85 protein-coding genes, 1 tRNA gene, 2 rRNA genes, 1 pseudogene and 1 riboswitch (2 of these 90 cut by a window edge) are annotated in these 115,343 nt (G+C 59.8%); of the genes and pseudogenes, 54 read left to right on the forward strand and 35 right to left on the reverse strand.

Annotated features, from left to right (window positions below):
• The 4 genes from AC1PUL_RS20615 to AC1PUL_RS20630 form a co-directional block, all read left to right on the forward strand.
• A 23S ribosomal RNA gene (locus tag AC1PUL_RS20615) occupies positions 1-2,731 on the forward strand (it extends 67 nt beyond the left edge of the window).
• 220 nt (positions 2,732-2,951) lie between these two features.
• Positions 2,952-3,066: ribosomal RNA gene (gene rrf, locus AC1PUL_RS20620) — 5S ribosomal RNA — on the forward strand.
• Between the two features lie 152 nt (positions 3,067-3,218).
• Positions 3,219-3,295, forward strand: a tRNA-Met gene (locus tag AC1PUL_RS20625).
• 202 nt (positions 3,296-3,497) lie between these two features.
• Complete coding sequence (locus AC1PUL_RS20630) at positions 3,498-3,824, forward strand: hypothetical protein (protein ID WP_480465856.1); 327 nt, start codon at positions 3,498-3,500, stop codon at positions 3,822-3,824.
• A gap of 15 nt (positions 3,825-3,839) precedes the next feature.
• Here the strand turns inward: AC1PUL_RS20630 and AC1PUL_RS20635 are convergent.
• From AC1PUL_RS20635 to AC1PUL_RS20650, 4 genes are all read right to left on the reverse strand, one after another.
• A protein-coding gene (locus AC1PUL_RS20635) for an IS3 family transposase (RefSeq protein WP_480465857.1) occupies positions 3,840-5,029 on the reverse strand; the annotation gives its coding sequence in 2 pieces (ribosomal slippage) (positions 3,840-4,780 and positions 4,780-5,029; 1,191 coding nt in all).
• Between the two features lie 42 nt (positions 5,030-5,071).
• Positions 5,072-5,746 (reverse strand): SphA family protein, encoded by a 675-nt coding sequence (locus AC1PUL_RS20640; protein ID WP_480465858.1) that lies wholly within the window; start codon positions 5,744-5,746, stop codon positions 5,072-5,074.
• A 22-nt stretch (positions 5,747-5,768) separates the two neighbouring features.
• A complete protein-coding gene (locus AC1PUL_RS20645) occupies positions 5,769-6,602 on the reverse strand; it encodes an SDR family NAD(P)-dependent oxidoreductase (RefSeq protein ID WP_480465859.1) in 834 nt (277 codons plus the stop codon).
• Complete coding sequence (locus AC1PUL_RS20650) at positions 6,599-9,487, reverse strand: amino acid permease (RefSeq protein WP_480465860.1); 2,889 nt, start codon at positions 9,485-9,487, stop codon at positions 6,599-6,601. The genes AC1PUL_RS20645 and AC1PUL_RS20650 overlap by 4 nt, the downstream gene beginning before the upstream one ends.
• A 143-nt stretch (positions 9,488-9,630) precedes the next feature.
• Here AC1PUL_RS20650 and AC1PUL_RS20655 point away from each other — a divergent pair, with 143 nt between their 5' ends.
• On the forward strand, positions 9,631-10,290 hold the full coding sequence (locus tag AC1PUL_RS20655; protein ID WP_480465861.1) for a TetR/AcrR family transcriptional regulator: 660 nt from the start codon (positions 9,631-9,633) through the stop codon (positions 10,288-10,290).
• Positions 10,291-10,397: 107 nt separating this feature from the next.
• On the opposite strand, the gene AC1PUL_RS20660 is transcribed toward AC1PUL_RS20655, so the two are convergent.
• The 4 genes from AC1PUL_RS20660 to AC1PUL_RS20675 all read right to left on the reverse strand — a co-directional run bounded on the left by AC1PUL_RS20660 (position 10,398) and on the right by AC1PUL_RS20675 (position 16,384).
• Positions 10,398-11,441 (reverse strand): alpha/beta hydrolase, encoded by a 1,044-nt coding sequence (locus AC1PUL_RS20660; protein ID WP_480465862.1) that lies wholly within the window; start codon positions 11,439-11,441, stop codon positions 10,398-10,400.
• Positions 11,442-11,577: 136 nt separating this feature from the next.
• Positions 11,578-14,691: an efflux RND transporter permease subunit gene (locus tag AC1PUL_RS20665; protein ID WP_480465863.1), complete on the reverse strand. Its 3,114-nt coding sequence runs from the start codon at positions 14,689-14,691 to the stop codon at positions 11,578-11,580.
• A complete protein-coding gene (locus tag AC1PUL_RS20670; protein ID WP_480465864.1) occupies positions 14,691-15,770 on the reverse strand; it encodes an efflux RND transporter periplasmic adaptor subunit in 1,080 nt (359 codons plus the stop codon). The genes AC1PUL_RS20665 and AC1PUL_RS20670 overlap by 1 nt, the downstream gene beginning before the upstream one ends.
• Positions 15,767-16,384 carry a TetR/AcrR family transcriptional regulator gene (locus AC1PUL_RS20675; protein ID WP_480465865.1) on the reverse strand — a complete coding sequence of 206 codons (618 nt, stop codon included), beginning with the start codon at positions 16,382-16,384 and terminating at the stop codon, positions 15,767-15,769. Before AC1PUL_RS20675 ends, AC1PUL_RS20670 begins: the two co-directional genes overlap by 4 nt.
• Before the next feature lie 317 nt (positions 16,385-16,701).
• Positions 16,702-16,845, forward strand: a riboswitch (FMN riboswitch).
• Positions 16,846-16,956: 111 nt separating this feature from the next.
• Between AC1PUL_RS20675 and ribB the strand changes: the two genes are divergently transcribed.
• Entirely contained in the window at positions 16,957-17,589 is a 633-nt protein-coding gene (gene ribB / locus AC1PUL_RS20680) for a 3,4-dihydroxy-2-butanone-4-phosphate synthase (protein ID WP_480465866.1), read from the forward strand.
• Positions 17,590-17,629: 40 nt separating this feature from the next.
• Here the strand turns inward: ribB and AC1PUL_RS20685 are convergent, their stop codons facing one another.
• The 5 genes from AC1PUL_RS20685 to AC1PUL_RS20705 all read right to left on the reverse strand — a co-directional run bounded on the left by AC1PUL_RS20685 (position 17,630) and on the right by AC1PUL_RS20705 (position 22,116).
• A complete protein-coding gene (locus AC1PUL_RS20685; RefSeq protein WP_480465867.1) occupies positions 17,630-19,114 on the reverse strand; it encodes an FGGY family carbohydrate kinase in 1,485 nt (494 codons plus the stop codon).
• A gap of 5 nt (positions 19,115-19,119) precedes the next feature.
• Positions 19,120-20,079, reverse strand: a complete 960-nt coding sequence (locus AC1PUL_RS20690; protein WP_480465868.1) for a transketolase family protein — start codon at positions 20,077-20,079, stop codon at positions 19,120-19,122.
• Positions 20,079-20,900: a transketolase gene (locus AC1PUL_RS20695; RefSeq protein WP_480465869.1), complete on the reverse strand. Its 822-nt coding sequence runs from the start codon at positions 20,898-20,900 to the stop codon at positions 20,079-20,081. The genes AC1PUL_RS20690 and AC1PUL_RS20695 overlap by 1 nt, the downstream gene beginning before the upstream one ends.
• 45 nt (positions 20,901-20,945) lie before the next feature.
• Positions 20,946-21,926 carry a sugar phosphate isomerase/epimerase family protein gene (locus tag AC1PUL_RS20700; RefSeq protein ID WP_480465870.1) on the reverse strand — a complete coding sequence of 327 codons (981 nt, stop codon included), beginning with the start codon at positions 21,924-21,926 and terminating at the stop codon, positions 20,946-20,948.
• A 61-nt stretch (positions 21,927-21,987) separates the two neighbouring features.
• Positions 21,988-22,116, reverse strand: a complete 129-nt coding sequence (locus AC1PUL_RS20705; RefSeq protein ID WP_480465871.1) for a hypothetical protein — start codon at positions 22,114-22,116, stop codon at positions 21,988-21,990.
• Positions 22,117-22,276: 160 nt separating this feature from the next.
• Here AC1PUL_RS20705 and AC1PUL_RS20710 point away from each other — a divergent pair, with 160 nt between their 5' ends.
• From AC1PUL_RS20710 to AC1PUL_RS20730, 5 genes are all read left to right on the forward strand, one after another.
• A complete protein-coding gene (locus AC1PUL_RS20710) occupies positions 22,277-23,218 on the forward strand; it encodes a substrate-binding domain-containing protein (RefSeq protein WP_480465872.1) in 942 nt (313 codons plus the stop codon).
• Between the two features lie 77 nt (positions 23,219-23,295).
• Positions 23,296-23,910: a DUF2291 family protein gene (locus tag AC1PUL_RS20715; protein ID WP_480465873.1), complete on the forward strand. Its 615-nt coding sequence runs from the start codon at positions 23,296-23,298 to the stop codon at positions 23,908-23,910.
• Positions 23,907-25,436 (forward strand): sugar ABC transporter ATP-binding protein, encoded by a 1,530-nt coding sequence (locus AC1PUL_RS20720; RefSeq protein ID WP_480465874.1) that lies wholly within the window; start codon positions 23,907-23,909, stop codon positions 25,434-25,436. The genes AC1PUL_RS20715 and AC1PUL_RS20720 overlap by 4 nt, the downstream gene beginning before the upstream one ends.
• Positions 25,433-26,497, forward strand: coding sequence for an ABC transporter permease (locus AC1PUL_RS20725; protein ID WP_480465875.1), 1,065 nt, complete (start codon positions 25,433-25,435; stop codon positions 26,495-26,497). The genes AC1PUL_RS20720 and AC1PUL_RS20725 overlap by 4 nt, the downstream gene beginning before the upstream one ends.
• Before the next feature lie 95 nt (positions 26,498-26,592).
• Complete coding sequence (locus AC1PUL_RS20730; RefSeq protein ID WP_480465876.1) at positions 26,593-27,402, forward strand: DeoR/GlpR family DNA-binding transcription regulator; 810 nt, start codon at positions 26,593-26,595, stop codon at positions 27,400-27,402.
• Between the two features lie 213 nt (positions 27,403-27,615).
• Here the strand turns inward: AC1PUL_RS20730 and AC1PUL_RS20735 are convergent.
• The 3 genes from AC1PUL_RS20735 to AC1PUL_RS20745 all read right to left on the reverse strand — a co-directional run bounded on the left by AC1PUL_RS20735 (position 27,616) and on the right by AC1PUL_RS20745 (position 30,037).
• Positions 27,616-28,805 (reverse strand): IS3 family transposase gene (locus AC1PUL_RS20735; RefSeq protein WP_480465857.1). Its coding sequence is split into 2 segments (ribosomal slippage): positions 27,616-28,556 and positions 28,556-28,805, totalling 1,191 coding nucleotides; the frame shifts between segments, so codons are not numbered across the junction.
• Between the two features lie 280 nt (positions 28,806-29,085).
• Complete coding sequence (locus AC1PUL_RS20740; RefSeq protein ID WP_480464775.1) at positions 29,086-29,604, reverse strand: IS630 family transposase; 519 nt, start codon at positions 29,602-29,604, stop codon at positions 29,086-29,088.
• A gap of 40 nt (positions 29,605-29,644) precedes the next feature.
• Positions 29,645-30,037, reverse strand: coding sequence for a helix-turn-helix domain-containing protein (locus AC1PUL_RS20745; protein WP_480464776.1), 393 nt, complete (start codon positions 30,035-30,037; stop codon positions 29,645-29,647).
• A 317-nt stretch (positions 30,038-30,354) separates the two neighbouring features.
• On the opposite strand from AC1PUL_RS20745, the gene AC1PUL_RS20750 reads away from it, so the two are divergent.
• Complete coding sequence (locus tag AC1PUL_RS20750; protein WP_480465877.1) at positions 30,355-42,201, forward strand: T1SS-143 repeat domain-containing protein; 11,847 nt, start codon at positions 30,355-30,357, stop codon at positions 42,199-42,201.
• Positions 42,202-42,455: 254 nt separating this feature from the next.
• Here the strand turns inward: AC1PUL_RS20750 and AC1PUL_RS20755 are convergent, their stop codons facing one another.
• From AC1PUL_RS20755 to AC1PUL_RS20785, 7 genes are read right to left on the reverse strand one after another with little or no spacing between them, the layout of a single operon-like run.
• Positions 42,456-43,835: an FGGY-family carbohydrate kinase gene (locus AC1PUL_RS20755; protein WP_480465878.1), complete on the reverse strand. Its 1,380-nt coding sequence runs from the start codon at positions 43,833-43,835 to the stop codon at positions 42,456-42,458.
• Entirely contained in the window at positions 43,832-44,155 is a 324-nt protein-coding gene (gene rhaM / locus AC1PUL_RS20760) for an L-rhamnose mutarotase (RefSeq protein WP_298464076.1), read from the reverse strand. Before rhaM ends, AC1PUL_RS20755 begins: the two co-directional genes overlap by 4 nt.
• Positions 44,152-45,162, reverse strand: coding sequence for an ABC transporter permease (locus AC1PUL_RS20765; RefSeq protein WP_480465879.1), 1,011 nt, complete (start codon positions 45,160-45,162; stop codon positions 44,152-44,154). The genes rhaM and AC1PUL_RS20765 overlap by 4 nt, the downstream gene beginning before the upstream one ends.
• Positions 45,159-46,151: an ABC transporter permease gene (locus tag AC1PUL_RS20770; protein WP_298464071.1), complete on the reverse strand. Its 993-nt coding sequence runs from the start codon at positions 46,149-46,151 to the stop codon at positions 45,159-45,161. Before AC1PUL_RS20770 ends, AC1PUL_RS20765 begins: the two co-directional genes overlap by 4 nt.
• A gap of 9 nt (positions 46,152-46,160) precedes the next feature.
• Positions 46,161-47,696 carry a sugar ABC transporter ATP-binding protein gene (locus AC1PUL_RS20775; RefSeq protein WP_298464068.1) on the reverse strand — a complete coding sequence of 512 codons (1,536 nt, stop codon included), beginning with the start codon at positions 47,694-47,696 and terminating at the stop codon, positions 46,161-46,163.
• A 60-nt stretch (positions 47,697-47,756) separates the two neighbouring features.
• The gene (gene rhaS / locus AC1PUL_RS20780) at positions 47,757-48,752 is read right to left on the reverse strand and encodes a rhamnose ABC transporter substrate-binding protein (RefSeq protein WP_298464064.1); all 996 of its coding nucleotides are present in this window, start codon (positions 48,750-48,752) and stop codon (positions 47,757-47,759) included.
• A gap of 51 nt (positions 48,753-48,803) precedes the next feature.
• On the reverse strand, positions 48,804-49,616 hold the full coding sequence (locus AC1PUL_RS20785; protein WP_480465880.1) for a DeoR/GlpR family DNA-binding transcription regulator: 813 nt from the start codon (positions 49,614-49,616) through the stop codon (positions 48,804-48,806).
• 201 nt (positions 49,617-49,817) lie between these two features.
• Here AC1PUL_RS20785 and AC1PUL_RS20790 point away from each other — a divergent pair, with 201 nt between their 5' ends.
• Both AC1PUL_RS20790 and rhaI read left to right on the forward strand, forming a co-directional pair.
• Complete coding sequence (locus AC1PUL_RS20790) at positions 49,818-51,914, forward strand: bifunctional rhamnulose-1-phosphate aldolase/short-chain dehydrogenase (protein WP_480465881.1); 2,097 nt, start codon at positions 49,818-49,820, stop codon at positions 51,912-51,914.
• A gap of 169 nt (positions 51,915-52,083) precedes the next feature.
• Positions 52,084-53,376, forward strand: coding sequence for an L-rhamnose catabolism isomerase (rhaI, locus tag AC1PUL_RS20795; RefSeq protein WP_480465882.1), 1,293 nt, complete (start codon positions 52,084-52,086; stop codon positions 53,374-53,376).
• 153 nt (positions 53,377-53,529) lie between these two features.
• On the opposite strand, the gene AC1PUL_RS20800 is transcribed toward rhaI, so the two are convergent.
• Entirely contained in the window at positions 53,530-54,513 is a 984-nt protein-coding gene (locus tag AC1PUL_RS20800; RefSeq protein WP_480465883.1) for a GGDEF domain-containing protein, read from the reverse strand.
• Positions 54,514-55,140: 627 nt separating this feature from the next.
• Here AC1PUL_RS20800 and AC1PUL_RS20805 point away from each other — a divergent pair.
• From AC1PUL_RS20805 to AC1PUL_RS20965, 33 genes and pseudogenes are all read left to right on the forward strand, one after another.
• Complete coding sequence (locus AC1PUL_RS20805) at positions 55,141-56,244, forward strand: GNAT family N-acetyltransferase (protein WP_480465884.1); 1,104 nt, start codon at positions 55,141-55,143, stop codon at positions 56,242-56,244.
• Positions 56,241-57,128, forward strand: coding sequence for a hypothetical protein (locus tag AC1PUL_RS20810; protein ID WP_480465885.1), 888 nt, complete (start codon positions 56,241-56,243; stop codon positions 57,126-57,128). The genes AC1PUL_RS20805 and AC1PUL_RS20810 overlap by 4 nt, the downstream gene beginning before the upstream one ends.
• A 98-nt stretch (positions 57,129-57,226) precedes the next feature.
• On the forward strand, positions 57,227-58,813 hold the full coding sequence (locus AC1PUL_RS20815) for an AMP-binding protein (RefSeq protein ID WP_480465886.1): 1,587 nt from the start codon (positions 57,227-57,229) through the stop codon (positions 58,811-58,813).
• Positions 58,810-60,294 (forward strand): hypothetical protein, encoded by a 1,485-nt coding sequence (locus tag AC1PUL_RS20820; protein ID WP_480465887.1) that lies wholly within the window; start codon positions 58,810-58,812, stop codon positions 60,292-60,294. Before AC1PUL_RS20815 ends, AC1PUL_RS20820 begins: the two co-directional genes overlap by 4 nt.
• Before the next feature lie 6 nt (positions 60,295-60,300).
• Entirely contained in the window at positions 60,301-60,552 is a 252-nt protein-coding gene (locus AC1PUL_RS20825; RefSeq protein ID WP_298464040.1) for an acyl carrier protein, read from the forward strand.
• Positions 60,553-60,732: 180 nt separating this feature from the next.
• The gene (locus tag AC1PUL_RS20830; RefSeq protein ID WP_480465888.1) at positions 60,733-61,803 is read left to right on the forward strand and encodes a LacI family DNA-binding transcriptional regulator; all 1,071 of its coding nucleotides are present in this window, start codon (positions 60,733-60,735) and stop codon (positions 61,801-61,803) included.
• Between the two features lie 156 nt (positions 61,804-61,959).
• The gene (locus AC1PUL_RS20835) at positions 61,960-63,228 is read left to right on the forward strand and encodes an ABC transporter substrate-binding protein (protein ID WP_480465889.1); all 1,269 of its coding nucleotides are present in this window, start codon (positions 61,960-61,962) and stop codon (positions 63,226-63,228) included.
• Between the two features lie 129 nt (positions 63,229-63,357).
• A complete protein-coding gene (locus tag AC1PUL_RS20840) occupies positions 63,358-64,254 on the forward strand; it encodes a carbohydrate ABC transporter permease (protein ID WP_480465890.1) in 897 nt (298 codons plus the stop codon).
• Entirely contained in the window at positions 64,251-65,072 is an 822-nt protein-coding gene (locus AC1PUL_RS20845) for a carbohydrate ABC transporter permease (protein WP_480465891.1), read from the forward strand. The genes AC1PUL_RS20840 and AC1PUL_RS20845 overlap by 4 nt, the downstream gene beginning before the upstream one ends.
• A gap of 9 nt (positions 65,073-65,081) precedes the next feature.
• Positions 65,082-67,326: pseudogene (locus tag AC1PUL_RS20850) on the forward strand (glycoside hydrolase family 2 protein).
• An 11-nt stretch (positions 67,327-67,337) separates the two neighbouring features.
• Positions 67,338-68,429, forward strand: a complete 1,092-nt coding sequence (locus AC1PUL_RS20855; protein WP_480465892.1) for an ABC transporter ATP-binding protein — start codon at positions 67,338-67,340, stop codon at positions 68,427-68,429.
• A 374-nt stretch (positions 68,430-68,803) separates the two neighbouring features.
• Entirely contained in the window at positions 68,804-70,111 is a 1,308-nt protein-coding gene (gene pglB, locus AC1PUL_RS20860; protein WP_480468647.1) for a polygalacturonase PglB, read from the forward strand.
• 22 nt (positions 70,112-70,133) lie between these two features.
• Complete coding sequence (locus AC1PUL_RS20865) at positions 70,134-73,220, forward strand: alpha-mannosidase (protein WP_480465893.1); 3,087 nt, start codon at positions 70,134-70,136, stop codon at positions 73,218-73,220.
• Entirely contained in the window at positions 73,217-74,449 is a 1,233-nt protein-coding gene (locus AC1PUL_RS20870) for a CehA/McbA family metallohydrolase (RefSeq protein WP_480465894.1), read from the forward strand. The genes AC1PUL_RS20865 and AC1PUL_RS20870 overlap by 4 nt, the downstream gene beginning before the upstream one ends.
• Positions 74,450-74,459: 10 nt before the next feature.
• Positions 74,460-75,503: a LacI family DNA-binding transcriptional regulator gene (locus AC1PUL_RS20875; protein WP_480465895.1), complete on the forward strand. Its 1,044-nt coding sequence runs from the start codon at positions 74,460-74,462 to the stop codon at positions 75,501-75,503.
• 122 nt (positions 75,504-75,625) lie between these two features.
• On the forward strand, positions 75,626-77,527 hold the full coding sequence (locus AC1PUL_RS20880; RefSeq protein ID WP_480465896.1) for an ABC transporter substrate-binding protein: 1,902 nt from the start codon (positions 75,626-75,628) through the stop codon (positions 77,525-77,527).
• Between the two features lie 139 nt (positions 77,528-77,666).
• Complete coding sequence (locus AC1PUL_RS20885) at positions 77,667-78,653, forward strand: ABC transporter permease (RefSeq protein ID WP_480465897.1); 987 nt, start codon at positions 77,667-77,669, stop codon at positions 78,651-78,653.
• A gap of 6 nt (positions 78,654-78,659) precedes the next feature.
• Positions 78,660-79,823: an ABC transporter permease gene (locus AC1PUL_RS20890; RefSeq protein ID WP_480465898.1), complete on the forward strand. Its 1,164-nt coding sequence runs from the start codon at positions 78,660-78,662 to the stop codon at positions 79,821-79,823.
• 14 nt (positions 79,824-79,837) lie between these two features.
• Complete coding sequence (locus tag AC1PUL_RS20895; protein ID WP_480465899.1) at positions 79,838-80,893, forward strand: ABC transporter ATP-binding protein; 1,056 nt, start codon at positions 79,838-79,840, stop codon at positions 80,891-80,893.
• Complete coding sequence (locus AC1PUL_RS20900; protein ID WP_480465900.1) at positions 80,893-81,939, forward strand: ABC transporter ATP-binding protein; 1,047 nt, start codon at positions 80,893-80,895, stop codon at positions 81,937-81,939. The genes AC1PUL_RS20895 and AC1PUL_RS20900 overlap by 1 nt, the downstream gene beginning before the upstream one ends.
• A complete protein-coding gene (locus tag AC1PUL_RS20905; RefSeq protein WP_480465901.1) occupies positions 81,936-83,216 on the forward strand; it encodes an HAD family hydrolase in 1,281 nt (426 codons plus the stop codon). The genes AC1PUL_RS20900 and AC1PUL_RS20905 overlap by 4 nt, the downstream gene beginning before the upstream one ends.
• The gene (locus tag AC1PUL_RS20910) at positions 83,213-85,723 is read left to right on the forward strand and encodes a hypothetical protein (protein WP_480465902.1); all 2,511 of its coding nucleotides are present in this window, start codon (positions 83,213-83,215) and stop codon (positions 85,721-85,723) included. The genes AC1PUL_RS20905 and AC1PUL_RS20910 overlap by 4 nt, the downstream gene beginning before the upstream one ends.
• A 25-nt stretch (positions 85,724-85,748) precedes the next feature.
• A complete protein-coding gene (bglB, locus tag AC1PUL_RS20915) occupies positions 85,749-86,855 on the forward strand; it encodes a beta-galactosidase BglB (protein WP_480465903.1) in 1,107 nt (368 codons plus the stop codon).
• A gap of 102 nt (positions 86,856-86,957) precedes the next feature.
• Positions 86,958-87,320 (forward strand): thiol-disulfide oxidoreductase DCC family protein, encoded by a 363-nt coding sequence (locus AC1PUL_RS20920; RefSeq protein WP_480465904.1) that lies wholly within the window; start codon positions 86,958-86,960, stop codon positions 87,318-87,320.
• Between the two features lie 297 nt (positions 87,321-87,617).
• On the forward strand, positions 87,618-87,878 hold the full coding sequence (locus tag AC1PUL_RS20925; RefSeq protein WP_480465905.1) for a DUF4212 domain-containing protein: 261 nt from the start codon (positions 87,618-87,620) through the stop codon (positions 87,876-87,878).
• A gap of 12 nt (positions 87,879-87,890) precedes the next feature.
• Positions 87,891-89,657 carry a sodium:solute symporter family protein gene (locus tag AC1PUL_RS20930; protein ID WP_480465906.1) on the forward strand — a complete coding sequence of 589 codons (1,767 nt, stop codon included), beginning with the start codon at positions 87,891-87,893 and terminating at the stop codon, positions 89,655-89,657.
• A gap of 87 nt (positions 89,658-89,744) precedes the next feature.
• Entirely contained in the window at positions 89,745-91,571 is a 1,827-nt protein-coding gene (locus AC1PUL_RS20935; RefSeq protein ID WP_480465907.1) for a DUF294 nucleotidyltransferase-like domain-containing protein, read from the forward strand.
• 11 nt (positions 91,572-91,582) lie between these two features.
• Positions 91,583-92,104, forward strand: coding sequence for a hypothetical protein (locus tag AC1PUL_RS20940; RefSeq protein ID WP_480465908.1), 522 nt, complete (start codon positions 91,583-91,585; stop codon positions 92,102-92,104).
• Between the two features lie 7 nt (positions 92,105-92,111).
• A complete protein-coding gene (locus tag AC1PUL_RS20945) occupies positions 92,112-94,184 on the forward strand; it encodes a 3'-5' exonuclease (protein WP_480465909.1) in 2,073 nt (690 codons plus the stop codon).
• Positions 94,185-94,441: 257 nt separating this feature from the next.
• Positions 94,442-95,386 carry a Bug family tripartite tricarboxylate transporter substrate binding protein gene (locus AC1PUL_RS20950; protein WP_480465910.1) on the forward strand — a complete coding sequence of 315 codons (945 nt, stop codon included), beginning with the start codon at positions 94,442-94,444 and terminating at the stop codon, positions 95,384-95,386.
• Positions 95,383-95,877: a tripartite tricarboxylate transporter TctB family protein gene (locus tag AC1PUL_RS20955; RefSeq protein ID WP_480465911.1), complete on the forward strand. Its 495-nt coding sequence runs from the start codon at positions 95,383-95,385 to the stop codon at positions 95,875-95,877. Before AC1PUL_RS20950 ends, AC1PUL_RS20955 begins: the two co-directional genes overlap by 4 nt.
• Positions 95,878-95,887: 10 nt before the next feature.
• Positions 95,888-97,405, forward strand: a complete 1,518-nt coding sequence (locus AC1PUL_RS20960) for a tripartite tricarboxylate transporter permease (protein WP_480465912.1) — start codon at positions 95,888-95,890, stop codon at positions 97,403-97,405.
• 141 nt (positions 97,406-97,546) lie between these two features.
• On the forward strand, positions 97,547-97,711 hold the full coding sequence (locus AC1PUL_RS20965; protein ID WP_166601365.1) for a hypothetical protein: 165 nt from the start codon (positions 97,547-97,549) through the stop codon (positions 97,709-97,711).
• Between the two features lie 137 nt (positions 97,712-97,848).
• On the opposite strand, the gene AC1PUL_RS20970 is transcribed toward AC1PUL_RS20965, so the two are convergent.
• Positions 97,849-99,666, reverse strand: a complete 1,818-nt coding sequence (locus AC1PUL_RS20970; RefSeq protein WP_480465913.1) for a sensor histidine kinase — start codon at positions 99,664-99,666, stop codon at positions 97,849-97,851.
• Between the two features lie 265 nt (positions 99,667-99,931).
• On the opposite strand from AC1PUL_RS20970, the gene AC1PUL_RS20975 reads away from it, so the two are divergent.
• Both AC1PUL_RS20975 and AC1PUL_RS20980 read left to right on the forward strand, forming a co-directional pair.
• Complete coding sequence (locus tag AC1PUL_RS20975) at positions 99,932-101,059, forward strand: PAS domain-containing protein (protein ID WP_480465914.1); 1,128 nt, start codon at positions 99,932-99,934, stop codon at positions 101,057-101,059.
• On the forward strand, positions 101,056-101,487 hold the full coding sequence (locus AC1PUL_RS20980) for a response regulator (protein ID WP_480465915.1): 432 nt from the start codon (positions 101,056-101,058) through the stop codon (positions 101,485-101,487). Before AC1PUL_RS20975 ends, AC1PUL_RS20980 begins: the two co-directional genes overlap by 4 nt.
• Here AC1PUL_RS20980 and AC1PUL_RS20985 read toward each other — a convergent pair.
• From AC1PUL_RS20985 to denD, 4 genes are all read right to left on the reverse strand, one after another.
• Positions 101,460-102,128, reverse strand: coding sequence for a BA14K family protein (locus tag AC1PUL_RS20985; protein WP_480465916.1), 669 nt, complete (start codon positions 102,126-102,128; stop codon positions 101,460-101,462). The genes AC1PUL_RS20980 and AC1PUL_RS20985 overlap by 28 nt on opposite strands.
• A gap of 122 nt (positions 102,129-102,250) precedes the next feature.
• Complete coding sequence (locus tag AC1PUL_RS20990; protein ID WP_480465917.1) at positions 102,251-104,035, reverse strand: IlvD/Edd family dehydratase; 1,785 nt, start codon at positions 104,033-104,035, stop codon at positions 102,251-102,253.
• On the reverse strand, positions 104,028-104,930 hold the full coding sequence (locus AC1PUL_RS20995; protein WP_480465918.1) for an NAD(P)-dependent oxidoreductase: 903 nt from the start codon (positions 104,928-104,930) through the stop codon (positions 104,028-104,030). Before AC1PUL_RS20995 ends, AC1PUL_RS20990 begins: the two co-directional genes overlap by 8 nt.
• Positions 104,927-105,910 (reverse strand): D-erythronate dehydrogenase, encoded by a 984-nt coding sequence (gene denD, locus AC1PUL_RS21000; protein ID WP_480465919.1) that lies wholly within the window; start codon positions 105,908-105,910, stop codon positions 104,927-104,929. The genes AC1PUL_RS20995 and denD overlap by 4 nt, the downstream gene beginning before the upstream one ends.
• Positions 105,911-106,269: 359 nt before the next feature.
• Here denD and AC1PUL_RS21005 point away from each other — a divergent pair, with 359 nt between their 5' ends.
• The gene (locus AC1PUL_RS21005; RefSeq protein WP_480465920.1) at positions 106,270-106,998 is read left to right on the forward strand and encodes a FadR/GntR family transcriptional regulator; all 729 of its coding nucleotides are present in this window, start codon (positions 106,270-106,272) and stop codon (positions 106,996-106,998) included.
• 158 nt (positions 106,999-107,156) lie between these two features.
• Complete coding sequence (locus AC1PUL_RS21010; protein ID WP_480465921.1) at positions 107,157-108,323, forward strand: fumarylacetoacetate hydrolase family protein; 1,167 nt, start codon at positions 107,157-107,159, stop codon at positions 108,321-108,323.
• Positions 108,324-108,335: 12 nt separating this feature from the next.
• Here the strand turns inward: AC1PUL_RS21010 and AC1PUL_RS21015 are convergent, their stop codons facing one another.
• Positions 108,336-109,262: a DMT family transporter gene (locus AC1PUL_RS21015; protein ID WP_480465922.1), complete on the reverse strand. Its 927-nt coding sequence runs from the start codon at positions 109,260-109,262 to the stop codon at positions 108,336-108,338.
• Between the two features lie 296 nt (positions 109,263-109,558).
• Here AC1PUL_RS21015 and AC1PUL_RS21020 point away from each other — a divergent pair, with 296 nt between their 5' ends.
• Positions 109,559-109,693: a hypothetical protein gene (locus AC1PUL_RS21020; RefSeq protein WP_298468231.1), complete on the forward strand. Its 135-nt coding sequence runs from the start codon at positions 109,559-109,561 to the stop codon at positions 109,691-109,693.
• 132 nt (positions 109,694-109,825) lie between these two features.
• Here the strand turns inward: AC1PUL_RS21020 and AC1PUL_RS21025 are convergent, their stop codons facing one another.
• The 5 genes from AC1PUL_RS21025 to AC1PUL_RS21045 form a co-directional block, all read right to left on the reverse strand.
• On the reverse strand, positions 109,826-109,984 hold the full coding sequence (locus tag AC1PUL_RS21025) for a YqaE/Pmp3 family membrane protein (protein WP_006728180.1): 159 nt from the start codon (positions 109,982-109,984) through the stop codon (positions 109,826-109,828).
• 269 nt (positions 109,985-110,253) lie between these two features.
• Entirely contained in the window at positions 110,254-110,973 is a 720-nt protein-coding gene (locus AC1PUL_RS21030) for a Bax inhibitor-1/YccA family protein (protein WP_480465923.1), read from the reverse strand.
• Positions 110,974-110,996: 23 nt separating this feature from the next.
• Complete coding sequence (locus AC1PUL_RS21035; protein WP_480465924.1) at positions 110,997-111,770, reverse strand: anti-sigma factor family protein; 774 nt, start codon at positions 111,768-111,770, stop codon at positions 110,997-110,999.
• On the reverse strand, positions 111,757-112,302 hold the full coding sequence (locus tag AC1PUL_RS21040) for a sigma-70 family RNA polymerase sigma factor (protein WP_480465925.1): 546 nt from the start codon (positions 112,300-112,302) through the stop codon (positions 111,757-111,759). The genes AC1PUL_RS21035 and AC1PUL_RS21040 overlap by 14 nt, the downstream gene beginning before the upstream one ends.
• Positions 112,303-112,355: 53 nt before the next feature.
• On the reverse strand, positions 112,356-112,994 hold the full coding sequence (locus AC1PUL_RS21045) for an exopolysaccharide biosynthesis protein (protein ID WP_480465926.1): 639 nt from the start codon (positions 112,992-112,994) through the stop codon (positions 112,356-112,358).
• A 474-nt stretch (positions 112,995-113,468) separates the two neighbouring features.
• Here AC1PUL_RS21045 and AC1PUL_RS21050 point away from each other — a divergent pair, with 474 nt between their 5' ends.
• Both AC1PUL_RS21050 and AC1PUL_RS21055 read left to right on the forward strand, forming a co-directional pair.
• The gene (locus AC1PUL_RS21050) at positions 113,469-114,551 is read left to right on the forward strand and encodes a glycosyltransferase (protein WP_480465927.1); all 1,083 of its coding nucleotides are present in this window, start codon (positions 113,469-113,471) and stop codon (positions 114,549-114,551) included.
• 2 nt (positions 114,552-114,553) lie between these two features.
• Positions 114,554-115,343: the 5' portion of an ArnT family glycosyltransferase gene (locus AC1PUL_RS21055; RefSeq protein ID WP_480465928.1), read on the forward strand. It continues 692 nt past the right edge of the window; the window shows 790 of its 1,482 coding nt (coding positions 1-790); it begins with the start codon at positions 114,554-114,556; its stop codon lies off the right edge, out of view.

Consider the following 115,343-nt stretch of genomic DNA (forward strand, 5'->3'; position numbering starts at 1 on the left):
TGCGAAAAGCCGTGGGGAGCTGCGAATGAGCTTTGATCCATGGATCTCCGAATGGGGCAACCCACCTTAAATGCTTGGAGAATCCAAACTGATCGCGAGATCGGCTTGGGTTTCCAAGCATTGTGATAAGGTATCTAACCTTCGAATACATAGGGGTTAGAAGCGAACGCAGGGAACTGAAACATCTAAGTACCTGCAGGAAAGGACATCAACCGAGACTCCGCAAGTAGTGGCGAGCGAACGCGGACCAGGCCAGTGGCAATGAGGAATAAAGCTGAACAGGTTGGAAAGCCTGGCTATAGTGGGTGATAGCCCCGTAAGCGTAGAACACTCATTGTCCTTGAGTAAGGCGGGACACGTGAAATCCTGTCTGAACATGGGGAGACCACTCTCCAAGCCTAAGTACTCGTGCATGACCGATAGCGAACAAGTACCGTGAGGGAAAGGTGAAAAGCACCCCGACAAGGGGAGTGAAATAGAACCTGAAACCGGATGCCTACAAGCAGTCGGAGGCCGCAAGGCTGACGGCGTACCTTTTGTATAATGGGTCAACGACTTAGTGTAACTAGCAAGCTTAAGCCGGTAGGTGTAGGCGCAGCGAAAGCGAGTCTGAACAGGGCGTTCAGTTAGTTGCATTAGACCCGAAACCGAGTGATCTAGCCATGAGCAGGCTGAAGGTTGGGTAACACCAACTGGAGGGCCGAACCCGCATCTGTTGCAATAGATTGGGATGACTTGTGGCTAGGGGTGAAAGGCCAATCAAACTCGGAGATAGCTGGTTCTCCGCGAAATCTATTTAGGTAGAGCGTCGACCGAATACCCCAGGGGGTAGAGCACTGGATGGGCTATGGGGACTCACCGTCTTACTGATCCTAACCAAACTCCGAATACCTGGGAGTACTAGTCGGCAGACACACGGCGGGTGCTAACGTCCGTCGTGAAGAGGGCAACAACCCTGACCTCCAGCTAAGGTCCCCAAGTCATGGCTAAGTGGGAAAGGATGTGAGGATCCCAAAACAACCAGGATGTTGGCTTAGAAGCAGCCATCATTTAAAGAAAGCGTAACAGCTCACTGGTCTAAATAAGGGTCTTTGCGCCGAAAATGTAACGGGGCTAAAGCCATGCACCGAAGCTGAGGATGTATCGCAAGATACGTGGTAGCGGAGCGTTCCGTAAGCCTGTGAAGGGAGACCCGTGAGGGCTCCTGGAGGTATCGGAAGTGCGAATGTTGACATGAGTAACGATAAAGGGGGTGAGAGACCCCCTCGCCGAAAGACCAAGGGTTCCTGCTTAAAGTTAATCTGAGCAGGGTTAGCCGGCCCCTAAGACGAGGCGGACACGCGTAGTCGATGGGAACCACGTTAATATTCGTGGGCCTGGTGGTAGTGACGGATCACGTAACTTGTTCATTCTTATTGGATTGAATGGGCGAGGAAGTGGTTCCAGGAAATAGCTCCACCGTACAGACCGTACCCGAAACCGACACAGGTGGTCAGGTAGAGTATACCAAGGCGCTTGAGAGAACTATGTTGAAGGAACTCGGCAAATTGCACGCGTAACTTCGGAAGAAGCGTGACCCCTTTGCACGCAAGTGTGATGGGGTGGCACAGACCAGGGGGTAGCGACTGTTTATCAAAAACACAGGGCTCTGCGAAGTCGCAAGACGACGTATAGGGTCTGACGCCTGCCCGGTGCTGGAAGGTTAAGAGGAGAGGTGCAAGCTTTGAATCGAAGCCCCAGTAAACGGCGGCCGTAACTATAACGGTCCTAAGGTAGCGAAATTCCTTGTCGGGTAAGTTCCGACCTGCACGAATGGCGTAACGACTTCCCCGCTGTCTCCAACATAGACTCAGTGAAATTGAATTCCCCGTGAAGATGCGGGGTTCCTGCGGTCAGACGGAAAGACCCCGTGCACCTTTACTATAGCTTTACACTGGCATTCGTGTCGGCATGTGTAGGATAGGTGGTAGGCTTTGAAGCAGGGACGCCAGTTTCTGTGGAGCCATCCTTGAAATACCACCCTTATCGTCATGGATGTCTAACCGCGGTCCGTCATCCGGATCCGGGACAGTGTATGGTGGGTAGTTTGACTGGGGCGGTCGCCTCCGAAAGAGTAACGGAGGCGCGCGATGGTGGGCTCAGACCGGTCGGAAATCGGTCGTCGAGTGCAATGGCATAAGCCCGCCTGACTGCGAGACTGACAAGTCGAGCAGAGACGAAAGTCGGTCATAGTGATCCGGTGGTCCCGTGTGGAAGGGCCATCGCTCAACGGATAAAAGGTACGCCGGGGATAACAGGCTGATGACCCCCAAGAGTCCATATCGACGGGGTTGTTTGGCACCTCGATGTCGGCTCATCGCATCCTGGGGCTGGAGCAGGTCCCAAGGGTTTGGCTGTTCGCCAATTAAAGCGGTACGTGAGCTGGGTTCAGAACGTCGTGAGACAGTTCGGTCCCTATCTGCCGTGGGTGTAGGAATATTGACAGGATCTGTCCCTAGTACGAGAGGACCGGGATGGACATATCTCTGGTGGACCTGTTGTCCTGCCAAGGGCATAGCAGGGTAGCTATATATGGAAGGGATAACCGCTGAAGGCATCTAAGCGGGAAACCCACCTGAAAACGAGTATTCCCTATCAGAGCCGTGGAAGACGACCACGTTGATAGGACGGGTGTGGAAGTGCAGTAATGCATGAAGCTTACCGTTACTAATAGCTCGATTGGCTTGATCGTTCTCATTGCTTGTGCTCATCAGCGCTGCTCGCAGCGTCGATGATGCTTCTCTTTTGTCCTGACGCGCTAAACGCGCTCCGGACGGGCCGCCAGACTGCTGGCGACGGCCTATCGGCCTGTATGGGAAGTTCCATGCAGACGAAGGCAGAGAAAAAACGTGTTCAATAAAGAAAACAGGCAAATGCCTGTGCCAGCTTCTCAAAACATTGCCCTTAGCCGACCTGGTGGTCATGGCGGGGTGGCTGCACCCGTTCCCATTCCGAACACGGCCGTGAAACGCCCCAGCGCCAATGGTACTTCGTCTCAAGACGCGGGAGAGTAGGTCGCTGCCAGGTCTGCTAAAGGCAATGTGTTCAGCTAAAAACGCTGATATCAAATCTTCTCAAAACAACATCGGCAAAAGCCGAAACAAAAAGGCCGCTCACAAAGCCGCCATCCAAACTTAGACAGTCTCTCAAGCGTCTCAAAACATATGCGACGCTCTTGGCGCGGGGTGGAGCAGCCCGGTAGCTCGTCAGGCTCATAACCTGAAGGCCGCAGGTTCAAATCCTGCCCCCGCAACCAAAGAAACTTGCAAATCCTCCAAATCAAGTCGTTTCCTCAAAAGCTCCTCAGCGTAACCCGCGAGGAGCTTTTGCTTTTTGGCCTCCGTGTCGAGTTCACCGGACAGCTGACGTGCCAGCACATCCTGATCCACCATTGCCTTGAATTTTGCTTCCATCAGCTGTGCCGTCTCCATGGCAGCGAGGATGGATGCAATGCGACCATGTACCTCAAGCGCCGGCGGTTGACGGCCCGGCGTGTTGGCAATGACCACTTTCTGAACGAGCTGGCGGATGATGCCGATCAGTGGCTGCTTGGTCTGGGCATCAGCATGATTGCGCATCATGTAGAGGATGGCGTGGATCACCGTGCGAACTGTGTCCTCGTTGATCTCCGCGCGCAGAGCTGCGAGGCGCTCTGCATCGCTGACGGGCTGATCCGCGGATGGAGCGCTTGCCAGCTGCCGCTCCAGCTCTTCTCGTTCTTCATCGAGCTTGTCGAGCTTGTCGAGCTTGTCGAGCTTGTCGAGCTGGTCGTCGAAGGCCGCTGACCTTGCCCCCAAGTTTTATCCAGTTTTGAGTTCGCTCCGGCGGTTTTGTGTTGCTGTATTCGGGGCGGTAGCGGCGGGTTGCGGTGCGGAGCCATTCCGGCTGCGCAGCACCGCATCACGTCGCGGGTTGATGGTCTGGGCAAACTCGGTTGGCGTGAGCCAGCCGAGGGCTGAGTGTGGTCGATGATCGTTGTAGTCGCTACGCCAGCTTGAGAGCGCCGATCGGGCATGGTTCAATGACGAGAAGAGCGTCTCGTTCAGGAGTTCATCCCGCAGTCGGCCATTGAAGCTTTCGATGAAGGCGTTCTGGATCGGCTTACCCGGCGCGATGTAGTGCCATTCCACCTTGACCTGGTCCGTCCATTGCAGGATCGCGTTGCTGGTGAACTCGCTACCATTGTCGCTGACAATCATCTTCGGCTTACCGCGCTCCTTGATGATCCGGTCCAGTTCACGAGCAACGCGCAGACCGGAAAGGGATGTGTCGGCGACAAGACCCAGGCATTCCCTGGTGCAATCATCGACAATCGTCAGCACCCGGAACCTGCGGCCATCGGTGAGTTGATCCGACACAAAGTCCAGCGACCAGCGATCATTGGCCGTCATCGGGACCAGCATCGGTGCACGTGTGCCGATCGCTCGCTTGCGGCCGCCGCGCTTGCGCACCGTCAGCTTCTCCTCCCGATACAGCCGGAAGAGTTTCTTGTGGTTCACATGGTGCCCCTCGCGTTTGAGCAGCACGTGGATGCGTCTATAGCCAAAGCGGCGGCGTTCATGCGCCAATGCTTTCATTCGCTCGCGAAGACGATCATCGTCGCTGCGCCTGGTTTCGTAACGGACCGTCATTCGGCAAAAGCCGCTGGCTTTACACGCCCGCCGTTCGCTCATCTGGTGGTGATCCATCAGATGCACGACAGCTTTCCGCCTTGCTGCGGGCGTCACCACTTCTTTCCCAACAGGTCCTTCAAAGCTGCATTGTCGAGCATCGCGTCCGCCAGAAGCCGCTTCAGCTTCGCGTTCTCGTCCTCCAATGTCTTCAACCTCTTGGCTTCGGACACGTCCATGCCGCCGAATTTGGCCTTCCATTTATAGATGCTGGCATCGCTCACGCCGTGCTTGCGGCAAAGCTCTGAGACCGGCGTGCCTGCCTCGTGCTCCTTCAGTATCCCTATAATCTGTTCGTCCGTGAAACGGTTGCGCTTCATTCTCTGGTCCTCTCAATAGGCCAGAGCTTACTTCAAAATGGATTAGTTCAGCGGGGCAAGGTCACCACTCTTGTAGGGCGAGTTGGTCGTGTTGGCGAAGAAATTCATCGGGTTCTTGTTGGTGCCGCTGGTGATGTAGGTCATCGTGGTGGTGAGCTCGATGCCCTCCGGATCGATGTAACCGAGCGACAACTGCGGCTGATATTGCCAGGTGTTGCGCCCGACATTGACGTCTGACGACGCGTCATATTCGCCTGTGGGCGCAATCACGCCTTGCACGAGAACCGCGTGAAAATTGTCTCTTTGCCAACCGATGATCAGCGGCTGCAGGACGATGTCGGCAAGGCCCTTCGACTCGCTGATGGTTCCACCAGCAACCTGTCGGATATTCGCGAATGGCACAATTGCGCCCACGCCAAACGTCAGACCTGCGAAATCGACTGGCGGCACATAGACAAACTGATTGTAGTCAATCCAGGCATTGACGCTGAGGTCCGGCACCAGACTGTTGCCATTGCCATCGTTTAAGCGGTTGGCGTGATAGTAGTTGACGTAGTTGCTGTAATAAAAGCCTGGACCCGGGATGACCGGGGTCTGGAAGGTGGTTGCTCCAAGCGTCATGTTGCTGCTCGCGCCCTCTCCAGCGGAGGCTCCGCCGATTTGCATAGCGAGTGTTGCAAGTCCAACGGCAGTGGTGATCAAGAATTTCGAATTCATGCGATAGTCCCCCTTTTTTGGATTATTGTCCGACACCGATCTTGGCGAGGTAGCGCTTGTGCCCGGCTATGCCCTTCTTGAGGAACAGCGGCAGCAGGCGTGGTAGGATCCAAGGGATGCAGCCGAACAGCCGTGACATGACCCCGTCGCCGTAGGGCAGGTAGTATTCCAGCTTCCCCTCCTTGACGGCCCGGATGGCAAGATCTGCCACTTGCTCGGCAGACAAGGGATCGGAAACGAAGTTGAGAGGAGAGCCGCCGTTCTGTGCCTCCATGCGCAGCATTGGCGTATCGACCCCCGACGGGAAAATCCCGGAAACGCGGATCCCTCGGGCGCGCAATTCAAGTGACAGTGAACTTGAAAAGCCGCGCAGACCAAACTTGCCGCTCGTGTAAACGGTGCTGTCCTCGAGCGGCAGGATCCCGGCCATGGATATGATGTTGACGACCGAGCCGCCATTTGGAACCGCAGGCAGAAAATGATGGAGAATTCGTAGCGGACCGAGCAGGTTGATCTGGATCTGACGGTCGATGTCCTGCTCATTCAGGCTCAGGAAAGGCCCAGGTTTGATGAAGCCGGCATTGTTGACGATAACGTCGACTTGTCGGGTGACTTCCCGGACCCGTGCGGCGGCTGCAGCGACCGATGCTGACTCAGTGATATCACAGACAATGCCGGTGGTACTGCCGCCGAGCTTCGCCCGGGCTGCTTCCAGCCCGGCCGCGTTAATATCGAGCATGAGGACATGGAAACCTGCATCCAAAAGCCGGCGGGTCAGTGGCTGGCCTATTCCGCCTGCAGCCCCCGTCACCATTGCAAACTTTCCTCGGCCGTTGAGTGTTTTGCGCGTAGTCATTCGCCCGCCTCCAGCGTTTTGAGTTGATCGCCCTTGTCGGATGTGGAGGTCTTGTCTCTCGCCGGAAGAGGATGAACATTGCTGTCCGGACGGCGCAGATCCTCATAGAAGTTGTCATCGAGATCGGGCCAGCCGAGCTTTCGGCGGAACTCGGCCATCAGGCGCTTGTAGGTGTCGGTGTGCACGTAGTTTGCGTGGCGCGGCGAGTCGATATAGACCTTGCCGCCGCGCAGATCGGGGAAATGTTCGCGACGCTGTTCGTCGAGCCAAGCCCGTGCCACACCCGTTTCGGTCGCATGCACGTCTGCCAGGATCAGTTGGGCCATCTCGTCGAAGCGGCGATAGGCGGCATCGGCAAACTCTGTGAAGCCCAGCACATAGAGGCCACGCTGCGAGCGATGGATGACGTTCATGTAGAGTTGCGGACGTCCATCCTTCCATTCGAACAGGGCCGGATCGAAGAAGGGCATTTTGTACTCATAGCCCGTGGCCAGCATGATCAGGTCGATCTCTTCCTCTGAACCGTCCTTGAAGACGACCGAGTTGCCGCGCAGCTCCTTGATGTCGGACTTGGCGATCAGGTCACCATGCCCGAGGTAGTGCAGGATTTGGGTATTCATGATCGGATGGCTGGAATGCGCGTCGTGATCGGGCTTGGGCAGACCAAGGCGTGTCAGGTCACCGTTCAGGGTATCCAGCATTTTGCCGACATCGGAGGAGAGAGCGACCCCCTTGGGCGGCAGAACTTTGCCGCTCATCAGAACGTCGGTGGGAACGCCGAACAGATGCTTGGGTACGAAGCGGTAGCCGCGGCGTACGCTGAAGAAGGCCTTGTCCCCGAACTTTGCCGCATCGCAGGCGATATCGACACCGGAATTGCCGGCGCCCACCACCAGGACTCGCTTGCCTTTGAACTCCTCGGGCTTCATGTAGGAGACCGAATGACGGATCTCGCCCTTGAATGTTTCGGCGCCCGGAATTCTCGGTACCGAGGCATGCCAGGTCACTCCGGGGCAGGCGATCACGCCTGCGTAAGTACGAACCTCACCTGTAGAGAGCGTTACTTTCCACTTGCCATCTGCGGGTATGGCCGAAATGACCTCCGTGTTGAAGTTGATGTGGTCGTACAGGCCGAAGGCACGGGCGAAGGACCTGATATAGTTGAGGATCTGCCGGTAGGACGGGTAGTCCGGATAGTGATCCGGCATCGGGAAGCCGTAGAAATAGGAGGTCCATTTCGATGAGATGAAGTGAGCGCTCTCATAGATCGGAGTGCCCGGGTTCTTCGGATCCCACAGACCACCAACATCAGAATGCCTCTCGAAGCAGTCGAAGGGCACACCCTCCTTGATGAAGGCGCGAGCCATGATCAGACCGGAAGGACCCGCTCCGATGATGCAATAATGGCTATCGTAGGTGGTCTCCGTCGCGTTGCGTTCGGTCACATGACGATACTGTGTGCCGGAGATCTGGGCATAGACGTTCGGGCGATTGACCTTGAGCCAACGCGCGTAGAGGAGAGCGAAGGCGGCCAGCGGTATGAAGAGCCAAGGTAGACCGTTGACGAGCGGATTGTCGCTGCCGGTCAGCTTGTCGTAGCTGTTGACGACCAGGGCAAGGCAGACTGTCAATCCCACTGCGCCGATGGCCGGCATGACGCGGGTCGTGATCAGACTGCCGCGCTTTGCCTTGATGAAGAAACCGATGACCGCCAGAGCGCAAGCAATCTGCATCGCAAGGATGCCGATAGTGCCGAGGCCAATCGTTGAAGACGCGATCCCGAGATAGGGCGAGACGCCATACATTCCCAACCCGAATACGATGATCAGCTGCAGCGAGGTCATGACGACACTTGCGACATGGGGCGAATGGTAGTCCGGGTGAAACTTTGCCAGTGCTCCGGGCAGAAGATGATCACTCGCCAGGGCAAACAGATAGCGGCTGGCTGCATTGTGGACGGCGAGGAAGCTTGCGAGCATGCTGGCGACGAGCAGCAGACCCATCACTGCCGTCAGTGCCTCACCGCCGTAGGTGTTCGACAGGGCAAACAGCAGGTTGCCGGATTCGCGGGTGGCCATGGATTGGACTTCAGCTGTCCCAATCGACCCGATGATGATCCAGACCGATACCGCGTAAAATGCGACGATCCCGGCGAGCGAGGCATAGGTTGCAAACGGGATCGAGCGGCGGGGGTTCTTTGTCTCTTCGCCATAAAGCGCTGCGGCCTCGAAACCTAGAAAAGAGACAATCACAAATGGAATGATCGCACCAATTGCTGGGTTGAAGGCTGAGCTTGCAGTCCAGACATCAAGCGGAAATGCCGACAGTCCCAGCTGCGAGATGACCAGTGCGTTGAACACCAGCAGGACACCAAACTCTGCGATCAAGAAGTAGGTGAGAACCCGTGCGGACAGATCGAGAGACCTGTACCCTAGAGCTGCGACCGTGAGGATGCCGACAGCAGCACATCCCATCCATGGCAAGTTGTAGCCCAATTCCTTGCCGAGCAACGAGGTAAAGTAGCCAAAGGCGCCCGCCATCCCGAGGGAATAGGCGGAATAGGCGAGCGCTGCAGCGTATGCTGCAATCATGCCGGCGGGACGGCCGAGACCCTGCCCGACCTGGGTGTAAAATGCACCTTTGCTGACGATTTCCCGGCTCAGCGCCGTGTAGCCGAATGCAAAGCAAAGAAGTGTCAGCCCGACGAGAATGAATCCCGCCGGCATCGCAAGACCTGCACCTGTTTCAAACGCGAGTGGTGTGTTGCCGATGAGAGCGGCCAGCGGAGCCGCTGCCGCAACAACCAGTACGATCACACCTGTTGTTGAGAGGGTGCGTTTTTTCGATTGGCCAGCCGGATAGGTGGCCGAGTTTCGGCGTTTCATGTCCATTTTTTGAGTTCCCCTGCTGCGGCCGGTTGTCTTGACGGCCGTCACTTAAAAGTCGAGCATTGATCGAGTTTGCAATGCTGTCAATATCGAGCGATGTTCGAATCTAGAAAAAAATTGGATTCGGCCGGGTGCGCGTCATGATAGAACAACCGACAGAGGGCGAAGATCGCCTCAATGTCCGAAGTGCAGGGTTACAGAACAGAAGTCGGGAGCGGATCGAGCAGATCCTTGCTGCGGCAGAGCCACTGGTTGTCGAGACTGGTCTGGAAGGATTGAAGATGCGCGAATTGGCCAGACGCGCTGGGCTTCCGATTGCCTCTCTTTATCACTATTTCCCATCGAGCAGCAGCATCGTTCGAGCGATTGCCATTCGCTATCTCGACAGTTTGCGGGCTGTACTCTCCGCTGAGCTGGCAGACATCATCGATCACACGACTCCGATCCTTCAGCGTCCGCAAACAGCCGATCGGTTGGTGCGCAACTTGGTCGACTATCTTCTGCGCTCCCCCGCATCGGCTGTGATCTGGGACAGCCTGAGATCCAGCCCTGAGCTGCGACAGTTGGACATGGAAGACACGGCGGAGAATGCTCGAGCCCTGGAACCCTATCTGCGCTGGGTCGCCCCGGACCTGCCGGAAGACCGAGTGTCGATGCTGATGGTTGTCATTCTGGAGGCTGTTCAGGCGAACGTCATCGTGATGATGCACTCGCCTCAGGAGATGCAGTCTTCCCAGATCGATGCGCTTGCTGACATGTTGGTTGCGACCCTGAAAGGGTTGCAGAGTCTCAAGGCCTGATGCCAGCTGTGGATCAGGCACAAAGAAGCGGTCGAGCCGGTCCCGAAGCTGCATCAAGCCTCCTGTTGGAGTCGCCTTAGCCACAGGCATATGGGAGGGTGGCTCTTTCAGTTCGCTGGCGCCATCAAGCGTAAGGGCGAAATGATGGTCGAGCGCACCACGCTCGCCCCAGTGCGGGCGAGGCGCAGACCGAGCCCTGCATCGTCCGTATCGAGCCGCTGGTCGGCAAGACGGGCTGCCAATGCCTGCAGCATGTCAGAATTCTCCGCAAAGGCGTTGTGCCTGAGCATGTCTTTCTGCTGCGCGTCGGTGGCATCGATCACGCTGATGCCCTCGCGCGCGAGTTCAGCCTTGTAGGGCCTGAGATCGAACGAGCCCAGCCGGCCGACGTCGCCGGCGATGAAGGTTGAAGCCGCCAGCGCCAGATCGTTGCGCGAGGCATAGACAGTGAAGCGCGGCAGCTTCTCTCCCATCTCGATAACCTGTCGGCGGAAGACATCGACGTCGATGTCAGGCGAGGCGAGCACGACATTACGCACCTTAGGCGAGACCCGCCCTGCCTTTAGCGCCACATCGCGCAGCGCCTCCATGGTTAGCCAGGTGCCCATGGAATGAGCGAGCACGGTGATATCGGCGACATCTGGGCTGCGGATCGCCTCCTCGAGCAGGGTCACGAGACCGAAGCGCGAATAGATCGTGCTCTCCTTGTCATAGACATAGTCGAGCGCATTGCCGCGCGATGGCCAGGTGAACAGCACCGGCGCAGCGTCCGTGCGGATGTCATGAGTGATCTGGGCGAAGCGGAACACGGCATCGGCATAGGTCGTGTTGAAACCGTGCACGAAGATCAGCACCCGTCGCTTGTCGCCGCTGCTGCGCTTGAACCAGTCCATGGCCTGGGTCTCATCTATCTCCTTGGCACCGGTCACCAGGAACGCCCTTTGCGGATCCGACCGACGACCGCTCGGCCACTGGATCTCGCCAGGGCGGCGGCGGTGATCCGGCGGGATCGATACGGTGATGTTGTCGAGCTGAATCTCCTCGCCGCGTTCACCGGAATAGCGCAGGGCCTTGTGCTCCGATGGCGCACGCGTGGTCGCCACCAGCATATCTACCTTGCCGGTGGTGGGATCGTCGACCGTCACCGGCACGAAGACGTCTGGCCGATGGCCGCAGGCAGCCAGCACGAAAATCAGAGCAAGGACACCGGTCCTACAGCCTATGATTGCAAATGAAAACCGCGCCGATGGCGCGGTTCCCCTGGAGACGAGCCTCGTCGAGGCGGATTTACTGACCATGCGTGACTGTCCCTTCCGCAGGCGCATCGCCTGACCCGACCGCCTTGCCTTGCTCGGCCATCAGCAGCCAGAGCAGCAGGCAGGGCAGGAGCGTCAGCGTCAGCACCGTGGCTGCTGCCAGGCCGCCGATGATGGCATAGGCCATGGGGCCCCAGAAGATCTGGACGGCGATCGGGATCATGCCGAGGATGGCGGCCAGTGCCGTCAGCAGGATCGGCCGCGACCGGTGGACGGCCGCATGCACGATCGCCTCGCGGATCGCCTCGCCCCTGGCGACATTCTGGTCCACTTCTTGGATCAGGATGACGGCGTTGCGGATGATCATGCCGGAGAGCGCGATCACACCGAGCTGCGCGACGAAGCCCATCGGCGTGCCGGTCGGCAGCATGGCGGCGACCACGCCGATCAGGCCGAAGGGTGCCATGGCCACGGCAAGCGCCATGCGCGAGAAGCTCTGCAGCTGGACCATCAGCAGCGCGATGATAACGATCAGCATGATCGGGATCACCGCGAAGACCGAGGCATTGCCCTTGGCCGCCTCTTCGGTGATGCCGCCCGACTGGATCGCATAGCCGATTGGCAGGGTTTCCCTGAGCGCATCGAGCGAAGCGTTGACTTCAGCTGCCACGGTTGCCGGCTGCAGTCCCTTGGCAACGTCGGCCTGGACGACGATCATCGGACGGCCCTGACGGTGCCAGATGACTGGCTCTTCCATGCCGTATTCGATCGTCGCGACCTGGCGCAGCGGCACCGAGCGGCCGTCGCTGCCACGCAGGTTGATGTTGCCGATTGTCGCGATCGACGTGCGGTCGGCCTCGATGCCCTTGACCACGACGTTGACCAGCCGGTCACCGTCCCGGACACTGGTGATGGTCGAGCCGGCGAAGATCGCGGAGATCTCGCTCGCCACGGATTCCGAGCTCATGCCCAGCGCCCGTGCCTCGACCTGGTTGACGACGACGGTCACGCGCCGCTGCGGTTCGCCGGCTGTCAGGTTGACGTCGCGGGTATTGGCATTCTCGCCGACGACATTCGCCACCTTCAGCGCCAGTTCGCGCACCGTCTTGTAGTCTTCGCCGGTGACACGGTACTTCAGCGGCCAGCCGACCGGGGGGCCGAGTTCGAGCGGCGAGACTCGGGTGGTGATGTCGGCGAAGTCCTTGCGCATGGCCTCCTCGAGGCGCGCGCGCACGGCGTCGCGTTCGTCGATGCCCTTGGTGACGACGACGGTCTCGCTGACATTGTCGTTTTCCAGCAGCAGATCCATAGGCAGGTAGAAGCGGACCGAACCCGAGCCGACATAGGTGGTGAAGTGGGCGACATCTTCGTCCGCCTTCAACAGGGCCTCAAGCTTGCGGGCCCGCTCCTCGGTCGCCTCGCGGGAGGCGTTCTGCGGCAGGGTCAGGCTCACGAGCAGTTCGGGGCGGTCGGAGGCCGGGAAGAACTGTTCCTCGAGTTTGGTTGTGCCGAAGCCGGAGAGGACGAGCAGGCCGATCGCCGTTCCCAATGTCAGCCAACGATGGCTGAGCGACCAGTTCAGCACCCGCTTGTAGGCGGCCATCACGCGTCCGTCCTGTTCGGCGTGGCGCGGCATTGTCTTGGGCAGGATCCAGGTGCCGAGCAGCGGCGAGAAGAGCACCGCGACGATCCAGGACGCCAGAAGCGAGATCAAGACGACCATGAACAGCGAGAAGGTGTATTCACCCGCGCTGGAGGCGGCGAAACCGACCGGGATGAAGCCGGCGATCATGACCAGCGTGCCCGTCAGCATCGGGAAGGCGGTGGTCTCATAGGCATGGCTTGCCGCGACCGCGCGGTCCTCGCCGTTTTCGAGGCTGGAGACCATGCTTTCTACGGTGATCATGGCATCGTCGACGAGCAGGCCGAGTGCGATGATCAAGGCCCCGAGTGAAATACGCTGCAGACCGATGCCGGCGAGGTCCATGCCGAAGAAGGTCATGGCCAGTACGAGCGGGATCGAGGCGGTGATGACGAGGCCGGCCCGGGTTCCGAGCGAGACGAAGGAGACGGCGAGCACGATGACAACCGCCTCGATCAGCACCTTGACGAAGCCGCCGACGGCCTCCTTGACCACGGTGGTCTGGTCGGCCACCTGGATCATCTCGATGCCATGCGGCAGTTCGGCGGCGATCTCGGCCATGCGGGTCTTGAGGGTCTCGCCGAATGAAAGCAGGTTGCCGCCTTCGGACATGGAGATGGCAAGGCCGATGGCCGGCTCACCGTTGACCCGGAAGGCAGGCGCCGGCGGATCGACGAGGCGCCGGTCGATACTGGCGACGTCTTCAAGCCGAATGAACCGGTCGCCGACGCGGAAGGTGAGGTCGTGCAGGCTCTTTTCGGAGGCAAAGGCACCACTGACGCGCAGCGAGACCTTTTCGCTGTCGGTGCGAACCGTACCCGTCGGGGTGATCGAGTTCTGTGCGCGGATCGCTTCCATCGCAGCGGCCGGATCGACGCCAAGGCTGGCGAGCTTGGCCGAGGAGAATTCAATGACGATCTCTTCTTCCTGGACGCCGAGCACATTGACCTTGCCGATATCCTTGATCGACAGGAGCTCCGCCCGCACAGTCTCGACGCGGTCACGCAGTTCGCGCTTTGAAAAGCCCTCAGCCTGGAAGGCGTAGATGCTGCCGAAGGTGTCGCCGAACTCGTCGTCGAAGAAGGGGCCCTGCACACCCTGGGGCAGGGTGGGTGCGAGATCGGTGATCTTCTTGCGGACCTGGTACCAGACGTCGGAGACTTCGGCGGGCGGGGCATCGTCGCGCAGGTTGACGAAGATCACCGACTTCCCTGCACGGGAATAGCTCTGGGTATGGTCGAGATAGGGCGTTTCCGAGAGCTTCTTTTCCAGTTTCTCGGTCAGAAGATTGACGGTGTCCGTGGTGCTGGCGCCCGGCCAGAGTGCCGAGACCACCATGGTCTTGATGGTAAACGGCGGGTCCTCGTTGCGGGACAGGCGCTGATAGCTCCAGATGCCGGCAATCATGGTCATGATCATCAGGAAGATGACCAGTGACTGGTGCTGAAGAGCCCAGGTTGAAAGGTTGAATTTCTTCATGTCGGGTTGAGATGCATTGGACATCATTGACCCTCCCCTGCCTCGAGCTTGACCACTTCGCCGTCACGCAGCTTGCTAACACCGGCCGTTGCGACGATGTCGCCTGTCTCAAGGCCTGAAGATACGTAGATGTTCTGGTCGTCGTAGCGATCGATCTGGACGGTGCGATAGGCGAGCTTGCTCGATGCCTTGTCGAACACGAAGACGGCTGTGGCGCCGTTGTTGTTGGTGAGCGCCGAGGCGGGTAGCTCGACCAAATCCTTAGGCGACAGTATGATGGTGCCGAGCACGGCGGCGCCGAAGGGCATGCGCTTTCCCTGCTCGTCAAGCGATACCTTGACCCGGAAGGTTCGGGTGATTGGATCGGCTGATGGCGTCACCTCGCGCACGGTACCTGTCGCGGTCGTCGCCGGGTTGGAGATCAGGCTGACCGTGACTTGCGGCGCCTCGGCGCCGGCATTGAGCAGTCGCTCCGGAATGTCGAAGACCGCGTCGCGATCCTGGTTTGATATGACGGTGACCACCTGCTGGCCGGCCTGCACCACCTGGCCGACATTGGCGCCGACGGCTGAGACTATGCCGTCGCGCGGCGCCTTGATCTCAGTGTAGGTCAGCGTCTCCTCGGCCGTCGACAAAGCCGTCGTGGCGCCTGCAAAACGCGCTTGCGCTGTCTGAAGGTTGGCTTCGGCCTCCTGCAGCTGCGCCCGTGATATGGCGTTCTTCGAGAAAAGCTCCCGGTTGCGCTCGGCGGTCAGCCGGGCGAATTCCAGGGCCGATTGGGTGGTAGCCAGTTCGGCGCGTGCTGTTAGAACGTTGTTCTGAGCAGGTACCTTGTCGAGGCTGGCGAGGAGCTCGCCGGCCTTGACCTCGATGCCATTCTCCACCCGGAAGGTGAGCTGGCCGTCGAGACGGAAGCTCAACGGGGTCTCGTAGCGCGGGCGGATCTCGCCGGTCTGGCTGACGGTCTCGCCGATCGAGCGGATCTCGGCGATGACCGACTTGATCGGACGGGGTGCCTTGGCTTCCGGCTCGGCTTCGCTGCATCCAACGAGCAGTCCGAGGACACCCGCTAGAGCGACGTATTTCAGAATGCTGGTTTTCATTGTGCGGCTCCTTGCGGGCGAAGCCCGCTGATGAACAGTTCGATCATCTCGGCGACGAGCTGATCGACATTTCCAAAGTCGAAATCGTTGAAGGTGGAGGCGAGGGTCACGATGCCATGCACGCCGGCCCAGATAATCTGCGTGGACCGCTCGCTGTCGGTGGTCACGATCTTGCCTGCTTCTGCAGCCCTGGCCACCTGCTCGGCGAGTTGTCGATAGGGCAGCATCGTTCCCTCGTCTTCCATCAGCGGGGAGGTCAGACCCTGATCGTTTTCGAGGAAAAGCATGCGGAAGCGGTCGCGGTCTTCAAGGCCGAAATGGGCATAGGCTTTCATCATGGACCGAATGGCGGACAAGTGATCTTCCGCCTTTCGATCAATTTCGTCGAAACGGTGCCTAAGATCGGTGATCGCATCACGGCAGAAATCGATGATCAGGTCCTGCTTGCTCGGATAGTAGCGATAGAGCGCTCCGGCGGTCACGCCGAGAGCATCCGCCAGTCCGCGCATCGACAACTGACCGAGACCCTCACGCCCAACAATCTTGGCGGCGGCGCTCAGGATCGTCCTGCGAAAGCTAAGGATTTCTTCTTCAGTCAATGCGGGCCTGGGCATGCGGCTTCCTCACACAAGTTAAACTTCACGCGTTTAATAAACACGTTTAATGAACGTGTCGATCGATATTCCATCTGCTCCACTCGTCACTGATGAAGGGAGCCCTTCGTGAAAGATGCCGTCAGTCTGCGGGCTCCTACCGGTCACCTACTCTGCAGGGTTCATCGTGCGCCGTGATCGGAGACCATGCAGCCGGACCTTCGGTTGCGTTATGGCAATTTCGCGAATGCGGTCGGTGTGAGTGATGGAATCTCGCCAAGCAGGGATAAAACATGTTGAATTTTGCTTGGCGCGGGGGCGCCGCTTATCTACATTGTTGTTGTTCTCAGGGCGGGGTGAAACTCCCCACCGGCGGTATCCGGCTTTGCCGGGAGCCCGCGAGCGCTCTTGTTTAGGCAGGAGTTAGCAGATCCGGTGCGATGCCGGAGCCGACGGTATAGTCCGGATGGAAGAGAGCAAGGTATGCAGACCCGCTCGTAAGGGCGGGGCGTGCCTTTGTTCGCCCAAGGGAAAATTGCGACCGCAAGGTCGTGTTTTACCGCGAAAGCGGGTTACCCTTGAAAGGCATGGAAATGACAGTCTCGAAAATTGAAGATGCAGTCGCAGCGCTAACAGCGGGCGGCATGATCGTCGTTGTGGATGACGAGGATCGCGAGAACGAGGGCGATATCATCATCGCTTCGGAAAAGATTACGCCGGAGGCCGTTGCCTTCATGATGAAGCATGCGCGTGGGCTGATCTGCGTTGCGATGGAAGGCAAACGGCTGGATGCGCTGGACATCCCTCTGATGGTGCCGCGCAACACGGAATATCTGAAGACCGCCTTCACGGTCTCTGTCGATTACATTCCTGGTACAACGACCGGGATATCGGCAGCCGACCGCGCCGCGACGGTTCGCGCGCTGCTGGACGAGCATTCGAAGCCTGATGACTTCGCCCGCCCCGGTCATATCTTCCCGCTCCGCGCCCATCCCGAGGGCGTGCTCGGTCGTCCGGGGCACACGGAAGCGGCAGTGGATCTGGCAAGGCTTGCCGGCCTTCAGGCTTCAGGCGTCATCTGCGAGGTGGCGAATGACGATGGCACCATGGCGCGTCTGCCGCAACTTCGCGAATTCTGCCTCAAGCATCAACTGCCGCTGATCACGATCGCGGACCTTGCCCTCCATATCGCAAGGCAGAAAGACGGCGCTGCGGTTGCCGCCTGACGCTTTGCCGTGGCCGAACGAGTGCTTCTTTCGGCCACGTTCACGCGGTGATCGAAACCGGTGATTTCACCCGGGCGATCGCGGCGCGCCAACGCATGAGGAGGTCGACGCGCGCCGCCTCCGGCATGGTTCCGGGCGTGAAGCGGCGAGCGTGGGAGGGTTCGGGCGTCGTGACACCAAGTGCGAGAAATGCCATGGCCGCCGCGCCGAGGGCGCCGACCTCCGGCTGATCACCGCGCAGCACGGGCCGATCGAGAATGTCGGCCTGCAATTGCATCAGCACGTCATTCGTCGAGGCGCCGCCGTCTGCCATCAGGCCGGACAGTGCCAGCCCGACATCCTGCTGCATGGCTTCGAAGACGTCGGCGATTTGAAGTGCGACAGCTTCCATCGTCGCGCGGGCAATATGAGCCGGTGTCGTGGCATGGGTCATGCCGGAAATCGTTCCCGTTGCATCATCGGTCCAATGCGGCGCACCAAGACCGGCCAGGGCAGGGACAAAAACCACCTTGCCACTATCGGAAACCGTCTGCGCCAGATCGGACAATGCTGCAGGGCCGGAGAGCCCAAGCAAGGTCGCAGCAAAGGCGATCGCCTGGGCCGACACGGTGATGTTGCCCTCAAGAGCATAGGCGACACCGCGTTCATCGGACCAGGCAATCGTGCTGGAGAGACGATGCCCGGACAAGACGCGCCCGTCGGTTAGTGTCATCAGTGACGAGCCCGTGCCGTAGGTGGCTTTGACCAGGCCCGGCGCGCGCACGCCGTGGCCGTAGAGAGCCGCGTGGCTGTCGCCCATCATGGCTTGGACAGGCGTACCGGCAGGCAGCGCAGTTGTCCCTGCCACCGTTTCGCCGAAACGGCTGTTCGAGGGCAGGGCTTGCGGGAGTGCCGATACCGGCACCTTGAAAAGCTTGCAGAGTTCCGGGCTCCACTCCAGCTTCGCGGTGTCGAAGAGCATGGTGCGCGAGGCATTGGAATGATCGGTTGCGAAGACCTGGCCGCCTGTCATCTTGAAGAGGAGCCAGCTGTCTACCGTGCCGGCCCGCAAACGTCCGCGCTCGGCGAGATCTCGTGCCGATGCGACATTTTCCATGACCCAGCCGAGCTTCGAGGCAGGGAATAGGGCATTGATCGACAGTCCGGTGATGTCGGCGACGGAGGCATCATGTCCTGCATCGATCAGTGCCTGGCAGTCTGCCGCCGTCCGGCGGCACTGCCAGAGAATTGCAGGAGCCAGCGGTTCCCCGGTCTCTGCATCCCAGACCACCAAAGTCTCTCTCTGGTTGCTGATGGCAATGCCTGCAATGGGACCGTGGTTGCCCAAAACGATCTCGGCGATCACGGACCGGACGCTTTCCCAGATGGCATCGGCCGATTGTTCGGCCCAGCCAGGACGCGGATAGGTCGATGTCAGGGGTGCCGACGCCTTGGCAAGGACATTGCCTGCGGCATCGACAAGCACGGCCTTGGTGTTGGTCGTCCCCTGGTCGATGGCAAGAATGAGCGGCATGGATGGTGCCATTAAACTCACCGCTTGCGTGCCAGCGCCCGGCGGGCCGCCGCAGCAATCCCATTGGGAGTGATGCCGTAATGCTCAAAGAGGAAATCGACGGAGCCCGTGACGACGAAGCCGGGAAAGCCGACCCGCTCGACAGGAACCGGGTGATGTCCGGCGGTATATTCGGCAACCGCCCCTCCGAGACCTCCTCGAATATTGGCTTCTTCCACTGTTACAATTGCGCCGGTTTCATTCGCGGCCGCAGCCAGCGCCTCTTCGTCCAGAGGGTTGAGCGTCGCCATGTTGAGCACACGCGCTGAGACGCCTTCGTACCGTAGCTTTTCTGCTGCCTGTCGGGCCAGGTGCACGGTTGTGCCACACCCGATCAGGGTTATGTCACTGCCGTCGCGGACGAGTTCTGCCTTGCCGGGACGGAAAACACGGTTCCGGATGTCAAGGTCAGGTACCGGCATGCGGCTCAGGCGCAGATAGACAGGACCGTCATAGGCTGCTGCCCATCTCACCGCCTCTGCGGTTTCCCATGGATCAGAAGGGACGACGACGGTGATTGCGTCCAAGGGGCGTAGCCAGGCAAAATCCTCGATCGAGTGGTGTGTCGGGCCAAGTTCGCCATAGGCTATACCAGATGACTGCCCGACGAGTTTGACGTTGAAGCGGGCATAGGCGATGTCTGCCTTGATCTGCTCAAGCGCGCGGGCCGTTAGGAAACACGAGGCGGCAGAGACGAAGGGGATCTTGCCGCCATTGGCGAGGCCGGCGCCGACGCCGACCATGTTCTGCTCGGCGATGCCGACATTGACGAGGCGGTCAGGGAAAGCCTTCTGGAAACCGCCAAGCTTCGACGAGCCGACGGAGTCGTTGACGACAGCGACGATCCGTTCGTTGCTGCCTGCGAGTTCCTCAAGGGTGCGAGCCCAGGCGTCACGGCAATCGTGGAAGCCGTCCTGTTTCGTGGCGGGAGCAGCCATCAGACCAGTTCCTCCAAAGCGATTTCATACTGCTGAGCATTCGGCACGCCATGGTGCCACGATGCCTTGTTTTCCATGAAGGAGACACCCTTGCCCTTGACCGTGTTTGCGATCACGCAAAGCGGGCGGCCTTTGCCGATGCGTGGAGCAGCCAGGACGTCGAAGAGAGCGCCGACATCATGCCCGTCGACCATAAGGGCTTCCCAGCCGAAGGCTTTGAACTTTTCATCGAGCGGATCGAGACCGTTTGTCTCCTCGGTGCCCATGCCCTGCTGAAGACGGTTGCGATCGACAATCAGGGTCAGGTTCTCGAGCTTGCGATGGCCGGCCGTCATTGCCGCCTCCCAGTTTGAGCCTTCCTGCAACTCGCCGTCGCCTGTCAGAACGAAGGTGCGATGGGTCTGTCCCGAAATCTGGGCAGCGATGGCGATCCCGAGCGCGACCGGCATGCCATGTCCAAGCGGACCAGTGTTGGTTTCCACACCCGGCAGATAGTTCCTGTTCGGGTGGCCATTGAGCTTCGAATTCGGCTGCATGTAGGTGTTGAGCCAAGCCTCAGGATAGTAGCCGGCGGCGCAGAGTGCGGTATAGAGTGCGCCCGTTGCGTGGCCCTTCGACATGATGAACCGGTCACGGCTTTCGAGAGTCGGATTCGCCGCGTCGTATTGCATGACGCCGAAATAAAGCGTGGCAATGATGTCTATGGCGGAGAAGTCCCCGCCGGGATGCCCGAGTTGGGCGTCATGGACCATCTGGAAGGCGCGACGGCGCATCCAGAGCGCTTTCTCCCGGATGGTCTGAACGGTATCGTTCTTCAGCATTCAACAAGCCTTTCCGTCTGAGGCGACACTTACTGCATCCGGCGCTCACATGGCGCCGAACAGAGCCTTCTGGGCTATCCGCAAGGCTGAGATGGCGTCGTGTCGGCTCTGGGCCTCTTTGAGAGCGTCGAGATCAAGGCTATCAAGGCCCTTGTCTGCGGCTTTCAGGAAGTCTATGGCGTGGTTGGCAGTCGCGACGCTGTCCTCGCGGAAGGGGAATTGGTCGAGCTGCCAGACGCCCTCCCACTTGTTCTTCCGGAGAACATAGAAGAACTCGAAGAGTTCGATCGGATGCAGGCTGCCAGCGACCAGATCATCATCCCAGCTGCGGTAGTTGTCGTTGACGTCCATGCCGAAGAGCCGGCCATAGTCGATGGCGAGCTGCGCGCTGTCGGCGGCGGATTCGCCGCCCATGATCGCATGGCCGAAATCCAGGAGAATGCCGATATTCGGCAGGCCAATCTTCTCGATGCCGAGCAGCGTGCGGGCCACCGAACCGAAGCTCATGCGGACGCGCGGTTCGCGCGGCTTGTATTCGATGACGAATTTCAGGTCAGGATTTTCGCTGGCAAGCTGGCCGACGCCGTCGAGCGAGTGTTTCCAGAGGGTGCCGTAATCGACCTGGAACGGATAGTCCCAGCCGTCCTGGCCGGGCCAGAGCTTCACATAGTCGGCGCCGAAGTAGCGAACCTGATCGCAGGCCTCCGTAACCAGTTCATGCGTACGTCGGCGAACACCGGCGTCCGGATTGGTGAAGGAGCCCTTTGAAAACTCGCGGGTGTAGATTTCAGGCGTAATGCCGATGACCCCCAGCTTGTTGCGGTCGAGGGCCGCCTTGATCTCGACGTTGGTGAAGTCCCCGCCAAAGAACGGGTAATTGATGTCCACGACTGAGAGGTCACGCACCTGGCCGGCAAGGTCGATCGCGTCGATGACGCTGCGCGGTGTGCCGTAGCCGTCGGTTGCGTAGCGATCGACATAGGTTGCGAAATGCCAAATTCCGGCGCCGAAGCGTTGGGTCGTCATGGAATGCGTCCTCCAGTTTGGGAAATCCATCCGTCCGTCCGCAGGTCAGTTCGCCCGGGGCTCAGATGCGTTCACGGCATCTGTGATTTGCACGAATGTCTTTCGTTTGTTTTTGTTTGATTTCGATATCTTCCACAATTTCAACTTCACGACAAGAGGTTTTCAATTCATCTTCATCAAATTGCTGCATCGCAGTAGTTTCACTGCGTTATTGGTTTTGATGTGGCGTCTCAAGCGTCGGAGAACGCGAAATTTGACAACGAAACAAAAATAGATTGACACAATTCGAAAACATTCGATAAAAAATGCGTCAGGTCACGAGGAGGTGGCTGGGAAAGAGGGAGGTTCTCATGAAAATTTCACGCCGTTTGTTTGTATCCGTTTGCGCATTGACCCTGTCCGGCCTTGTGCCGGGCTTCGCCATGGCGGCCGGTACCATCGCGATCATTACGCCGAGCCACGACAATCCGTTCTTCAAGGCGGAGGCCGACGGTGCGGCAGCCAAGGCCAAGGAACTTGGCTATGAGACCATGATCATGGTCCACGACGATGACGCCAATAAGCAGAATGAATTGTTCGATGCCGCGATTGCTGCCGGCGTTAAGGCGATTATTCTAGACAACGCCGGTGCCGATGCCTCGGTTGCGGCCGTCCAGAAGGCCAAGGACAAGGGCATTCCGTCCTTCCTGATCGACCGAGAAATCACCGCAACGGGTGTGGCTGTCTCGCAGATCGTCTCAAACAACTACCAGGGTGCCCAGCTTGGTGCGGAAGAATTCGTCAAGCTGATGGGTGAGGAAGGCAATTATGCCGAACTGGTTGGCAAGGAGTCCGACACCAATGCGGGCATTCGTTCGCAGGGCTATCACGATGTGATCGATCAGTATTCGAACATGAAGATGGTGGCGCGTCAGACAGCCAACTGGTCACAGACCGAAGCCTACACGGTGATGGAATCGATCCTGCAGGCGCATCCTGATATCAAAGGTGTCATTTCCGGCAACGACACCATGGCCATGGGCGCCTATGCGGCACTTGAGGCTGCGGGTCGCAAGGATGTCATCGTCGTTGGCTTCGACGGCTCCAACGACGTCCGTGATTCCATCCTGAAAGATGGCATCAAGGCAACCGTCCTGCAGCCGGCCTATCAGCAGGCGCAGCTGGCGGTCGAGCAAGCCGACAAGTTCATCAAGACTGGCTCGACGGGCGTCGAGGAAAAGCAGCTGATGGACTGCATTCTGATCAACAAGGACAATGCGGCCAAGCTTGAGACCTTCGCTCTCAAGCCCTGATTGGTGTCCCTCCAAGGCCATCCGGTGCGCTTGCGCCCCGGGTGGCCGTCTCAGTTGAATAGAGTGGTCGTCCAAAAATGAAACCCATCTTGTTTGCAACGGGCCTGATGGTCGCGTTGAGCATTTCCGGCTGCAAGCTGGTGAAGACCGAAAGTGCCGATGAAGCGGCTGCTGATCCCATCGCGACACTGGTATCTGAAACCTTCGAGGCCAAGCTCGTTCCGGCATTGTCGGAAAGAGCGGTCGATCTCTCCGTGCTGCGCGATGCGGTCAAGGCGGGTTTGGATGCGGCCGGTGCTCAATACGGTCTGCGCGTCGGTGGTGCTGGTGGTGGTTGGAACTTCGCGGTCAAAGGCAAGGGTAAGGTCATTGTCGAAAATCGAGCCTCGAAGGCTGCCGTTGCCGAAATCGATGTCGACGGAGACGGGACGGCGGATGCGATTCTGCAGCTTGGCCCTGTTGTCAAAGGTTCGGCCCTTCGTGACGTGACGCCGCTCTACGACTTCTCTGCCTTTCGCGACCAGATCGAATATGCCCGCCTCGGCCGTGCACTGAACGATCGTGCCGTTTCGACCATCCCCACTGATAGCCCGCTGAATGGCAAGACGGTCGAATTTATCGGTGCAACCGTTCTACGCTCCGTAGGTGAGAAACCGCTCGTGACGCCTGTCAGTGTCGAGGTCGCGCCATGAGCGAAAAGCACTCGATCGGGCTCACGATCCGCTCCGGCTCCAAGATCTATCCGGGAACACAGGCCCTTAAGAATGTCGACTTCGATCTGCGCATGGGCGCGGTCAACGTTCTCGTGGGCGAGAATGGAGCCGGCAAGTCTACGCTGATGAAGGTGATTGCAGGCGTCGAGCAGCTGAATGGCGGAACCATCACGCTCGACGGCAAGCCTGTCGTCTTCGCCGACCGAACCGATGCAGCACGTCATGGTGTGGGCATCGTCTTTCAGGAACTTAATTTGTTTCCCAACCTGACGGTGACCGAGAATATCTTCGTCGGGCACGAGAAGACGGTCGGCGGTGTCCATATCGACAGGACCGCACAACGGGCCGTTGCAGCAGCCCTGATGAAGCGTCTCGAACAGGACATTGATCCCGACATGCCGCTCGGCAATCTCCGGATCGGTCAGCAGCAGATCGTCGAAATCGCCAAGGCGCTCGCCGAAAATGCGCGGATCCTGATTCTCGATGAGCCGACATCCGCGCTCTCCGCTGCCGAAGTTGAGGTACTCTTCCGTGTCATCGGCGATCTGAAGCGCCAAGGCGTCGGCATCGTCTATATCTCTCATCGGCTCGAAGAGCTGATCCGGATCGGGGACTTCATCACCGTGCTGCGGGACGGCGTGATCACTGGCGCGCGCTCCATGGAAGGGGTCGATATTCCCTGGATCGTCTCCAACATGATCGGCAGCGCCTCCAAGGAGTTTCCGAAGACCGAGCATCACGCGCTGGGTGATGAGGTCTTCCGCGTCGAAGAGGTCTCTTTGCCAAGTCCAGCCGGAGGCTATGTGGTCGATCACATGTCGCTTTCGGTGCGATCAGGCGAAATTGTCGGCCTTTATGGACTGATGGGCGCCGGGCGGTCGGAACTTCTCGAATGCATAATGGCGCAGCATCCCGCTTCCACGGGCAAGCTCTTCATCGCTGGACAGCGCGTCACGGAGCGCAGCGTGTCCGCGCGGATCCGGCGCGGTCTCGCGCTGATCCCGGAGGATCGAAAGCGGGACGGTCTGGTCCAGATCATGAGCATTCGCGAAAACCTGACCCTCTCGTCGCTCTTTGACTTCACCAAAATTTTCCATCTGAACCTGAAGGCCGAAGCCGCCAAGGCTGCGGAATTCGTCAAGCGCATGGCCATCAAGATCGCGAGCCTTGAGCACCCGGTCTCCAGTCTGTCCGGTGGCAACCAGCAAAAGGTGGTGATCGGCAAGGCGCTGATGACCAGGCCACGCATCCTGTTGATGGATGAGCCCTCGCGGGGGATCGACATCGGTGCAAAGGCTGAAATCTTTCGCACCATGCGCAAGCTGGCCGCCGATGGGCTAGGAATCCTTTTCGTCACCTCGGATCTGGAGGAAGTCCTCGCCCTCTCCGATCGCATTCTCGTCATGGCGAATGGCAGGCTGACCGGCGACTTTCCGGCCGGTGCCGCCGCAGCGGACGTGATCTCCGCCGCTACGCCCAATCTGAACAAGGTCAAATCCTCATGAGCAGTTCTGTTATCGCCCAAGGCAGCAAGGCCGCCGGCCCGTCGTCGCAAGCCTCGATGCTGTTGCTTCTCCTGAAGATGCGCACCTTTGTGGCCCTGATCCTGGTGTTTGCCTTCTTCGCGATTGCCGCGCCAAACTTCCTGACCGGGGCAAACATGCTGATTATCTCGAAGCATGTGGCACTCAACGCGCTGCTTGCGATTGGCATGACCTTCGTTATCGTCTCTGGCGGCATCGACCTATCTGTCGGTTCGATCGTCGGCCTGTGTGCGATGGTTGCCGGCTGGCTGGTTCTTTACGGCATCGACCTGCAGATCGGCTGGAGCTTGCAGTTCAACACGATTGAGATCTGCCTGATTGTCGCCGTCGTCGGTGTCTTGATCGGCCTAATCAACGGGCTGCTGATCACCAAGCTCAATGTTGCGCCGTTCATTGCGACGCTCGGGACGCTCTATGTTGCGCGCGGTGCAGCGCTTCTGTTCTCCGACGGTCGTACTTTCCCGAACCTTGCCGGCAATCCTGACTATGGTTCCGACACTTTCAGGCTGATCGGCTCGGGGTCCTTGCTCGGTTTCCCGGTCTCTGTGTGGATCATGGTCGTCGTCGCCCTCGGCGCTGCCTATCTCGCAACTCGAACGCCACTCGGGCGGCATATCTATGCGGTCGGTGGTAACGAGCGGGGTGCAGCACTCTCTGGCGTCAATGTCGATCGCATCAAGCTCTTCGTATACATGTTCTCTGGTTTCTGTGCGGCACTGGTCGGTCTGATCATCGCCTCGCAGCTGCAGGCGAGCCATCCGGCAACCGGTGAAACTTTCGAACTCAACGCCATCGCTGCCGCCGTTTTGGGTGGAACCTCCATGTCCGGTGGTCGAGGTCGAATCGGTGGCACGATCGTTGGCGCGTTTGTCATCGGTATCCTGGCTGACGGCCTGATCATGATGGGTGTTTCATCCTTCTGGCAGACAGTGATCAAGGGGCTCGTCATCATTGCTGCGGTCGTGGTTGATCAGGTCCAGCAGAAGCTGCAGGCCCGGGTCGTCCTGCAGAGCCAGGCGTGATGAGGATTTCAACCGGCGGGTACTTGTTGTAAGGGAACCGAGAGTTAAGATCGAAACACTGCGGTTTGCTTGCGAAATTTGAGGTTTGTCGAAACATGGACGCGAAGACAGAAAACGATTCTGCCGAATCCATGGTTGGCTTGCTCTCCGAGCCTCGGCGCAGGCGCATCCTCGAATGGCTGCAGGAAGAAGGCTCGGCCCGCGTGCGCGAGCTGGCGACAGCGTTCCATGTTTCCGAAGCGACGATCCGGCAGGATCTTGAGCGGCTGGAGAACGAAGGCTTCATCACGCGAGAACATGGCGGCGCCTACCTGAATTCGGTCGCGCCGCAGGTCGGCACCATGACCCTGCATCACCAGGAGAACATGGACAAGAAGCGCAAGATCGGGACTTTGGCAGCCGGCCTTGTGAAGGATGGCGAGACGCTGATCCTCGATGCCGGCACGACCACGACCGAAATCGCCATGCGGCTCACCAACCGTCGCAATCTGACCCTGATCACCAATGCGCTGAACATCGCCATCATTCTGGGCGCAGTGCCGACTTTTGCCGTCCATATGCCGGGCGGGCAGTTCAAGTCACCGACGCTGTCCCTGTCGGGGGACAAGTCCGTCGAGTATTTCAGCAACATCTTTGCCGGGAAGCTGTTTCTGGCGACCGCCGGCGTCGATCTGGAGGCCGGACTGACCTATCCGAGCTTTGCCGACCTCCAGCTCAAGGAAGCGATGATCAAGGCGGCGGCGCATGTCTATCTCGTCGCTGACTCCACCAAGATCGGCCGTTCCTCGTTCACGCGGCTTGGGTCACTTGACGTGATCCAGTCGCTGATCACAGACGACGGCATCTCAGATCGGGTGGCGAAGGAGTTTGAGCGGCGAGGGGTCGAGGTGCTAATCGCTCCGTGAGGATTGTCCGTCACAAACGCTGGCTTTACCCCTTCGACGAGCGTTTTATGCAAGTCTCCGTGCCATCAGGCCCCCGCAACCAAAGAAACTTGCAAATCCTCCAACTCCGGCAATTTACGCGACAGTTCATCGATATAAGCGTCGATCAGCTTGTTCTTCTTGGACTCCGTGTCGAGTTTACGGGGGAAGGTTCATTGACCTTGCCCCCAAGTTTTATCCAGTTTTGAGTTCGCTCCGGCGGTTTTGTGTTGCTGTATTCGGGGCGGTAGCGGCGGGTTGCGGTGCGGAGCCATTCCGGCTGCGCAGCACCGCATCACGTCGCGGGTTGATGGTCTGGGCAAACTCGGTTGGCGTGAGCCAGCCGAGGGCTGAGTGTGGTCGATGATCGTTGTAGTCGCTACGCCAGCTTGAGAGCGCCGATCGGGCATGGTTCAATGACGAGAAGAGCGTCTCGTTCAGGAGTTCATCCCGCAGTCGGCCATTGAAGCTTTCGATGAAGGCGTTCTGGATCGGCTTACCCGGCGCGATGTAGTGCCATTCCACCTTGACCTGGTCCGTCCATTGCAGGATCGCGTTGCTGGTGAACTCGCTACCATTGTCGCTGACAATCATCTTCGGCTTACCGCGCTCCTTGATGATCCGGTCCAGTTCACGAGCAACGCGCAGACCGGAAAGGGATGTGTCGGCGACAAGACCCAGGCATTCCCTGGTGCAATCATCGACAATCGTCAGCACCCGGAACCTGCGGCCATCGGTGAGTTGATCCGACACAAAGTCCAGCGACCAGCGATCATTGGCCGTCATCGGGACCAGCATCGGTGCACGTGTGCCGATCGCTCGCTTGCGGCCGCCGCGCTTGCGCACCGTCAGCTTCTCCTCCCGATACAGCCGGAAGAGTTTCTTGTGGTTCACATGGTGCCCCTCGCGTTTGAGCAGCACGTGGATGCGTCTATAGCCAAAGCGGCGGCGTTCATGCGCCAATGCTTTCATTCGCTCGCGAAGACGATCATCGTCGCTGCGCCTGGTTTCGTAACGGACCGTCATTCGGCAAAAGCCGCTGGCTTTACACGCCCGCCGTTCGCTCATCTGGTGGTGATCCATCAGATGCACGACAGCTTTCCGCCTTGCTGCGGGCGTCACCACTTCTTTCCCAACAGGTCCTTCAAAGCTGCATTGTCGAGCATCGCGTCCGCCAGAAGCCGCTTCAGCTTCGCGTTCTCGTCCTCCAATGTCTTCAACCTCTTGGCTTCGGACACGTCCATGCCGCCGAATTTGGCCTTCCATTTATAGATGCTGGCATCGCTCACGCCGTGCTTGCGGCAAAGCTCTGAGACCGGCGTGCCTGCCTCGTGCTCCTTCAGTATCCCTATAATCTGTTCGTCCGTGAAACGGTTGCGCTTCATTCTCTGGTCCTCTCAATAGGCCAGAGCTTACTTCAAAATGGATTAGTTCAGCGGGGCAAGGTCACCATCTAGCCAGGACACAGCGGGTCAGGCGCGGCTAGTCGATTGCAGCATTGGAACGTCGGAACAGATCGAAGATAACACGGGCCTCGGTGAACCTGCGGGCGAGCTTTATGTCGTTTCAGATGAGGCCGAGAAAACAGGTCTCGCCATGGTCGCGAAACCACCTTTCTTCACATCTTCCGTTGAGTGAACCACAGCCGCCTAAAGCGTGTCGCATTTATTCAGCCTCATATCCTGCGGCTTTGAAGAAGTTTCGGCATTCAGTGACAGAGAAGAGGGCGATGATGTCGCCGAGGGCTTGGGCAATCGTGTCGAAGCTCCTGGCTGCTCGCTTTCGCAAGAGCGCCTTGAGCTTTGAGAACGCCATTTCGATGGGGTTCAGGTCCGGCGAATAGGGCGGCAGGAAGAGAAGCCAGGCCCCCTTCGCCTTGACCAGTTGTTCGGCTTTCTCGCTTTTGTGGAAGCCGACATTGTCGAGGATGACAACATCGCCGGGCGACAGTGTCGGCGCAAGCTGTGTCTCGATCCATGTTTCAAAGATGCGGCTGTTCATGGGTGCATCGACAATCCATGGCGCGGTCAGGCCATGGCAGCGCAGTCCGGCGATGAATGTCTGCGTCTTCCAGTGGCCGAAGGGAGCGTAAGCCGCAAAGCGACTGCCTTTGGCAGACCATCCGGTGCGCTTCGTCAGACGGGTATTCGTGGACGTCTCATCGATAAAGATGAGCCGTGACAACGCCTTGTTGAAGAACCGCTTTCGCCGGCTAATCCAAAGATCACGCGCCTTGGCGATCTCCGGTCTGAGCTGCTCGCTTGCCTTGAGGCTTTTTTTTATTGCTGAGCCCAAGCCGATGTAGAAACCGCCCGACGGTTGCGCGGTGGACTTCGATGCCGCGCTCGGCCAGTTCGAGACACAGTTCGTCCAGCGTCACTTCGCCATTGAGGGCTACGCGCTCGCTGATCCATTCCCCATGCGGCGAAAGTTTACTGCCAGGCGGGTGGCCCTGTCTGGCAGGCCGAAGAGAACCAGAGGAACGATGCAGGATCATCATGTTGTTGACGAACCGGGGCGAAACCCGGAAATGCCGGGCGGCTTCCCGATTGCTGTTGCCTTCATTCACAAACGCAACGACACGCTCACGCAACTCCATCGGATGCGGCTTGCCCATGGCGCTTCTCCTTCCACGGGCACAGTCAATCACAGATCAAGAAAAACCGGAATCCTGAATCCCGTTTGCCGCGACACGCTTTAGCGGGACGATTGGCGTGAATCGTGTCCCCGCGTCTGCCCAGCGTAAACGGCCGCATGGTTCGTTAAGATTTAAATAAAATCCTGAAAGTGTTCATTTTTCTCCGCCGAAATTAACTTCATTTTCAACATTGGTCGGTTGGCGCATAACTGGTTATGCAAGTGAGGTTAACAGACTGTTGCGTCGCCCCCGGGCCAGGATTTAACTGGCCGCAACGAATTAAGGGGTTAGTCACCATGTCCATCGAAGATCCGCGTCTGTCCAGCATCGACACCACTTCTGCATCTGACGAGTTCGACACTGCCGTCGAGCAGCATCTGGGTTTCGCCGGTGAGGCCGTCGAGGGGATTGAAGTTGCGCAGGCCGAGACGCCCGACAGTGGCCGCAACGATCGCGTTCCGGCCCAGCCGCCGGTCCAGACGGTTGCTGCTACCATCCCGAGCGAAGTGACCCCGGATGCGGACAACGTGGTGACGCTGCCGGCTGGCATCGAACTCGACAACCTCGAATTCGAAGTGGATGGCGAGAACCTCATTCTCGTTCTTGCGGATGGCACGGAGATCGTCGTTATCGGTGGCGCGGCCAATATCCCGACCTTCGTGCTCGGCGACGTCGTCCTCCCGCAGGTCGCCCTTTTTGCAGCACTCGAAGGCTCGAACATCAACGTTGCGGCCGGACCTGACGGAACTTTCTCGGCCCAATCCACGCCGAGCAACAGCCGTGACTTCGAAGACGAGGAGATCGGTGACGGCCTTGAGGAGTTCGCACTCGCAGGCCTGCTGGATGGCACGGATCAGGACAATCTGCAGACGGCGAGTTCGGCAGGCGGCGGAAACATAGGTCCGATTGCCGGGGACCTTGGCTCGTTCGGCTATGATGAAGCCGTGCTGGTCACGGAAGGCACGGCAGATGATGTTTTCAGAAGCGTCTTGACCTTCAGGCAGGGGACCGCCTTTGCGGCCATCACCGGCGTTAGCTTGATCGGGCTTGGTGCACCGAACCTTGCTGGAAATGTCGCTGAGCCCGGAGATACCGCGACGCCCTATGGGCTGACATATGGTGGCCAGGGTCTGACGATCGTGACCAACACGGTTGAGGCTGACAGCCTTGAACCGCGCTTTATCGCGATCGAAGCTTACGGCGCTGATCTTGATAACAACGGTAGCCCGGACCTTGTGTTCCGCCTGACCATTATCAATCGGACCTCTGGCGCGTTCGAATTCCAGCTCTTCAAGCCGCTCGATCACGCCGATCTGAATGAGACGGATGCCAGCGACCTTCTGCGGCTTGCCTTCAGTTATACCGTCACGGATTTGACCGGTCGGGAAGCGACCGGCTTCTTCGATATCGACATTGCCGACGACGGGGCGACGATCTCTGTTCCTGGGACGGTGGTCAATGGCGAGTTCCAGCCGGTGGTTGGGGTTGTCGAAGAAGAGCAGCGGGAGGTTGACGGGCGCGGTAACGAAGACACCGACGGCGATCTCGATGGCGACGAGTTCGGCAAGGAGCCTGGGCCAGAAGCGCGTTCTGACAGACCCGGTTTCCAGGACAATACAACGCATATTGCCACCGGCGGCCTTGGCATTTCCTGGGGTGCGGACAATCTCGATTTCAACGACGAGCTCGACGTAGACACGCTGGCAGGTCTTGGCAACAGGACCGTTTCCTTCGTTATTCCGCAGGTGAGCGGTTCGGAAGGCGAGGGCAGTGAAGGCGAACTCGCTGCAAGGTCTGTGGTGACTGAGCTGACGTCCAACGGCTACACCGTGGTTTACGAATACAGCGACGACGGCAAGACGCTGACCGCCTATCGCATCGCCATTACCGAGAAGGGAACCTTCTACGTTAACGACGAGGGTGACTTTGTATTCGGCGAAGCGATCGGCAGCGCCCGTGTCTTCGAAGTCGTCCTGGATGACAACGGTTCGGGCTCTTACACCTTTACGCTCTTCGGCACGCTTGATCACGACGGCGCAGAAGAAGATGCCCTGCAGCTGGACTTCCAGTTCACCGCAACGGATTCCGACGGCGATACGACGGCACCTGCGACGTTCAGCGTCAAGGTGATCGATGATGAGCTGGAGCTTCGAGGTCCGGACCGTGAGACCGTTGATGAAGACGGTCGTCCGGGGCTCGAGTCGGGTGCCGGCAATCTAGGCCCTCGTGACTCAGACGATTCGCGTGGCGCGACGTCGGAAACAGGCAGGCTGAACATCCGCTGGGGGGCTGATGATGGTAATTCTGTTCGCAACGGTGGCTTTACCGAGCAGAAGGGTGATCGCGCCGTCATTTTCTCCGCTGATAATGTTGCCGAAGGGCGTGGTTCCGACGAGATGGTTCGGCCGCTGACTTCCAATGGGTATCGTCTGCTCTATGTCCAAGGCGACAACGGCACTACGCTGACGGCTTATCGCGTTAACGCCGCGAACCAGCTTGTCGATGCTGAGGGAAATCTGGTTCGCGTTGGGGAATCGGAATCCACCGTAACTGTTGATGTCGAACTGGGGCAACTCGTAGGCGTCTCTCGCATGCAGGCAGCCCCGGCGGCTGTCTTCGAACTGACGTTGTCGGACACCCGTTCCGGTTCGTACACGTTTACGCTGCTGGATAATCTCGATCACCATGGTCGGGGCGAGGATGATCTCTATCTGGACTTCAACTTCACGGCGTATGATGGTGATGGGGACGCCAAGTCCTCCTCGTTCACCGTTGTCGTGGACGACGATACGCCGATTTTCCGTAAGTCCCCGGAAGACGAAACCGTTGCCGAGAGATGGATTGGGGAACGGCGCAGCTCTCAGGATGGAAATCTCCGAATCTCCTGGGGCGCTGATGATGCAAACAGCGATGAGGACGGCGGTGTAGCCGAGGGGAAGGGCGACCGTTATGTCGTTTTCCGTGAGCAGAATGCACCGGAAAACCTGACATCGAATGGTCTTGGCCTGGCTTACGTCTACGGTGCGAACGGAACAGCGCTCGTCGCCTATCGCGTGAACGGCTTGGGTCAACTCGTCGATGGCGAAGGCCGGGTTATCTTCGGCAGAGACGGTGCAGTTACGATCCAAGACGGTGAGTTGAGTGCTAATGCTGGGGAAATGGCTCGCGGCGCGGCTGTATTCGCGGTCTCGCTCTCCGACACGGACTCTGGTTCCTACACCTTCACGCTTCTCGACAATCTCGACCATGTTGGCGAAGGCCGCGGCAAAGAGATCGATCTCAAGTTCAAGTTCCAGGCGGTCGATAGCGATGGCGATGTCTTGAACGGCTCTTTCGAGGTCGAAGTGCGTGACGGCGGTCCGAAACTCGGTGACGGCGTTTTGTCATCGGTCGTCGATGAAGAAGGTGTCTCAGATCGCTCCGGAAATGCTGAAGACAGCTATACCGGGAATGAAGGTGCCGCCGCAGACGCTGTGGGGACCAGCACTTCCACGCCGAACGTGTCACTGAACATCAACTGGGGCGAAGACGCCGACCTGAAGTCAGAAGCGTTGACCAATGGTGAGATCGGCAATGTCGATGACCCGATTGGTCGTCAGGTTGTCTTCGCTGCGGTTGAAGGCGGCGTCGCTCTTCCTGTCGGTGTAATCGCAAATGTGGGCACGGTTCTCGGCTCTGATTTCGCCTCTCTGAAGTCTGGCACTCAGCCGCTCTCCTACCGGGTTGACTATCTGCGGAATGATGCGGGCCACTGGAACGGCGGTTATGTGCTGACCGCATCCGTGGGCGAGAGTGTCGTCTTCAAGGTTACGCTCGACCCGTCCGACGCTGGCAGCTACAAGTTTGAGCTCCTGGGTGTGCTTGATCACGCTGGCGCCAATGCTGAGGACAACATCGATCTGAGGTTCCGCTTCAGGGGCATCGATTCGGATGGCGATGAGACTGCCGTCGGCAGGTTTACGGTCACCGTTGACGACGACGCGCCGATTGCCGGTATTGCTGTGGTCGAAAATGTTGAGCTGCGCCACGACGAGACGGTCGACGCCCAGGATCAGACGGATGATAAGTCTGAGACTGTTCCTTCCGCTTTCAGCGCGCTTGGCTCCGTCATCGGCTGGGCCCAGCAGGCCGGCATGGTCTCGACGGATACGTCGAGCTACGGCGCTGACGGCGCCGGCAGCAAGACGCTCGCTCTGACGCAGGCGAATGGCTCAGCCTTCCCGGGCATCGAAGCGTCTTCCGGCGTGGATTCCGGTCTTCAGAACCTTGCAGGCCAGAGCATCCAGCTCTTCAGCCAGGGTGGTCTCGTCCTCGGCAAGGTCGGCGGCACCGTCTACTTTGCCCTGTCGATCGACAACAACGGCACGGTCAGCATTGCGCAGTACCAGCCGATCAAACATGATCCGAATGTCAACGCGAATGACCTTGAGAGCATTGCAGGTGTCCATGTTACCGTGACGGTGACGGATCGCGATGGTGACGTAAAGTCTGCAACGACCGCATCTGCACTCAATCTGAAGATCGTCGATGATGGTCCGTCGGTTGAGCTCACCCAGACCGGCAAGACCGTTGACGAAGATGGTCTCTCGACTGGTAATGGCGCTCGTCTTCGTTACACCGGCGACGCTGATGAGACCGACCGCTCCGTCAGCGGCAACCTCGCCTACAATTTCGGCACGGATGGCAAGTCGGGTGAAGCTGACGACATCGTCTTCGACCTCATGTCGCTGCCGGAGCTGAAGTCGCTCGGCACGCCGCTGACCTACACCTGGGACAACACATCCAACACCTTGACCGCCAAGGCTGGTTCTGGGTCGAACGCCCCTGAGGTGTTCACGCTCCGGGTTACCAACGTGGAGACGGGTGCATTCACCTTCACCCTGAGCCGCGCTCTCGACCACAACCCCACGACGGGTGCCAATACCGAGGACGATATCGACATCAACTTCGGGTTCACCATCAAGGATGCTGATGGTGACACGGCAACGGGTTCTATCCTGATCACGATCGACGATGACGCGCCGTTTATCGGCACATCAGAAGCAGATCGTCCTGAATCCGAGTCTGTGAAGGAGTCCTCTCTCCCGAACAATCGTTTCGACACACTTGATGGCGCGGATTCCGCAAATCAGGTCGGAGATCTTAAAATCCGTTGGGGCGCTGACAATCAGGACGTCACGCCGGGCGCAAACCGCAGCGTTGCTTTCGTGTCCGGCCTCACCGCGCCGCTTGGGTTGACCTCAGATGGCAACGACATTCGTTACGAGTTCAACAGCGCTCGCACCGAGCTGACCGCTGTGACCGGAAGCGGTCGTGACAAGGAGGATATCTTCAAGGTTACGCTGAATGATGACGGCAGCGGTAGCTATGTCTTCGAACTGATCAGAAATATCGATCACGACGCGCAGAACAACTTGGCAAAAACGCTCACCTTCGGCTTTGTTGCCAAGGATTCCGACGGTGATACCGCGTCGAGCAGCTTCAATGTCACCATTGAAGATCAGACGGCCTCGTTTGGAACGGCCGAGACAAAGACCGTCGATGAAGAGTTCCTGACTTGGTCTGGCAATACCGGCCTCGAACATGAATATCCGGGTGATGTTTGGATGAACTTCACCCGTGTGGATGGTGATCTGAACATCAATTGGGGTGCTGACAATAACGATGAAGGCCGGACAAACAACCGTTCGGTTAGCTTCGATGGTTATACCAACGGTCAGTCTTTTGGCTCGCTGACGTCTGATGGCGCTCAGGTCAAGGTCTGGGTCAGTCAGGATGGGACTCTCTACGGTTATGTAGGCAGCAATCCTGCGGCGAACCAGGTCTTCCGGGTCACCCTCGACGACGACAACAGCGGTAGCTACACCTTCACCCTGCTCGGCAATCTTGATCATCCGACGCCCCGTGCGGAGGACGATCTGCGGCTTGAGTTCAACTTCAAGGCCATCGACAGCGATGGCGATGTGACGCTGGGCGGCAAGTTTGCGGTTGTCGTGAATGACGATGCAGCGCGCCTGACCGGTGCTGAAAACAGCGCTGTTGATGAGGATGGCCGCAGCGGTCCTGGAGGCACGCGCCTTCAGGGCGCCAATACGGAGAATGCTTCGGATGATATCGACGCTTTCTCGCGCGTCTCTGGCAAGTCCCTCGGCATCGAATGGGGTGCCGATAACAATCTGAAGTCTGAGCAGCTTACGGATGGCGCCATCGGCACCATAAATGACCCGATTGGCCGCACGGTGGCCTTTGCGAACGTCTTGGCACCGCAAAGCGCGACACCGCTTGATGTTGGTACGGTGACGGCCGCCCAGCTCGGTCTGGGTGAGCTGAAGTCCGGTGGCGAAGCCCTGGTCTACACCATCACCTACCTTCAGAGCACGCCTGGCGTGTGGAACGGCGGTTATGTGCTGACGGCGACGAAGGGCGCGAATGGCCCTGAGATCTTCAAGGTCACGCTCGACCCGACGGCCACGAATGGCGCCTACAGCTTCGAGCTGAAGGGTCCGCTGGATCACACCTTCGGCGACAACCGCGAAGGCAACCTGGACCTGACCTTCAAGTTCGCCGCCTTCGATGCCGATGGCGACGCGGCCAGCAACAGCAACATCTTCAATGGTCAGATCGTCAACGGTTCGTTCACGGTTACCGTCAACGACGACAGCGCCACAGCGCGCAACGACAGCGTGACGATTGCGGAAGATGCGGTTCTGCCGGCCACGGGCAATCTCATCAGCAACGATACGGTCGGCGCAGATGGCGCCGTCGTAGACCAGGTCAAGTTGCCGGGCAGTTCTTCCTTCGTTGAACTGACCACCGGCACCGCTGTAGATGGCGGTGGCTACAGCTTCGCCGTTGCAGGCAAGGGCACCTATGTCTTCAAGCCGAACGGCGAGTGGAACTTCACGCCGCTTGCGAACTTCAACGGCGACGCCAGCTTCGAATACAAGCTGCGCGATGGCGATGGCGATGTCTCCAATGCTGCGACCGTGACCGTCACGGTCACGCCGGTGAATGATACTCCGGTCGGCAACGACGACGCGTTTAACGTGACCGAAGCTCAGATCGAGGGTGCCTTGGTCGGCTCCCAGTATCGGGTCGGCAACGTGCTCAGCAACGACACCGATGTTGATAACGATCCGCTTCTGAATGCTTCGCCCCGCCAGACTCTGGTTGCCGCAGTGAACACTGTCACGATCAACAACGGGACGAATACCGGACTGGCCCTGACCCTCGACCCGACGCCCGTCAACGGCGTCTACAAGATCAGCGGCTCCCATGGCGACGCCTACCTCAAGGTGGAAGCCAATGGCGACATTAACATGTGGACCGACAGCGGCGAAGATCCGTACAAGGCTCTCGGCACGACAGAATCCGCCACGATCACCATCGGTTACACGGTATCGGACTCGCAGAACCCGGCCCTGACCGACACAGCGACCGCAGTCATCACCATCAACGGAACCAACGACAATCCGACGGCGGTTGATGACAGCTTCCTGGGTGCTGGCGGCGGACGCTTCAGCGATAACTTCAATGCCGGCAACGTGAACGGCTGGACGGCCGTCAAGCTTGGGAACAGACCCAACACCAACGAAGGCGTTTGGACTTTTGCCAATGGTGTCGTGACCGAGAAGGAAAACGAGGCCGACGCCTTCCTGAAGGCGCCGACAAACGCCCTTCCTTCGGGCGCGGCTGCCAGCACGGTCTATCGTATCGAAGTGGACGCTGATCCACAGAACAACAACGCGCGCGTCGAACCTCGCAACGAGGCTGTCGGTCTCGTCTTCGGCTTCGTCGACAACCAGAACTACTACCGGGCCTATTGGAAGAGCTACGACCATAACTCCCGGAACGACCAGGACTACCGCGACCTCGTCCTCGAAAAAGTCGTGAACGGTCAAGTGACGATTTTGTCGAAGATCGACAACATCAACCTCGGTAACGACATGATGAAGTTCGTCCTGTCGGTCGGCCCAGGCGGTATCCGCGTCGAGGTGTCTGGAAACTTCACCACGCAGGTGCTGACCAGCACCGAGCGTCCGGCGCTCGGCGGCTATGGCCTCTACTCCGAGGACAATGACGACGGCATCACCTATGACAACTTCAGCATCACCGTCGGTGGCGCCATCACCACCGCAGAAGACACGGCCCTGACCATCCAGGCCGCCGACCTCCTCGCGAACGACAGCGATGTCGATGGCGATGCGTTCGAAATTGTCAGCGTTGGCGGAAACTCTACGACCGGAACCTCCGCAAATGGTGGTGTGGTCTCGCTGGTTAACGGCGTTATCACCTACACACCAGCTCTGAACTTCAGCGGGCGGGACACGTTCACCTACACGATCTCTGACAACAAGGGCGGCACAAGCACCGCAACTGTCACGGTGAATGTGACGGCCGTTGCAGATGCTCCGTCGCTGTCAGTCTCTGCGGCAAGCGGCGACGAAGACACGCCGATTGCACTGAACCTCGCGGCTGCTCTGACCGACACGGATGGTTCTGAGGCGCTGATGCTTGAGATCCGTGATATCCCGGTTGGTGCGGTTCTGACGGCAGGCTCCGGCCAGACATTCACGGCGACGAGTGGCTACACCGTTGCGAACATCACGGGCTGGGATCTGTCGCAGCTCAAGATCAAGCCGCCGTCGAACTCGGATGTCGATTTCACGCTCCAGGTCCGCGCGACCTCGACTGAAGCGACAGGCGGTGACACCGAGGTAGTTAGCAAGAGCTTCGTCGTCACAGTAGCTGCTGTTGCAGATGCTCCGTCGCTGTTCGTCTCTCCGGCAGGCGGCAACGAAGACACGCCGATTGAACTGAACCTCGCGGCTGCTCTGACCGACACGGATGGTTCTGAGACTCTGACGCTTTTGATCCGTGATATTCCGGTTGGTGCGGTTCTGACGGCAGGCTTCGGCCAGACGTTCACGGCGACGAGTGGCAACACGGTTGCGAACATCACGGGCTGGGATCTGTCACAGCTCAAGATCACGCCGCCGTCGAACTCGGATGTCGATTTCACGCTCCAGGTCCGTGCGGCCTCGATGGAAGCGGCAGTCGGTAACCCCGAGGTTGTTAACCAGAACCTCGTCGTCACAGTAGATGCTGTTGCGGATGCTCCGTCGCTGTCAGTCTCTGCGGCAAGCGGCGACGAAGACACGCCGATTTCGCTGAACCTGACGGCTGGTCTCACCGATACGGATGGTTCTGAGGCTCTGACGCTTGAGATCCTTGATATCCCTGTTGGTGCGGTGCTGACGGCAGGCTCCGGCCAGACATTCACGGCGACGAGCGGCAACACGGTAGCGAACATCACGGGCTGGGATCTGTCGCAGCTCAAGATCACGCCACCGTCGAACTCCAATGTCGATTTCACGCTCCAGGTCCGCGCGACCTCGACGGAAACGACAAGCGTTGACACCGCGGTTGTTAGCCAGAACCTGCTTGTGAATGTGACGCCGGTGAATGATAAGCCGGTCCTCAGCGTGGGTGATACGACGATCGACGGCGCTTCCGGTGCCCCCCTCTATCTTCGTGACCTGCCGGAATGGTCTGCCAGCGATCCAGATCAAGGTGATGCAACCAAGATCATGACCGTGACCCTGACACTCACGGTTCCGCAAGGTGTCGGCAGCCTCGCCGCGAACTGGGGTGGAGTTGACGGCTCGATCAACATCTCAGGAGCTGGCCCTAATGCCGCTATGGGTGAATTCACCACCCTGACCATTGTCGCTAATGGTGACGCATCCAAGGGGCTCGACGGCTATGACGTGCTCAACGCCTTACTGAAGGCCCAGGGTTTTGATCCGGTCAACAACCAGATCGGCGTCGTCTTCTATCCGGCTGCAAATTTCAGTGGGAACGTCACACTGAGCTACACGCTGAGCGACAATGGTGGAAACGGCGGTGCCGCTCTTCAGGATACGGGCTCGTTGACGATCAGCGTTGCCGGACCCACGAACCAGGCGCCGATCGACATCATCTGGAACGGCGTGGAGACCGGAGCGAGTGGCATCAACTCTGGCACAATCGCCAACCTGTCTGTTGCCGATCCGGACAATACTGGGGGTTATGTCTACTCACTGCTTAATGGATCCAGCAGCGGTTTCAGTGTAAGCAGTTCGGGTGTTGTCACGGCTGCATCGGGCCTCGCCAAGAATAGTACCTATACTTTGATCGTTCAGGTCATGGATGGCAGTGGCGGTGTTTATGTCGAAACCTTCAATGTCATCCTCGGCGACGGGGCAAAAAATACCTTGCCGTCCACCGTGGGCGAGAATGCGCCGATCCTTGCTGGAGACGATATCCTCTATGGTGATGGCAACGAGGACACGCTTTATGGCGGCGAAGGCAACGATACGCTGTTCGGTCAGTCGTCTAAAGACAGCTTGTATGGCGGTGCAGGCCGCGACTCGCTCTACGGTGGCAGCAGCGACGATACCCTTTACGGCGATCAGGATGATTTGGTTCTAGACGGCGGTAATGACGACGACACTCTGGTGATCCAGTCGAACTTTACCAGCGTGAGCAATGCTCAGATCACCGAAATCGAAGACATCGAGCTTGCTGTTGCGGTGACTTTGAACCTGTCGAACCAGACAGAGGCCTTCGATATCGAAGGGTCTTCGGGTGGCGATAGCATCACGGGCGGTTCCGGTAATGATGACATCGAAGGTAACGGCGGCAATGATGTCCTTATCGGCGGCGCCGGAGCAGACAGGCTGGAAGGAGGGGCAGGCGCTGATACGCTTACCGGTGGTGTGGGACGCGATACTTTTGTAATCGAAGTGGGTGACTCCATACCAGTGATCTCCGGATCAGCGGGAAGCGCGAACGGTACTGTGACTGGATTTGACATTATAACTGACTGGGGCAATGGTGGAATAGCCGACAAGCTTCAGTTTGAAGTTGATGTCAGACAGGCAAATAGTGGTGCTTGGGTTTTTGGAACAACATCTAGCCTTACAGTTGCCGGTGATCCTGTAATTGGTCATTTTGTAGAATCTAGTACAGGGATCACGCGTTTCGTCGGACAGAATGGTGGCTCAAATCTACTGTCGATAACCACGACCGGTGGACTCGCTGCGGTGGTACAGTATCTGACAAGTACAGATATAGGCAGCGCTGGAGCGACCATTGCGTTCACTGGCATGGGCAACACCTATGTCTATCAGCAGACCGGCAATGGCAGTGGTGGAAGTCTCGTTCAGCTCACTAGTGTGACCCTAGCGGATATCTACACCTCGAACGGCGTTGTTTCAGAAATCGACCCGATCATCCTCGACCTCGACAAGAACGGCTTCGCCTTCTCGTCGATCGACAACGGTGTCTCGTTCGACATCAATGCCGATGGCAACAAGGACCAGATTGCCTGGACCAAGGACGATGGCATCCTGGCCTATGATGTTGACGGCAACGGCGTCATCGACAATGGCTCGGAAATCTTCACGCCGGATTTCAACGGCGGCAAGTTTGCCAGCGGCGTGGCGGCTCTCGCTTCGCTCGACTCGAACGGCGACGGCAAGATCGATGCGGGCGATGCGGCCTTCAAGGATCTGAAGATCTGGCTTGATGCCGACAATGACGGCATCAGCGATGAGGGCGAGCTCTCGAGCCTCACCGACAACGGTGTCACCAGCCTCTCGCTGACGACCGACCAGTCGGGTGGTTCGGAAGATGGTCAGGTGATCTTCGCCGAGGGTGAATTCACCTTCGCTGACGGCACCACCGGCAACTTCGTCGAAGTCGGCTTCGACACGATCTTCGGCTCTGAGCCCGAAGGCGTGACGCTGCATGGTGGCATGGGCGAGGTGGTCATGACCGGCACGGATCGTGCTGACACCTTCGTCTTCGACGAGACGGCGCTTGACGAGCTCGACGTGGCCGATGTCATCACCGACTTCAGCACGGCGGAAGGCGATGTGCTTGACGTGACGGCTCTGCTCGACAGCCTGCTGGGCGAGCAGCCCGATGCCACGGTCGACACGCTTCTGCGGGCCACCCTGGACGGCGCCGGCAACACGACCGTCAGCGTCCAGGCAGAGCCCGGCGTCTGGAAGGATGTGGTTGAGTTGCAGAACCACGACACCGCGATCAAGGTGCTGTTCGAAGACAAGCACACCACGATCACGCCGCATGATTGATGCCTGTCTTTCATGACACGCACTGACATTGGAAGGGGCCATTTGTGGCCCCTTTCTTTATTGTTTCATGGTGTCGGGCTGGTTGCCGGTTTGATCCCGGCGAGGTGCCGGTAAGCCTTTTTCGGCACGGCACGGCACGGCACGGCACGGCACGGCGCGGCGCGGCACGGCGCGGCGGCGGATTCATGAGGTGGGTTCTTATGCCTGGGTGGTGACGGTAATCTGCTTGCCGGAACGACGCCTGTGGCGGCCGCTCAGGGCTGGTGCAGCGTCACAAGGTGTCGCCAGGCGGTCGCGTAGTCGTCGAGGCCCGGGATAGACTGCTCGACGGGTCGCAGCGACTGTTTTGGCCGCGCGCCGGCAAGAATGGCGGCGCCCATGGCCGTGCCGGTCTGAGAACCGGAGGCGAAGACGCTCCGTTTCGTCAGGCTGGCCAGGCCGGCCAGATAGATCATGTTGCTCGCAAATGGGCCTTCGACAACAATCTCGCCCTGAGCGTCGATCATCTCGAGGCATGTCGCGGTCATCATGGCCTGGTATAGGCTGGCGGCCGCCCGCCATGCGGCGGCGGTCTCCGGTATCTCCGTCCACCGTGCCTTGGCTGCAGGAAAGGGGCCGGTGCCGGCGACCGTGCTCGGCAGGAGCATGGTCTTCTTCCCGATGACGGTTTCGAGCTCCGCCCATTCAACGGCATGGCTCGTGGCCGGCAGATCCTTCGTCGTCATTTCCCACTCACGCCCACCCATGTAGCGGGCTGAAGGGACGGGCGTGCCGAAGGCATCGACATTGACGAGCGTATCGCGCGCGGGATCAAGCGCTGAGGGCTGCCCGCCGGGTGCGAAGCAGATGACCCAGGTGCCGGTGGACACGACGGTGCAGGGCTCCGTGCGATCGACCAGATGCGGCAGGAGAGAAGCGTTCGAATCGTGAATGCCGCAATAGACGGGAACCGGTTTCGACAGTCCGATCTGGCGGGCGAGGTCTGTGCGGATCTCGCCGAGAACGTCGAAGGCCGAGTGGATCGGCGCCATCTTGTCCGTAAGGCCGAGCCTGTCGACGAGCGGCGAAAACCGGCCATCAAAGGGAAGCCAGAGGTCTGTATGGCAGCCAAGCGATGTCTTTTCGTTGGCGGCCACGCCCGTCAGGCGCAGTGCCCAATACTGCGGATAGGTGACGATGGTCGATACCCGGGCGAAGTCTTCCGGAAAGCAGTTCCGCTGGTAGTGCAGCTGCGCACCGAGATTGAGGCCGCCTGTCAGCCGGGGCGAATAGGTCTCGCTGAAGTCCGGCCGTAAAGCGTCATAGGCGCTGTTTATCTCGTCGGCGTAGAGATGTTCATAATCGAGCACCGGCAGTGCGAGCGCTCCCGTTGCATCAAGCAGGGCAGCGCTTGCTCCATGGGTGGTGATGGAGAGCGCATCGAACCCTGGTTCCCGCGCAAAGCCCGACAATGACTGTAGGATAAAGGCCCAGAGCCGCTCCGTATCGAAATGCGGATAGGGTGGGCCTGACAGCACCGCGTTTGCCGTCTTGTGTACGGCAATCTCCTGCCCTGTTGCGGCGTCGACCAGCACCACCTTGGCATTGGTTTTGCCGATGTCGATGACGGCGATGCGTTCGAAGGACTGGCTCATGGCATGTGAAAGACGGGTTTCAGATCGACGGCCCAAGGTGAGTTGTCGGGATTGGTTGCCATGATGTCGGCCATATGTGCCCACCATCGCTTCATCACCGGATGGGACGGAAGGTCGGCCATCTTGTGCGTCTTCGTGCGCGTGAGAACGCCGATCAAAAGGTTCGTCTCGGGATCGAGATGGATCGTGTAGTCGCTGATGCCGGCATCATGCAGCAGGTCGACGAGATCAGGCCAGATCTCGTCATGGCGCTTCCTGTATTCGGCCTCCATGCCGGGATTGAGCTTCATCTTGAAGACGTGGCGTTCGGTCTCGCTCATTGCGAATTCCTCGCATGCTTGATCCGGCGGGCGACAATCGGCAGGGCAATCGTGATGATCAAGAGCAGGCCGATGAAGATCGACATGACGATGCCCGGCACGTTGAGAAGGCCAAGACCGAAGGTGACGAGGCCCATGACAAAGGCGGCGATGACGACGCCGACGATGGTGCCGGATCCGCCGAGGATGGAGACGCCGCCGAGCACGACCATGGTGACGACTTCAAGCTCCCACCCTTGAGCGATAGAGGGGCGGGTGGAGCCGAGACGCGAGGTGAGGCAGACTGCGGCGATGCCGCTCATCAGGCCGGTCAGCAGGAAGAGGATGAATTTTACGCGCTCGACCGGAATGCCGGAGAAACGTGCGGCGTGCGGATTGTTGCCGATGACATAGACATGGCGGCCGAAATTGGTGCGGTGCAGCAGAATGGCGAAGAGCAGTGCCATGACCAGGAAGAGCACGAATTCGAAGGAGATGACCCAGAAGACGTAACCCTGGCCGAAGAAGGCAAATTCCGGCGGATATTTGCCGAAGGCCTGGTCGCCCAGAACCAGATAGGAGATGCCGCGGAAAAGGCTCATCGTGCCGATGGTCACGACGATCGAGGGGAGCTTCAGGCCAGCAACGAGCAGGCCGTTGAAGGCACCGCAGGCAAGGCCGGTGGTGATCCCGATCGCGACCAGACCGGGTGCTCCGACGCCGAGCTGTGCGGCGTAACCCATGGCGGTCGAGGCGAGCGCGATGATCGCGGCGACCGAGAGGTCGATCTCTCCGGCGATGATCAGTAGCGCCATGGCAAAGGCGATCAGCGCCTTTTCGGTGAAATTAAAGGTGGCGTCCGACAGGTTCCAGGCATTGAGGAAGTAGGGCGAGGCAAACGAATTGGCGATGAAGATCAGCACCGCCACGCAGAAGAGCAGAACTTCCCAGCTGCCCAGCAGTCGGCGGAAGGGTGTTTCGAGCCGGTCGGGAATGACGCGTTTCGTCTGTTCGGTTGCAGTGCTCATGCGGTCACCTCCTTTCCGGCTGCGCGGTCACGCAAGATGATACGTCCCTTCTTGGCCTCGGCGCGGGCGTTGAAGACGACGGCGAGCACGATGACGATGCCCGAGATCGCCATCTGGGCGAAGGGCGAAATGCCGATGACGGGGAGCGCATTCTTGATGACCCCGAGGAAGAGGGCGCCCAAGACCGTGCCGATCACGGTGCCGATGCCACCTGCAATCGAGATGCCGCCGATGACGCAGGCCGCGACACTGTCGAGCTCGAAGCCGGCGGCGATATCGACATAGGCGACCGCATAACGCGAAACCCAGAGGTAACCGGAGAGGCCGGCCAGCGCGCCCGAGAGCACGAAGGCCAGGAAGCGAGCGCGACCGACATCAATCCCGGCATAGATGGCCGCGACCGGGTTGCCGCCTGCGGCATAGGTCGAGCGACCGAAGGCGGTGCGGGCAAGAATGAAGCCAATGAGCAGGATGACCGCGATCGCGACCCAGGAGAGGATTGGCAAGCCCAGCACCGGCAGGCGCGGCACGCCGAGAAAGTCCGGCTGCATCTGGTGTGCATTGACCCAGGCGCCGCCCGAGAGCACGAAGCTCATGCCGCGATAGATGGTCAGCGTGCCGAGTGTGACGACGATCGGCGGGATCTGCAGGGCCCAGACGAGGAAGCCGTTGATGGCGCCCAGCGCTGCACCAATGCCGATTGCAATGAGCACGAGGAGTGCCAGCGGCAGACCCGGATAGGCGCTGTCGAGCATGGCGACGGCCATGCCGGTAAAGGCGAGATTGGCGGCGACCGAGAGGTCGATCGACTTGGTCAGGATTACGACCATCTGGCCGAGTGCCAGGATGATCAGGATCGAGGTGTCGTTGAAGATCGTGACCAGATTTTCCGGGTTGGCGAAATTGGGCGCGCGGGTGGTGAAGCCGAGGATCATGCCGATAATGATCAGACCCAGCAGCATTTCCCGGTTTTTCAAAAGGTTCTGCATTGTCATTCCTCACGCATTGCCGGTGGCGGCGCGCACTAGCGTCTCTGCGGTCAGGCCTTCGCGCTCGAAAATGCCGGCCTGCAGGCCCTCGCGCATCACCATGACGCGATCCGACATGCCGAGGATTTCCGGCAGTTCGGACGAGATCATGATGATCGAAAGGCCTTCACTTGCGAGTTCCGAGATGAAGGCATGGACGGCTGCCTTGGAGCCGATGTCGATGCCCTTGGTCGGTTCGTCGAGAATGATGACCTTGGGCGAGGTGGCGAGCCACTTGCCGATCACGACCTTCTGCTGGTTGCCGCCCGAGAGCGTTCCTACCGGCACGGAGAGGGCAGCCGCGCGCAGATCGAGCCGTTCGGCAAAGCGGCGCGCAAGCTTCAATTCATTTGTCGCCTTCAGGAAGCCTGCAACCGAAGTCCGGATCAGCGAGGGCAGCGACATGTTCTGGTAGATCGGCAGTTCCAGCGCCAGACCATGGCGGCCGCGCTCCTCGGGCACATAGACAATGCCGGCTGTGATCGCATCGGAGGTGTTCCGGATGGTGATTTCGCGGCCTTCGAGTTCCAGCCTGCCCGATTTCGGTCTGTTAATGCCGAAGATCGACTGGCAAAGTTCCGAGCGGCCGGCACCGATCAGGCCGTAGACGCCGAGGATCTCGCCCTTGCGCAGGGTGAAGCTGATATCGCGGAATTCGGTTTCGTGGCTGTAGCCGACGACACTGAGGACCGGCGCGCCGATCACGGCCTCGATCTTCGGGAAGACGTCGTGGACGTCGCGACCGACCATCATGCGCACGATCTCGTCCTGGGGCGTGTCCTTGAGAACGCCGGAGCCGACCATGCGGCCATCGCGGAAGACGGCATAGTTGTCGGCGATCTCGTAGAGTTCGTCGAACTTGTGGCTGATGAAGAGGATCGCCTTGCCCTGGCGCTTCAGGCCCTCGACAATGCGGAAGAGATCGTCGATCTCCTTGCGCGACAAGGCGGCCGTCGGTTCGTCCATGATGACGATACGGGCATCGACGGAGAGTGCGCGGGCGATCGCGACGAGATGGCGCTGGGCGATCGAGAAGTCCTTGAGCTTGGTGGTCGGATCGATGTCGCTTTCCAGCGCCTTCATCAGCTGCCGGGACCGCTCGTTGATGGTGCGCCAGTCGATCAGGCCGAAGCGGGTACGCGGCGCGTGGCCGAGGAAGATGTTTTCGCCGACGGTCAGTTCGTCGAACAGCACCGTCTCCTGATGGATGGCGGTGACGCCGGCGTCGATGGCTTCCTGGGCGTTGGCAAAGGTGGTCGGCTTGCCGTCGATCAGGATCTCGCCTTCGTTCGGGCGATAGATGCCCGTCAGGATCTTGACGAGCGTCGACTTGCCGGCGCCGTTCTCGCCGATCAGCGCGGTCACCTTGCCCGGATAGAGGGCGATATCGACCCGATCGAGGGCTTTGACGCCCGGGAAGATCTGGGAAATGCCCCGCATTTCGAGAATTGGCTCGCCAGCCGGGATCGCGCCCGCCGCGAGCTTGGCAGATTGAACGGTCATCATTTGCTTACCGAATGAAAGAGAATCCCGGCGGCTGTGGCCGCCGGGTCTGGTCCGCCGAGATCAGAAGATCTTGGAGAATTCCTCGATGTTCGAGGCATTGTAGACAAAGGGATCGGCCATTGCGGCTTCGCCGTTGTCGCCAACCTTGATCTTGCCCATGCGGCCGGCTTCGATTTCCGAGCCGGGAGCCGCATCGGTCTCGCCCTTGACGAGGCGATAGGCGATCTGGGTTGCGGAGTAGCCGAGGTCGATCGGGTTCCAGATGGCGAATTCCTTCGTCGCGCCGGACTTGATCGCGCCAGCCATTTCCGAGGGCAGACCGAGGCCGGTCACGTAGACGTCGCCGATCTTGCCGGCATCCTTGACGGCCTGGGACGCTGCGAGAACGCCAACGGTTGTCGGAGCAACGATGACCTTGACGTTCGGCTGCGAGGTCAGGAGGCCGTTCGCTTCGCGGTAGCTCTTGTCGGCCAGGTCGTCACCATAAACGGTGGTCACGAGGTTCAGGCCGGGGAAGTCCTTGAGCTGCGCCTTCATTTCCTCGATCCAGATGTTCTGGTTGGTCGAGGTGGTGGTGGCGGACAGGATCGCGAAGTCACCCTTGCCATCCGGCAGGTGGTTGGCGGCGAGCTGCAGGCACATCTTGCCAATCAGCGCGTTCGACGACGGGTTGAGGTGCATGATGCGGCCTTCAGGCGCTACACCGGAATCCCAGGAGATGACCTTGATGCCGCGGTCCATGGCCTTCTTGAGGGCCGGGACAACTGCGTCCGGATCGTTCGCCGAGATCGCGATGGCGTCGACGCCCTGAGCGATCAGCGAGTTGATGACTTCGATCTGGCCTTCGGCCGTGGTCGAGGTCGGGCCGGTATAGATGACTTCGACGCCTCCCAGTTCCTTGGCTGCTTCCTGTGCGCCCTTGTTAGCAGCTTCAAAGAAGCCGATGCCGAGCGACTTGACCACGAGCGCGATCTTCATGTCGGCGGCCTGTGCGGCCGAGCCCATGGTGGCAAGTGCAATCGCTGCACCGGCCAGCAACATCTTTGTCAGTTTCATATTATCCTCCCAGGTTGATGAACTGCTTTACTCTCCCTCCCGGCGCCTCCTCTAGGCGACCGACGAGGTATCCTCCCTTGCCGATGAAGCCATCGGCTTCACGGTCATGAGCCTTACGCCGGCGTCGGTGACCATATTGGCCGCCTCGTCGGAAATTCCGTCATCGGTGATGATCGTCGACACCTTGTCGAGCGCACACAGGATCAGGCTGGAGCGCTTGGCGAACTTGCTGGAGTCCACCATGACAATCAGCTCTTCGGCCTGGCGCACCAGCTTCTGTTCGCTCTGGATGACGAGAGCATCTGATTCCATCACACCGAGTGCATTGATGCCCTGCGCGCCGATGAAGATGCGGCGGGCATAGAAATTGCGGATCGCGTCATTGTCGAAAGGCGACAGGATCAGGCTCTGGTCGCGATAGATCGCGCCGCCTGGAACCGAAACCGTGCATTTCGAATGCTTCACCAGGTGCTCGGCAATGGCGAAGGAATTGGTCATCACCTGCAGGCGGCGGGCCGACATGAAATGCACCATCTGGAAGGTGGTGGTGCCACCATTGATGATGATCGAATCACCCTCTTCGCAGAGATCGACCGCTGCGCGCGCAATTGCGCGTTTCTTATCGATATTGATCGATTCGGAGACGCGGAAGGGGCGGGCGGCGAGATTGCCGAGCTGCGGCGGGTGCACGGCTTCTGCGCCACCGCGGACGCGCCTCAGCTTTCCCTGCACGTGAAGAGACGCGATATCCCTGCGGATCGTGGCTTCTGAAGCCTCGGTCAGCTCGGCAATGTCCTGCACCGTGATCACAGGTTTTTCCTGGATCGCGCTCAGAATAATGCGATGGCGTTCGCGTTCGTGCATGGGGTCCTCCTGACGGTGATTTATTCGTAATGTTTTTACGCTGTCAATCAGAAACGATCAAAAATAATTATATTGCATCGCACAATGAAAAGAAATGATCGAAACTGATTGACAATCGCGGGATGGCTGCGCGATACCTGCGAACAAGAAGGAGATGAGCCGTCGCTGACTGCTCATGAAAATCAATGCAGGGAGGATGTCATGACGGGCCAAACCCGCCTTCTCGAAAACCGTTGGGATGATGCCCAGGCGGCCAAGCTGGATGAGCCCGGCAAGCTTCTTTACCGTTCCAATCTCTTAGGCGCCGATAAGCGCATCACCAATTATGGTGGCGGCAACACCTCCGCCAAGGTGATGGAAATCGATCCGCTGACGGGACAGACGGTCAAGGTTCTCTGGGTCAAGGGCTCAGGCGGCGACGTCGGGACGATCAAGCTCGACGGTTTTGCGACGCTCTATCAGGAGAAGCTCGAAGCGCTGAAGGGCATCTATCAGGGTGTGCACGACGAAGACCGCATGGTCGGCTTCCTGCCGCATTGCACCTTCAACCTCAATCCGCGTGCTGCTTCCATCGATACGCCGCTGCATGGTTTCGTGCCCTTCGCGCATGTCGATCACATGCATCCGGATGCGATCATCGCGATTGCGGCCTCGAAGAACTCGAAGGAATTGACGCAGAAGATCTTCGGCTCGGAGATCGGCTGGCTGCCTTGGCGCCGTCCCGGTTTCCAGCTCGGCCTCGACCTCGAAGCCTTCGTGAAGGCCAATCCGACCGCCAAGGGTGTGGTTCTCGAAAGCCATGGCCTGTTCACCTGGGCGGATGACGCCAAGGATTGCTACCTGCTGACGCTTGAGATCATCAACAAGGCGATCGCGTGGTTTGCGAAGGAGACGGAAGGCAAGACGATCTTCGGCGGTGCCGTCGCAAAGAGCCTGCCGGCAGACGAGCGCCGTGCGATTGCTGCGCGCCTGATGCCCGAAATCCGCGGTCGCATCGGCAAGGCAGAGCGCAAGCTTGGCCATTTCGACGATCAGGATGCCGTGCTCGAATTCGTCAATTCGAAGAACTTGCAGCCGCTCGGCAGCCTCGGCACATCCTGCCCCGACCATTTCCTGCGCACCAAGATCCGGCCGCTGATCGTCGATTTCGATCCGGCAAAGCCGGATGTCGATGCGGTTCTTGCCGGCCTCGACAAGGCGCTCGAAGCGTATCGCGCCGACTACACCCGCTACTACGAGACCTGCAAACACGACAATTCGCCTGCCATCCGCGATCCGAACCCGGTGATCTTCCTGGTTCCCGGCGTTGGCATGCTGTCCTTTGCCAAGGACAAGGCGACGGCCCGCATTGCCGGTGAATTCTACGTCAATGCGATCAACGTCATGCGTGGCGCTTCGACGGTCTCCGAGTATCAGGGTCTGCCGGAGCAGGAAGCTTTCGATATCGAATACTGGCTGCTCGAAGAGGCAAAGCTGCAGCGCATGCCGAAGCCGAAGAGCCTGGCCGGCCGTGTTGCCTTCGTCACCGGCGGCGCCGGCGGCATCGGCCGGGCGACCGCCGACCGGTTGATGGCGGAAGGGGCCTGCGTGGTGCTGGCCGATATTGACGCGGCGGCACTGGAGCAGACGGTCGCCGACTTCTCGAAGAGACATGGCGCGGACGTGGTCCGCTCCGTCCAACTCGACGTGACGCGCGAGGATGCGGTTATCCGCTCCTTCGCCGAAGCCTGCGTGGAATTCGGTGGCGTCGACATCCTCGTGTCGAATGCCGGGATTGCCTCGTCTGCACCGGTCGAAGACACGACGCTTGCCATGTGGGACAAGAATATCAGCATCCTGGCCACTGGCTATTTCCTGGTCTCCCGTGAGGCTTTCCGCCTGTTCCGGCGCCAGAAACTCGGCGGCAACGTCGTTTTCGTTGCGTCGAAGAACGGTCTTGCCTCATCGCCGAATGCGTCCGCCTATTGCACGGCCAAGGCTGCCGAGATCCATCTCGCCCGCTGCCTCGCGCTCGAAGGGGCGGAAGCCGGCATCCGCGTCAACACCGTCAATCCCGATGCCGTGCTGCGCGGTTCGAAGATCTGGAACGGCGAGTGGCGCGAGCAGCGCGCGGCCTCCTCGAAGATCGAAGTCACCGATCTTGAGGAACACTACCGTAACCGCTCGATGCTGAAGCTGAATGTCTTCCCGGAAGACATCGCCGAAGCCATCTACTTCCTGGCGTCCGATCTTTCGGCCAAGTCGACCGGCAACATCATCAATGTCGATGCCGGCAACGCGCAGAGTTTCCCCCGCTGATCTCCCAAGAGCCTCGCGGCGGTTTCGCCGCGAGGCTGTCAGCCGCTCTGCCGGGCGATTGGATGAAGTGGGGTGTGGAGGAGAGGGGCGGTTACGCCTCTCGTATGATGTCCCCTGAAATGCGACAGATGCGCTGAAGCAAGGTTCTTCATGCGCGAAGGAGGATCAAATGACCGAGACCCGGATCGCCGCAGATGTCATCGCGGCAGAAAACGAGCGTCGTCAGAGCGCCCATCAGAGCGACTATGAGGCGCTGGGCGCCAGGCTTTCCCGTCAGTCGATCGATATCGAGGCGGTGACGGCCAAGGTGGCGGACTTCTTTGTTGCCGTTCCGTCCTGGGGTGTCGGCACGGGCGGCACGCGCTTTGCCCGCTTTCCCGGTCTCGGGGAGCCGCGGCATATCTTCGACAAGCTCGACGACTGTGGCGTGATCCAGCAGTTGACCCGCGCAACGCCGACCGTTTCGCTGCATATTCCATGGGACAAGGCAGATCCGAAGGAGCTGAAGGCCAGGGCCGATGCGCTCGGGCTCGGCTTCGACGCGATGAACTCGAACACCTTCTCGGATGGCGCCGATCAGGCGCATTCCTACAAATTCGGTTCGCTCAGCCATGTGGACGCCGCGACCCGTCGTCAGGCGGTCGAGCACAATATAGAATGCATCGAACTCGGTGCTGCACTCGGCTCCAAGGCGCTGACGGTCTGGATCGGCGACGGTTCCAACTTCCCCGGGCAGAGCAATTTCACCCGTCAGTTCGAGCGTTATCTCGATGCGATGCGTGACATTTACAAGGCGCTGCCGGATGACTGGCGGCTGTTTTCCGAACACAAGATGTACGAGCCGGCCTTTTATTCGACGGTCGTGCAGGACTGGGGCACAAATTATCTGATCGCCCAGACGCTCGGAGAGAAGGCCTACTGCCTCGTTGACCTCGGGCATCATGCGCCGAACACCAATATCGAGATGATCGTTGCGCGCCTGATCCAGTTCGGCAAGCTCGGTGGCTTCCACTTCAATGACTCGAAATATGGCGATGACGATCTGGATGCCGGTTCGGTCGAGCCCTACCGCCTCTTCCTCGTCTTCAACGAACTTGTCGATGCCGAGCATCGTGGCGTGAAGGGCTTCCACCCGGCACATATGATCGACCAGAGCCATAACGTGACGGACCCGATCGAGAGCCTGATTGCAAGCGCCAACGAGATTCGCCGCGCCTATGCGCAGGCGCTTCTGGTCGATCGCGTAGCGCTGGAAGGCTATCAAGACGGAAATGACGCGCTGATGGCGACGGAAACGCTGAAGCGCGCCTATCGCACCGACGTCGAGCCGATCCTGGCCGAGGCGCGCCGTCGGGCCGGTGGCGCGATCGACCCGGTTGCCACCTACCGCGCCAGCGGCTATCGCGCCCGCGTCGCCGCCGAACGTCCTGCGGTCAAGGGTGGCTCGGGCGGGATCGTCTGAGCCTCCCGAGCGCAGAAAGCTCGCTCTGCGTTCCCAACTTGCCGTTCAGTTCATTGGCAAAAGTGTCTCGTTCGCGCCGACTTCATATGGTTGAGGGCGGCGCGCGGCCTTGGCCCATCCGGGAGCAAGGCAGCGAATGGGGATGCTATTTGCTTAAGCGGGTGTCGCAACCTTGACCCGGTTGCGACCTGCGTCCTTGGCTCTGTAGAGCGCCTGGTCGGCACGGCGTAACGCTTCGAAAAGATCTGACTGCGACGACAGCTGGGCGATGCCGAAACTGGCTGTGACATTCATTCCGTGCGGGAGCATTGGCAGAGACATGCTCTCCCGTCTGAGCTGTTGCGCCAGCTGGACGGCATCGTCCACCTGCGTATCCGGCAGAAAGAGCGCGAATTCTTCACCGCCGAGACGGCCCGCGACGGCACCCTCTGGAGTATGACGAGCCAGGCATTCGGCAAACGCCTTGATAACCGTGTCGCCAATGTGGTGGCCGTAGGTGTCATTGATCTGCTTGAAGTGATCGAGATCGCACAGGATGATTGCGTGGGATCTGTTCTGATCGTTTCGAAGCAGGGCATTGATCTGACGATCGAAGCCGCGCCTGTTGGCAAGCCCCGACAGACTATCCATCTCGGATTCGGATCGCTGTATCGCAAGGATTTCCAAAACCAGCTTGGCGAGCAGTGTCAGTCCGACTGCCACCATCAGGACTGCCGTCATGCTCTGGGAGATCAGCGCGTAGTTGGTCTGAACATAGTCTTTTGCCGTGCTGCCGGCGCCGAGAAGGACTGCCAGTCCTGCCTTCATGATGAAATGCAAGCCCGTGATCAACAACAGCACGCCGAGAAACCGGTCGATGGTCGTGCGTTGACGAGCTAGCAAGACGATGGCTGCGCCGGCCAGAACGACCAGTGCGAAGGGAGCCTGGTAAAGGAATGCTTGGAGTATCGTGCTGCGGGGAAGGTCGTAGATCACCATTGCCACGAACAAACTGGTCGCGACGAAAATCGCTGTGATCCGCGCATCAACGCGCCGGCGGTACATCTCCCCGATACCGATTGTCAGCATGACCATCCCGATGAGGACGGTCGCGAAGGCACAGAGCGCCCAGAGCCGTTGTTGGCTGGTGAAGGCCACCAGCAGTTCGCAGATCGCAGACAGCGAGGCGATCCCGAAGCCTGCCCCCAACCATATCGCAGCCGTCCGGGATTGGCTCCGTCGCGCAACCACGATGAAAACCGCGCTGAAGGACAGGGCGACAATGAAGTTGACCGCCAGGAAAAATACTGCCCCGTTCATTCTCTTGCCGCCGCCTGTTTGGTCGAGTGTCCACGTCAATGTCCATGACTAAAGTGCAAAAGTGAAGACTTTTATCCATGCGGTTAGACACTCACCGCATGCAAGATGGAGTGGTCGCCCCAATTAAATGCGCCCCGCACTGACCGGCCCTCTGGTTGTTTCACGTCATTGTGAAGTTGTCGAAATGGCATCCACTTCCGAGGTGATGGGCTTGCCCTGCCCCGCCATTCCGTTGAATTCTTCGAGTAATGCCGAAATCCCTGCAATAAAGGCTTGTCCTGACGCCTTATCTGTTCGTCAGGGTAGAAAGAATTTTACTCAAGATTCACGATAATCCCGATTGTTCACTTCGCATAAACCTCTTTTTTGGGGCGGCTTGGTATCCCCTCATGCATGGTTGCTGCACGCTCTTCAGGTCTGACTGATCATGACACCGCTTCCGGGGAGGCGGCGAGGTCGTTTGTTGTGAACGTCACGACCGAGGCGTTTTGCCAGTCTGACGATTTTGCAGACTTGTTCGCCCGCTCCAACGCCTCGGCTTTCCAGCACCCGCTTTGGCTCGCAGCCTTCTACCATCATCTGGCCCCGTCACGCGATGCAGAACCGGTTATCTTGGTCGGGCGGCCGGGCCCTGATCAACGTCCTTGCCTTGTCCTGCCAATGATCCTGCGGAGACTCTCAGGTGTCACGATACTTGAAAGTGCTGATCTTGGTGTGAGCGACTACGCAGCGCCTGTCGTGGATCTCGATTGGTGGCGCATGCAACGCGACCACGCGTCGATCCAGTCCAACATCGCTCAGGCATTGCCCCCTCACGACATCTTACGCGTGAAGCCAATTCGGGAAGAGCATCTTCCGCTGTGGCAGGGATTGCTCCCGGGGCGCGCGGCCAAGCTTTCCTTCTCTTCGCATGCTTCGGACCTTGTGGCGCCGGTGACGCTTTGGCGCGAGCGGGCGCTGACAGAGAGTTTTGCCCGTTATCTCTCCCGCAAGCGGAAGCGCTTCTTCAAGACCGAAGGAGCCCGTCTGGTTGTCGTTGAGGGTGAGCAGGCCGTGGCTGCGGCGGTTGAGCATCTTGCTGCCTTGCGTGAAGGCCGTTTCGACGGAGATGTGATCGCCGCTCCCGCGGCGCTCGCCTTCTACCGGGCTGTGGCGCAATCCGGCTTGCGGACCGGCTACTGCCGGGTCTACGCACTGGAAGTGGTCGGGGAGGCGATTGGTTATGCCTTCTGTGTCGCGCACGGTTCGCGACTACACTATCTGCTCATTGGCTGTGATTATCAGGCCCATGGCCGGCATTCGCCGGGCCTCCTCCTGTATGACGGGATGATCGAGGATTGGGTTCAGGCTGGCGGTGAGATCTTCGACTTTACGATCGGAGATGAGCCCTTCAAGGCGGATTTTGGTACGGCGCCGACCGCCCTTCACATGCTGACGCATGCCACCACATTACGCGGCTCGCTTGCTCTGGTCGCAATGCGTCTGCGCGAGCGCTGGCGGGAGAACTCCGCCGCTAGCACTACCACACCCTTTGCCAATCGCCAATCGTCCGGGGAGGAGAATGGATGAGCGCGCGCCCGGCCTTCCTTGAAAACTCCGTTATCATTGCGGCCCATCCCGACGACGAATTGCTGTGGTTCAACGCCATCTTGCATGACGTTGAAGAGGTGATCGTGGTCTATCGCGACTTCTGGGCGCATCCAGGCCTGGGCGAAAAGCGCGCTGCCGCATTCGCCGATTTTCCTCGGCCTGGCGTCAGTTGTCTCAATCTTTCAGAATCCGGTGCCGCCGGCTGTGCCAATTGGGAAGACCCGCGCGAAAGCGCGGATGGTATTCTCCTCAGTTTCGAAAGCCAGAGACGGGAACTTACCCGCATGTCGCGCCGGGCTCTCGGTAAAGTGGGCATGGGTCAACGACGCGTGGCTGAAAACAGCGTGCTGACGGCCTATCAGAGTAACTTCGTGACAATCCAGGGCTTGCTCCGGAATCGCCTTCGTCCCGGCATGAACGTGTTCACCCACAATCCCTGGGGCGAATACGGGCACGAGGAACATGTCCAGCTTTTCCGTGTCATCCAGGGCCTCAGAGAAGAAATCGGCTTCAATCTTTGGATGTCGAATTATTGCACCAACCGTTCGCTGCCTTTGGCGATGCGATATTTCCAGACTTCTCCGGGGGAAGCGATCCGTCTGCCGACCAACAAGGCGTTCGCGGATGAGGTTGCCTCTGTCTACAAGCGGCACGACTGCTGGACATGGGCGGATGATTGGCGATGGTTTGACGACGAGTGGTATCTGCCTGCACCCCGGCAGGGTGCGGCCCCACAATCGCATCAGCATCTGTTCCCCTTGAATTTCTTCACGATCGATGTCGCGCAGAAACTGCCTTGGTTGACGATGGCTGTCGGCTCTGCGGCAGCGGCGTCAGCGCTGATGGTGGCTGCAGACTTGTAACACTTCATGGGCAAGGGGGCGCCAGGTGGAGTGCAGCCTCTGCATAACCGGCGGCTGCCATTGCCTTCACGATAACAGAGATCAGCAAAACGGACTTCATGTTGAACGGTGTTCCAGTGCAGACCAAGCTTCAAAATTTCAACCTCGCCGCGCCATTCTGGGCATGCGCGCAAGCACATCCAGGCGCAGTGGCTCTCGTTGTTGCCAGACGCGAGTTCACCTACGAGGCTTTGGCGGAAAAGGTAGCGCGGCTTGCCGGTTATCTGGCGCCTCGGCTGAAGCAGCGACGGGTCGGGGTTCTGGCAACCCGCAGTCTGGAAGGTTATGTCGGCGTTCTCGGAGCCTGCATGGCAGGGGCGACCTATGTGCCGCTCAATCAGAAATGGCCGCCGGAGCGGCTGGTCAAGCTGCTGGGACTGCTGCAACTGGACGCGTTAATCGTGGATCGCAACGGGATCGGGCTTTTGACCCCGGAGGTCCTGGCTGCAGCTCCCGCCATCATCATCGGGCCGGAGCGGGCCGATATGCCGCCAACGGTCGATGCCGCGATCACGCCGCTCGACGCCCTCAACGATCTGCCGCTCGCCGCGCCAGTGAACGTGGATGCGCAGCACGAGGCCTATATCATCTTCACCTCCGGAACGACCGGACTGCCCAAGGGGGTCGTGATCTCCGCCGGGTCTCTTGCGTCCTATCTGGTGCAGGCGCGCCCGTGGACAAAACTCGGGCTTGAGGACCGCGTGGCCGAAGCGCATGACCTCACCTTCGATCTCAGCGTTCACAATCTGTTTCTGACGCTGGAGTCGGGGGGCGCTCTGCATGTGATGTCGGCGCTCGAATTGTCGGCACCGCAGCATTTCATTCGCAGCCACGGCATCACGGCCTGGATGTCGGTGCCCACGATCGTCAACATGATGCGCGCGGCCGGTTCTCTTAAACCTGGTGTGTTCGAGACGATCCGCCTGTCGATCTTTTGCGGGGAGCCTCTCCCGGGTGCGACCGTCGAGGCCTGGGCGGTTGCTGCGCCAAACAGCGCCATCGAGAACATCTATGGGCCTACGGAATGCACCGTCGTGATGCTCAGGCAGAGCGTGGGCGCGAACATGTCGCTGACGCCGGGGCGCGGTGTGATGGCGATCGGCACACCCTTCAGGGACGGAAAGATTGCGATCCTTGGTCCTGACCTGCAGCCTGTCGCTGCCGGCGAGCCAGGGGAGATCGCGCTTGGCGGCCCTCAGGTCGGGATCGGATACTTCGCTTCGCCTGAGCAGACCGCGGACCGCTTTCGCGAGATCGGCGGAGAGCGCTGGTACCTGACCGGGGATCTGGGCATGTGCGACGCAGAGGGGATCTACCATCATCTCGGGCGGACGGATAATCAGGTGAAGGTCAAGGGGAACCGGATCGAGCTGGAAGAGGTCGAGGCGCATCTGCGGCTTGCGGCGGACAGCACGGTCGTTGCCGTCGTGGCCTGGCCTATTGTCGATGGTTCTGCGGCGGGCCTCGTCGGCTTCGTAGCGGGCAGCGTTGAAACGGCCGCTTCGATCCAGGCGAACATGCTGCGCTCTTTGCCGCGCTACATGGTTCCGGAAGTCGTCCATCTCAAGGATGCACTGCCCGTCAACATCAACGGCAAGGTGGACCGGCGAGCATTGAGAGACGCTCTCGACGGAGGGTCGCCGTGAGCGTCGTTCTTGAGCAAGATTCGCTCGGTCCCGTGGACCGGCTCAAGCAGTGGCGGCGTTCGTGGCTGACGATTGACTCCAATCCAGATGCGCGCAGGTATGCCGGGACGATCCGTGGACTGCTTCTGATCCATGGCCTTTTCCTGGCGGCGCTTGCTTTAAGCCTGCAGATCAGTCTATCGGCGCTTGCGCTGATTGGGTTGACGCTTCTTGCAGCTGCGCGTTGGCCGGGACGCCGGCTCGCCATTCTGATCACGTCGAGCCTGGTGTTTCTGCTGCTACGTCCGTTCCGGACGGCGGACATGAATGCGATGGTCGTCGATCTTGCGGCCTCACTCGGACATGGCGTCTCGGTCCCGCCGCTCGCCTTGCAGGTGGCAGGGGTCGTGCTCTTTCTTGGCTTTACCCAAGTTATGATCGCAGGCCAGCGCAGAAGCAGCGGCCTTTGGTCCCGGCGTCCACTGCTGGTCCAACTTGTCGGCTTCCTTGCGGTCCTCGCTGTGGCCGCCTTTGTGCCGCCGGGAGATTACGGTCATGCCATTCTCTGGGCGTTCGTGGCCGTCTGGGCCTCGTGTTTCTGGTTTCTTGCCTATGCCGCCGTTGATCTGAAGGCCAAGGCTGCAGCGCCCGACAGTGTTCGGGCGCTTTACATGCGGCCGGTCTGGGGCGGCGATGTTGCGCCCTTCGGAAAAGGCCTGTCCTTCCTCAAGCGGTTCGAGGCGAAGGACGACGATGCGCTTGCGGTGACGCGCCTGAAGGCGCTGAAACTTGCCGTCTGGACGGCTATCCTCAGCTGGACAAGTCTGGCCGTGACCACCCTGTTTCATGAGATGCTGGGTGTGCCGAAGCTCGGTTTCATGATCCTCAATCCTGAGGACGCGGCGGCCATGCCGATCGGGCTCAGATGGCTGGGTCTCTTCGTCAACTACGGTGTGGATCTGCTGATCATTGCCGCTTGGGGCCATGCGATCGTCGCCGTGGCGCGCATGATGGGCTACAACATCCCGCGCAATACGGTGAACCCCCTCGCATCCCGCTCGATCGCCGAGTTCTGGAACCGCTATTACTACTACTTCAAAGAGGTTCTGGTCGATTTCTTCTTCTATCCAGCCTTCATGCGCTGGTTCAAGACATCGCCGCGTCTGCGCATCGCGTTTGCCACCTTCTGCGCGGCGGGTTTCGGCAACTTCCTCTATCATCTGATCTTCGTGTCCCATGTCTTTGCCGACGGGACGCCGTTTGATGAACTGGACCGGTTCGAAACGCTCGCCTTCTATGTGTGCCTGCTCTCGGCGGGTCTGATCATCTCGCAGATCTGGGGGCGCAAGACCTCGCCGGATGACGGCTTTTGGCGTCACCAGGTCTGGCCGCGGATTAACGTGGCCCTGTTCTTCTGCTTCCTGAAGATCTTCGACAGTGTGTGGCTGGAAGGCCAGCTGTCGGATCGTTTCCACTTCCTGTTTGGCCTGTTTGGAGTCTGACCTGCCATGACCACCGATAAGATTGCGTCCATCCGTGCCCGCGTTCAGGGACTGCTCGAAGAGCGCGGTGACAGACAGCCGCTCCAGGATACGGATTCGCTGTTCTTCAGTGGCCGGCTGGATTCGCTTGCGGCCACGCATCTCATGATGCTGCTCGAGGAGACCTTCGGGATCGATCTCGCTGCTGCCGATTTCGACGTGACCCGTCTCGACAGCCTGGCCGAGATCGAGGCCTTTGTCAGCGAGACCCAAGCATAGCCCAACTCGCATTGCGCTTGATCTGGAGCCGCCTTGACCGTGTCGAGGCCGGCTTTGGCGCCCTGTTTCGACAGGGGCTTGTTCAAGGAAGTGCTTGTATCCCCCACGTCCCTGGCCTAGTAAATATTTTCCAGAGGTTTACCAGCCTCATGGGAATGCGGGTTGAGGAGGCAGGCCGCCGTGGTGACGATCAAGGAAATTGCGAAGGCCGTCGGCGTGTCATCGGGAACGGTGTCGCGCGTCCTGAACTACGACCAGAGCCTCTCTATCTCTGAGGTGAAGCGCCAGGCGATCATCGAGACCGCCGAGGCGCTGAATTATGCGACGCCGAGGGCGCGCAAGAATGCGCTTTCGGCGCCGTTTTCGATCCCCATGGGGCTGCATGCCGACGTCTCCGCGACTATCGCCGTCATCCATTTCCTGGCGCCGAACGAGGAACTGGTAGACCCCTATTACGTGGGCGTCCGGCTCGGCATCGAAGCCCGCTGCCGTGAATACAAGATCGAGATTGCCCGGGTATTCAATCCCGATGTGCCGATCGATCTGGCCATGCTGACGGGCATTTCGGCTGCGATCGTCGTCGGACATCATCCGAAGGCCGAGATCGAGGCGATGGCCAAGGTATGCCCGCATCTCATCATGGCCGATTACAATCCGCGCATGCCGCAATTCGACTGCGTGCGCGCCGATCTGGGCGAGGCGACGGTGACGATCCTCGACAGTCTGGACAAGGCCGGATACCAGCGGATCGGCTTTGTCGGCGGCTACGAGCTGATGGACAATGATGCGCTGATGCATGGCGAGCAGCGCTGCAAGGCCTTTATCGAATGGCACGAGGCGCGAGGTCGTTATCGGCCTGAGCTTCTGGCGCTCGGACAGAGCGAGCGGTTCGGGCAGAACTTGCGCCTCGAGACGGGCTATCAGCAGGCGAAATCGCTTCTGGCTCTGGACGTCCGTCCCGATGCGATCGTTGCAGCCAACGACAATATGGCGATCGGCACCTATCGGGCGATCCAGGAGGCGGGACTTTCCATCCCCGAGGACATCGCGGTTGTTGCCTTCAACGATATCCCGGTCGCGCAGTTCCTGACGCCGCCGCTCTCCACCATGCGGATTCCGGGCGAGCTGATCGGCGAGGTGGCGGTCGACCTGCTCGTCGAGCGGCTGAATGGCCGCGACTATTCCAAGCATGTGACCCTGCCGACCGAGATGGTCTGGCGGGCAAGCGCGAAAGAGCCTCTGGCGACCTGAGCATTTTCGCAAGGGAGTCTGGGGATTCCCAAGCACTTACCGCAGCGCACAAAATATTTAGTAAAAATTTTCTTGGCTGTCCTCCGATTTTCGGAAATAGTGGTGATGAGGCAGGGGATGAGGCTGCCGCATTCAACGTCATAATGGGAGGAACACATGGATTATTCTCGCCTGCTCAAGCGCTCCGTCACCGGAGCCGTGACCGGGGCCGCCCTTCTCTGCAGCACGGCAGCCTTTGCCGGAGAAGTCACCATCTGGTGCTGGGACCCGAATTTCAACGTTGCGATCATGCAGGAGGCGGCTGCGCGTTACACCGCGAAGAACCCCGGCACGACCTTCAACATCGTCGACTTCGCCAAGGCTGACGTCGAGCAGAAGCTGCAGACGGGTCTTGCCTCCGGCATGACCGACACCCTGCCGGATATTGTGCTGATCGAGGATTACGGCGCGCAGAAATATCTGCAGTCCTTCCCCGGTTCGTTCGCCGCGCTGACGGACAAGATCGATTATTCCGGCTTTGCCAAATACAAGGTCGACCTGATGACGCTTGAGGGCCAGGTCTATGGCGTGCCCTTCGATTCCGGTGTCACCGGCCTCTACTACCGCAAGGACTATCTGGAGCAGGCGGGCTATACCGCTGCCGACATGGAGAATCTGACCTGGGATCGCTTCATCGAGATCGGCAAGGACGTCAAGGCCAAGACCGGCCACGAGATGATGGCGCTCGACTCGAATGACGGCGGTCTGATCCGCATCATGATGCAGTCCGGCGGCCAGTGGTATTTCAACGAGGACGGCAGCCTCAACATCACGGGTAACGCCGCGCTGAAGGCTGCACTCGAAACCCAGGCTCGCATTGTCAATGAAGGCGTTGCCAAGCCGACCAGCGGCTGGAACGACGGGATCAGCGCGCTGACGTCGGGCGATGTCGCCTCGGTCCTCATGGGCGTTTGGATTACCGGCACCGTCAAGTCGCAGCCTGATCAGGCCGGCAAGTGGGCGCTGACGGCCATTCCGAAGCTGAATGTCGAGGGCGCCGTCGCTGCGTCGAACCTCGGTGGTTCGAGCTGGTATGTGCTTGAAGCTTCCGCCGAGAAGGACGAGGCGATCGACTTCCTCAACGAGATCTATGCCAAGGACCTCGACTTCTACCAGAAGATCCTGACCGAGCGCGGTGCCGTGGGCTCGCTTCTTGCCGCCCGTACGGGTGAAGCCTACCAGAAGCCGGACGATTTCTTCGGCGGCGACAAGGTCTGGCAGAAGTTCGCTGATTGGCTCGTCCAGGTGCCGGCGGTTAACTACGGCATCTTCACCAACGAGCTCGACACGGCTGTCACGGCAAACTTCCCGGCCCTTCTCAAGGGAACGCCTGTCGATGACGTTCTGAAGGCCATCGAAGATCAGGCTGCCACCCAGATCCAGTAAACCCATCCCACAGGGGCTCATTCCCAAGGGTTGGGCCCCTGTCCTCCCGGAGACGTGCGGCGGCGACGCCGCGCGCCTTCCGTCGATAGACTTTAGTCCGTGACCAATGATCAGGTTCGGGGAGACCGCATGGCCACCACATCCAGATCCAGCTTGAAGCGCTACTACGATGTGAACGGGTGGCTGTTCGTGGCGCCGGCCGTCGCGCTCATTGCGATTTTCATGCTCTATCCGATCCTGCGTTCTCTCGCGCTATCCTTCTATTCCGGGCGCGGGATGATGCTGAAATTCTCCGGTACTGGAAATCTTGAACGGCTGTGGAATGATCCGGTTTTCTGGCAGGCGCTGCAAAACACGGTCATTTTCTTTGTCGTGCAGGTGCCGATCATGATCACCATGGCGCTGATCCTGGCGGCCATGCTGAACAATCCGAAGCTGCGCTATTCCGGCCTGTTCCGGACGATGATCTTCCTGCCCTGCGTTTCCTCGCTGGTGGCCTATTCGATCCTGTTCAAGAGCATGTTCTCGCTCGACGGTGTGGTGAACAACACGCTGCTCGCAATCGGCATCATCGGCGAGCCGATCGGCTGGCTGACCGATCCCTTCTGGGCCAAGGTGCTAATCATCATCGCCATTACCTGGCGCTGGACCGGCTACAACATGATCTTCTATCTGGCAGCACTCCAGAATATCGATCGCTCGATCTATGAGGCGGCGAAGATCGACGGCGTGCCGTCCTGGGGGCGCTTCGCCTTCCTCACCATCCCGATGCTGAAACCGGTGATCCTGTTCACCACGATCACCTCGACAATCGGCACGCTGCAGCTGTTCGACGAGGTCTACAACTTCACCGAGGGCACCGGCGGGCCGGCGAATTCGACGCTGACGCTGTCGCTCTACATCTACAACCTGACCTTCCGCTTCATGCCGAGCTTCGGTTATGCGGCGACCGTCTCCTATGTGATCGTGCTGATGGTGGCGGTTCTCTCCTTCCTGCAATTCTATGCCGCGAGGGAACGCAAATGATGACGACGCTTCGTCGCCGCCTGCCTGACATCGTGCAATATGCCGTGCTGTCGCTTGCGGCCTTCCTTTCGATCTTCCCCTTCATCTGGATGGTGATCGGGGCGACCAACACCACGAGCGAGATCATCCGCGGCAAGGTCACCTTCGGCACCGCCCTGTTCGACAACATCGCGTCCTTCTTTGCGCAGGTGAATGTGCCGCTGGTCTTCTGGAATTCGGTGAAGATCGCGCTTGTCGGCACGGCGCTGACGCTGCTCGTCTCGTCGCTGGCGGGCTATGGTTTCGAGATGTTCCGCTCGAAACTGCGGGAGCGGGTCTATACCGTGATCCTGCTGACGCTGATGGTGCCGTTTGCAGCCCTGATGATCCCGCTTTTCATGTTGATGGGGCAGGCGGGGCTGCTGAATACGCATATCGCCATCATGCTGCCGATGATCGCGTCGGCCTTCATCATCTTCTACTTCCGCCAGGCCTCAAAAGCCTTTCCGACCGAGCTTCGCGATGCGGCCAAGGTGGATGGGCTGAAGGAGTGGCAGATCTTCTTCTACATCTATGTGCCCGTGATGCGCTCCACCTATGCGGCGGCCTTCGTCATCGTTTTCATGCTGAACTGGAACAATTATCTCTGGCCGCTGATCGTGCTGCAGTCGAACGACACCAAGACGATCACGCTGGTCGTCTCCTCGCTCGCGTCTGCCTATTCGCCCGAATACGGTACCGTCATGATCGGCACGATCCTCGCCACCCTTCCCACCCTTCTCGTCTTCTTCGCCATGCAACGCCAGTTCGTGCAGGGCATGCTCGGCTCCGTGAAATAGGACTTTGAAATGCGCATTATTGAGACTTTCAACAAGGATTGGACCTTCCGTGCCGGTTTTGAGCCGGGCTTTGCCTCGGCTTCGCAGCCGGGCGAGGCAGTCCAGCTTCCCCATACGGCGGTCGAGCTGCCCTATAACTATTTCGACGAGAAGAGCTATCAGAAGGCCTTTACCTATCAGAAGGTCATCGCCTGGGATCCGCGGTTCGAGGGTCGCGTAGTCTCGCTGGTTTTCGATGCCGCCATGGCGGACAGCGTGGTCTACGTCAACGGTGTCGAGATCACTGCGCACAAGGATGGTTACACGCCTTTCGAAGCCCGGCTCACGCCGCATCTGAAGGCTGGCAACAACCTGCTGACGGTGAAGATCGACGGTTCGGAAAACCCCGAGATCCCGCCTTTCGGTGGCGTCATCGACTATCTCACCTATGCCGGCATCTATCGCGACGTCTGGCTCAAGATCACTGCGCCGGTTTCGATCAAGAACGTCAAGATCGAGACGCCCGATGTTCTGGCCGAAAGCAAGCAGGTGACGGCGAAGGTCTGGATTTCCAATTCGACGGATCAGGCGCTTTCCGGCAAGGTGACGGCTGTTCTGAAAGATGGTGCAGGTCAGGAGATCGCGCGTACCGAAGCGGCATTATCAGGCGCAGAGGTTTCGCTCGGCTTTTCCGGGCTTCAGGGCATCACGCTCTGGGATATCGACAATCCCGCTCTCTATCACCTCACGGTGATGCTCGACACCGCTGCCGGTAGCGATGCCGTCACGAGCCGCTTCGGTTTCCGCTCTGCCGAATACACCATCGACGGCTTCAAGCTGAATGGCCGTGTGGTGAAGCTTCGGGGTCTCAACCGTCACCAGGCCTGGCCGCATCTGGGTTACGCGATGGGTCGGCGTGGTCAGGAGAAGGATGCCGACATCCTAAAATTCGATCTCGCCTGCAACATCGCCCGCACCTCGCATTATCCGCAGTCGAAATACTTCCTCGACCGTTGCGACGAGATCGGCCTGCTTGTCTTCGAAGAAATCCCAGGCTGGCAGCATATCGGTGGCGATGCCTGGAAGGCGGAGAGCGTTCAGAACGTCCGCCGCATGATCGAGCGCGACTGGAACCATCCTTCGATCATCATCTGGGGCGTGCGCATCAACGAGAGCCAGGACGACCACGACTTCTATGTCGAGACGAATGCCATGGCGCGGTCGCTCGATACGACCCGCCAGACCGGCGGTGTGCGCTACATCACCGAAAGCGAGCTGCTCGAAGACGTCTATACGATGAACGACTTCATTCTCGGGCTGGACGAAATGCCCGGGCACAATCGCGAACGGCTGATCCTGCGCGAGCAGCGCGAAGTCACCGGGCTCGACCGCAAGGTGCCCTATATGATCACCGAATATGGTGGGCACATGTATCCGACCAAGCGCTTTGACCAGGAGCAGCGCCAGGCAGAACATGTCGGCCGGCACCTGGCGATCCTGAATGCGGTTGCGGGCGAGCCTTCGATCTCCGGCTCCACCGGCTGGTGCATGTTCGACTACAACACCCATAAGGATTTCGGTTCGGGCGACCGTATCTGCTACCACGGCGTCACCGACATGTATCGCGAGCCGAAATTCGCCGGTTACGCCTATGCCTCGCAGGGCGATCCGAAGGATGGGATCGTTTTGCAGCCGGTCAGCTTCTGGGCGCGCGGCGAGCGCAATATCGGCGGCGTGCTGCCGCTGATCATTCTCACCAATTGCGACTATGTCGAAATCCGCATGGGCCAGATCGTCAAGCGGATCGAGCCTGACAGAAGGACCTATCCGCATCTGCCGCATCCGCCCTGCATTCTCGATCACAGCATGGTCACGCCGGAAGAATTCGGCGAATGGGGCATGACCTGGCGGGATGGTGAACTCGTCGGCTTCCTAGACGGCAAGGAGGTTGTGCGCCGTCATCTGCCGGCCGATCCGCTGCCGACTACCCTGGATATCGCGGCTGACGATACCGAGCTTCCGGGCTGGCGAGAAGGACACGGTTCGCGTGATGCTGCGGGCGCTCGACCAGGGCGGCAATGTCCTGGGCTTTTTCGATGATCCGGTCGAGGTCAGCCTCGAAGGTCCGGGCCGCATCGTTGGCCCCACGCTGCTCTCCTTCAAGGGCGGGGCCGTGGGCGTCTATGTCGAAGCCGGAAACGAAGCCGGTCACTTGACGCTGTCTGCGACTTGCCGTCCCTTCGGGACCAAGCGCATCAGCTTCAACGTCAGCTGAGCGAGGCTACCATGGCAGAGGTCCGGCTCACCGATATCCGCAAGTCCTACGGGCAGCTCGAGGTCATCAAGGGGGTGAACCTCGAGGTGCGCTCCGGGGAGTTTGTCGTCTTCGTCGGCCCGTCCGGCTGCGGCAAGTCCACGCTGCTCAGAATGATCGCGGGGCTGGAGGATATTTCCGCAGGCGAGCTGACGATCGGCGGCAGCGTGATGAACGATGTCGATCCGTCGAAACGTGGCATTGCCATGGTGTTCCAGACCTATGCGCTCTACCCGCATATGACCGTGCGCGAGAACATGGGCTTTGCGCTGCGCTTTGCCGGCATGGCGAAGGACGAGATCGAGCGGCGGGTCAATGCGGCGGCGAAGATCCTCGAACTCGACGCGCTGATGGACCGCAAGCCGAAGGCCTTGTCCGGCGGTCAGCGCCAGCGTGTTGCCATCGGCCGCGCCATCGTGCGTCAGCCTGATGTTTTCCTGTTCGACGAGCCGCTCTCCAACCTGGACGCGGAGCTGCGCGTGCATATGCGCGTCGAGATCGCCCGACTGCACAAGGAGCTCAACGCCACCATAATCTATGTCACCCATGACCAGGTCGAGGCGATGACGCTGGCCGACAAGATCGTCGTCATGCGCGGCGGGATCGTCGAGCAGGTCGGTGCGCCGCTTGCGCTTTATGACGACCCCGACAACATGTTCGTTGCCGGCTTTATCGGCTCGCCACGGATGAACTTTCTGCCGGCGGTGGTGATCGGTCAACCGGAGGGTGGACAGGTGACTGTGGCGCTCAAGGCGCGACCCGACACGCAGTTGACGGTTTCCTGCGCGGCGCCGCCGAAGGTCGGTGATGCCGTGACGGTGGGGGTTAGACCGGAACACTTTTTGCCTGACGGCAGTGGGGATACGCAGCTGACAGCGCATGTCGATGTCGTCGAGCATCTCGGCAATACGAGCTATGTCTATGCGCATACGGTGCCCGGCGAGCAGATCATCATCGAGCAAGAAGAGCGCCGTCAGGGTGGCCGGCTGGGCGATGAGATCACAGTTGGGCTGTCGGCGAAGACCAGCTTTCTCTTCGATGCTTCGGGACTGCGCATTCGCTGAGGGGTAGGGGCCGGGTTCTGACTCTTGCCTCCCGTCTTGCGCCCGACCGGGTTTTCCCGGTCCTTTTCAGATGCTGCAGGTGGCGTCTAAACGCCCTTTTCTTTTCCGGGCATACCGTCCTCGCGACCGTTGGTCGCCGCTCCGCTCTGCGCGGTATTCCGTCTGTAAATCGCTCTGGCTATGACACTCGTCACAGCTCGAGATCGATCAAGGCAGAAAAAATATTTTCATTTTGTATTTCGCGCTGAAATCGGATTGATATGACGCCGATATCATTCAGATGCGCCTGTACGCAGGCTTTCTATCCGAATGCTGCTGCCTGGGAGGAGAAGCCTGCGGTGACGAAATCAAGAAAAATATTCATCACCGATTCGATGCGGGGCGGGCAATCTCTGCAGGAGGCGCTGGATGCCGCCGCGAAGCAGGGGGTGGCCCTGCATCTGTCGAAGGGGATTTATCAGACCGGTGCTTTGCATCTGCCAAGCGGCACGGATCTCTGCTTGGAGGAGGGCGCCGTGCTGCGCTTCAGTCCCGATTATGCGCTGTATGCTTCGAATACGGTTGACGTTATCGCGGAAGATTCCGATCGCGCTTTGATGCTTGCCCGCGATGCACGGTCCATCCGTATCCACGGGGCTGGTTCTATCGAGGCACCCGGTGAGTCCTTTATCGAGGGCATGCTGGAGGATATGGGGACATATATCCCGTCGCGCCTTCGACCGAGGACCCTGATTATCGATCGCTGCTCCGATGTGCGCATCGAAGGCATCAAGATCTGCCTGTCTGCCATGTGGACGGTTCATCTGATCCGCAGCAAGGATGTCGCCCTTGAAGGTTTGAGCATCATCAATGACCGCAAGATGCCCAATACCGACGGAGTGGTCATCGATGCCTGCGAGCGTGTGACGATCGATAACTGCGTGATCGACACGGCTGACGACGGCGTCGTGCTGAAGACAAGCCGCGGGACCGATGATGCGCCGATTGGTGCATGCCGGCAGATCCGGGTTTCCGGCTGCCAGATCATCAGCGAAAGCTGCGCGCTGAAGCTCGGAACGGAGAGCTTCGCGGATATGGAGAACATTGTCTTTGAAGATTGCGAAATCGCCCATAGCAACCGGGCGCTCGGTCTTTTCTCGCGCGATGGGGGGCGGCTTGCGAATGTGACATTCCGGCGCCTCAAGCTCGAATGCCGGGAAACACCGGAGGGCTTCTGGGGCTCGGGGGAGGCGATCACCGCAACCGCTCTCGATCGTCGCAGCACGCAGCCCGCCGGTGTCATCGAGAATGTGCTCTTCGAGGATATCCAGGGGCTGATGGAGGGTGCGGTCAATCTCTATGCCGATCGACCGGGGTTGATCCGGAATGTCACGCTGCGCCGTGTCCATATCCGCCAGCAGCCCGGGCGCTTCAACGCCTGCCGTTACGATGTGCGTCCGACGAAGTTCGATCTTGCGCCCTCGCCCGATGCGGCAGGACGTGCCAATGCCTGGGTCAGGGGTGAGGATGGCAAGGTTATCGGTCTCGTGCCCTATCCCGGTGGCATGCCCGGCGTTTTTGCCTCAAACGTTCACAATCTCGCACTCGAAGACGTCGAGGTGCGCCGTCCCGATCCCCTGCCCGAGGGCTTTCATTCCGAGCCGGTCGTGATCCTGCAGGATCAGGCCCCGGTCTGGTCCTGAAGCTGTTGCAGGAGCGTTGTTCATGAAGACAATTCGCAAGCTCGACAAGCTCCTTTCGGTCCTGGCCGAGCACATCTTTCAGCCGCTCGGAGGTCAGGTGCCGTTGGTCTATCGGCAGGCAGCATCGGGTGACCGTGCGGCCATGGTGGCATCCGATCGCGCAGAGTGGGCGCCGGTCGGGCGTGACCATATCTGGGGCGAACCGGACGGGTATTACTGGTTCGGGGGCAGGGTTGCCTTGCCTGACGGCTTCGACGGTGCGCGCGTCTTCGGTCGCATCGAGGCTGCCTTCGGCAATGTCATGGGGCGCAGCGATCCGCAATGCCTGGTGCGGGTCGACGGACGGATCGTGCAGGGTGGTGACGCAAACCACCGCGAATTTCCGCTGAGCCTGAACGCGGTTGCGGGTCAGGTCCATGACATCCTCATCGAGGCCGGGACGATCGAGGATCGTCGGCAGATCGGCTTTGGGGTGACGCTGCATCGCCACGACCCCGACGTCGAGGATGTCTATTACGATCTGCGGGTGCCACTCGATGTGGCGCGACTGCTGGATGAAAACGATCCGCGTCGCCACTTCATTCTGCGGGTGGTCGAGCAGGCCGTCGATGCCATCGATCTGCGACCGGGCAATCCGGAGAGGTTTGCGGCATCCCTGGAGGCTGCGCGGTCGATCGCCTCCGCCATCTATCAGGCCGGTGACTTCGAGGAAAAGCCCGTCGTCGTTGCGACTGGGCACACGCATATCGACGTGGCCTGGCTCTGGCGGGTGCGGGAGACGCGGCAGAAGATGGCGCGCTCCATGGCGACCATGCTCTCGCTGATGGACGAGTTTCCCGACTATCGTTTCATGTACAACCAGTGCGTCCTGCTCGACTATCTGCGCGAGGACTATCCGGAGCTCTTCGATCGCATTCGTGGCCAGTTCTCGGCTGGCCGGTTCGAGATCGAGGGCGCTCTCTGGCTGGAGCCGGATGTCAATATCGCTGGCGGCGAGGCGCTGGTCCGGCACATCCTCTACGGTGTGCGCTATCATCAGGAAACCTTCGGTATCCGGCCACGCATGGTCTGGCTGCCTGATACGTTCGGTTACACGGCCGCCTTGCCGCAGCTGATGGCGAAGTCGGGGCTCGATACGTTCGTCACCCACAAGCTCTCCTGGAATGACACCAATCGCATGCCTGAGGAAAAGCTCTTCTGGCAGGGTATCGATGGCAGTCAGGTGGTCGCTTATTTTCTGACGACGCAGCCCTATGACAGCAAGAGCATCGGCACGACCTATTGCCCCAACCTGAAGCCGACGCATGTCATGGGGACCTGGAAGCGTTACGGTCAGCAGCGTGTTGGTGGCGAGCTCTTCCTCGTCTACGGCCATGGCGATGGCGGCGGCGGTCCGACCCGCGAGATGCTGCACAATATCCGCCGCATGGAGCGCGGCATTCCAGGCTGCCCCAAGGTCGAGCATGGCGCGATGCGGCCTTTCTTCGAGCGACTGATCGCCGAGATGAAGGCGAACCCGCAGCGCTACCCGACCTGGGTCGGCGAGTTTTATCTCGAGTTCCATCGTGGCACGTTGACCTCCGTCGCCAAGAACAAGCGCTTCAACCGGCTGGCCGAAATCGCGCTTCGGGAACTGGAACTGATGGCGGTTCTGGCACGGCGGGCCAGCGGTTACACCTATCCGCATGCCCGGCTCCGGCGCCTCTGGGATATCGTGATGCTCAACCAGTTTCACGACATCCTGCCGGGTTCCTCGATCGGTGCGGTCTATGAGGACAGCGACCGGGACTACGAGGCCTTTTTCGTCGAGGCCGAGGCGCTGGCGCGGGAGCTTGCGGGCCGGATCGATGGCGGCGGTGCAGGCATGGTGCTCAATGTCACCGGCCGTTCGCGGGGCGGTTTCGTCTCGTCGCCGCTGCTTGAGGGCCATGCGGTCCAGGATATCGTCAGGGCCGATGGCGCCCGTCTTCCTGCAGCATGGCTGGAGCCGGTGTCAGCGCTGGCATGCGCCCCTCTTCAGGCCGTGCTTACTTCACCTGACCATTCTGGGTATCTGGAGGTCTCCGAGCGTCGTCTGGCCAATGCCCATGTCGAGATACGCTTCGATCATTGCGGTCGGATTGAGCATCTCGTCGACCGGGCGACAGGGCGAACCATCTTCACGCCGGGCCAGATCGGCAACCGGCTGCAGGCCTTCCGCGACCGGCCGGCCGAATACGATGCCTGGGATATCGACGCCGATTTCGAGGACCAGGTCTTCGAGATCGACGATCTCGTCAGCGCCGAGGTTGTGGAGCATGGTCCCCTGCGCGCAGCAATCCGGTTTGAGTGGCGCTACGAGCATTCCCGCGTCGTACAGGTGGTGGCGCTGGAAGCGGATGCCCGGCGGGTGGATTTCGACACCTTTGTCGACTGGCATGAGCATCATACGCTGGTGAAGGCGGCCTTTCCGTTGGCACTGCATGCCGCTGCCGTCGATGCCGAAATCCAGTTCGGCCATGTGCGGCGGGCGACGCATCGCAACACGTCCTGGGACAAGGCCCGCTTCGAATGCGTGATGCAGCGCTGGGTTGACGTTACCGAACCCGATTTCGGCGTCGCCTTCCTCAATGACAGCAAATACGGCTACGACGCACGGGGAACGGATATCCGGCTGACGTTGTTGCGCTCTCCGACCTATCCCTGGCCGGAGGCGGACCAGGGCGAGCATCGGTTCCGCTATGCTCTCATGGTGCATGATGGTGACAAGGACGTGGTGCACAGGGCTGCGGAAGACTTCAATCTGCCGCTGAGGCTGATTGCGGGCAGCCCTCACTCGCATGCTCCGGCACCGAAGACGGCACCTCTCCTTCATGTTCTGACCGAGGGCATTGCTGTCGAGGCGGTGAAGGAGGCCGAAGATGGCAATGGCATCGTGGTTCGGCTCTGGGAAACGACCGGGCGGCATCGGTCTGCCGAGATCGCGTTAGCGCCGGACTTCACCCAGGCTGCCCTCATCGATCTCCTGGAGGAGCCTATCAGCGGTCTGGCTGTCCAGCAGCAACGCCTCCGCGTCGCCTTCAAGCCTTTTGAAATCATCAGCCTGAAATTGGGAAGGAGCGTCGCATGAGCGTCGACCGGGAAATCAACGTTACGATCGACAGCTTTCCGGGAGGCGAGAAGTCTTTCGTCGAGATCCCCTTCGAAGTGGGCGCCGATATCGAGCGGATCGAGATCGCCTATCATTTCCCGTTCGGCGGCGGTGGCAGCGTCATCGATCTCGGGGTGGCGCAGAATGGTCGCATGCGCGGCTGGAGCGGCTCCGAGCGCGGGTTCATCACGCTTGAGGAAGATCGTGCAACACCCGGCTATGATTGCGGTCCGCTTGCGGGCGCCTGGCATGCCGTGCTCGGTATCGTGAAGATTGGGCCAGCCTGTAAGGTGGATCTCAAGATCAGGCTGATCAACAAACGTCAGCGCTGGCTGGTGGGCGAATTGCACAGCCATTCGGAGCACTCCGATGGCGGCGTGACCGTGTTTGACGCCATACATCGTGCTCGCGCCGGCGGCCTCAATTTCCTGGCGATCACCGATCACAATACGATCTCGCAGAATACGATCCGGCCCGATGATCCCGGCATTCTCGTGATCCCGGCCATGGAGCTGACCTCCTTCTGGGGGCATACCAACTTCCTCGGGCTTGCGAAGCCGCTTGCCGACTGGCGTTGCCGTGGGCCGCATGAGGTGGTGGACCGCATGACCGAGGCGCGGGCCAACGGGGCGACCATCGTCATCAATCATCCGTTCCAGAATTCGGCGGGTGGCAAGTGGCAGTCGGGCTTCGACGGTCCCTTTGATGCGCTGGAAATCTGGAATGGGCTCTGGACCCCGATGAATGCCCAGGCTTTGGCCTTCTGGCAGGAGCTTCTGGTGGCGGGTCGACAGATCCCGATCACGGGTGGCAGCGATTTCCACCTGAAGAACCGTCGTCGTCACGGGCATCCGAGCAATCGACTGCGGGTGACCGGCAGTTCGATTGCCGATATCCTTTCGGCGGTCAGGTCCGGAAGGAACGTGGTTTCCTTCTCACCTCACGACTTGACTGCCGAGCCTTATGGTGTCGGGCATCCCGATTTCGGTTCCCGTATCCCATCGGGAAGCGCGATTGCCGTGTCCTTCTCAGGGCTCGCCAATGGTGATGAGATCCGCTTCGTCGATGAAACGGGCTATACAGGTTCGGTCCGGCCGGAGGCTGGCCAGTTCACTGTCGAAACCAAGCTTTCCGCTCGGTTCCTGCGGTTCGAGGTCTGGCATGGCGAGGAGGCGCGCCTGTTCACCAATCCTTTCTACGCCGAATGAGGCCAAAGCCATGGACACTGCAGACAGACCGAAAGTCGGCATCAAGGATGTCTCGCGCGAGGCGGGGGTGGCTCTCAGCACCGTCTCTCACGTCCTGAACGGCACCGCTTCGATTTCCCCGGAGGTGCGGAGCCGGGTGCTGGAGGCGGCACGACGGCTCGGTTATCTGGCTAAGCGGCAGCAAAAGGGATCCATCGCCTCGCTGTCCACGGTCTATCTGGCGGTGCCGCCGGGCAACATTCCGCATGTCGATACCAATCTCTTCTCCTGGACCCTGCTGACGGCCCTAACGCGGGAATGCGAGCGGCGGGGTGTCAGGGTTGTCGCCCATTCGGGTGGCGATACCCTCAACGCACAAGAGATCATCGACGGGGCGAAGTCGGTCTATGCCGACGGCATCATCCTCGTCTATGACGACAACCCGAAGTTGCTCAGGGCGCTCGCATCCTCGGGGATCGCGGTGGTCCTGCTCAATGGTGAAGACCCGTCGATGTCGGTCGATACGGTTACGCCCGGAAACCGCTACGCCGCGCGGCTTGCCACGGAGTGGCTGTTGTCTCGCGGACACCGAAAGATCCTGCACCTGACTTGGCGCGGTCGTGGAACGATCACCCGGCGTGTCGATGGTTTCCTCGATGCCTATCGCGAACGTCAGCTACCGCTCGATCTCGGACGTGTTCATATTGCAAGCGGTTATCAGCCGTCGGACGGCGAGGCGGCCATCAAGTCACTTTTGGCGGACAAGTCGGGTCTCGACGGCATCAGCGCGATCTTCTGCGCCTCGGACAACCTTGCGGTGGGAACCTTGGCCGCGCTTCAAGCCCATGGCGTCAAGGTCCCCGAAGATATCAGCGTTGTCGGATTTGACGGTGTAGCGCTTGGGGATCTCACGCGACCGCCCCTGACGACCGTGCGCGTGCCGCTTCAGGAGATGGCGGTGTTGGCGCTCCAGGCGCTTGAGAACAGGCTGTCCGTCTTTGGCCCCGGTCATCCGCCGTGTCGCATTGAGTTGGGCTGTAAACTCATAGAGCGTGAAAGTGCCACGACGATTTAGCCTATCTATTAATGAAAATATTTTTGTCTTGATTTTGCAATTCTGCTGTATAAATTTTCGAAATCGCAGGCATTAAAGGGTAAATGCGCGAAAATATTTTCGCTATCTGGGAGGATACGATGATGCGTAATGAAAAAATTTCAAAGGCTCTGGTCTCTATGCTGATGACCTGCTGCCTGGCAGGCTCGGCCTGGGCCTTCAATGAGGCGCCAATGCTTCAAGAGCAGGTCAAGGCTGGTCAGCTGCCGCCGGTCGAGCAGCGTCTTCCGGTAAAGCCGACCGTGGTGAATGCTGCCGAGGTTGGTCAGTATGGTGGCAACTGGCAGCGTGCCTACAAGGGTCCTGGTGACCGCTGGGGTCCGACGAAGCTGATGGAAGAGCGTGTGGTCAAGTGGTCGCAAGGTGCTGACGGCAAGCTGTCGCTGGTTCCGGGCTATGTCGAATCCTACTCCGTCAGCGAGGACGCTCGCACCTTCACCTTCACGCTGCTGAAGGGGTTGAAGTGGTCTGACGGTCATCCGGTGACGACCGAAGACGTCGAATTCTGGTATAACGACGTGTTCCTGAACAAAGAAATCATGCCGTCTATCGATCAGACGCTGGCGCCCGGCGGAAAGCCGATGAAGCTTGAAGTCGTCGATGATCGTACCTTCAAGGTCAGCTTTGAGGAGCCCTATGTCTACTTCCTCGAAATCCTGGCCAAGGATTCGACCGGCGAACCCAGCCTTGACCGGCCGAGCTTCCTGTTCCCGAAGCACTATCTGAAGCAGTACAACAACAATTACGTCTCCGAAGAGGAGTTGAAGGCTGCGGCCACCAAGTATGGTGCAGAGAAGTGGCAGGACCTGTGGGGTTCCAAGGGTGCCGTGACGGCCTGGTGGCAGAACCCCAACCTGCCCGTCATCACAGCCTGGAAGATCGAGACGCCGGCGCCGGCGGAAGTCGTGACCATGGTGCGCAATCCCTACTATTATGCCGTCGACCAGGCCGGTAACCAGCTGCCCTATATCGATCGTATCTCGCATCGTCTGTTCAGCGAGCAGGAAGCCTTCAACCTGATGATCGTGCAGGGGCAGATCGACATGCAGATGCGCTATGTCGAGCCCCAGGACTACACCTTCTACAAGGAAAACGAGACCAAGGGGGACTATAAGGTCTACCGCTGGAACCAGGCCCAGACCTGGTCGCTGGTCCCGAACCTGAACGTCAAGGACGATGTGCTGCGTGGTCTTTATGAAAACGCGGATTTCCGTCAGGCGCTCAGCATCTCGATCGATCGTGAGACAATCAACGAGCTGGTCTTCACCGGTCTCGCCGAACCGCGTCAGGCGTCGCCTGTCACCGGTTCGCCGAACTTCAATGCAGAGCTGGAAACCCATTGGGCCGAGTTCGATCCGGACAAGGCCAACCAGCTGCTCGATGGCATCGGTCTCGACAAGAAGGACAATGATGGGTTCCGCTTGCGTCCGGATGGCAAGCGCCTCTCCATCGTTGTCGAGATGCAGCATGCCAATGGTCCGAAGACCATGGAAATCGTTGCCGACAACTTCAAGCAGATTGGTGTCGAGCTTCTGCCCCGCCTGATCGACCGCACCCAGTGGGATGCGAGCCGCGACAATAACGAGTTCCAGATGCAGTGGTATCCCTTCGACCGCCTGTCGGTCGTGGCGGCTGACCCACGCATCATGATGGGCAATGACAGCTACGCCAACCAGTATTACATCTGGTACTCGACCAAGGGTGCCTCCGGCATCGAGCCGCCGGCCGATCATCCGATCCGCACGGTCTTCGAAAGCTGGGATGCTGCCGCCAAGGCTCCGAACCGTGCTGCGGCCGATGCTGCCCTCAACCAGCTGATAGACACCTTTGTCCGTCAGGGCTGGGTGATTGGTATCGTCGGGGAATCTCCTGCCATCGCCATCGCCAAGAACGACTTCAAGAACATGCCTGATGGGTTGATCGAGGACGATATCACCCGTGGGATCGGTCTCGGTCGTACGCAGCAGATGTGGATCCAGCAGTAATCACTGGCAAACCGGGCTCCGCGCAGCGCTCTGGCCTCCGCGGGGCCCAGCTTAATTCGACTGCCATAGATTTTGCCGGGACGGAGCGCTTTGCGGCTCCGCATCCACCATTTGGCGCGGCAAGACAGAGGAAACGCGCATGCTCGGCTATGCTGTCCGGCGACTATTGTGGGCCATCCCCACACTGATCTTCGTCTCCTTCATCGCCTTCTTGATCATCCAGCTGCCACCGGGCGACTTCGTCTCGGCCTATGCCGCGCAGCTGCGCAGCGGCGGTGAATACATCACCGAGATGCAGGAAGAGCTCATGCGCCAGCAATATGGGCTCAACGACCCTATCCTGGTGCAATATTGGCGCTGGATTTCGAACATAATCTTCTACGGTGACTTCGGTCGCTCGCTGGAATGGAATGCGCCGGTCAGCGAGCTGATCTGGGATCGCCTCGGGCTGACCCTGGCAATTTCGACGCTCAGCATGATCTTCACCTGGATGATCGCCATTCCCGTCGGGGTCTATTCGGCAACGCGCCAGTATTCGGTCTTCGACTACGTCTTTACGGTGTTTGGCTTCCTCGGCAAGGGTGTCCCAGACTTCCTGCTCGCCCTGGTCCTGATGTGGATGGCCTTCGTCTGGCTCAACCTGGATGTCGGCGGTCTGGTGTCGCCCGAATTCCAGGACAAGCCCTGGGACTTCGACAAGTTCGTCAACATGCTCACGCATATCTGGATTCCCCTCGTCGTTCTGGCGACGGGCGGTGCGGCGGGGCTTATCCGCGTCATGCGCGCCAACATGCTGGACGAGTTGCGCAAGCCTTATGTCGAGACTGCCTATGCGCAGGGCTTCAGCGAGCGGACCGTCGTGTGGCGTTATCCGGTGCGCGTGGCCCTCAATCCGTTCATCTCGACCGTCGGCTGGGCCTTGCCGGCCCTTTTCTCCGGCGACGTTATCACCGCCGTCGTGCTCAACCTGCCGACGACGGGTCCGCTTCTGCTGCAGGCGCTCAAGATGCAGGACATGTATCTTGCCGGCAGCTTCATCCTCATTCTCAGCGTCTTCACCGTCATCGGCACGGTGCTCTCAGACATCCTGCTTGCGATGTCCGATCCGCGCATCCGGTTTTCGTGAGGCCCCATGACCGATCTCCAGAACCTGTCACCCCCGATGCTTACGCCCCGCGTTCCGCCGCTTGCTCCGAAAGAGGAGTTTCGTGACGAAACCCTCTATACCGCCAAGCCCTGGACGCTGATCTGGTGGCGCTTCCGTAAGCATAAACTTGCGGTCGTCTCGCTGATCTTCATGATCATCCTGTCGACGCTTGCGATCTTCGCGCATTTCTTCACGCCCTATGCGCCGTTCACCATCAACCGGTTGAACACGCTGGCGCCGCCGAGCACGGTGCGGATCATGCATGAAGGGGAATTGCAGAGGCCCTTCATCTATGCCCTGAAGCGCACGCGGGATCCGGAAACTGCACGCGTCATCTATGAGGAAGACACGAGCAAGGTTCTGCCGATCCGCTTCTTCGTGCAGGGCGAGCCCTACCAGTTCTTCGGCCTCGTCGAGACGCGTCTGAGGCTCTTCGGTGTCGATGATCGTCGCCAGCAGATCAATCTTCTTGGTACGGATTCGCTGGGTCGCGACCTCTACAGCCGCCTGATCCATGGTGCCCGGGTGACCCTGTCCGCCGGCCTTGTCGGCGTTGCCTTCGCCTTCGTGCTGGGGCTCGCACTGGGTGCGATCTCCGGCTACTACGGTGGCCGCATCGATTCAGCCATTCAGCGGCTGATGGAGTTCATCCGCTCGATCCCCACGATCCCGCTCTGGATGGGCCTGGCAGCCGCGCTGCCAATCGCCTGGGACCCCATCTTCGTGTATGTCCTGATCACGCTCATCCTTTCGCTCATCGGCTGGACGCATCTCGCGCGTGTCGTGCGCGGTCGTTTCCTGTCGCTCAAGACCGAGGATTATGTTCTGGCTGCACGTCTGGCCGGTGCCTCCGAGTACCGGATCGTGACGCGGCACATGCTGCCGGCGATGACCAGCTACATCATCGCTGCACTGACGCTCGCCGTTCCTGAAATGATCCTCGGCGAGACTGCACTCAGCTTCCTCGGTCTCGGTCTGCGCCCGCCTGTTGTCAGCTGGGGCGTGCTTCTGCAGGACGCCCAGAACCTGCGCTCGATTTCCATGGCCCCATGGCTATTGGCACCCGGCGTCGCGGTCGTTCTGGTCGTTCTTGCGTTCAACTTCATCGGTGATGGCCTGCGCGATGCGGCCGATCCCTACGGTCAATGAGGGAGGGGGACCCGATGCACTCCACAATCAAGGGCAGTCAGACGCCGATGCCGCCCGAGCGGCTTCTCGAACTCGACAATGTCGGCGTCCATTTCCCGACGCGCGACGGTCTCGTCAGGGCGGTCAACGGCGTGTCCTATCACGTCAACAAAGGCGAAGTCCTTGGCATCGTCGGCGAGAGTGGCTCGGGCAAGTCCGTGACCGCGCGGTCGATCATGCGGCTCCAGCCACGCAGCGCAATCAATGCCCATGGCAGCATCCGATTTCGCCGGGGTAGTGGTGAGGAAGTGCGGATCTCCGACCTGGACTGGCAGGGCCGGGAGATGCGCGAGATCCGTGGCGGCGAGATCGGCATGGTGTTCCAGGAGCCGATGACGGCACTTTCGCCGGTGCATACGATCAGCACGCAGATCATGCGCACGGTCATGCTTCACCGCAAGGTCTCCAAGGCCGAGGCACGCAACCAGGCCATCGAGCTTCTCACCCGCGTGCAGATGCCCCGCCCGAACGATATCGTCGATCGCTACCCGCATCATCTGTCCGGTGGCATGCGGCAGCGTGCGATGATCGCCCTGGCGCTCTCCTGCGATCCGACGCTCCTGATTGCCGATGAGCCGACGACTGCGCTGGACGTGACGACCGAGGCGCAGATCCTGGAATTGCTGAAGTCGCTTCAGCAGGAGCTTGGGATGGCGATCGTCTTCATCACCCATAACTTCGGGGTTGTCGCAGACATCGCCGATCGCGTGGCCGTGATGTATCTCGGGCGTGTGGTCGAAACCGGCACCGTGGACGAAATCTTCTACGAGCCGAAACACCCCTATACCCAGGCCTTGCTGCAATCGATCCCGCGGCTTGGAAAGAGCCATGGGAAACGTCTGCGGACCATCGCCGGCGTCGTGCCCGATCCCTACAACGTCCCGACTGGCTGTTCCTTCCATCCGCGCTGCCTTCATGGGGTGGCGGGGATCTGTGACACGGCCGTCCCCGACGACATTCAGTTCGCCAGCGGCCAGCGCGCCCGCTGTCATTTCGCAGGCCAGATCGCGCCTGCGACGGAGTTCGCGTAATGACCATGCCCCTCAAAGACGCCCTGGACCAGGATACGCTCATCTCCGTTCGCGGCGCGAAGAAGTATTTCCCGATCTACGAAGGCTGGAAGCGCCGCGAGGTGGCGACCATCAAGGCGGTCGACGACATTTCCTTCGACATCCGCAAAGGCGAAACCTTCGGTCTGGTCGGCGAAAGCGGTTCGGGAAAGTCCTCGATCGCGAGACTGATCCTCAGAGCCTATGACCTGACCGCAGGCGAGATCCTGTTTCGGCGGGAAAGCGGCGAGGTCGTCGATATCACTCGACTGTCAGACCGCGAGATGCGGTCGATCCGGCGGGAAATGCAGATGATCTTCCAGGATCCCTATTCCTCGCTCAACCCGCGCATGAACCTGCTCGATCTCGTCGGAGAGCCTCTGGTCATTCACGGCATGGGCACTCCGGCCGAGATCAAGGATCGGGTGGCGGAGTTGCTGGGTCTCGTCGGCCTGCGGCCCGAATACATCCTGCGTTACCCGCATGCCTTTTCCGGTGGCCAGCGCCAGCGCATCGGCATTGCGCGGGCGCTTGCCCTCAATCCGAGCTTCATTGCGGCCGACGAAGCTGTCTCGGCGCTCGACGTCTCGGTTGCCGCGCAGAACATCAACCTGATGCAGGACCTGCAGGAGAAGCTGGGCCTCACATATCTCTTCATCACGCACGACCTTGGCATGGTCGAGCACATCTCGGACCGGGTTGGCGTTATGTATCTCGGCCGACTGATGGAGGTCGGGCCGACGGACGAGATGTTTGCGAAGCCGCTGCATCCCTATACGGAAGCGCTTCTGGCTGCCGTGCCTCAGCCCGACCCACGGGGCAATCGCGCCCGCAAGCGCGTACCGCTGAAGGGCGAGATCGCCGATGCGATGAATGTGCCGAGCGGTTGTCCCTTCCATCCGCGCTGCCCCTATGCGGATGAGGCCTGCCGCAAGGAGACGCCGGAGCTCAGGACCATGGCCGATGGGCGACAGGTCCGCTGCCATCATGCAGAGAGCCTGGATCTGGTCGGAGTTGGTGCCCGATGAACGCGCACGCCCCGTCACCCTTGTCCGATTTTCCATCGTTTCCGGTGGTCGAGGCCGATCATGCGCTGGCTGAGCGACACAGGCCGATCTTCCATCTCGATGAGAGGGAGCCCTTCAAACCGGTCGCCATCGGCTACAGTGTCTATCGCGACACGACGAAATCGGTCTCGTCGAAGTTCAGGATCCGTGCTGGAAGCGGGACGGTCGTCGAGTATGCGATCTGGTATGACTGGGACATCCAGCATCTCTACGACCTCGAGCATGTCTGGGTCCATCTCGACACCGATGGTGCAGTGATCAGGGTGGAAGCGTCACGGCACGGCGCGCGTCTGACGATGCGGCGTGCGGATGGCACGCTGCCGCTCGTCGGTACCCGTCCGGAACTCTTCGTCGAACCGGGCAAGCATGCGCATTGGGCCGACCCCGCGCTTATGCAGGCTGAGGCGGGTGTCTTCGTCGATGCGATGTGCGGAGCCTTTGCCGGAGAGGAAGGCATCCATCTTTCCAACCTGTTTTCGGATGCCGGACTCATTTCCGCGTCGCGCTATGACATCCGCCTCGCACGTCTTTTCCTGAAACGGAGAGCCTTCGCGCCAGCCTGGAGTTTTGGCGAACTGCCGGCCGCTGACGAGCCCAAGCTTCTACCCTGGACGTCGCTGAAGTCGTGGATTCCGCAAAGGTTTGGATCGTTGACAGCGTGCCTGCCGACGACCGTGCCGCATCTTGCAGCCGTTTTGCTGGATTGCGGCGACACGCTAGTTGACGAGTCGACCGAGGTCAAACTGCCGGGAACCGATGTCGTGGTGTCCGGCAAGCTCATTCCAGGCGCCGACGCCATGCTGCAGGAACTGGCCACCGCCGGACATCGGCTTGCGCTCGTGGCAGACGGCCCCCGTGCAACCTTCGAAAATCTGCTCGGTCAGCACGGGCTCTGGTCCAGCTTCGAGGCGCACATCATCTCGGGGGATGTCGGGGAACTGAAGCCTTCGCCTCGCATGTTCGATGCCGCATTCAAAGCGCTCGGTCTCTCCGATGAGGATCGTGCCCGCACCGTGATGGTCGGCAACAATCTGGAACGGGACATTCTGGGCGCCAATCGCTTCGGTCTGATCAGCATCTTCCTCGCCTGGTCGCTGCGGCGGACCCATAAGCCGAAGCACCGCCGCGAGCGCCCGAGGCTCATCATCAAGCAAATCACACAACTGCCAGCGCTGCTGGAGAAGATCGAACTGGCGCTGCCTGCTTCCGCGGTCGATAGGAAAGCGGGCGCTGCATGAGCAAGGTTGCGTCAATCCAATCCGCAGAGGAAGCGCAGGGCTTCATCGTATATCCGGGTGGTTCCGTCACCGCATGGGCCATGGGTGACATCGCGCAGACCTATTATCCGGGCCAACCCGCGCTGGCGGAAGATCGGGTGAATTACCGCTTCATCAACGGTTTCGTCGATGTCGGCGATCTTCCTTGCCGCGTGGCCCTCTGGAAGGAGGTCGCTTCGAGGACGGTTGCGCTTCAATCGGATTTTGCCGTCACCGGGCTCTATCTTCCAGGCTTCAACCGTCGGGTCGAGTTCTCGGATTTCTGGCATCGGCCGACCCGGCTATCCCGCTGGCTCCGCACCCGGCTTGTGCCCACAGTTGCCGGTCCGCATCGTTTCCGACTTGCGACCTGCGGCGGCGTGCATATTTGGGTCGATGGTGTGCTTGCGGCCCGGTTCGAGCCTTTCCGGCGCAACAAGGAAAGCATCACCGAGATCGATCTTCCGCTTCGGGCGGGAGGCAGTGATGTCGTCGTACTGACCGAGGAACTTGCCGAGCGGGATGCGCTCTGGTTCTTCGAACTGACCCTTCTCGGCGCTGCGCCGCTTCGCGCGGAGCTGCCGCTCGATGTGTCCTCCCAGACGATCACCCTGCTTAAGGCTCTGGCGACCGATGTCCGGCCAAATCCGATGCATGTGACGGATGGACGGCTGGTGCTCGAGTTCGGTGTGACCGCCCGGATGGATGTCGAGGTCAAGGCACAGATCCTGCCAAGCGTGCACATGCGCGGCAAGCCGCCGCTGCTTGATACCAGGGCGACGCTCAAATCGGGCGAGGGCCGGCTGATGCTGGATGGCGCGCAAACGCTTCAAGATGCCTATCATGCGCTCAATCTGACCTTCTCCGTCGGCGAAACGCGGGTTGAACGGCATATTGCCTTTGCCACCTTCAAGGATGCGCCGAGAGACATGCGCGGCCTGTCGCTCGCCGAGCGTAAGGTCATCGCGCTTGATTACATGGCCAGCCATGGCGAACTGCGCGTCGGACGCGCGATTGCGGCGCTGGCTGCCGGGCGTCCCGTGGATGATGTCTTTTACGAAGTCATCGGCAACACGCTCGCTGCGATCGATGAGCGGCGTGACTGCTCGGATTTTGTTCTCGTTCCCCTGCTTTGGGTCGCCGCCTGCTACCGGGATCGTGTGCCGGCTGATCTGATGACCAAGATCGATCGGAGCGTTCTCAACTATCGCTACTGGGTCGATGAGCCGGGCAATGACGTCATGTGGTTCTGGAGCGAGAACCATGTGCTTTGCTTCCACGTGTCGCAATATCTGGCTGGACGTCTCTATCCGGAGCAGCGCTTCGAATGCTCGGGTCGCCTGGGGCATGAACAGGCCGCACTGGCCGAGACCCGGCTGATGCGCTGGTTCGATTCGGTGGAAGAGCATGGTCTCGCGGAATGGAATTCTGCCGCCTATTACCCGATCGATTTCATTGGGCTTCTGGCTCTCGAACATCTCGCTGACGGCGCGATCCGGGATCGGGCGCGAAAGCTGCTCGACCGGCTCTTCCTGATGATCGGGCTTCACACCTTAGCCGGCGTGCCCGCCGGCACGATGGGGCGCGCCTACGACAAGGAGCTGCGCGCCGGACCACTGACGGAGCTTGCGCCATTTGCGACTGTTGCCTTTGGTGAGGGCTGGCTGAATGATGGTGTCGCTGCGCTACCGATGTTTGCGGCCGGTTCCTATTCACCGCCTGTCGAAGCAGAGCGCGTGGTTCGTCCGCCAGAAGGCAAGGCGCTGACAGCCCATTATATCCAAGGCCATGACGAGGCGGCGCGGCTCGTTCTCTACAAGACGGCGGCCGTTCAACTTTCCTCGACGATGGACGGAAAACCCGGCGGGCGCGGCCACCAACAGCATATTCTTGATATCCGCTTTGCCGCCCATCCCCTGGCGAAAGCCTGGGTCAACCATCCCGGCGAAGACGACCCCTGGGGTCATCAGCGGCCGTCCTACTGGGCGGGCAACGGGTCCATGCCGCGTGCCGCGCAGTATGGCAACGCGGCGCTCTTGCTCTACGACCTCGGCGCCGATGCGCGGCTGCCCTTCACCCATGCCTATGTAGAGAGACGCGCCTTCGACCAGGTGATCCTCGCAGACAACTGGATCGTGCTTCAGAGCGGCCACGGCTTTGCCGCCCTGACCGCGACTCGGCCTATTGTGCCGGTCGATGCTGGCCCCGGCGCCGGGATCGAGTTTCGTGCGGAGGGGACGAATGTCGCCTGGTACGGGGTGGTCGGTGAAGGCGTCGATCCAGACGCCCTGAACCGCTTCCGATCCCGACTGGTCAAGACCCGTCTCGAACTGTCTGCCGACGGGAGACGCGCGCTTTTGCATCAAGTCGATGGACCGCAACTCAGTCTCGACTGGAGCGAAGGCCTCTCGGTCGATGGTCAGCCTTACGTTTTTCCGAACAGAAGCATTGATCCGCTCATCCGGTGGACCGATGCGGTCTCCTCATAGTCTTCAAAGCCCAGGATTTTCGCGCATGTTGTTTCCCGCTCCCGAAGTTCTTTCAGAAGCCCTCTCCCGTGTCGCCGTCGGTCTTGCCAGGCTGAAGGGGATCAACGAGACCGCCGATCTTTCCGATAGCGGCTACGATCTACAGTTCGACGAATGGGACTGGGAGGTGGGTGTTGGGATCTATGGTCTGCTTCGCCATGCCGAAGCGGTCAGCGACCGGTCCCTGATCGACGCGATTGCCCGCTGGTATGATTGGCAGATCGGTCGTGGTTTGCCGCCCCGGCAGGTCAATTCCAGTTCGCCCATGCTGCCCCTCTGCGTGCTGATCGATCATGTCGATCGACCGGATTGGGAAGAGCTTGTTCGTGACTGGGCACAATGGCTGGTCACGTCGCTTGCCAAGACCGAGGACGGCGGATTCCAGCATGTCGTCAAAGAGCGGATGAATGATGGTGAGCTTTGGGACGATACGCTGTTCATGACGTGCCTGTTTCTGGCCCGGGCGGGCCAGCGCTTCGGACGGAAGGACTGGATTGAGGAGGCCTTCTACCAGTTCATCGTACACGAGCGTTATCTGGCCGATCCGGTCACCGGCCTGTGGTATCACGGCTGGACCTTCAACGGCCGGCACAACTTTGCCAAGGCCTTTTGGGCGCGTGGTAATTCCTGGATCACGGTTGCCATTCCGGAACTCTTCGGCCTTGTCGATCACGTCCCCGACCATCTCAAGCGGCATCTCGTTCACATCCTCGGCTCCCAGTTGAAGACGCTTGCCGCCCATCAGCGGGAAAACGGAATGTTCAACACACTCGTTTGCGATCCGACCTCGCCGGAGGAGACTTCCGCCACGGCAGCGATTGCCTATGGCATCCTTCGGGGCATGGATCTCGGGATTGTCGATGAGAGCTATCGGCCGGTCGCGGAACGGGCGCTGCAGGCGGTCCTGACCCGTATCGATGCCAGCGGCATTGTTCTGCAGGTCTCGGATGGGACACCGATGGGGCACACTCTCGAATTCTACCGCCAGATTCCAAACGTGCCGGCTCCCTATGGCCAGGCGCTCGTCATGTTGCTCTTGGCTCGAGCCATGAATGATGCCAAGCAGGCGGCCGACAGGACACGAAAGATCTAGACCCACGCATTGCAGCGCACGAAGGCAGCGGCGCTGCGCCGCATTGCGCTTGCGGATGAATGGGCCCATGTGTCGCTGAAACGCGCTCGGTGAAAGGCGACCATGTCTCCGCAGGTAACCGTTTGGTTTGACAGTAGCTGTCCTCTCTGCCAGCGAGAGATCGCCCTTATGCGGCGTCTCGACAAGCGCGGGGCGATCCGTTTCATCGATGCCTGTGATCCCCATGGCAGCTGTCCGATCGATCGGGCGGAGCTTCTGGCGCGTTTTCATGCCGAAGAAGGGGGGAAACTGCTCTCCGGTGCGGCAGCATTTGCCTCGATGTGGCGCGCTATTCCTCTGTTGCGGCCGCTCGGCCTGCTGGCAGGATGGAAACCTCTCACCCCTCTCTTCGAGCTTGTCTACCGACAGTTTCTGCGGGTGCGACCACGCTTGCAGCGATTGGTTAGTCCTTCTTTAACCTCATGAATTTTCTCGGGTAAATCTCGGCTTCGCTGAAGCTCGTTTGCATGGATTGTCGTTCAAAGATGTTGCGACACGCGATTACTGTGTCGTCATGGCCAAGATCCACATCAATTCTTGCTGCGATGCAGCAATACCCCAGTTATACGGTACCTCCTGCGACTAACGGAGAATGTACGATCTCCGGTGGATTCGTTACTCCTAGACAATTGTCTATTCCGCCTTGGGACAAGGACTTGCGGAATCGACGTGGAGGAAGGGGCGTCCCGGGGGACGTCTCGTCGAGGAAAGGGAGGAGTACTCGTGACGGATAATTCTTCGTCCAACGCTTACTGGGCAGCAAACGTTCGCGTCATCTACATCTGCTTGGCAATCTGGGCCATCGTATCCTACGGATTCGGTATCCTGTTGCGCCCGGCGCTTTCCGGCATCGCCGTTGGAGGCACAGATCTCGGCTTCTGGTTCGCCCAGCAAGGCTCGATCATAATCTTCATCGCGCTGATTTTCGGCTACTCGGCGTACATGAACAAGATCGACCGCGAATTCGGCGTCGACGAGCAGTAAGGCGGACCAACAATGGATCAGTATACACTTAACGTGTTGATCGTGGGCGCTTCGTTTGCGCTCTACATCGGCATCGCAATCTGGGCCCGTGCCGGCTCTACGGCTGAATTCTATGCTGCTAACCGCGGCGTTAATCCGGTCATGAACGGTATGGCTACCGCTGCCGACTGGATGTCTGCAGCGTCCTTCATCTCGATGGCCGGCCTTATTGCTACCGTCGGCTACGGTAACTCGACCTTCCTCATGGGCTGGACCGGCGGCTACGTGCTGCTCGCACTCCTGCTCGCACCTTATCTGCGCAAGTTCGGCAAATACACCGTTCCGCAGTTTATCGGTGACCGCTTCTACAGCCAGGGCGCACGCCTGACGGCTGTCGTCTGCCTGATCATCATCTCGGTGACCTATGTTATCGGTCAGATGACCGGTGCCGGCGTTGCCTTCTCACGCTTCCTCGAAGTCGAAGTCTCGACCGGTCTCTGGATCGCGGCTGCCGTCGTCTTCGTTTACGCGGTTCTCGGCGGCATGAAGGGCATCACCTACACGCAGGTTGCCCAGTATATCGTTCTGATCATCGCCTACACCATCCCGGCGGTCTTCATTTCGCTGCAGCTGACCGGCAACCCGATCCCGTGGTTCGGCCTCTTCGGCACCCACACGGAATCTGCGCTGCCGCTCTTGCAGAAGCTTGATCAGGTCGTGACCGACCTTGGCTTCAATGCCTACACGGCTCAGGGCTCCATGCTCAACATGACCCTGTTCACCCTGTCGCTGATGATCGGTACCGCCGGTCTGCCGCACGTCATCATCCGCTTCTTCACCGTTCCAAAGGTCGCGGATGCTCGCTGGTCGGCTGGTTGGGCGCTGATCTTCATTGCCTTGCTCTATCTGACGGCCCCGGCTGTTGGCGCAATGGCTCGTCTGAACATCATCGACACCATCTATCCGAATGGCTCGCAGCAGGAAGCGGTTCTCTACGATGAGCGCCCGGACTGGATGCGTAACTGGGAAGTGACCGGTCTTCTGAAGTTCGAAGACAAGAATGGCGACGGTCGCATCCAGTACTACAACGATACGTCCGCATCGTTCACGGAAACTGCTACGCAGCGTGGCTGGGCGGGTAACGAGCTGACGATCAACAACGACATCCTCGTTCTCGCCAATCCGGAAATTGCACAGCTTCCGGGCTGGGTCATCGGTCTCATCGCCGCCGGCGGTCTTGCAGCCGCTCTGTCGACCGCAGCCGGTCTCCTGCTCGCCATTTCCTCGGCGATCAGTCACGACCTGATCAAGGACTTCCTGAAGCCGGATATTTCGGAAAAGTCCGAGCTCTTGGCTGCGCGTATCTCGATGGCCGGTGCAATCCTGGTCGCAACACTGCTGGGGATCAATCCTCCAGGCTTTGCCGCTCAGACCGTTGCTCTTGCCTTCGGTCTGGCCGCTGCGACGATCTTCCCGGCGCTGATGATGGGCATCTTCTCGAAGCGCATCAACTCTATCGGTGCAACGATGGGTATGCTCGTCGGTCTGGTAGTGACCTGCTTGTACCTGTTCACTTACCTGGGCTGGTTCTTCATCGCAGGCACCAACATGGTCGAAAACGTTCCGGCCAACTATCTGTTCGGCATCCCGCCGACGGCATTCGGCCCGATCGGTGCACTGCTCAACTTCGCCGTGGCTTATGTCGTGTCGTCGATGACCCAGGCTCCGCCGAAGCATGTTCAGGATCTCGTCGAGTCCATCCGCGTCCCGCGTGGCGCAGGTGCTGCGACCGGTCACTGATCTCCATCAATCGGGAGGGGCGAGCCAATCGCCCCTCCTGTCCCTCAAACCATAAGGGCACTTTGGTGCCGTATGAGGGCAAATCCGATGATCCAGGCACAATCCGACGTGCTGGCATTCCTCGAGACCGTCCATCCCTATGACAGTCTGCCGAGAGACGAGATCGAACGGGTCTCAACCCGCTTCCAGGAAATTTCCTTTTCGGCCGGTGCCGAAATCTATCACCGTGGCAATCCTCTGCCCGGAATCTATCTCATCATGGACGGCGCCGTAGAAATCATGGATGCCACCAACACGGTGGTCTCTGAACTCGCGCCCCGCAATTCCTTTGGCGAACGTGGCCTTTTGGCCGACGGCTTTGCCGCGACGACCGCCACCGCCCGCAGCGACTGCACGCTGCTGATGCTGCCAACGGAGGAATTTCGCCGTCTGATGCAGGAGCAGGCGGTTTTCTCCCGGTTCTTCACACGCGGACGTTTTGCCGACAGTCGCCGGGGAGACGTGGCGATCCAGAAGGTCAGCGAGTTGATGTCGCGACCGCCCATTGTCTGTGCGCCAAACGACACCGTTCGCGCTGCTGCGACCCTGATGCGGGAACGGCATGTCTCCAGTCTGGGGGTTGTCGATGGAACAGAATTCCTCGGCATACTTACCACCCGCGATCTGACAGGGCGCGTGCTCGCGGAGGGGCTCGACCCGGACACGACCCCGGTTTCCGCCGTGATGACCCCCGACCCGGTTGGCCTTCCCGGTGAGGCGCTAGGCTCTGACATCCTGCATCTGATGCTGGAGCGGCGGGTGGGGCATCTGCCGGTGGTCGAGGGGGATCGGTTGGTCGGGATGATCACGCAGACCGACCTGATCCGTTTCCATGCGATCAGCTCGGCGCAACTGATCCGCGACATTGCAACGGCCGAGACGCCGGAGGCGATGCGCGCGATCACGGCGCGTATTCCGCAACTGCTTGTCCAGCTCGTTGGTAGCAACAACGCGCACGAGGTCGTCACGCGGCTTATCACCGATATCGCAGACAGCGTTACCCGTCGACTGATCATGCTGGCCGAGCGGGAGCTCGGGCCTCCGCCCGTGCCCTATGTCTGGCTTGCCTGTGGCAGCCAGGGACGGCAAGAACAGAGTGGGGTGAGCGACCAGGACAATTGCATTTTCATCGAGGATGGTGTCGAGCCAGAGGAAATGTTCTGGTTCCAGCAGTTGGCGGCCAAGGTCAGCCGTGGTCTGGATGTTTGCGGCTATTTCTATTGCCCGGGTGACATGATGGCGACCAATCCGCGCTGGTGTCAGCCGGTTTCCGTCTGGCGCAGTTACTTCCGGGACTGGATCAACAAACCAGACCCGACGGCGCAAATGCTGGCCAGCGTGATGTTCGACCTGAGGCCGATTTGTGGTGCGTCGTCTCTCTATCAGGATCTGCAGGCCGAGACGCTTGAAGAGGCGAGCCGCAACTCGATCTTCACGGCCCACATGATCAGCAACTCTTTGAAGCATGCACCGCCGCTGGGCCTGCTCAGAGGCTTTGCGACGATCCGCAGCGGTGAACATCGCAACCAGATCGACATGAAGCACAATGGTGTGGTGCCGGTTGTCGATCTCGGACGCGTCTATGCTCTGATGGGCAGGCTGGCGCCAGTCAACACCCGGGCGCGACTGCTGGCGGCGGAGGAGGCGGGCATCATCTCCGGCGCTGGCGCCCGTGATCTTGTTGCCGCTTACGACCTCATCGCGGATATGCGCCTGCGCAATCAGGTCCGGCAGGTGCGAGACGGTCGCAAGCCCGACAACTTTCTGGCACCCTACGATTTCGGTGATTTTGAACGCGCGCATCTTCGCGATGCCTTCGTCGTCATCCGAACCATGCAATCGGCACTCGCCAATGGCGGACGAGTGCCTGTCTGAAGGAATGAAGAATGCTGTTTGAGTTGATCGCGGCTGTGGTTGCCGGTGTTGCGCTTGCGGGTGTGGCACTTTTCCTGCGCTGGCTGAGCCGTGGACTGCTTCCGAAGTGGATCGTGCCGGCCACGGCCGGCGTCGGAATGCTGTGTTACTCCATCTGGAGCGAATATAGCTGGTTTGACCGCATGAATCTCGCCCTACCGGGGATCGTTGTGTCCTGGAAGAACGAACAGACCGCGTTCTGGCGCCCGTGGTCATACTACCAGCCGGTGACGACGCGTTTCACCGCCGTTGATCTGAAGGCCGCCAAGCGCAATCCCAACCAGCCGGGCCTTGTCATGGTGGACATTCTGCTGGTGGCTCGCTGGCAGCCGGTGAAGCCGGTGAAGGTGGTCTATGATTGCCCGAATGCGCAGCGTGCCGATCTAGTTGATCCGAGCGTCAGCATCGCAGATGACGGCAACCTGGTGGGGGCCGAGTGGCGTAAAGTGGAGCCCGACGATGCGGCCATGAAGATCGCGTGCTCAGCGGGGTGAGGGAGACATGCTGACGAGGATCAGCCTGCGCGGACGTATCCTGCTTTTCTTCGTGGCGCTGGCGGCGGGTGCCGTTGCGGCCTTGGCGGTCGGCTTGTGGTTCGGCTACCACCGCGAAGGCAGCCCCGACATGCTCAACGCTTTCATGCAGAGCGCGATTGCCGCCGGGTTTCTGATCCTTGCTTTGGTGGCCTGGATCTGGTTCCTGTTCGACACCCATCTCGCCCGCCCCATCGACAGAGTGGCATCTGCCATGAGAGCCCGGGCCCATGCCGATGTGGCCCAGGATTTTCGGACCGATGAAGCCCGTTATCTTGGTGATCTCGCCGAGGCGGCATCGGCGACAGCGGCCACGCTTGCGCAGACGCGGGGCGCACTGGCGGAACAGGTTCAACGAGAGACAAGCCGGCTGTCGTCCGACAAGAACAAGCTTGAGCAGTTGCTGGCGGACGTCCCGCCGGCCGTTCTCCTCTGCACCGGCCGTCACCGTCTCGTCTTCTACAACGGTGTGGCCCATCAGATGCTCGCGGGTTCGCAGCGTCCGGTGTGCCTCGACAGGAACATATTCGACTATCTGAGCGAGGGCCCGATCCGGGACGCGCATCATCGGCTCGTCGAAAGCGCAGATCCGGATGCTGTCGTCGAGTTCATCTGTTTGAGCCCTTGCGGGCGACGCAGGCTTGCGGGCCGCATGAGACTTGCCAGCGATAACGGTGGCGATCAGGCGGCCTATGTCATGACATTGAGGGATGTCACGACGGAAGTCGCGGCCTATGCCCGAAGGGATGCGCTTCTTAGCGATGTTTTCATGCAGGTTCGGCCTGTTGTGTCGGATTTGCGTGGTGCCCTGGTCTCAAGCGACCCGGATAGCCAGAGCAATACTGCTGTCTCCGGGCAGCTTCAGGTTCTCGATGCGACGCTCGCGGAGTTGGAAGCGCGGTTTGAAAGCTGTCGCTCGGATGGCTGGCCCATGGCGCCGACCGATGCGCGGGAGCTTGCCGGACAGCTGCGGCGTGATCTCGAAGGCCGCAAGCTGTCGCTCGACTGTGACGTCGCAGCCATCGCCGTCCGTTGCAATGCCTTCGATATCGTCAGTCTTTTGGCGCACCTTGTTGCCAGGATCAGCCAGCAAACGGATGCGATGCATTTCCATCTCGTCATCCGCGAAGCGGCAGGGGCTGCCGATGTCACGCTCACCTGGCAGGGGACATCTGTGGCACCCGAGCACCTGGCGGTTTGGCTCGGTGAGCCGGTCTTTGAAGGTGGGGTGACCTGTGAGACAATCCTCAGGGCTCATGGCAACGCCATCGCTGTCGGAAGTGCTGAAGACCGTCCTTCCATCTTCACCCGGCTGAGGCCTATTGAACGGCTCAACCCCATGGGGGCGGATATCTCGCGGCACGTCGTCTATGACTTCGATCTGCTCTCTCGGCTTCATTACGACAAGCTCTCGGAAGCGCAGTTGGATGCTCTGACCTATGTGGTGTTCGATACCGAAACCACGGGCCTGTTGCCGGAGCAAGGCGATGAGATCGTCCAGATCGCGGCCGTCCGCATCGTCAATGGAAAGCGCGTTAAGAACGAAGTCTTCGACATGCTGGTCAATCCTGGGCGCCCGATCCCGGCTTCCGCCTCCGCGATCCATGGTGTGACCGACGCGATGGTCAAAGACGCTGTCAGCGTCCAAGAGGCAGTTCGGCAATTCCAACGCTTCGCCGAGGGGGCGGTGCTTGTGGCCCACAATGCGCCGTTCGATATGGAGTTCCTCACCCGCCGGGAAAAGGAAGTTGGACTGCGCTTCGTCAATCCGATCCTGGATACGGTGCTCGTCTCCGCCACGGCCTTCGGTCGTGCCGAGACCCATACGCTTGATGCCCTTGCCGACCGACTGGGCGTGCGGATCGATGAGAAGGACAGGCATACTGCGTTGGGCGACGCGGTCGCGACGGCCGATGTGTTCCTCAAGCTGAAGGATATGCTGGCCGGACGAGGGCTGACCCGGTTCGGGGATGTGTTGACCCAGTTGCGCAGCCATCAGAGGCTCGTCCGGGATCTCAACGATCAGGCCCGGGTATCCTGAAGGTAAGTCCTCGGCAACATTTGCGCGATTGACGTTCTCCGGGTCCGGCATCCCGCAGGTTCCTGTCGGTCGATGACAGGTGGGTGACAGGTTCTGCTGTTAGGCCTATGTTCACATCTTCCCGTGGAGGCGGGAGAGATGGAACATGGGAGGAGCAGGCTTTGCCTGAAGCGGCGTTGTCCGCATGCTGCGCGTCTGCGCTCTCCCCACAGATCATTCGCAAGCGGCAAAAGCCGCATTGATGGTGGAGGACTATCTTGAAACACTTCTTTCTCGCATCCTTTCTCGCTGGCGCTCTGGCCCTTCCGGCCGTAGCCGCTGACTACACGATCATGGCGCCGGCAGCTCCGGGCGGTGGTTGGGACCAGACGGCTCGTTCGCTGCAGCAGGTGATGCAGGCCGAAGGCATTTCCGGCAATGTTCAGGTGATGAACGTGCCGGGCGCTGGTGGCACCATCGGTCTCGCCCAGTTCGCCAGCCAGCAGAAGGGCAATCCGAACGCCCTGATCGTTGGCGGTTACGTCATGGTCGGCGCGATCCTGACCAACCAGTCGCCTGTCACGCTCGCCGATGTTACGCCGATTGCTCGTCTGACCGGCGAGTACCAGGCCGTCGTCGTTCCTGCGAGCTCCGACATCCAGAACATTGGGCAGTTGGTCGAGAAGCTGAAGGCTGATCCTGGCTCGGTTTCCTGGGCTGGTGGATCGGCGGGTGGGGTAGACCACATCGGTGCAGGTCTTATCGCCAAGGCTGCCGGTGTTGACCCGACCAAGATCAACTACATTGCCTATTCGGGCGGTGGCGAAGCGCTTGCCGCGATCCTTGGCAGCCAGGTGACGGTCGGCATCTCCAGCTACGGTGAATTCCAGGCTCAGGTCGCCGCCGGCGCGCTGCGTCTGCTCGCCGTCTCCAGCTCCGAGCGCATTGCCGGTGCCGATGCTCCGACGCTTAAGGAAAGCGGCCTCGACGTCGTTCTGCAGAACTGGCGCATGGTTGCTGCTGCTCCGGGCCTCACCGATGAGCAGAAGGCTGCAATTTCCGCCGACGTCGAAAAGCTCGTGAAGTCGGCCGGCTGGCAGGAAACGCTAAAGACGAAGAACTGGCAGGACACCTATCTCGCCGGTGCAGCCTTTGAGGAGCAGCTTGCCAAGGACATCGCGGCAACTGAGACGATCCTCAAAGACATCGGACTGGTGAAATGAGCACGGAAGAGCGTTCTTCCGAACATAGGTCGCGCCGCCCTGATTGGGCGGCGCTGATCATCGCCGCCGTGCTCCTCGCCATTGCCGCTGTGATCTTCTATGACGTGGCCCGGCTTCAAGGTGGCAATCTCTACTCCGGCATTGGTCCGGCGACGGTGCCGAAGGGCATCGCCATCGGTCTGGTCGGTCTCGCCATCTGGACCGTGTTTGCGGCGCTACGGCGTGATTTTCCCGAGCGCGAGCACCAGGAACTGCCGCCCATCTTGTTCATCGTCGCCGGGCTTGCCGCGCAGATGCTGCTCTTGAAGACGGCCGGCTTTTCCATCGCGACCGGTATTCTCTTTGCCATGACCGCTGCCGGATTTGGAAAGCGGAAGTTCTGGATTTCGTTGCCCGCGGGCATCGCGCTTTCGTTCGTTGTGTGGATCGTATTTGCGCGCTTCCTGCAATTGTCCTTGCCGGCGGGTCCACTCGAACGGCTGTTCTTCTAAGGGGAACCCCGTGAATACGTTTGATTTCCTACTCCAGGGGCTGGCCATCGCCGCTCAGCCGATCAACCTGTTTTACGCGCTGATCGGCGTCACACTCGGGACACTTGTTGGCGTCCTTCCAGGCATCGGCCCGGCGCTGACCGTCGCTCTTCTCCTGCCGGTCACCTATCAACTTGATCCTGCGGGCTCGTTGATCATGTTCGCGGGCATCTATTATGGCGGCATGTATGGCGGCTCGACGACGTCGATCCTACTGAACACCCCCGGCGAGAGCGCCTCGATCGTGACCGCCTTGGAGGGCAATAAAATGGCGCGTGCGGGGCGTGGCGGTCCTGCGCTCGCCACCGCAGCCATTGGCTCCTTCGTTGCCGGTCTGCTGGCGACGATCATGCTCGCCTTCATTGCACCTTACGTCGTCAAATTCGCCCTCTCCTTTGGTCCACGTGAATACTTCGCGCTGATGGTCCTTGCTTTTGTGACCGTTTCGGCGGCCTTTGGTGATTCGACCCTGCGCGGGCTTACCGCGCTGTTTGTTGGTCTCGCCTTCTCGATCGTCGGGATTGACCAGCTGACCGGCCAAACCAGATTGAGCTTCGGTGTGCCGGATCTTCTCGATGGTCTGGAAGTCACGACGCTGGCGGTTGCCATGTTCGCGATCGGCGAGACGCTTTACATCGCTGCTCAGGGCGCGCGGGCGCCGGAAAAGGTCGAAGCCGTGCGCGGCTCGCTCTGGATGAACAAGTCCGATTGGAGCCGCTCCTGGAAGCCCTGGCTGCGCGGGACGGCCATCGGTTTCCCGATCGGCTCGATGCCGGCGGGTGGTGCCGACGTGTCGAGCTTCCTGTCCTATTCCGCGGAAAAGCACTTCACCAAGCATCCGGAGGAATTCGGCAAGGGCGCTATCGAGGGTGTTGCAGGGCCGGAGGCTGCCAACAATGCGTCGGCTGCCGGTACGCTGGTGCCGTTGCTGACACTTGGCCTGCCGACTACGGCGACGGCTGCCATCATGCTCGCCGGCTTCCAGCAGTTCGGCCTTCAGCCTGGACCGCTGTTGTTTGCGACCAATCCGCAGCTCGTCTGGGGTCTGATCGCCTCGCTCCTGATTGCCAATTTCATGCTGCTGGTGCTGAACCTGCCGCTGATCGGGCTCTGGGTGCGGCTGCTTACCATCCCCAAGCCCTGGCTCTATGCGGGTATCCTGGTCTTCGCGACACTCGGTACGATCGGCGCCAACCCTTCCGTCTTCGAACTTGGTCTGCTTTTGACCTTCGGTGTGCTCGGCTACGTCATGCGTGTCTTCGGATATCCGATCGCGCCGGTGATCGTGGGCCTTATTCTGGGGCCAATGGCCGAACAGCAGTTGCGTCGCGCCTTGTCGATCAGCCAGGGAGATCCGACCGTTCTCGTAACGTCACCGATTTCTGCGGTGTTGCTGCTTCTGGCGGCCATCGCGCTCTTCGTCCCGATGATCCTTCGGGCGCGGGGTAAAGGCAAGGTTCTGGCTCAGGTCGCGGCTAGCGAAGACTGATGGTTAAATTCCCATGTGTCGATGCAGGATCTGATTAACTCGGCCTGCATCGGCTGCATGGCTGGCGTGACTTTCCGTCGCTTGTAATTGTGACTTCGGAGTATCATCTTCTGCTTGCAAACGAAGAAAGCGAGCAAAGAAATGTCTAGCCTCCGCAAGTCCATCCAGCAGGGTTTCCTCGGTCGTGCCATCGCCGTTCTCGGCGCAGCAAGCTCCGCAGCTGCCGCTGTCGAAGGGCATCGTCGTCCGAAGGATCATCACCTGAAGACGCTCGGCATCAACCCGGCGGATTTCCCGCGCTACTGATCCCGAGCTGATAGTGGCCGGTGCGTTTCGAGCGCCCGGATACGGCCATTAAGGCCATCTGACTAGAGAATGCGAGCGCTCGATCCGGGCGCTCTTTTTCGTTGGAGCGCCTCTCCGAGACTGGCAATTCGGGCCGTTTACTTCAGCAGTCGATCCGCTGCGGCAGAGAGCGCAATGTGGACGCCGCCTGGCAGCCATTGATAATCGATGCTGCCGCCGAGCTGATGCGTGGCGCTTGTCTTTGCCAGCTTGCTTCCGAAACCCGTCTGGCTGGGGGTGGTAATGTTGGCCTGGCTGACGATCTCTTGCCACTCCAGATGCAGCGCATCCTTTTCCACCCGCCATCTTATCGAAAGCCGCCCGTCTGCCTCGCGGAAGGGGCCGTATTTGGCCGCGTTGGTTGCCAACTCGTGGAAGATCAGCGCGAAGCTTGTCGAAGCCTTCGCGCCGAGCTGGATCTCGGGTCCGGACAGCGTCAGCTGTCTCTCGCGGTCGGCGAGATGGGGCGAGAGAATCTCTTCGAGAAGCGTATGGAATGCGACGGTTTCGGCCGCCGGTGATCCGTTGATGATAGCCGGCTGGATCAGATGGTGTGCCTTGGCGAGAGCCTGCAGGCGGCCGTGAAGAGACTGCGCCATCGCGCTGACCGATGGCGAAGCCCTGGCCGTCATGTTGATCATGCCGGCGGTGATGGCGAAGAGGTTTTTGACCCTATGATTGAGTTCGCGCAGCAGCAGCTGACGCGATTCTTCGGCCATCTTGAGATCGTGTATATCGGTACAGGTGCCGTACCAGCGCGTAATTTCGCCTGCCTCGTCGCGGACACACTGGGCACGCCCGATCACCCAACGATAGACGCCCGACCGGTGCCGCAGGCGATACTCGACGTGATAGGCCTCACCTGTCTCCAGGCTGTGGCGCCACTTGGCCTGAGTTTCGGCCCTGTCATCGGGATGGAAGACGTCTTCCCACTGGGAGCCATCGGTGCGGCCTTCTTCCACACCTGTATATTCGTACCAGCGCTGATTGAAATAGTCGTGGTATCCGTCCGGGCGCGTTGACCAGATCATCTGGTCGATGGAGTTTACGATGGCCTCGAAGCGCTGTTCGCTCTCCCTCAAAGCGGCCATGGCTGTCGCTGCTTCGGTAACATCCGAGGCCTGGACGAAGATGCCGGCAGGCTGACCGGCGATATCGGTGATAGGCTGAAAAACGAAATCGACGTAACGCGCTTGGCGTTCTCCATCAGGCAGCATGAATTCGATCGCAACGGCCTTGCCCTGGTAGGGTTCATTCGTGGCGTAGACGCTATCGAGGAGGGTGATGAAGCCCTGGTCCTTAACCTCCGGCAGCGCGTCGGCGACCGGGCGCCCGATCATATCGTTGCGCTGGACCAGTTCCTGATAAGCGGGGTTCACCAGTTTGAAGACATGGGTCGGGCCTTCCAGGATGGCGATTGCAGCCGGTGCCTGGGCGAAGAGCCGCCCCAATCGCACGATTTCCTCCTGGGCCTGGCGACGGGCGAGGACCGCCCCCGTTGTTTCGTTCCCCTGGTTGAAAACGCCACAAATTGTGCCGAACTCGTCACGAATGGCTGTGAAGCTGTAGTTCCAGTAGCTTTCCGTCTGGATGCCGTTGCGCATGATGGGAAGGAACTGGTCGTAGGTGGATAGGCCCTTGCCCGTGGCGAGCACGCTGTCAAACTGCGGACCGACCACTTCCCAAATGTCGGACCAGACTTCCGCTGCCGGCCGTCCAAGCGCCCAGGGGTGTCGCTCGCCTGGAATGTGAGACCAGCTGTCATTGTAGAGGAGACGCAAGTCCGGTCCCCAGTAGATGGCGGTCGGGAAGCTTGAATTCAGGCATATGGAAAGTGCCGAACGCAGCGCCGCCGGCCAGGTTTCGATCGGACCGAGACCATCGGACCAATCGCGGGCCAGGATGAGGTCTGCCATCTGCCCGCCGTTTTTGAGAAAGCCGGGGATGGCGGGTTGTCGCTCGTCGTTGGACATCAATCCTATTGCCTTGAGCTTCGCGTTTCGGCTTGTCTAATGTCAGATAGGCTAAACAGCCTTGCCTGTCTATTGTTTGAGGTAGGCCTGAAATGGGGAGGCTGTAAGCCAGGAGAAGTTGTTCATCTAGACAAAAAAATCGCCTGACGAGGGAACTTTCCCGATCGAATGCTGTTGTCGGGTGTATCCTGATCAGGACTAGGTGTGAATGTCAGATCAAAACTCCTCGCGGCGTGACGCAAGAGACGCCGGCGATCGTCTCCTCGCTTCCCATCCCTCAGAGGACCCTTTTGCCGCCGCGTTTAAGGCAACGCGGATGCCTATGCTCATCACCGATCCGCGTCAGCCGGACAACCCAATCATTTTCTGCAACGAAGCCTTTTCGACCCTCACAGGCTATAGTGTCGAAGAGCTGATCGGCCGCAACTGTCGTCTATTGCAGGGGCCGGATACCGATAGCGATGCGATCGCGCGATTGCGCGCTGCCATCGCAGCGGAACGGGATGTTGCCATCGACATTCTCAACTACCGCAAGGACGGCAGCCAGTTCTGGAATGCGCTCTTTGTCAGCCCTGTGCGCGATGCGGCAGGGGAGGTGATCTATTTCTTTGCGTCGCAACTCGACTTCACCACCATCAAGAGCAAGGAGCTCGAGCTGGCGGAAGCGCGGCAATCTGCCGAACGGGAGGTGGCGCGGCGCACCCATGATCTGTCGGAGGCGTTGAAGGCGCAGACGCTTCTGGTGCATGAGGTCGACCACCGGGTGAAAAACAACCTGCTTACCATCGCCTCGATCGTCAAACTGCAGGCGCGCATGTCCGAGGATGCGCTTGTCAAACGAACGCTGTTTTCTGTCCTCAACCGGGTCGAAGCGCTGAGCACTGTCCAGCGCAAGCTGTTCACCAGCAGTGATCTCGGTCGCTTCGATGTTTCCGATTTTGCAAAAGATCTGATTGAGGATCTGGTGGGGGCGCTGAAACGGAATGACATCCGGGTGACTACGGACCTGTCGCCCGTGCTGGTGCCGGCGGTGAAGGCTTCGCCGCTGGCGCTCATCATCAACGAGCTGGTGCTGGATGCGGTGCGCAGAGGGCTTAGTGATGGCGGTGGCGATATCGACCTGCAGGTAAAGCGGACCAATGGCCATTTTTTGATCCGGGTGACTGACATAACCAAACCGGTTGCCGTCAACCCCGTCGAGGAGGCCTTCGGCCGGCTTATGCTTGAGACCTGTGCGAAGCAACTGGGTGCAGATGTCAGGCGCGAGGTTGAGGGGCACCGTACGGATGTTCAGGTCACTATCCTGATCGATGATACAAAGGATACAGACATTTGAGGATCATGATCGTCGAGGACGAGGCACTGCTTGCCCTTGAATTGGAGCTGGAGGTCGAGGCTGCCGGCCACCAAGTGGTCGGGACCGCATCGTCGCGCAAGGCCGCTTTCGACATCATCGAAAAAAGCCTGCCCGAATTCGCTTTCGTTGATGTTCATCTGACAGATGGACCGACCGGCATCGAGATCGGCCGGCATCTCGCGGAAAGACAGGTGCCGTTTGTGTTTCTGACCGGAAACGTCAAGCGGATCCCGGAAGATTTTGTCGGAGCGATCGGCGCGATCGAGAAGCCGTATACGATGAACGGCTTGCAGAATGCGCTGACCTACATCACCGCAACAGTGGCTGGTGGTATCACTGGAACGCCGCCGCCCGGGCTCATCCTGGCCGGTATTCCTGCTCAGAAAGACCAGGGCTCGCAAGTCTGACGGGGACCGCCCCCATACGGCTGGTAGGTGTTGTCGCTTATCCGATAGGAGCGATAACGCTGCATGCAGGCCGTGATGTGTGTCTCCAATAATGGTGCGACGTCGGACCTGGTCGTCGCGCTTGCGTTCATGACTTCAGCGTCGTCGGCCATCTCCGCCATCTGATCGATCTGGTATGGCGAATTGCAGGGGCGAATGCTGCCGCTGAAGCTGCGATAGCTGTTGTGAGCCGGGTCATAGGAACGATAGCGCGCTTCGCACCAGGCAATGTGCTCGGGCGACAGCGTGCCCAGGGCCGCACCCGACGAGGTCGCGTCGATCGCAGCCGTCACGAGGATGTCGATTTCGCCGACCTCGGAACCTTCATCAGAACCGGCGATCTCGGCGGCTTGAGAAGCGGGGTGCGCAGCCGGTTCGCTCATCACCACATGGGTTGCGTAACGGGGCGGCAAACGCTCCAGGTTCTGGGCCGATCTGTCGATCCGCACAGGTTTGAGGGTCCAGAGATCCTTGATGTCGAGACCGGTAAAGCGGTGGGGGTTTTCCTCCGGCGCGAGTGCGGCCGAGGCCAACACTACGCCTCCAATCACCATCCCTGCGGCAAGCGCCGATGCTGCAAGCAGTGTTACAACCGGTTTCATCGGGATCTCCCTCCATCATCCGTGGAAGGAGAATGAATTTTTTGCCCAAACGGTTCCCAATGAAACTGGTTTGCCCCTTTGATCTTTCTGGGGGCAGGGTCGAAAGATTAGCCTTCAGCCTGTCAGTGATTGTGGCGCGGCGGCGTCTTTGAAATCTGGCGGAAATCCTCCGCGTTGCGGATCGTTGCGCCATCGGCAAGCTGGGTCACCGTTTGCCTGTACAGGCGCTGCCAGGGCGTGGCATCACCCGGTACGGGTGGTATGCCGTCAGCCTTGCGCCTTGTGATCTCCTCCTCGGCCACCAGCATGTCGCATCGGCCATGATTGAGGTCGATGCGGATCATGTCACCCGTCCGTACCCAGGCCAGACCTCCGCCGGCCGCGCTTTCAGGCGAGGCGTTTAGGATCGAGGGGCTGTCGGCGGTTCCGGACTGGCGTCCATCGCCGATTGTCGGGAGGCTGAGGATGCCGCGCTGGATCAGGTGATCTGGCGGCTGCATGTTGACCACTTCCGCCGAGCCCGGCCAGCCCAACGGACCGGCACCGCGGATCACCAGGATACAGTTTTCGTCGATGGCCAGGGAGGGATCGTTGATGCGCTTGTGGTAATCTTCCGAGCCGTCAAAGACGATGGCGCGACCCTCGAAGATCCCTTCGCGGCCAGGCTCCTGCAGGTAGCGCTGTCTGAAACCTTCAGAGATGACGCTGGTCTTCATGATGGCGAAATCGAAGAGATTTCCCTTCAACACGATGAAGCCCGCCCGTTCGCGCATCGGCTCGCAGTAGGGTTTGATCACCTCCCGATCCGTCGCCTCCCGGCCTTCCAGGTTTTCGGCCATGGTACGGCCCGTCACGGTGCGGCAGCTTCCGTCAATCTTTCCGGCCTGCATCAACTCCCACATGATGGCGGGGACGCCGCCCGCCCTGTGAAAGCGCTCGCCGAGATAGGCGCCCGCCGGCTGGACATTGGCGAGTAGTGGGATATCGTAACCGTGGATCTGCCAGTCTTCGGGATTGAGTTCAACGCCGGCATGCTTTGCCATGGCCATCAGATGAGGCTGGGCATTGGTCGATCCGCCGATCGCGGAGTTCACGCGGATGGCGTTGAGAAAGGCCTCTCTGGTGAGAATGTCGGAGGGACGTATGTCCTGGAGCACAAGCTCCACGGCACGTTTGCCGGTGCGATAGGCCATCTGGCCGCGCTCGCGATAGGCGGCGGGGATTGCCGCGCAGCCGGTCAGCGACATGCCAAGTGCCTCGGCAATCGCGTTCATGGTCGAGGCTGTACCCATGGTGTTGCAATGACCGGGCGAGGGGGCGGAATCGAGGGCTCGTTCGAGAAATTCTTCGCGGCTGATCTCGCCGGCCGCATATTTGCGCCTGGAACGCCAGATGACCGTGCCGGATCCGACCAGTTCGCCATCATGCCAGCCGTCGAGCATGGGCCCACCGGAGAGCACGATGGCCGGGATATCGACCGTCGATGCTGCCATCAAAGCTGATGGCGTGGTCTTGTCGCAGCCTGTCGTCAACACCACCCCATCGAAGGGATAGCCATAGAGCAGCTCGACCAGACCGAGATAGGCGAGGTTGCGGTCAAGAGCTGCCGTTGGTCGCTTGCAGTTCTCAAACAGCGGATGGGACGGAAACTCGATCGGGATGCCGCCCGCATCGCGGATGCCGTCGCGGACGCGTTTGGCGAGATCGAGATGGTGACGGTTGCAGGGATTGATGTCGGAGCCCGACTGGGCAATGCCGATGATCGGCTTTCCGGAGCGCAATTCCTCTGGGGTCGTGCCATAGTTCATGAAGCGCTCCAGATAGAGCGCCGTCATGTCGAGGTGATCGGAATTGTCGAACCAGTCCTGCGAGCGCAGCCTGCGTTTTGGCTTATCTGTCTCAGTCATCCGCCGGGCCTTTGCGGTCGTTGATCTTTTCGAGGTGCAGCAGGAGGGCGCTGTGATCGAGGTTGCCGTTCCCGGCGGCGACGAAGGCTTCGAAGGCCTTACGGACATCCGAGGTCAGAGTCAGTTCGAGGCCGTAGGTCTCAGCCATTGCGGCGACCGCATTCAGGTCCTTGAGTTGCAGGCGCGAGGGCCCGCCCGGCTCAAAGCGGCGATCGACCATGCGCTGGCCATGCAGTTCGAGGATCCGGCTTTCGGCGAAACCGCCGCGAATTGCCTCCCGGAACTTTTCTCGAGAGGCGCCTCCGGCCTCTACCAGCATCATGGCTTCTGCCACGGCGCCGATGGTGATCGCGACGATCTGCTGGTTGGCAAGCTTGCAGATCTGGCCGGCGCCCGAGGGACCGACATGGGTCACCCGACCGAGGGGGGCGAAGATGTCCGAAAGACCTTCGATCACTTCGGCATCGCCGCCCGCCATGATCGCCAGCGTACCGGCTTCTGCGCCAACGACGCCACCTGACACGGGCGCATCAATATGGGTGACGCCAAGCTCGATGAGGCGCCGGGCATGATCCCTGGCCATCGGCGGCGCTATCGATGAAGTGTCGACGACCACGGCGCCCTTCTTGAGAGCTTCGGCTGTGCCCCTGGTGAACAGCACATCCTCGACCGCGTGACCGTCCGAGAGCATGGTGAACACCACTTCGGCACCATCGACGGCATCTTTCGGGCTCTCGGCAATCCGGGCACCCGCTGCCGCCAAGGGCTCTGCCTTGCTGATGTCGCGGTTCCAGACCGTAACCGGAAAACCGGCGGCCAGAAGACGCCTCGTCATTGGAGCGCCCATCAGGCCCGTGCCAAGAAACGCAATCTGCCTCTTTGTTGTTTCGGTCACAGCTTTCCTCCCAGTTCGTCCTCAATATGCACGCGAATGATTTCGTCGAAGCTGTTTTCGGCTGTGAAGCCGAGTGCACGGGCGCGGGTCGCTTCGAAGCCGGGCGCCCAGCCGGCGCAGATACGCATGATCATCTCGTCCGGTTCGTGGCGAATGAGTTTTACCGCCTTTTCTCCGGCGACCCGGCGCAGGGCTTCGATCTGCTCGCCGACGGTAGCGCTAAGGCCGGGCATGGAGAGGTTCCGGCGCGGGCCGACCTGTTCCAGATCGATCGTCGCCCCATGAATGAGGAAGCCGACTGCAGATCGGGGAGAGGCATGCCAGTGGCGGACTTCCTCGCTCACGGGCAGCACCGCTTCCTGGCCGACCAGCGGCTCTCGCAGGATGTTGGAGAAGAAGCCGGAGGCTGCCTTGTTCGGTTTTCCGGGGCGAATGCAGATCGTCGGCAGCCTTATGCCGATGCCGTCGAAAAAACCCTTGCGGGAATAATCCGATAGCAGCAGCTCGCAGATCGCCTTCTGGGTGCCATAACTGGTCAGGGGTGTGGCGTGGAAGTCGTCGGGAATCGGGAAGGGCAGGGGAGCGCCAAGGACGGCGATTGACGACGTGAAGACGAGGCGGGGGCGATAGCCATCTGCCACGTGTGCCAGACGGATCGCTTCGAACAGATGACGTGTGCCGTCCAGGTTGATACGATAGCCCTTCTCGAAATCGAGCTCGGCCTCTCCTGAAACGATGGCAGCCAGGTGAAAGATGACATCCGGACGCGAGGCAATCAGGCGTTCGGCCGCTGCCGGTTCCGACAGATCGACCGTCTCGATCGTCACCTGACCCCGGAAGCCGGCGGGTGCTTCTGCCGGCACCACATCCGATAGAGTCAGCTTGGTGATCTCCTGCTCCCCCAGCGCAGCGTCTTGTGCCAGTCTCTGTGCAAGCTTGCGACCGACCATGCCGGCCGCACCGATCACCAGTATTTGCATGCGATAAACTCCTCCCTTGCCATTCTTCGACTGGACGTACCTCTGCGCAAGGGGTATTTCGGAGAACAATTTGTAAGGTTGTCTGATAACTCTGTTTTCCTTGCGTGAAAACCGAATTTTCGGCTTGCATGCCACAAGGCGTCAGCGGGTTCCAAAATGCGTGAAGGCCCGAGTGCAATACCGACAAACCTGAATTCGAGCCGGGCTAATCGGCCAAGACGCAGGGGCCTCTTCGAACTCGGGCGCACTGGCGTCGATTGACGCTCATCAGCCGCTCTCCGATCATGAAGCCGGTTGCCAATTGAATTCCGGCGCGGATTCGTGAAATACCGGGGTGGGTGGCAAGGAGATGAACAGGCATGTCTATCGACCTCGGGCGATTGAGCTTCGGACAAATTAGGCGCAGCGAGCACCTGCCTGCCCGGATCGCCGCACAATTGGCCGAGGAAATCAGCCAGGGGCGGCTCAAGCCCGGGGAGCGGCTGCCAACGGAGCATGTGCTTGCCAAGACGCTCGGTGTCAGCCGGTCGGTGGTGCGCGAAGCAATTGCGCAGCTCCGCAACGAGGGGCTGGTTGAAACGAGACAAGGGGTCGGCGCCTTTATCAGCGAGCCCACCGCGCGACCGATTCGGATCAAGGACAGCGAACTCTCCGAGCCACAGAGTTTTCGGGCACTGTTTCAACTTCGCGTGCCACTGGAGATCGAGGCTGCGGGGCTGGCGGCAGTGCATCATACATCCGAGGATCTTGCCCGGATCGATGAGGCCCTGTCGCGAATGACTGGTTCCGAAAAGTGGACCGAGCAGGGCATCGTTGCCGATCTTGCCTTCCACAGGGCTGTCGCTGAGGCGACCCATAACGACTATTTCGCCTTGTTTATTGGGTTCATCGCCGAGCGGATCAGCATGGCCATCAACGCGGCACGTGCGCGTGCCGTGCTTGAGGAGATTGTCGAGGTGACGATCGCCGAGCATGTCCGCCTGCGAGACGCCATTGCAGATCGTGATCCCAAGGCGGCCCGAGAGGCCATGCGGGTCCATTTGCATGGTGCGGCAAGCCGCATTGATCTGAGCCTGGAACAGTTCTGAGACGACAGCCTTTTGCAGTTTCTGATCACGGCGGCCCACTGGGATAGACAGGCAGGATTTCTGACCCTAAAACTCTGCTCCACCCATTGTCAGACATCCTGACAATATGCCGTTGCGCTCAGGGTGCACGTATACGAGAACAAGCGAGGAGGTCCATCTTGCCGCAAAGTGAACGTCTGGAGCCCGCCTATATTCTGCCAGAGGATGCTTCCGAGGCAGTGCTGGTCGGGCGTGTATGGTCTGATGCTGCCGGTGGACCATGCCCTATCCTGGTGCGCGACGGTGTGGTTCTCGACCTCACATCTGTCTCGCCGACCGTATCGGGCTTGTTTGAAATCGAGGAGCTCGCGCGGTATCTCGTCTCTCGCCAGGATCTTCCGGCGCTCGGAACGCTCGATCAATTCCTCTCGGGTGACGCCGGGCATCTATTGGCGCCAATCGATCTGCAGGCTGTCAAAGCCGCCGGTGTGACGTTTGCGGATAGTATGCTGGAGCGGGTGATCGAAGAGCAGGCGAAGGGCGATGCGGCGCGCGCCCAGGCTATCCGGGAAAAGCTCGCTCCCGTTCTCGGTGACAGCCTCCGGGGGCTGGTCGCCGGCTCAGATCAGGCGGTCAAAGTAAAGGCACTGTTGCAGGACATGGGCCTGTGGTCGCAGTATCTTGAAGTCGGCATCGGCCCTGATGCCGAGATATTCACCAAGGCCCAACCGATGTCATCGGTGACCTGTGGCGATATCGTCGGCATTCACCCCATTTCGCAGTGGAACAATCCCGAGCCTGAAATCGTCCTTGCCATTCGTTCCGACGGCAAGATCATCGGCGCGACGCTTGGCAATGACGTCAATCTCCGGGATGTCGAGGGGCGGTCTGCGCTGCTTTTGGGGAAGGCGAAGGACAATAATGCGTCCTGCTCCATTGGCCCCTTCATTCGGCTGTTCCATGGCAGCTTCACCATGGATGTTCTCAGAAAGGTTCGAGTTTCCCTGTTGGTTCGCGGCGAAGACGGCTTCGAGATGACGGGGGAAAGCCCGATGGAAGCCATCAGCCGCGCGCCGGAGACTCTGGTCTCCCAGTTGCGCAACCGGAACCATCAGTATCCCGATGGTGCGGTCTTGTTTCTCGGCACGATGTTCGCCCCGGTCAAGGATCGCCGCGGTGCCGGTCTCGGCTTTACCCACGAAGTGGGCGACCGAGTTGAGATTTCCACGCCCACACTCGGTCGTCTGGTCAACTGGGTCGATCGCACCAATGCCTGCCGGGAATGGAGTTTCGGCACGCGGGCACTGTTCGAGAATCTTGCTCAGCGAGGTCTTTTCAGACGCTGATGACAGCAGCTCTCAATCTGGCACCGCCGGCAGAACCTTGTCACGCTTTTTCAACTGCTGTTCCCGGAAGAAGATGAACAGGCCGGAGCCGACGATGAGGGTCGCGCCGACGATCATGGTCAGTCGAGGAACCTCGCCGAAGAAGAAATAGCCGAAGACAACCGCCCACAGCAGCAGGGTGTATTGGAGCGGCGCAACGGTCGCGGCGTCCGAGATCTTGAGGGCGCGGTTGACCAGCATATGCGCGCTCATGGCGACGATGCCGAGCAGTCCGAGCAACAGAAATTCGTTGGCTGACGTAATCGGCGCCCAGCCGAAGGGGGCTGCGAGCAGGCCGACCACGGCGGCTCCAGCCGTCTGGAACAGAACCAACGTCTTGTCCGGCGTGCCACGCAGGCTGCGGCCGGAAAGCATCATGAAGGCGAAGGCGGCGGTGCCGATGATCGAGATTAGTGCCGGTGCGGTGAACATCGCGCTCGATGGTTCCAGCGTGATCACCACCCCAATGAAGCCGACGGCTATGGCGGTCCATCGTCTCCAACCGACTTTCTCACCGAGCAGGAACGGGGCCGCCGCAGCGACATAGATCGGTGCTGCAAGCCAGTAGGTCATGACGTCGGCCAGCGGCAAGTACATCACCGCGTAATAGAAGCAGAAGAGCTCCAGCGTCGACAGGACGACCCGCGTGAACTGGAGCCAAGGACGCTCAGCCTCGATGATCGGTTTCAGACCGGCGACCCAGAGGAAGGGCGCGAGGACCAGGAGCGCTGCAATGCTGCGGATCAGGATCACCTGGCCAAGGCCATAGCTGGCCACAAGCCACTTGCCCATGGCGTCGTTCATCGCAAAGAGCAGCATTCCAAGCAGCATGACTGCGGGGCCGGCCATGCCTGCGAGCCGATGTGGTTGAGAAGCCGTTTTCGTGGTTTGCATTGTCATGGCTCCTCATTGACTGCTACTCGCACTGCTCTGTCATGTTGTCTGACATCAAAATTTCTATTGCTGAGCGGTTTTGAGTTGGCAAGGCCCGTTATCAACGCCTTTCGAACAACGCAGCTCGATAGGCATTGGGCGATGCTGCCTGACTTAGGTGTTTGCCATGGAGAGGCATTTTCTGAACGATGCCATCTTTAGAATACCAATCTAGTCGTGATTATTGACGCGAAGCGAATTATGACGAGAATGTGTCAGCATTAGCCAGGGCCAATGAGTGGCCCTGTTCGTGGGAGACTGACATGTCACATGCGATTGCGAAGCTTTTGAACCATGACAGATCGTGGCGTTCGACGGAGCTTTGCAGACAGCGGATCGCCACCGCAGCGGCGACCCTGTCGATCGGTTTCCTCGCTGTGCTGATCGTCACGCTCTGATCAGACAAAGGTCCGTCTGAGCCCTTGACGCGCGCCTAAGCGATACCTGTGTGCTTGTCGATGATGCTGCTTCGGGTCCATGAGACGATGGACCAAGCCTGTTGAGCTGTGACGGGCAATTGCCGTTTTCCGCTACTTGCGGATGATGACCCAGATGGCATGGATGATGCCCGGGATGTAGCCAAAGAGCGTCAGCAGAATATTCAGCCAGAAATGCAGACCTATGCCGACCTGGAGGAAGACGCCAAGCGGCGGCAGGAGGATGGCAAGCAGGATACGTAGAACGTCCATAAGGTTCCCTTACGCTATTGAGACTGCAGATAAACGCGCATCGATGACAATCGTTCGCGCGCGCATACCGGAAAACTGGATTTGTCTTTACCTTCGATTCCGCGTGGATTTGGCTCGAAGCAGGCGCGGGATGTGGCAAGCCTACGAGATGTGTCTCGCCGCTATGGATCGGATCTGGTCTCACACAAGCCCTCGACCCATCTCGTGAAAACGCCCGGGTTGAAGCCCGGGCGTTTCCTGTTCAAGCGTTCTCCCGACGCGTTTTTATCTTATTCTTCGCGCTGGCCCGTCAGGCTCAGCAGCAGCTGGAACAGGTTGACGAAGTTCAGGTAGAGCGACAGGGCGCCGAAGACGGCGAGCTTCTGCTGGCTTTCCTGGTCGAAGTTTTCGGCATACTGCTGCTTGATGTTCTGCGTATCCCAGGCGGTCAGGCCGACGAAGACGATGACGCCGATCACCGAGATCGCGAACTGCAGGGCGCTCGAGCCCAGGAAGATGTTGACGATCGAGGCGATGACGACACCGATCAGACCCATCATCAGGAACGAGCCGAACTGCGACAGGTCACGCTTGGTCGTGTAGCCGTAGAGGCTCATTGCGCCGAACATGGTCGCGGTGATGAAGAAGGTGCGGGCGATCGAGGTTCCGGTGAAGACCAGGAAGACCGAGGCCAGCGACAGACCCATCACGGCGGCGAAGGCCCAGAAGGCCATCTGCGCGGTGGCGGCCGACATCGCATGGATGCGGAACGAGAAGAAGAAGACGAATGCCAGCGGCGCCAGCATCACGACCCACTTCAGCGGAGTGGAGAAGATCGGGACGTAAAGCGCCGGCGTCTGGCTGACCACGAAGGCGACGATACCGGTGATGACCAGTCCGAGGCCCATGTAGTTGTAGACGCGCAGCATGTGCTTGCGCAGACCTTCGTCGAAAAGTGCCGCAGACTGGGCCTGAGCGCCGTAGCCGAAGCGGTTCTGGATAGGATCCATGGTCAGTTACCTCCTTGAATGGATCAGTAAAGGGTCCGGGCAAGCTTGCGGGCCTGTTCGGCCAGCTTGTCCGGGTTTTCGGTTTCGGAGATCAGCGCATAGGCAACTTCGCCGATCTGCCAATAGGCTGCATTGGTCTGGCCCTCCTGCTTCAGCAGAACCTGCTGAACCGAGAAGTTGCCAGGCCGGACGGCGAAGAGGGACAGCCTCTCGCCGGATTGGGGCTCCACCTCGAGCTCGACGCTCGGGCCGTAGGTGGACGGGAAAACCTGGGCGTCGCGCACCGACCATTCCGCCGGCATGGTCGGCAGAACGATCGCGGTTGCCGAACGGATTTCGGCCGGGTCGAAGCGGCTGACCTCCGTCTGTGACGTCATCTGCTCGCGCAGCGCCGCCGTCTGATGGGCACGCATGGCCTCCTCGACGAATTGCGGCGGCGGCACCGAGGCCACGACTTCGCCGATACTGCCCGGCGCGATCCAGCCATGGGCGATCCAGCCCGCACCGACGAGGAGCACCACTGCCGCCGCGCGCCGCATCACATCGAAGGTGCGCGGGCGGTTGAAGGCGCTTTCGAGCGCGCGTGCTGCCTCGCGGGTCTCCTGACGCACCACCGACGGTATGCCGGCGAGGGCAAGTCTCAGCTCGTCCCGTACCCGCAGATCCGCCATCACTTTCGCAGCGATCGTCGGATTCTCGGAGAGATAGGCCTCGACCTCGATGCGGCGGGCGACATCCAGCTGGTCATCGACATAGGCGTGCAGGTCGGCCTCGATCACGGGATCATTGCTGGTCATCGGGGTTTCCTCCAACAATTCTGAGATGGGGCACGGCGCTCGTCTCCTCGCCGCCTTCCATCGCCCTCAAGCGGGCGCGGGCGCGGGAGACGCGAGACATCAGCGTGCCGACGGGAATGTTCAGCACATCGGCGGCTTCCTGATAGGAAAGCTCTTCGATGGCGACGAGATGAAGGGCCTCGCGCTGATCTTCGGGAAGGGCCAGAAAGGCCTCCCGAACCTGCGCCAGCCGCACAGAGTGCTCCTGGCCTGCGGGTGAGACCGTATCGACAAGGTCGGCGACTGCACTTTCGCGACGGTTGATCGCCCTGTCGCGGCGAAGCCGGTCTATGTGGGTGTTGTGCAGGATCGACATTAGCCAATTGCGGATGCTGCCACCGCTCCTGAAGGTCGACTTGCGTTCCAGCGCTCGCACCAGCGCATCATGGACGAGGTCTTCCGCCTCGTCCGGATTTCGGACGAGCGAACGGGCGTAGCGTCGCAGGGCTGCGAGCTGGCCAATCACGTTAAACGGGTTCGATCTCGTCGTCATGCCCAGTATACGAAGCCCATCGCGATCCTATTCCATCGCGTCAGAGATTTTTTTCAGGGGCCGACGATCGAGCCCAGTCCCCAGGCGGCTGCGTAGACGAGGCCACCTGTGGCGCCAAGCGCAATGACACCCATGGCGAGGCCAAGAATCGTGACGAGGCCGTCACGCTCCATGAGGCCCAGCGCGATCATGACGAGCGCTGCGACCGGAAGCATGTTGCCGAAGGGGATGGGCAAAGCGACTGCAATCGCCAGAAGAAGGACAGGTATGCCGAGAAATGCCTGTGCTCGCGGACCTGCAAAATGGCGCATTCTGTTCTTGCGCAGCAGCGTCTCGACCCGCGAAACCAGAGGAGCCGTGTAGCGGACCATGATATCGATCGTGCCGCCCGACACCTGTCGGCGCCCGAGAAACTGCGGCAGCCAGATCCGGCGAAAACCCGCGATAATCTGCAAGGATACAATCGCAAGGCAAGAGCCAAAGACCATGCCGAAGGGGCCGGGGATGGGCGTGAGGGCAGGGAGGGAAAGAATCAGAATGGCGAAGGCGATACTGCTGCGCCCCATCGCCGACATCAACTCGTCGAGGCTCACCGATCCTGCTTCAGCCGCATGCATGCGAAGGCGAGCGAGGCGTTTTGAAGCCACGCCGCCTTCGATCGCAGGGCTTTCTTGCGGCGCAGGGCTTGTCATGGGGCCGGGTCTCCTATCACTGCGATGATGTAGGAGGTATTTCGCGTAGCGCAAGATTGTCACTGCAAGATCGGTAAACCATGGCCAACGTCGATCTCGACGGACGAGCGCGTGGTGATATCCGAGGTCGCGAGCAATGTTGAAGTGGGGGAGGGCCTACAAGGGCTTGGTGGGGGGGTGAAGATCCTTCGACACATGATGCCCGATCTTGGTCAGCGTAGCCTGTTGCTGCATCGGCATTCAGATGCTACCGAGCCACCGGGACAACTAGACTACGGGGACTACAGCCTGAACGGCTGTGCGGGATCGGGTGAACGTGATCAGAGACAGACTAGCGGACAGACAGATCGTCCCTTTGTCAGGGCAGGTTGGCGTAAAACTGACGCTAGCGGTCAGGGCCTCAACAGATCGCGGTCTACCGGATAACAGGCACACAGGCCGCCTTCTCTTTTCGAAGACTCAGTAGGACCGGCCGTGGCGTCAAATCGCATTTCCATCATTGCGCCGACCTATAACGAGGTTGCCAACATTGTGCCCTTTGCCGAGCGGGTGAAGTCATCGCTTGCCGGCTTCGACTGGGAATTGCTGTTTGTCGACGACAATTCCGCCGACGGCACGGCGCGCAAAGCGTTCGACTATGGGATTGCCGAACCACGGGTACGTCCCATCATCCGATTTGCTGATCGAGGCCTTGCAAAGTCGAGCATCCAGGGCATGCTCTCGGCTCGGGGAGACCTGCTTTGCGTCATGGACGCAGACGGACAGCACGATCCAGCAGTTCTGATCGAAATGGTCGATCGCATGGAACGCGATGGTCTCGACATCGTCAGCGCAGCCCGCCGGCTTGAGGACGATCAGGCCCTGGAAGGACTATCGCCGCTTCGCCGCAAACTCTCGCAGATCGGCAATGCATTGAGCAGCTTCGTCATCGGACGAAAACTCTCCGATCCCCTCACAGGCTTCTTTCTGATCCGCCGGGACCGCTTCCTCAAGCTGGCGCCCGACCTCGGTGATCCCGGCTTCAAATTGCTCCTGGACATCCTCTACACAGACAAGACCCTGCGCCACGGGGAAGTCTTCTTCGATTTCGGAACTCGCCTCCACGGCAGTTCAAAGCTGGACAGCTATGTTCTCTGGAAGTTCGCGACTTTCCTGATGAGCAAGATGACGAGAGGCATTGTTCCGGCGAGCCTCATCTCCTTCCTCTTTGTTGGCGGATCGGGGGTGTTCGTGCATTTCGCCGTCCTCTACTCGACGCTGGCGGCGTCGGCTTCCTTTGCCGTAGCCCAGACGATTGCGACCCTGATTGCCGCAACGAGCAATTTTCTCCTCAACAATCTCCTGACATTCCAGGACAGGCGATTGCACGGGTTGCTGCTTCTGTCGGGCTATTTCAAGTTTCTGGCCGTCTCCGCCGTCGGTATCGTGGCCAACGTATCAGCCGCTACCCTTGCCTACGAAAACCTGATCCACGTCGTCTTCATCGCAACGCTGGCCGGTATCGCAATCGACACCGTCTGGAAATTTGTCATCGCCAATAGGTTCATCTGGAAATGAGCATGAAAACCGGTCTTAGCCCTATGCCTTCGCGGACTGTGATGATTGCCGTCTGGTTGTTTCTGCTTGGCGCTATCTGCCTGCAGATCCTCGTCCAGCTTGTACATGTGTCCATGTTTTTCGACGGCGGTATCTATGCCTCAGTTGCCAGAAATCTGGCCGAGGGGCGCGGAACCATGTGGGCTCCGTATTTTTCGGACTGGCTTTTTCCGACCTTCGCTGAACATCCTCCATTGATGTTCTGGCTGCAGGCGATCGGTTATTCCGTCTTTGGCGACACGATCGTGGTCGAAAAGACTTTTTCGCTGTTGAACTTCATCATATCGGCCTTGCTGCTGTTTCAGATCTGGATGCGCTTGAACAGGGATGACCTTGTTGTTCAGCAGGCCTTTCCGCTTGCCCTCTTCATGGCGCTCATTGCCGGCAGATTAAACTGGGGGTTTGCAAACGGCCTGCTGGACAACCTGCTTGCCGTGTTTTCACTGACGGCCATCTTGCTGATCGTCATCGCCTGCGAACAAGCGACAGCGGCATTCTCCGCCAGACGCCTCGCGATTTTGTCCTGCGCAGGGCTATTCATTTGCCTCTCGCTGATGACCAAGGGGCCCGTAGGACTATTCCCCCTGGCGGCACCTGCCATTTACTGGCTCGTCTTTCGCAGATCGACATTTCCAATCATGATCTTGGACTGCTGCGCCATTCTTCTCGTCATCCTGATCTTTTTGGCAGGGCTTTATAGCTACGAACCGTCATACGAAGCATTCCAGCGCTATTTCAAGGCTCAATTGTTTG

The sequence above is a fragment of the Rhizobium sp. P43 genome (genome assembly GCF_056730705.1).

Coding starts and splice junctions, on each gene's coding strand:
- AC1PUL_RS20640 (WP_480465858.1), bottom strand. CDS start 5,746: ATGAATTCGAAATTCTTGATCACCACTGCCGTTGGACTTGCAACACTC.
- AC1PUL_RS20790 (WP_480465881.1), top strand. CDS start 49,818: ATGACGGGCCAAACCCGCCTTCTCGAAAACCGTTGGGATGATGCCCAG.
- AC1PUL_RS20700 (WP_480465870.1), bottom strand. CDS start 21,926: ATGACGACCCAACGCTTCGGCGCCGGAATTTGGCATTTCGCAACCTAT.
- AC1PUL_RS20815 (WP_480465886.1), top strand. CDS start 57,227: ATGTTGAACGGTGTTCCAGTGCAGACCAAGCTTCAAAATTTCAACCTC.
- AC1PUL_RS21005 (WP_480465920.1), top strand. CDS start 106,270: ATGTCTATCGACCTCGGGCGATTGAGCTTCGGACAAATTAGGCGCAGC.
- AC1PUL_RS20645 (WP_480465859.1), bottom strand. CDS start 6,602: ATGACTACGCGCAAAACACTCAACGGCCGAGGAAAGTTTGCAATGGTG.
- AC1PUL_RS20845 (WP_480465891.1), top strand. CDS start 64,251: ATGATGACGACGCTTCGTCGCCGCCTGCCTGACATCGTGCAATATGCC.
- AC1PUL_RS20715 (WP_480465873.1), top strand. CDS start 23,296: ATGAAACCCATCTTGTTTGCAACGGGCCTGATGGTCGCGTTGAGCATT.
- AC1PUL_RS20975 (WP_480465914.1), top strand. CDS start 99,932: ATGTCAGATCAAAACTCCTCGCGGCGTGACGCAAGAGACGCCGGCGAT.
- AC1PUL_RS20655 (WP_480465861.1), top strand. CDS start 9,631: ATGATAGAACAACCGACAGAGGGCGAAGATCGCCTCAATGTCCGAAGT.
- AC1PUL_RS20945 (WP_480465909.1), top strand. CDS start 92,112: ATGCTGACGAGGATCAGCCTGCGCGGACGTATCCTGCTTTTCTTCGTG.
- AC1PUL_RS21015 (WP_480465922.1), bottom strand. CDS start 109,262: ATGACAATGCAAACCACGAAAACGGCTTCTCAACCACATCGGCTCGCA.
- AC1PUL_RS20725 (WP_480465875.1), top strand. CDS start 25,433: ATGAGCAGTTCTGTTATCGCCCAAGGCAGCAAGGCCGCCGGCCCGTCG.
- AC1PUL_RS20750 (WP_480465877.1), top strand. CDS start 30,355: ATGTCCATCGAAGATCCGCGTCTGTCCAGCATCGACACCACTTCTGCA.
- AC1PUL_RS20840 (WP_480465890.1), top strand. CDS start 63,358: ATGGCCACCACATCCAGATCCAGCTTGAAGCGCTACTACGATGTGAAC.
- AC1PUL_RS20940 (WP_480465908.1), top strand. CDS start 91,583: ATGCTGTTTGAGTTGATCGCGGCTGTGGTTGCCGGTGTTGCGCTTGCG.
- AC1PUL_RS20885 (WP_480465897.1), top strand. CDS start 77,667: ATGCTCGGCTATGCTGTCCGGCGACTATTGTGGGCCATCCCCACACTG.
- AC1PUL_RS20650 (WP_480465860.1), bottom strand. CDS start 9,487: ATGAAACGCCGAAACTCGGCCACCTATCCGGCTGGCCAATCGAAAAAA.
- AC1PUL_RS20920 (WP_480465904.1), top strand. CDS start 86,958: ATGTCTCCGCAGGTAACCGTTTGGTTTGACAGTAGCTGTCCTCTCTGC.
- AC1PUL_RS20855 (WP_480465892.1), top strand. CDS start 67,338: ATGGCAGAGGTCCGGCTCACCGATATCCGCAAGTCCTACGGGCAGCTC.
- AC1PUL_RS20675 (WP_480465865.1), bottom strand. CDS start 16,384: ATGCCCAGGCCCGCATTGACTGAAGAAGAAATCCTTAGCTTTCGCAGG.
- AC1PUL_RS20985 (WP_480465916.1), bottom strand. CDS start 102,128: ATGAAACCGGTTGTAACACTGCTTGCAGCATCGGCGCTTGCCGCAGGG.
- AC1PUL_RS20875 (WP_480465895.1), top strand. CDS start 74,460: ATGGACACTGCAGACAGACCGAAAGTCGGCATCAAGGATGTCTCGCGC.
- AC1PUL_RS20755 (WP_480465878.1), bottom strand. CDS start 43,835: ATGAGCCAGTCCTTCGAACGCATCGCCGTCATCGACATCGGCAAAACC.
- AC1PUL_RS20895 (WP_480465899.1), top strand. CDS start 79,838: ATGCACTCCACAATCAAGGGCAGTCAGACGCCGATGCCGCCCGAGCGG.
- AC1PUL_RS20935 (WP_480465907.1), top strand. CDS start 89,745: ATGATCCAGGCACAATCCGACGTGCTGGCATTCCTCGAGACCGTCCAT.
- AC1PUL_RS20905 (WP_480465901.1), top strand. CDS start 81,936: ATGAACGCGCACGCCCCGTCACCCTTGTCCGATTTTCCATCGTTTCCG.
- AC1PUL_RS20765 (WP_480465879.1), bottom strand. CDS start 45,162: ATGAGCACTGCAACCGAACAGACGAAACGCGTCATTCCCGACCGGCTC.
- denD (WP_480465919.1), bottom strand. CDS start 105,910: ATGCAAATACTGGTGATCGGTGCGGCCGGCATGGTCGGTCGCAAGCTT.
- AC1PUL_RS20730 (WP_480465876.1), top strand. CDS start 26,593: ATGGACGCGAAGACAGAAAACGATTCTGCCGAATCCATGGTTGGCTTG.
- AC1PUL_RS20825 (WP_298464040.1), top strand. CDS start 60,301: ATGACCACCGATAAGATTGCGTCCATCCGTGCCCGCGTTCAGGGACTG.
- AC1PUL_RS20630 (WP_480465856.1), top strand. CDS start 3,498: ATGTACCTCAAGCGCCGGCGGTTGACGGCCCGGCGTGTTGGCAATGAC.
- AC1PUL_RS20930 (WP_480465906.1), top strand. CDS start 87,891: ATGGATCAGTATACACTTAACGTGTTGATCGTGGGCGCTTCGTTTGCG.
- AC1PUL_RS20900 (WP_480465900.1), top strand. CDS start 80,893: ATGACCATGCCCCTCAAAGACGCCCTGGACCAGGATACGCTCATCTCC.
- AC1PUL_RS20695 (WP_480465869.1), bottom strand. CDS start 20,900: ATGCTGAAGAACGATACCGTTCAGACCATCCGGGAGAAAGCGCTCTGG.
- rhaS (WP_298464064.1), bottom strand. CDS start 48,752: ATGAAACTGACAAAGATGTTGCTGGCCGGTGCAGCGATTGCACTTGCC.
- AC1PUL_RS20835 (WP_480465889.1), top strand. CDS start 61,960: ATGGATTATTCTCGCCTGCTCAAGCGCTCCGTCACCGGAGCCGTGACC.
- AC1PUL_RS20890 (WP_480465898.1), top strand. CDS start 78,660: ATGACCGATCTCCAGAACCTGTCACCCCCGATGCTTACGCCCCGCGTT.
- AC1PUL_RS20690 (WP_480465868.1), bottom strand. CDS start 20,079: ATGGCTGCTCCCGCCACGAAACAGGACGGCTTCCACGATTGCCGTGAC.
- rhaI (WP_480465882.1), top strand. CDS start 52,084: ATGACCGAGACCCGGATCGCCGCAGATGTCATCGCGGCAGAAAACGAG.
- AC1PUL_RS20955 (WP_480465911.1), top strand. CDS start 95,383: ATGAGCACGGAAGAGCGTTCTTCCGAACATAGGTCGCGCCGCCCTGAT.
- AC1PUL_RS20970 (WP_480465913.1), bottom strand. CDS start 99,666: ATGGCAGACCTCATCCTGGCCCGCGATTGGTCCGATGGTCTCGGTCCG.
- AC1PUL_RS21030 (WP_480465923.1), bottom strand. CDS start 110,973: ATGGATCCTATCCAGAACCGCTTCGGCTACGGCGCTCAGGCCCAGTCT.
- AC1PUL_RS21020 (WP_298468231.1), top strand. CDS start 109,559: ATGTCACATGCGATTGCGAAGCTTTTGAACCATGACAGATCGTGGCGT.
- pglB (WP_480468647.1), top strand. CDS start 68,804: ATGCGGGGCGGGCAATCTCTGCAGGAGGCGCTGGATGCCGCCGCGAAG.
- AC1PUL_RS20710 (WP_480465872.1), top strand. CDS start 22,277: ATGAAAATTTCACGCCGTTTGTTTGTATCCGTTTGCGCATTGACCCTG.
- AC1PUL_RS20910 (WP_480465902.1), top strand. CDS start 83,213: ATGAGCAAGGTTGCGTCAATCCAATCCGCAGAGGAAGCGCAGGGCTTC.
- AC1PUL_RS20785 (WP_480465880.1), bottom strand. CDS start 49,616: ATGCACGAACGCGAACGCCATCGCATTATTCTGAGCGCGATCCAGGAA.
- AC1PUL_RS20770 (WP_298464071.1), bottom strand. CDS start 46,151: ATGCAGAACCTTTTGAAAAACCGGGAAATGCTGCTGGGTCTGATCATT.
- AC1PUL_RS20810 (WP_480465885.1), top strand. CDS start 56,241: ATGAGCGCGCGCCCGGCCTTCCTTGAAAACTCCGTTATCATTGCGGCC.
- AC1PUL_RS21045 (WP_480465926.1), bottom strand. CDS start 112,994: ATGACAAGCCCTGCGCCGCAAGAAAGCCCTGCGATCGAAGGCGGCGTG.
- rhaM (WP_298464076.1), bottom strand. CDS start 44,155: ATGAGCGAGACCGAACGCCACGTCTTCAAGATGAAGCTCAATCCCGGC.
- AC1PUL_RS20685 (WP_480465867.1), bottom strand. CDS start 19,114: ATGGCACCATCCATGCCGCTCATTCTTGCCATCGACCAGGGGACGACC.
- AC1PUL_RS20990 (WP_480465917.1), bottom strand. CDS start 104,035: ATGACTGAGACAGATAAGCCAAAACGCAGGCTGCGCTCGCAGGACTGG.
- bglB (WP_480465903.1), top strand. CDS start 85,749: ATGTTGTTTCCCGCTCCCGAAGTTCTTTCAGAAGCCCTCTCCCGTGTC.
- AC1PUL_RS20865 (WP_480465893.1), top strand. CDS start 70,134: ATGAAGACAATTCGCAAGCTCGACAAGCTCCTTTCGGTCCTGGCCGAG.
- AC1PUL_RS20880 (WP_480465896.1), top strand. CDS start 75,626: ATGCGTAATGAAAAAATTTCAAAGGCTCTGGTCTCTATGCTGATGACC.
- AC1PUL_RS20705 (WP_480465871.1), bottom strand. CDS start 22,116: ATGCAGCAATTTGATGAAGATGAATTGAAAACCTCTTGTCGTGAAGTT.
- AC1PUL_RS20665 (WP_480465863.1), bottom strand. CDS start 14,691: ATGTCCAATGCATCTCAACCCGACATGAAGAAATTCAACCTTTCAACC.
- AC1PUL_RS20965 (WP_166601365.1), top strand. CDS start 97,547: ATGTCTAGCCTCCGCAAGTCCATCCAGCAGGGTTTCCTCGGTCGTGCC.
- AC1PUL_RS20720 (WP_480465874.1), top strand. CDS start 23,907: ATGAGCGAAAAGCACTCGATCGGGCTCACGATCCGCTCCGGCTCCAAG.
- AC1PUL_RS20870 (WP_480465894.1), top strand. CDS start 73,217: ATGAGCGTCGACCGGGAAATCAACGTTACGATCGACAGCTTTCCGGGA.
- AC1PUL_RS20670 (WP_480465864.1), bottom strand. CDS start 15,770: ATGAAAACCAGCATTCTGAAATACGTCGCTCTAGCGGGTGTCCTCGGA.
- ribB (WP_480465866.1), top strand. CDS start 16,957: ATGACAGTCTCGAAAATTGAAGATGCAGTCGCAGCGCTAACAGCGGGC.
- AC1PUL_RS21025 (WP_006728180.1), bottom strand. CDS start 109,984: ATGGACGTTCTACGTATCCTGCTTGCCATCCTCCTGCCGCCGCTTGGC.
- AC1PUL_RS20745 (WP_480464776.1), bottom strand. CDS start 30,037: ATGGGCAAGCCGCATCCGATGGAGTTGCGTGAGCGTGTCGTTGCGTTT.
- AC1PUL_RS20775 (WP_298464068.1), bottom strand. CDS start 47,696: ATGATGACCGTTCAATCTGCCAAGCTCGCGGCGGGCGCGATCCCGGCT.
- AC1PUL_RS21040 (WP_480465925.1), bottom strand. CDS start 112,302: ATGACGACGAGATCGAACCCGTTTAACGTGATTGGCCAGCTCGCAGCC.
- AC1PUL_RS21035 (WP_480465924.1), bottom strand. CDS start 111,770: ATGACCAGCAATGATCCCGTGATCGAGGCCGACCTGCACGCCTATGTC.